The organism is Micromonospora terminaliae, assembly GCF_009671205.1.
Classification (GTDB): Bacteria; Actinomycetota; Actinomycetes; order Mycobacteriales; family Micromonosporaceae; genus Micromonospora; species Micromonospora terminaliae.
Window position 1 is genome coordinate 4,364,336 of the sequence record NZ_CP045309.1, and the last position, 115,343, is coordinate 4,479,678.

Consider the following 115,343-nt stretch of genomic DNA (forward strand, 5'->3'; position numbering starts at 1 on the left):
ACAGGTACGCCACGGTGGCGACCAGGCCGACCACGGTGAGCACGAGGAACGGCCGCCGCCAGTCGGTGGCGCCGAGCAGGCCGCCGGTGAGCGTCCCGGCGAGCGTGCCGACGCCCTGGGACAGGCCCCAGAAGCTCATCACGAGACCCCGGCGGCCGGGCGAGATCAGATCGGTGACGACCGAGAAGCCGACCGAGCCGACCGCGCCCAGCCCGATCGCGGCGACGAGCTGGGCGGCCAGGAACGTCGGGTAGTGCTGGGCGAGCGCGCTGCCCCCGGTGCCCGCCGCCCAGATCAGCGTGCCGACCATGAGCAGGGGCTTGCGGTCGGTCCGGTCGCCGACGTACGCCCAGCCCACCGCGGCGACCGCGCTCACCAGGAAGCTGACGGCGGTCACCAGGCCGAGCAGGCGCTGCGAGACCCCGAGCGCACCGGAGATCGACCCGTACAGCGGCGGCACCAGGCCGATGGCCACGTTGTCCAGCGAGGCGAGCACCACGAACACCACGACGCTGTAGAACCGGTGCGCCGCGTTTCCCCGCCGGGACACCCTCGTGCCGCTGCTCATGCCGGGCAGCAAATCAGGTGGGCGTCACGGCCGGAACACGGACCCCACCGATCGCCGTCCCGCGGTCAGCCCGGCACCCGGTCGACGACGCGCTCCCGGGCCATCGCGTAGCGCTCGCGGATGGCGGGGACGGGTTCGTCCGCGTACTCCTCGGTGTCGCCGACCGACCAGGTGGGCGGCGCCGCGCCGCCCAGGGCGACCCAGGCGGCCTGGCGGGCGGCCCCGTCGGCGACGTACTCCCCGGGCGGGGGCACGACGACGGGGCGGCCGAAGACCTGCGGGGCGATCCGCCGCACGGCGGCGGAGCGGGCCCCGCCGCCGACCAGGATGATCCGTTCGGCGCGGGCGCCCTGCGCGGTCAGCGCGTCGAGACCGTCGGCGAGCGCGCAGAGCATGCCCTCGACGGCGGCCCGGGCCAGGTGGGCGGGGGTCGAGGTGCCGAGCGTGAGGCCGTGCAGGGCGCCGGTGGCGGCGGGCCGGTCCGGCGTGCGCTCCCCCTCCAGGTAGGGCACCATGACCAGCCCACCGGCACCGGGCGGGGCGGCCAGGGCCAGCTCGCTCAGGGTGGCCAGGTCGACGCCGAGCAGCGTCGCGGCCGCGTCGAGGACCCGGGCGGCGTTGAGCGTGCAGACCAGCGGCAGGTACCGGCCGGTGGCGTCGGCGAAGCCGGCCACCGCCCCGCTCGGGTCGGCGGCCGGCGTGTCGGCGACCGCGAAGACGGTGCCGGAGGTGCCGATCGACACGACCACGTCGCCCGGGCCGGCCCCGGCGCCGAGCGCGGCGGCGGCGTTGTCCCCGGTACCCGGCCCCAGCAGGACCGGGCCGGCGGCGTCCGCGCCGAGGGCCGCCGGGTCGAGGTGGCCGGCCACCTCGGCCGGCCCGAGCACGACCGGCACCCGCAGCCGCCGGCCGAAGGCGCGTTCCAGCAGGTCGAGGCGGTATTCACCGGTACGTGGCGACCAGTAGCCGGTGCCGCTGGCGTCGCCGCGGTCGGTGCGCAGCGCGGCCAGCCCGGGCGCGCCGGCCAGCCGCCAGGTGAGCCAGTCGTGCGGCAGGCAGACGGCGGCCACCCGGTCGGCGTTGGCCGGCTCGTGCCGGGCCAGCCACCGCAGCTTCGTGGCGGTGAAGCTGGCCACCGGCACGGCCCCGGTCGCGTCGGCCCAGAACCGGCGGCCGGTCTCCCCGCCGCCGGCCTCCTCGATCAGCTCGCGGGCGGCGTCGGCGGAGCGGGTGTCGTTCCAGAGCAGCGCGGGGCGGACCACCTGCCCCGCCTCGTCCAGGCAGACCATGCCGTGCTGCTGGCCGCCCACCGCGACGGCGGCCACGTCGGCCAGCCCGCCGGCCTCGGCGACGGCCGCCCGCAGGGCGTCCCACCAGGCCCGCGGGTCGACCTCGGTGCCCTCCGGGTGCGGCGCGCGGCCCTGCCGGACCAGCGCGCCGGTCTCCGCGTCCCGGATCACGACCTTGCAGGACTGGGTCGACGAGTCGATCCCGGCGACGAGCGGCATGGCGGCCCGCCTCAGCGCGCGCCGAGCAGGTGCTCGACGGCGAGCTGGTTGAGCCGGACGAAGCCGTAGCCCTGCGCCCCGGCGGCCTCCGGGTCGAACTCCTCGAACGCCGTACGGTCGGCGAGCAGGTCGGCGTAGCCCTCGCCGTCGCCCAGGGTGGGGGCGGCCAGCTCGGTCACCTTGCTGGCGGCCAGCGCCTCGGCCACCTCGGGGTCGGCCCGGAACGCCGCGACCCGCTCCTTGAGCAGCAGGTAGGTGCGCATGTTCGCCTCGGCCGAGGCCCACACGCCGGTGATGTCCTCGGTGCGGGAGGGCTTGTAGTCGAAGTGCCGGGGCCCGTCGTAGGCGGGGCCGCCGTTCGGGCCGCCGTGCTCCAGCAGGTCGACCAGGGCGAACGCGTTGAGCAGGTCGCCGTGGCCGAAGACCAGGTCCTGGTCGTACTTGATGCCGCGCTGGCCGTTGAGGTCGATGTGGAACAGCTTGCCCTGCCAGAGCGCCTGGGCGATGCCGTGCGCGAAGTTCAGCCCGGCCATCTGCTCGTGGCCGACCTCCGGGTTGAGCCCGACCATCTCGGGGCGGGCCAGGGTGGAGATGAACGCCAGCGCGTGGCCGACGGTGGGCAGCAGGATGTCGCCGCGGGGCTCGTTCGGCTTGGGCTCGAGCGCGAAGCGGAGGTCGTAGCCCTGGTCGACGACGTACTGGCAGAGCAGGTCGACCGCCTCGCGGTAGCGGTCCAGCGCCGCGCGGACGTCCTTGGCCACGTCGTACTCGGCGCCCTCCCGGCCGCCCCACATGACGAAGGTGCGCGCACCGAGCTCGGCGGCCAGGTCGACGTTGCGCAGCACCTTGCGCAGCGCGTACCGGCGGACCGAGCGGTCGTTGCTGGTGAAGCCGCCGTCCTTGAACACCGGGTGGGTGAAGAGGTTCGTGGTGACCATGGGCACCACCAGGCCGGTCTCGTCCAGGGCCTTGCGGAAGCGGGCCAGGTGGCCGTCGCGGGTGGCGGCGTCCGCGCCGAAGGGGACGAGGTCGTCGTCGTGGAAGGTGATCCCGTACGCGCCCAGCTCGGCCAGCCGGTGGACGGCCTCGACGGCGTCCAGCTCGGGGCGGGTGGCGTCACCGAACGGGTCCCGGGCCGGCCAGCCCACCGTCCAGAGACCGAAGGAGAACTTGTCCGCAGGGGTGGGACGGGGCGCCATGGTGAACCTCCGGGTGATGGTGGTGGTGCCGACCGCAATTTGTTCAGTGGTTGAATTAAATGACCGCGCTGTGGCAGTGTCAAGGGGTGACCAGCGCCAGCACCGCCGGTGCGGTTCGCCAGGGCAGCCTCCGCGAGCTCAACCTCGCGGTCGTGCTCCGGCGGATCGCCGCCGCCGACCGACCGCCGTCCCGAGCCGGGATCGCCGCCGGGACCGGGCTGACCCGGGCCACCGTCTCGGCCGTCGTCGACGACCTGATCGCCGGCCGCCTGGTCGCCGAGGCGGAACCGGCGCCCCGCACCGGGGCCGGACGGCCCGCCCGTGGGCTCGTGCTGGCGTCCGACGGCCCGGCCGGGCTCGGCCTGGAGGTGAACGTCGACTACCTGGCCGCCTGCGTGGTCGACCTGACCGGGACGGTCCGGCACCACCTGGTGCGCCGCGCCGACCTGCGGCCGGTCTCCCCCGCCGACGCCCTGGAGCGGCTCGCCGCGCTGGCCGCCGAGGCCCGAGCCGCCGCCGTACGCGACGGGCTCACCCTGGCCGGCGCGACCCTCGCCGTGCCGGGCCTGGTCGACAGCGGCGGCCTGGTCCGGCTCGCGCCCAACCTCGGCTGGCGGGACGTCGACGTGCCCGCCCTGCTCGCCGGGCACCCGCTCGCCGAGCCGGTCGACGGCATCCCCCCGCTGGTGGTCGACAACGAGGCCAACCTGGCCGCCCTCGGCGAGCTGCACGCCGGCCCACCGGGCTCGACCAGCTTCCTGCACATCACCGGCGAGATCGGCATCGGCGCCGGGATCGTCCTCGACGGGGTGCTCTACCGGGGCGCCCGCGGCTGGAGCGGCGAGATCGGCCACATCCCCGTACAGCCGCAGGGACGGCCGTGCCGCTGCGGGGGCCAGGGCTGCCTCGAGCGGTACGCGGGCCAGGAGGCCGTCCTGGCCGCCGCCGGCCTGGCCGGCGCGGACCTGCCGGCCGACACCGCGGCCACCCGGCTCGCCGACCTGGCCGGTGCGGGCGACCCGGCCACCCTGGCCGCCCTCGCGGACGCCGGGACCGCCCTCGGGGTGGCCGTGGCGGGCGTGGTGAACCTGCTGGACCTCGACACCGTGGTGCTGGGCGGCGGATACGCCCCGCTCGCCCCCTGGCTGCGCCCGCCCGTGGTCGCGGAGATCGCCCGGCGGGTGCTCACCGCCGCCTGGTCGCCGGTGACGGTACGCCCGGCCGCGCTGGGGGCACGGTCCGCGGCGGTCGGCGGGGCCGCCTCGGTGGTCCGCCGGGTGGTCGACCAGCCGGTGGGCTGGCTGGCCCGTTCGGGCTGACCGGGCGCTCCTCGATCGGCTCACCCGCCCGCCCTCGGTACGCTTGCCGTCAGGCAAACGGATCCGCGACCGAGGAGTGCACCGACAGCATGCGCACGGTTCGACCGGCCGAAGCGCCCGGCCACCGGCGGTGACGACCTCCCGACGCTCGGCCGGGGCCGCGCTGCCGGCCGACTCCCGGCTCGCCCGCGAGCTGCTGGACGGGCTCGCGGAGGCCGTCGTGACCACCGACCCGGCCGGCGTCGTGACCCTGGTCAACGCGATGGCCGTGGAACTCCTCCCCGAACTCACCCCCGGCAGCGACCTGGCCGACTGCGCGGTGCCCGCGCTGGCCGACGCGGTGCGGGGCGGCGCCGGGACCTTCGACACCGAGCACCACGGCCGGTGGCTGCGAGGTGTGCGGCGCCGGCTGGCCGGCGGCACCTGCGCCTGGTACGTACGGGACGTCACCGAGGAGCAGGCCCGGGCCGACGCGCTGCGGGCCGAGCGGTCCCGCACCGCGTTCCTGGCCCAGGCGGGCAGCCGGCTCGGGCTGTCCCTGCACCGGGACCAGACGCTGCGTGCCGCCGTCACCCTGCCGGTGCCCTACCTGGCCGACGCAGCCGTGGTCGTGCACCGCCCGTCCCCGCCCGCCGAGGACCAGCCGCACTGGGTGCGGTACGCCACCGACGACCCGGCCCCGGTGACCGGCGTCGCCGGCTGGCGGACGGTCGAGTCGATGCCCGGGCTCGTCGAGGCGTTGGACGGGGACGCCACCGAGCCCAGCCCCTGGCTCGACGCCGAACCGGCCGACCTGGCCGAGGTGCTGCCCGCGGGCTTCGGCCGGCCGGGCACCGTGCTGATCAGCCCGATGCGCAGCGCCGGCGGCCCGGCCGGAGCGCTCATCCTGGCCCGCCGCGGCGAGCGGGACGGCTTCGACCCGCGGGAGGTCGAGCTGGCCCGGGAGTTCGCCGCCCGCGCGGGCGCCGCGCTGGCCGCCGCCGAACTGTACGGCGAACAGGCCCACCTGGCCCGCGTGCTCCAGAACAGCCTCCTCCCGCCGGACCTGCCGTCGCTGCCCGGGATGGCGCTGGCGGGCGGCTACCGGGCCGCCGGCGACAGCCTGCGCATCGGGGGCGACTTCTACGACCTCTTCCGCACCCCCGGCGGCGGGCTCTTCGCCCTCGGCGACGTCTGCGGCAAGGGCGTCGGCGCGGCGGTGCTGACCGGGCGGGTACGCCAGTCGTTGCAGACCCTGCGGCTGGTCGAGCAGCGCCCGCGGGAGCTGATGGACCTGCTCAACCGCGCGCTGCTGGACGCACCGGACGCGGCCCGCCGGGCGCAGTTCACCACCCTCCTGCTGGGTGCCCTGACCCGCGAGCCGGACGGCGGGCTGCGGGTCCGGGTCGCCGGCGGCGGGCACCCGGCGCCACTGGTGGTGCGCACCGACGGCCGGATCGAACCGGTCCAGGTCGGCGGCATGCCGGTCGGCGCGCTGAGCGCGGCCCGCTTCGTCGAGGCCGAGGTCCGCCTGGCACCGGGCGACCTGCTGGTGGCGTACACCGACGGGGTGACCGAGGCGCCGGGCGGCCCCTCCCGGCTGGAGATGTTCGGCGACGCCCGGCTTCGGCGGGCGCTCGCCTCCGGGGCCGGCCTGCCACCCGCCGCGCTGGTCGACCGGCTGCTCCAGCTCGTCGACGAGTGGCTCGGCGGCCAGGTGCACGACGACATCGCCATGCTGGTCGTGGCGGCGGGCGGGACCGGCCCGGCCGGGTCAGGCGGTGCGGGCCACCGGCGGCTCGCCGGGTGACTCCGGCTCGGCGAGCCGCTCCCCCGCGGACTGGAGCACCGGCCAACCCTCCGCGGCGGCGGCCTCCCCACGCCGGGCGACCTCGTCGAACTCGCGCATCCCACGCATCAGCGCCGCCCGCCCCTCCGCACTCATGCCGGCGAGGATCCCGTCCAGCCGGTGGCGCCGGTCGGCGCGCAGCTCCGCCAGGAGCCGGGTGGCCGCCGGGGTGAGGTGCAGGGCGATCTCGCGCCGGTCGTACCGGCCGGGCTCCCGCTCCAGCATCCCGGCCGCCACCAGCCGGTCACAGAGCCGGCTGGCGGAGGAGAGCAGCATGTCGGTCAGCGTCGCGAGCCGGCGGAGGTTGATCCCGTCGTGCTGCTCGACGACCATGACCGCGCGTAACTGGGCACCGGACAGCCGGCTCGTGGTGCGCTCCCGGGCCGCCTCCCAGACAGCCAGCAGGGTGCCCGCCGCCTCGTCCAGTGCGGCGGCCATACTCGCATCAGGTCCCTGGGGACCGCGTTCTTCGGCCATGGTGGGCCCGAGACTACCCCGCTCACCAGGCCGACGACCTGTGCAAAGGAGCAAAGATGAGCGGACCGGAGGATCGGGCACGGCGGAGCCTCACCGAGGCGCCGACGGATCAGCTCGTCGACCGGCTCGCCGCCGAGCTGAAACGGTCGTACGGGATCTCCCGCACCGAGCTGTACCAGGTCGACTACCGGCTGGCCGCGCTGCTGCCGCTGGGCGGGGGTGAGGCGATCGTCACCCCCGGCCACCCGGCCTGGCGCTGCTTCGACCACCAGGAGCCGATCGTGTCGGAGGGCACCGGCTGGTTCCCGGTCGGGATGCGCGGCGAGCGGCGCGGCGTGCTCCAGCTCTCGCCGCTGCCCGGCGACCCGGCCGCCCTGGCCGAGCTCGACGCCGTCGCCACCGCACTCGGGCACGAGCTGGCCGCCGTGGCCGCCACCACCGACATCTACCTGACCGCGCGGCGCAGCCGCCGGCTCACCCTGGCCGCCGAGATGCAGTGGGAGCTGCTGCCGGGGCGCAGCCGGATCCGCCCCTCGTTCAGCCTGGCCGGCCAGCTGGAGCCCGCGTACGCGGTGCGGGGCGACGGCTTCGACTGGTCCGACGACGGCCGGCGGCTCTGGCTGTCGGTGATCAACGGCTCGGGCGAGGGGGTGGCCGCCTCGATGCTCACCTCGCTGGCGACCCACGCGCTGCGCAACGCCCGCCGCGCCAGGCTGGGGCTGGCCGACCAGGCCGCGCTGGCCGACCAGGCGGTCTACGCGCTGCACCGCGGGGAGCAGCACCTGTCCGCGCTCCTGCTGGAACTGGACCTGGCCGGCGGGACGCTCACCGTGGTCGACGCCGGCTCGCCCCGCCTGGTGCTGCTGCGCGACGGCGAGGTGACCGAGCAGGTCCTCGACAAGCAGTTCCCGCTCGGCATGTTCGAGGACACCGACTACCGGGAGCAGCGGTTCGAGCTGTGCCGGGGGGACCGGCTCTTCGTGGTCAGCGACGGGGTGATCGACGCCACCGCCCAGCACGTCCGCTACGGCGAGACCGCGCTGGACCGCTTCCTGCGGCGTACCGGACCGGTGGAGCCGCTGGACGCGGTCCGGTCGCTGCTCGGCGACCTGCGCGCCTTCGTGGCCGGCGACCTGATCGACGACGCCGTGGTGGTCTGCCTGGACTGGCTCGGCCCGCAGCCCTGACCCGCCCCGGCCGCCCGCCCGGTCAGTACGCCCCGCGGCTGTTGACCACCGCGCCGAAGGTCTTCCAGAGGATGGTGAGGTCGGCGGCGAGCGACCAGTTCTCCACGTAGTAGAGGTCGAGCCGGATGCCGTCCTCCCAGCTCAGGTCGGACCGGCCGCTGACCTGCCAGAGGCCGGTCATGCCGGGCTTGACCAGCAGGCGCCGGGCCACGTCGCCGTCGTACCGGGCCACCTCGGAGGGCAGCGGGGGGCGGGGGCCGACCAGGCTCATGTGGCCGAGCAGCACGTTGGCCAGCTGGGGCAGCTCGTCCAGGGACCACTTGCGCAGCAGCTTTCCGACCCGGGTCACCCGGGGGTCGTCGCGCATCTTGAACATGAGGCCGTCGGTCTCGTTGCGCGCGGCCAGCTCGGCGAGCAGGGCGTCGGCGTTGACCACCATGGTGCGGAACTTGAAGACGCCGAACTCCTTGCCGCCCTGCCCGACCCGGGTCTGGCGGAACAGCACGGGGCCGCGGCTGTCCACCTTGATGGCCAGCGCGATCGCCACCAGCAGGGGCGCCAGCAGGAGCAGCGCGATCAGCGAGATCGAGCGGTCGACCAGCCCCTTGACCAGCTTGCGGGCACCCCGGAACTCGGGTGCCTCGACGTGGATCAGCGGCAGGCCGGCGACCGGCCGGGTGTGGATGCGCGGGCCGGCGACGTCGGTCAGCGCCGGGGCGACCACGAGGTCGACCCCGGTGCCCTCGAGCTGCCAGCCCAGCCGGCGCAGCCGGGTCGCGGTCAGCTCACCGGACGCGGTGACGGCGACGGTGTCCGCGCCGATCGCGGTGGCCGCCTCGGGGATGCCCCGGAACGAGCCGACCACCGGCACGTCGCCGAGCCGCTGCGGCACCGGGGCGAGCAGCGCGTCCGGGATGCAGGCGCCGACCACCTGGTAGCCGGCGTAGGGCTCGCGGCGCAGGGTGTGCACCAGCTCCAGCACGTGCGCGGTGTCGCCCACCACGAGCACCTTGCGGGACCAGCCGGCGCCCCGGTCGCGGGCGCGGTGCAGGCGCTTGCGGGCGGCGAACCGGGCCACCTCGAGGCCGACCGTGCCGACCGCGAAGGAGATGGCCAGGAAGCCCCGGGAGACGCCGACGTCGGCGATGTAGCCGGCGATGGCGATGCCGCCGGCCAGCCGCAGGCTCGCCGCGCTGACCCGGCGGTACTCGTCGGCGCCGTAGCCGAGCACCTGGTCGTCGTAGCAGCGCATCGCCTTGAGCGAGACCAGCCAGACCAGCAGCAGGGCGGGCGCGACCACCACGTACGGGATCTCGGAGCCGCTCGGTTGCTCGTCACCGAACCGGGCCACGTACCCGATCAGGATGGCCACGGTCAGCACGGCGGTGTCCAGCACCGCCAGGACCCGGATGTAGGCCCGCTCCGCGGCGCGCGTCGTCGGTCCGGGGCGGTCGCCACCCGGTCGCGACGACGTGCTGGCGGGGGTCAACAGCGTCGCCGAGGTCACCGGCCCTCCCCACTTCGCTCAGGACGACCCCGCGCCGCGGTCCCGGTGGGGATCACGCGGTTCGGAGCACCCGGTCATCTTGCCTCGACAATTATGGTTACCGATTGCTTCGGACACATTGCCGTCAGTTCTCTTCCGGCCGCTTGAGCCGGGAAGCGTTCCGCCGTACCGGATTTCGCCGGTACGGCGGAACGCGTCGCTGAGTGCCGGATCAGCGCGGCGCCGGCGGCCGCAGCGCGATCGCCTGCAGGAAGATCTCGCCGATCTTGCTCGGGTCGGTGGTGACGAAGGCGCCGCCGCCGGTCACCTTGGTGATCGACGTGAGCTCGGCGAGGCTGACCTCGGTGCCGATGCCGATGATGATCACCTGGACCGGCTGCTCCTCGTCGCGCAGCGAGGTGAGCTGGCTCAGCAGCGCCTTCTGGCTGATGCCGTTGGCGTCGTCGTTCTTGCCGTCGGTGAACAGCACGATCGAGTTGACCTTGCCCGGCTCCCAGTCCTGCTGGACCTTCTTGTACGCCGCCAGCATGGTGTCGTAGAGACCGGTGTCGCCGTCCGACGGCCGGACCGAGGCCAGACTCTGCTGGAGGGGGCCGCGGTTGCTCGACAGCGGCTTGATCCCGAGCAGCTCGCGGTAGTCCTGACTGCCGTTCAGGTTGGTGGAGAAGGTCCACAGGCCGATCGACCAGGAGTCGTCGAAGAGCCCGAGGCCCTGGCTCGCGGCGGCGACGGTGACCTGCTCCCGGCTGGCGCCGTTGGCGGTCGCCACCGGCTTCTTCATCGAGCCGGAGACGTCGATGATGCAGAGCATGCGGCCGGACTGGGTGGCCACCGCCCAGGTGGTGGTCGCCTTCTGGATGGCGACCGGGTCCAGGTCGGCCGCGCCGCCCTGGCCGGACGCCGGGACGGGGGTCGCGCCGCCGTTCGCCGGGCTCGGCGCACCCTGGGGCGCCTTGAACCCGTCACCCCAGTTGCCGTCCGGCGCACGCAGCGACTGCTGCGCGAGCCGGTTCTTGAAGCTCCCGGTCCGCAGCACGTCGAAGAGCACCCGGGCGGCGGAGGCCTTGGTCGGCTCGATGCCGGGCAGCACCGCGAACGGGTAGTCCAGCGCGATCGGGTCCGGCTTGAGGTAGAGCGCGGCCAGCGGGATCGGCGGCTTGGTGCTGTTGTAGGCGATGACGTCTTCCTCGGACAGCGCCGCCGCGCCGAGCCCGTTGGCGATGGCCGTCGGGTCGGACGAGCGCGGGAAGCGCGCGAGGAGGTCCTGCCGCAGCGAGGACCGGTTGGTGGCCAGCGCCCGCAGCGCACCCACCATCGCCTCCTGCGCCTTCGGCGACCCCGCGGCGCCGGTGGCGCTGGCCGCGGCGGTCAACGAGAGCAGCCCGGACAGACCGGCGGCGTCCTGGGTCGGCTCGACGATCCCGGCGCGCAGCGGCTTGCCGCTGGTGACCTGGCCCAGCAGGTCGGTCCAGCGCAGCTCCTTGTCCGGCCAGCCGATCCGTGAGGCCACGGGCTCGGGCAGCGCGACCACGACCGGGCTGCGGGCGATCGAGGCGCCGTTGGCCGGTGCGAACGCGGTGGCACCGCCGCTCTTCAGCCGCAGCAGCCAGGTCGAGGAGTCCGGCACCCAGACGTCCGGCGTGACCGCGGTGCCGCTGGCCTGACCGACCCCCGCCAGGGTGGCGCCGTGCTTGCTCGCCACCGCGGCGGCCACGTCGACCGACTCGGCCGAGGACACGTTCACGGCGATGCAGGTCTCGCCCACCGCCGCACCGTCGGAGACCCACTGGTCGGCCGCCCCGCGCACGGCGGGGGCGATCTCCGGGGCCGCCGCGACGGACAGCTCGATCCGCCCCGAGCAGTTGGGGCCCGCCAGCTGCTGGTAGCCGAACCAGGAGCCGGCGACGACGACGACGAGCGCGGTGGCCGTAGCGGCTGCACCTGCCCCACGGAGGTTAGAACGCATGCGATGGCGGCCAGACACGGTGACCATCTTGCGTATCTCGTGGGGTTAGTGCCACAACCGTTCGGACGAAAGTTACGCAGCAGAAACAGTTGATCGCCAAATCATTACGTTGAGTGAGCGATCAGTCATCACCGGTGATCCCAGTCCACTGCGGACACTGTCGCGGTCACCACCTGGTCACGGACGGACACAGGTGGGACTGGCCATCGGCACCGGCTCCCCCACCGGCTCGGGCACCCCGGTGCCCGGATCCACCCGGAGGATCCTGATCATGTCGGCCCGCTCGTCCGCCACGTAGAGGTGCTCACCGGTCAGGGCGAAGTGCCGCGGCCACCCGCCCCCGGTGTCCACCTCGGCCACCAGCTCGGGCGCCTCCCCCGCCAGCGCGAACACCGCGACGGTGCCCACCCCCCGGTTGCCCACGTAGAGGAAGCGCCCGTCCGGCCCCACGGCGACCTCCGAGGGCTGCACGTGCCCGGCCCGGCCGCTGGCGTCCACCCGGACCCGCTGGTGCAGCCCGTCCGGGGTCACGTCGTACGCGGTGACCGTGGCGTCCAGCTCGCCGACCAGCCAGCAGCGCCGGCCGTCCGGGTGCCGGGCCAGGTGCCGGGGACCCGTGCCGGCGGGCGTCCGCAGCCGGGGGGCACGCGGCACCAGCCGCCCCGAGGCGACGTCGAGGTCGTACCGGTAGACCGAGTCGGTGCCCAGGTCGACGGCGAGCAGCGGCCCGCCGGCCGGGTCCGGCGAGACCATGTGGCAGTGCGCCTGCTCCTGCCGCTCCGGGTCGGCGCCGTGCCCCTCGTGCCGGACCAGGTCGCTGCGCTCCCCCGGCACCCCGTCGGCGTCGAGCGGGAACACCGCCACGCTGCCGCCGCCGTAGTTCGCCACGAACAGGTGCCGCCCGTCCGGCGCCACCGCCAGGTGACAGGGCTCCGCCCCGCCGGTCGGGCGTACGCCGATCGGGTCGAGGTCGCCGCCCGGGTGGGTCCGGAAGGCGCTGACCTGCCCCTCGGCCAGCTCGTTGACCGCGTAGAGCACCGGCAGCGCCGGGTGCCGGACGAGGAACGACGGCGCCGGGGTGACCGCCACCGTGCCGAGCGGGGTCAGCTCGCCGGTCGCCGGGTCGCGCCGGGCGGCGACGATGCCCTCGGCCCGCCCGCCCGTCTCCGCCGTGTAGCCCCCGATGTGGACGATCGCGTCCTGCCCGGTCACCGCTCCCACCCTTCGCCGTCCCACCGTCGATCCAACCAGAGGCTTCCCGGTGAGCCGCCCGGTTAGGCGTCATTCCCGGCGCCGGTTTCCGGGCGGGCCTCCCAGGGGCCGGTCGGCGGGGCCGGGTCAGCCCACCGGCACGGGCTCGCCGCGCTGCCGCGCGACGTGCTCGACCAGCGAGATCAGCACCAGCTTCCCGGACTGCCGGTCGCGGGCGTCGCACAGCACGAGCGGCACGTCCGGGTCCAGGTCCAGGGCGTCACGGACCGCCTCCAGGCCGAACCGGCGCGACCCGTCGAAGCAGTTGACCCCCACCACGAAGGGGATGCCCCGCTGCTCGAAGTAGTCGATCGAGGGGAAGCAGTCGGCGAGCCGGCGGGTGTCGGCGAGCACCACGGCGCCGAGCGCCCCGAACGCCAGCTCGTCCCAGAGGAACCAGAACCGGTCCTGGCCCGGGGTGCCGAACAGGTAGACCTGGAGGTCGTCGTTGATGGTGATCCGGCCGAAGTCCATGGCCACGGTGGTGGTCGACTTCTGCTCGACCCCGGAGACGTCGTCGGTGCCGATGCCGGCGCCGGTCAGCACCTCCTCGGTCTGCAGCGGCCGGACCTCGCTCAACGCGCTCACCAGCGTCGTCTTGCCCGCGCCGAAGCCACCGGCGATGAGGATCTTCAGAGCCAGCGGCACCCGCGGCGCGGCCGGCTCCCGGTCATAGCGCACGGAGTCCACTGACCACCGCCTTGAGGATGTTGTCGTCGGGCAGGTGAGCGGCGGCCGGCCGGCGCACCGTGACCAGCCCACGGGCGAGGAGGTCGCCGAGCAGCACCCGGACCACGCCGACGGCGAGATCCAGGTCCGCGGCGAGGTCGGCCACGGCGACCGGCCGGCGGGCCAGCTCGGCGAGGCGCCGGTGCTCCGGCTGGAGACCCGGCACGGCGGCCGGGTCGGCCCCCGGCGTGGTCAGCACGAACGCCACCAGGTCGAAGCCGTCGACCGGCGGGCGCACCCGGCCGCCGGTCACGGTGTACGGGCGCACCACGGGGCCGGCGGCGGCGTCCAGCCACTCGTGCTGCGCGCCCGGCGGCTCAGCCCGCATCGGTCGCCACCGCGCGGGCCGGTGCGCTGAGGTTCTCGCCGACCCGGATGACCAGCATGGCCATCTCGTACGCCACCAGGCCGATGTCGGCGTCGGCGTCGCTCACCACGGCGAGGCAGGCGCCCTGCCCGGCGGCCGTGACGAACAGGTACGCCGTCTCCATCTCCACCACGGTCTGCCGGACCGCGCCGCCGCCCACGTGCCGGGTGGCCCCCTTGGCGAGGCTGGAGAACCCGGAGGCCAGGGCGCAGAGATGTTCCGCGTCGGCGCGGTCCAGATCGGCGGACGCGCCGAGCAGGAGGCCGTCCGCCGACAGCACCACCGCCTGGCGGGCGCCCGGCACCCGCTCCACCAGGTCGTCGAGCAACCAGTCGAGATCGGCGTTCTGCCGCGTCGTGTGCACCACTAGGCGTCCCTCTCAGTAGCGGTTCGAAGGTCCGGAGCCGCCGCCGGTTCGGGCGGGGAGGGCTCGGCGGCCCGGGCACGGGCCGCGTCGGTGGACGGAGCGCCGGCCCGGTCGGGGGCGGCGGTGTGGTCTGGGGCCGGTCCGCCGGTCGCCGCCGCCGGGGCGGGGCCGCGGTGTCCGGCGGCGGGGTCGGCGGCCGCCGCGGGGGCGGCGTTGCGGCGGTCGGCGGCGTCGCGGGCGCCGTCGCGACGGCCCCGGGCGGTGCCGGCCTGGAGCGCGGACATGGCCCGGCGGGCCTCCTCGGGCGGACGGTGCGCCGGGTTGTCCGCGACGACCGGCCGGGGACGGGCCGCCGGCCCGCGCCGGCGGACCCGGCGGGGCAGGCCGTCGCCGTCCGCCGGCGTCTCCACTGCCGAGGCACGACCGGCGGGCAGCGGCACGACCGCCGAGTCGGGCCGGTCCCGGCCCGGCCGCGCGGCCCGCGTGCGGGGGACCGTGCCCAGCCGGGTCACCTTGGCCAGCCGCCGGTCCTCCCGGCCGGAGTGCCCGGCGCCGGGGCCGGTCGCGCCGATCGCCGGCTCGGCGGTGACCAGATCCGACGGGACGAACACGGCGGCCGTGATCCCGCCGGCCGCGGCCGGCCGCAGCTCCACCCGTACTCCGTGCCGCGCGGCCAGCCGGGCGACCACGAAGTGGCCCAGCCGGGCGCTGTCGGTGGGGTCGAACTCCGGTGCGTGCGACAGCTTGCGGTTGGCCTCCGCCAGGGCCGGCGCCGACATGCCGAGCCCCCGGTCGGTGATCTCGACGGTGTAGCCCCCGGGCAGGGTGCGGCCGCTGACGTCCACCCGGGTGCCGGGCGGGGAGAAGACGGTGGCGTTCTCGATCAGCTCGGCGAGCAGGTGGATGACGTCGCCGACGGCGCGGCCGAGCACACCGGCCGGCTGGACCTCGCCCACGTCGACCCGGTCGTACGACTCGACCTCCGAGATCGCGCCGCGCACCACGTCGACCGCGGCGACCGGGTTGCGCCAGCCCCGGCCCGGGGCCGCGCCGGCCAGGATGACCAGGTCCTCGGCGTGCCGCCGGAGCCGGGTGGCGAGGTGGTCGACCTGGAACAGCCCGGCCAGCTCGTCCGGGTCCTCGGTCCGCCGCTCCAGCCGGTCCAGCAGGGCCAGCTGCCGGTGCACCAGGCCCTGGCTGCGCCGGGCGATGTTCAGGAAGACCTCGTTGAGGCCGCGGCGCAGGGTGACCTCGTCGACCGCGGCCTGCACGGCGGTGCGCCGCACCTCGTTGAAGGCCCGCCCCACCTGGCCGATCTCGTCGGCGCCGTGGTCCAGCTCGGGCGCCTCGCGGGCGACGTCGACCACCTCGCCGCGGCGCAGCCGGGCCACCACGTCGGGCAGCCGCTGCTCGGCCATCTCCAGGGCGGCGGTGCGGACGCCGGTGAGCCGGCGGTCGAGTGACCGGCCGACCCGCAGCGCCACGAGCACGCAGACCACGATGGCGACCAGGCCGAGCACCCCGGCGGCGGCGAGCCGGACGAGGATCTGCACCGCCATCGGCACGGACCGCTCGGCCAGGGTGTCCGCGCCGTGCAGCTCGAAGTCCCGCAGGCCCTGCCAGACCGCGGCGTGGCTGGTCTCCCAGGCCCGTACGTCGAAGCCGGCCGGCAGGTCCCGGGCGCGGACCAGGGTGTCCTGGAGGGCGCGCAGCCGGACGAAGGCCTCCCCCTCGGTGAGCCGCTGGTACGCGGTCCGTTCCGCGGGTGGCAGGTCGGCCACCGCGTTCTCGGCCAGGAAGCGCTGGTTCTCGATGGTGCGGACCAGCTGCTCGTGCTCGCCCTCGGCGTAGCGGCCGGCGGTGACCGCACCGGCCAGCAGCGCGTCGGCCTGGCCGAGCAGCTCCCGGGACCGGCCCAGCGCGGTGAGCGCCAGCGCCTGCCGGTTGAGCTGGGCGTCGGGCAGCGTGGCCATGGCGGAGAAGGTCTGGAAGGCGGAGCCGATCATTCCGCTGTAGAGCCCCACGGCGCCGGCCTGGTCGACCTTCCGGCCGTCGATGAAGCCGCGGCCGGCCGGCAGCGCGTCGAGCGCGGAGACCAGCTGGTCGAGCCGGACGTCGAGCAGCTCGTCGGCGGCGTCGCGCAGCTCCTCCCCGTCGACCCGGCGGCGCAGCTCGGCGATCGCCCGGTCGGTACGGGCGCGCTGCTCGGCCAGGGCGGGCAGGGCCGTGTCGCCGGCGAGCTGGACGACCGAGAGCCGGCGTTCGTGCTGCAGCTCGGCGACGACGCTCTCTCCGGGCCGGCCGAGGTCGTAGAGCAGGGTTCGCGCGGCGAGCAGGTCGAGGGCCGGCCCGAAGGTCAGCGTGGTGGCGAAGATCCAGAGTGCCAGCAGCCCGGTAACCGGACCGATGACCAGCGCGGTCAGCTTGGCGCGGATCGGCCAGTCTCGGGTGTTCATCAGACCTCGCCCGGGGGAAGGTGTCGCAGGGGTGGCGCCGGCACCGTCCGGAAGGGCCGCGACGCCGGGCCCCGGCCCGGGCGCCTTGGGCAGGATACGTAATCCCAGCCGGATGCACTACCGGCCGTCTCGCCCCTCACTACGGTCCGGAATGTTCGCAGTGGACACCGTTGGACGAGAACTCCCCGCCGGAAGGGACCGCCGGGTCGTTCGTCCAAAGGGGGCGCCGGGATCAGCGCCCGGGCGGCGGCCGGGGGCCCGGCGGGACGGCGACCACCACCCGCGTCGCACCGCCGGGCAACGCTTTATCTGGAGTTGGTCCACTCTTCGGGGTGCGGAACGAGGTGTGCCGTCCGCTGGGGCGGGCAGGCCCAGCGCGCGACCGCGCAGGAAAGTGCCGCCGATCGGGATTGGCGATCACACGGCGGAGGGAATACCAGCGGGCGAAGGAGGAGCCATGTCGCCCACGCAGGTAGTCGTCATAGTCATCGTCGTCATAGTGCTCGCGGCGCTGGCCGCAGTGGCGGTGGTCGCCAGCCGCCGCCGGGCCCTCAAGCAGCGCTTCGGCCCCGAGTACGACCGGGCCGTCGCCGAGCAGGACAGCCGCGGCGCCGCCGAGCGGGAGCTGCGGGAGCGGGAACGGCGCCACGCCGAGCTGGAGCTGACCCCGCTGAGCCCGGAGTCCCGCGCCCGGTACGCCGCCGCCTGGGAGGAGCTCCAGGTGCGTTTCGTCGACTCCCCCGCCGAAACCGTCGGCGACGCCGACGAACTGGTCACCCGGCTGATCGCGGAACGCGGATACCCCACCGGGGACTTCTCGGAACAGATCGCCCACCTCTCCGTCGAGCACGCCCGCACCCTGACCCACTACCGCGACGCCCACGACATCCGGCTGCGCAACGAGCGGGGCGAGGCCGGCACGGAGGACCTCCGGCAGGCCCTCGTGCACTACCGGGCCCTCTTCGCCGACCTGCTCGGCGAGGACCCGGTCGGGCACCAGCCGCCGGCGCAGCGCCACCCCGACCCCGAGCCCGACCCCGACCACGAGCACGATGCCACGAGCCGCTGAGGAGGCCGCCGCCATGCGTCAGGAAGAGCAGCAGGTCACGAAGGACCAGGACCACCCCGAGGCCGTTCGGTCCGCTCCCGTGCCGGTCCCGCCGCCGGGCGACCGGGACGCCGGCGACGGGACCGACGCCGATCGCGCCGCCCGGGCCGACGTGCCCGAGGACGCGCTCGACGACCGCGGCACCTTCGACGACCCGGCGGTCGCCGGCGAGCGCGCCGACCGTGAGGGAGCGGAACTCGACGAGACCCGGGCGTACGACGCCCGGGAGATCCGCGACGCGGAGGCCGCCGACGCCGACGACCGGCCGGTGTACCACGACCCCGCGCCGCTGCCGACCTCCTTCGCCGGGGCGACCACGGTGGGCGACGCGGTGGCCGCCTCCGCGATGGCCAGCGGGCGGCCGGAGGACGAGCGGGACCCGCGCGGCGAGGACACCGCCGCGCCGGGCGACGGCGCTCCCGGGCGGACCGACGCCTTCGACGACGAGCGGGCCGACCCGACGGCGGGCGACCGGCTGCACGACCCGGACCGCTGGGAGGCGGCCCATTCCGGCGCCGAGCGTGACGACGCGGAGGCCGCCGCCGGGGCCGGGTACGGCAGCGCCGAGCCGGCGATGGTCGACCCGGACACCAGCACCGCGGCGGCCGGCGTGGGCGCGGCCGCCGGCGGCGCCGCGGCCCTGGCCGGCGCGGCCCGGCCGACACCGGGCGCGGTGCCGGCCGACGCGGCGACGCTCTTCGCGCCGGAGACGGCCCAGGACTTCCGGGACCGCTGGCGGGACGTCCAGCTCCGCTTCGTGGACGACCCGCAGGCCGCGGTCGGCGAGGCGCAGTCCCTGGTCGAGGAGGCGATCGAGGCGCTGTCCGCCGCGCTGCGCGACCAGAAGACCAAGCTGGGCAGCTGGCAGGAGTCGGGCTCGGCCGACACCGAGCAGCTCCGGGTGGCCGTGCGCGGCTACCGCGACTTCCTGGACCGGGTCCTCGGCCGCTGACCGACGTCCCACACGGAGCCCCGGCCGGTGGACGGCCGGGGCTCCGTCGTCCGTGACGAACGGAACTGCCGGCATGAAATTTCGCAAACGGGGTACCTGCGGGCGCAGCGTCGCGGCGGAGGGAGAACGGTATGGGTGGCGGTCTTCGGTTGAACATGAACGCCCTGGACTACCTGATCCTGGCGCTCTACTTCATCACGGTGCTCGGCGTCGGCTTCGCGGCGCGGCGGGCCATCAAGACCAGTGTCGACTTCTTCCTCTCCGGGCGGTCGCTGCCCGCCTGGGTCACCGGCCTCGCGTTCGTCTCGGCGAACCTGGGCGCCCTGGAGATCATCGGCATGGCCGCCAACGGCGCCCAGTACGGCGTCATGACGGTCCACTACTACTGGATCGGCGCCGTGCCGGCGATGGTCTTCCTGGGCATCGTGATGATGCCCTTCTACTACGGCTCGAAGGTGCGCAGCGTCCCCGAGTACCTGCGGCTGCGCTTCAACCGCCCGACCCACCTGCTGAACGCGATCAGCTTCGCCGTGGCCCAGGTGCTGATCGCCGGGGTCAACCTCTACGCGCTCGCCCTGATCATGCAGGCGCTGCTCGGCTGGCCGCTCTGGGTGGCGATCGTGATCGGCGCGCTGATCGTGCTGGCGTACATCACGGTCGGTGGCCTCTCCGGCGCGATCTACAACGAGGTGCTCCAGTTCTTCGTGATCATCGCGGGCCTGGTGCCGATCACCGTGATCGGCCTCGTGAAGGTCGGCGGCGTGAGCGGCCTCATGGACGCGGTGCGGGACTCCAAGCTCGGCGAGGCCGGGCTGCACGCCTGGGAGGGCACGGGCACCACGGACAACCCGCTCGGCGCGCACTGGCTGGGCATCGTCTTCGGCCTCGGCTTCGTGCTCTCGTTCGGCTACTGGACCACCAACTTCGCCGAGGTGCAGCGCGCCCTGTCAGCCCGGAACATGAGCGCGGCCCGCCGGACGCCCATCATCGGCGCGTACCCGAAGCTGCTCATTCCCCTGGTCACCGTGATCCCCGGCCTCATCGCGCTGGTCACCGTCAAGGGGCTCGGCGCCGAGGAGGGGGATCTGGTCTACAACAACGCGATCCCGCTGCTCATGCGCGACCTGCTGCCCAACGGGGTGCTCGGCATCGCGGTCACCGGCCTGGTGGCCTCGTTCATGGCCGGCATGGCCGCCAACGTCAGCGGTTTCAACACCGTGTTCACCTACGACATCTGGCAGGCGTACTTCCGGCGGGACCGCCCGGACGACTACTACGTGCGGGTGGGCCGGATCGCCACCGTGGTCGCCGTGGTGATCGGCATCGGCACGGCGTTCATCGCGGCCGGCTTCAGCAACATCATGAACTACATCCAGGCCCTGTTCTCGGTGTTCAACGCCCCGCTCTTCGGCACCTTCATCATCGGCATGTTCTGGCGGCGGATGAGCCCGCTGGCCGGCTTCTGGTCGCTGCTGTCGGGCACCGTGGTGGCGATCGTGACCTACCTGCTCCACCTGGCCGACGTCGTCCACTTCAACTCCGACCTGGAGGAGAGCTTCTGGGGCGCGGGCCTCGCCTTCGTGACGGTCGCCGTCGTGGCGGCCATCCTCACCCCGCTGACCCGGCCGAAGCGCAACGACGAGCTGACCGGCCTGGTCTACGGCCTGAGCGACGCCACGCTGAAGGACGACTCGCTGGCCGGCGACGCCGCCTGGTACCGCTCGCCGGTGCTGCTGGGCGTGATCGCGGTGGTCCTGGCCGCCCTCTTCTACATCCCGGTCTTCTGAGGAAGGGACGCACGCCATGGCAGACAACGCCGACCGGTACCAGCACGGCGAGGCCCACGACCCACTCGTCGACAGGACCGAGGACTCGCGGGAGGCGCGCTCCGCGGCGGCCCGGCTCTTCGACATCCGCCGGGTGATCGGCGGGCTGTTCGTCGTGTACGGGCTGATCGTGGGGCTCATGGGGCTCTTCGACACGTCCGCGGAGATCGACAAGGCGCAGGGCGTCCGGATCAACCTCTGGGCCGGCCTGGTGATGCTGGTGTTCGGGCTGCTCATGCTGCTCTGGCAGCGGCTGCGCCCCACCGAGCCACCCGAGCCGGGTGCCGCCGACGAGCACTGACCGCGGCCCCGGGACACCCGTCCCGGGGCCGTCGGCATGGCCCGGCCCCCACGGGGTACGCCGTGGGGATCACGGAACGGGACAGGAGGGCAGCAGCATGACGGATCGTGACCGCGGTGGCGAGCGGCCGCTGGAGGAGACCCCCGAGGTGGCCGCCGCGGTGGACGACGACAGCACGGTGCCCCAGCTGCGCACCGGTGGCACCGACCCCGACAATCCCGTCTTCACCGAGCCCGACGGCGCGGTGCCCGACACCGGTTCGCCCGACATCCTCGGCGACCCGTACGCAGCCGGGACCGGGGCGACCGGCACCGGCACCGGGGCGGGCGGGGACAACATCCGGACCGGCGCCGAGCAGCCGTGGGAACCTGAGGACCTGGTGATGGCCCGCGGCCAGGACCTCACCCCGGAGAACCTGGAGCAGGCCCGCCGCGACCTCGAGGAGCTGGGCCGCGCGGCGATCGAGCGTACGGTTCCCTGACGCCCGGGGGCCCCTGGCCGACGTGGGTCGACCAGGGGCCCGGGGGAACCCGCGCGGCGGTGCCTCACTCCCGCCGCTGCGGGTGGGCCGTCCGCCGGATCAGGAGAGCGGCGGGTAGGCGTTCTGCATCAGCTGCTGGAACTGGGCCGGGAACCACGCACCGGAGATGGGCGCGTTCGGCAGGGCGCCGGACAGGTTGTTGCCGTTGCGGGCGTTGCCGGTGTACGTCGGGTCGCACATCCGGTCGAAGCCCTTGCCCTCGTCGTTCGGGATGGCGGTGCTGGAGCCGTCCGACTCACCCGGGGGCTTCACCCAGACGTACGCGTCGATGCCCGGCTCGGGGTTGGCCCGCGGCCGCTCGCCGAGGCCCGCGCCGGACTGGTTGCACCAGTTGCCGGTGTGGTAGCGCCGGTCGATCCGACCCCCGTCGACGTAGGCGTCCACGCTGGTCAGCGGGCCCGGACCGGTGGGCCGGGCGGACCCGCCCCAGCCGTTGCGCGAGGTGTCGATCAGCATGCCGATACCGCTGTCGAAGCCGACCGAGACCAGCTTCTGCCGGAACGCCTGGGCGAACGAGAGCTCGTCGACGTACTGGTTCCAGTCGATCCACTTGGACTGCCGCACGGTCTGGCCGTTCACCGAGTCGGTGACCTTGACGTACGGCTCCTTCAGGGCGGAGTAGTTGGCGGTGTTGACGATGAAGCCGTGCACGTTGCGCACCGTGCTGCCGGACGCGACCGCGGCGGCCTTGAGCTGGTCGGCGACCGGGCCGAAGTTGCTGTCCCACCCGATCCAGCCGTGGTGCGCGGCGTCGATGTAGTTGTAGACGTTGCCGATCGCGCCCAGCTTGGCCAGGGCGTAGCCCACGCCGTTGACGTACGCGCCGTTGGCCTTGACCGTGTCGCACATGGCCGTGCCGCCCGCGTTGCCCGAGGTGTTGGTCACCAGGTTGGGCAGCGAGTCGATCTCGATGATGTTGACGATCCGCAGGTTCTTGTACTTCGGGTCGCCCTGGATCGCGGCGATCGGGTCGATGTACTCGGCCTTGTAGCGGGGCAGCTCGTCCGGGCCCAGCTCACCGTTGGAGGCCAGGGCGGAGCAGTCGCGGCCGGGCAGGTTGTAGATGACGAACTGGATGTAGCCGGCGCCCTGGGCGAGCGCGGCGTCCAGGTGGTCCCGCACGCCCATCGAGCCGTTCGAGCTGCTGCCGTCGGTGCCCTCGATGGCGGCGATCCGGTCCAGCCAGACGGCGGTCGGGTTGTTGGACACCCGGCTGCCGCCGCTCACCGACTCGGCCTTGGCCTTCCACTCGGGGTTCACGTACCCCTTCACCCCGGCGTACGGGTTGTCGGCCTTCTGCCCCGGCGGCGGGGTCGTCGGCGGCGGGGTCGTGGGCGGCGGGGTCGTCGGGGGCGGGGTGGTGGTCGGCGGGGTCGACGTGGGCGGCGTGCCGCCGTTGCAGACCGTGCCGTTCAACGTGAACTGGGTCGGCTTCGGGTTGCTGCCGCTCCACGCGCCGTTGAACCCGATGCTGGTGCTGGCGCCGGTGGCCAGCGAGCCGTTGTAGGACTCGTTCTGCGCGGTGACGTTCTGGCCGCTCTGCGACCACCGGGCCGACCAGCCCTGCTGCACCCGCTGGCTGCTGTTCGGGAAGGTGAAGCCGAGGTTCCACGAACTCAGCGGGTCGCCGAGGTTCCGGATGGTCACCGTGGCGGTGAAGCCACCGGGCCAGTCGCTGGTGGTGTAGTCCACGCTGCACTGGGTCGCGGCCTGCGCCGCCGTGACCGGGAGGGTCACCAGTCCACCGGCGGCCAGGACGCCCACGCCGGTGAGCGCGAGCGCCCGGCTGCGGCCGGACAGCCTTCTCCACAGATTCATGCCACTGATCTCCTTGGGCGAGACCGGATCCGCGTACGGCCCGGTGGAAGGGCGCTCGGACGCCCGCCAGGGGACGGTTCGTCGGCGCCACGGGTTTCTTCGGGGGTGCCCGACCCGGACGGGCGCGCTGGTGATGGTGGCCGGCCCTCAAGGGACCGGTGGAGGAGTCGGACGCCGGCCGGTGACCCGGCTGCCCTCGGCGTCAGAACTCGCGGTGTGGCTCCCCGAACCGCGTGCAGCGATTCTTGCATGGGAGCGCTTCCATGGCAATGCCTCGATGCGACCCGCCACGAACGGGCGAAAAGGGTACGCGGTGGCCGGGTCGGCGCAGCCCGAGCGGCACCGCCCGAGGCGGCACGACGAGGCCTGGGCGGCAGCGCGCTTCCCAAAAGGGGATTAGCACGCCAAGCTCGCCCTTCGCCTGCAAACTCCTAAACACGAATGTTTCCCCGGATAACTCGCGAAAGGGTCTAACGTCGGTCGTAGCTCGAGGGATGTCGGGCCTAGGACAAACAGGGATGGAGTGACGCAGGTCATGGCTAAGAAGATGCTCGGGAAGCTCGTTGCGGGTGCCGCTCTCGGCGGCGCGTCCCTGCTGCTGTTCTCGCCCGGGGCGGCGAACGCGGCCAGCGTGGACGCCGTCGCCAAGCCGCAGGTCAGCCTTCCCGGTACCTGCTCTGGGGACCACGAGGACTGGGACCACAAGAACTGGGACCGCAAGGACTGGGACCGCAGCTACGAGGACCGCAAGGACCACGACCGCAAGGACGAGGACCGCAAGGACGAGGACCGCAAGGGCCACGACGGCAAGGACCAGGACGGCAAGCACGACGACGGCAAGCACGACGACGGCAAGCACGACGACGGCAAGGACCACGAGGACGGCAAGGACTACCAGAACGGCAAGCACGACGACGGCAAGGACTACCAGGACGGCAAGGACTACCAGGACAGCCGGGGCGGGGAGCACGGCGACTGGCAGGGCAGCGACTCCTGGCAGCCGGGCGCCGGCGGCCAGGGCGGCGGTCTCGTCGCCGACCAGCCGGGCGACCAGCGCGACAAGGACGAGCACGGCAAGGACGAGAACCGCAAGGACGAGAACGGCAAGGACGAGCACGGCAAGGACGAGAACCGCAAGGACGACGAGCGCAAGAACGACGAGCGCAACGAGCGGGACAACAAGGAGCACGACGCCAAGGACCGGGACCAGCGTGACGAGGACCGGAAGGACCACGACCGCAAGGACGAGGACCGGAAGGACTGGGACAACCGGAGCTGGGACGGCAAGGACGACAACAAGAAGGACCACGACCGCAAGGACGAGGACCGCAAGGACTGCATGCCGCGTGGCCACGTCGACGGCGGTGACGGTGGCATGACCACCACCAGCCTGGACCGCAACATGGCCGCCAGCGGGGTGGGCGTCATCGGCGCCGCCGCCCTGGGCGGCATGATCCTGCTGCGCCGGCGCCGGGGCGATGACCTCGTCTGACCGGACGGCGACACGGGCCGGCGGCCGTCGCGGGAAACCGTGGCGCGCCGCCGGCGTCGCTGTCGTCGTCCTGCTCGCCATGGTGGGCGCCGGCCTGATCGGGGCGTCGGTGCGGACCGTGCCGCCGCCGCGCCCGCCCCAGCCGCTCGCCCACGCCGGGACCGCCGACGCGTCCCCGTCGCCGACGACCATCCCGGGCCCCGCCGGCGGCATCGGCACGCAGACCGCCGACCAGGCGTCCGCCGACGACCCCACGCTCATGCCGCAGCCGGACCTCGCCCCCGCCGGACTGCCCCGGTCCACCCCGACGACCATCTCGATCCCCCGGATCGGCGTGCAGGCCGAGATCATGACCCTCGGCCTGAACCCGGACGGCACGGTCCAGGTGCCCCCGCTGGAGCAGGCCATGAAGGCGGGCTGGTACTCCCCCGGGCCCAGTCCCGGCGAGGCCGGCAACTCGGTGATCGTCGGTCACGTCGACTCGGCCAAGCTCGGGCCGGCGGTCTTCTTCAACCTCGGCGCGCTCGGCAAGGGCGACACCATCTCGATCGCCCGGGAGGACGGCTCGACCGCCACGTTCACGGTGACCGAGGTGAAGTCGTACCCGAAGACGGCCTTCCCCACCGAGCTGGTCTACGGGCCCTCCGACGAACCCGGCCTGCGGGTCGTCACCTGCGGCGGGGCGTTCGACGCGAGCAGCGGCAGCTACGTCGACAACGTCATCGCCTTCGCCAAGATGGCGTGAAGCGGCGCGAATGGGCGCGGCCCGGTGATCGGTCACCCGATCACCGGGCCGCGCCCGTGTGCTTACCGCGTCAGGCCGCCGCCGAGGTCCGCACCAGGGTACGGATCTGCCGCAGCAGCACCGACAGGGCGGACAGGTCGGCCCGGGACTCGTCGAACTCCCCCATGGCCCGGTGCGCCCGGTGGATCGAGGTGGCGTTCGCCTGCTCCCACTCCTGCACCCGTTCCACCGGCGGGAGGCTGTCCGGCGTGGAGCCGAGCACCTCCGCGGTGAGCGCGGCCAGCGCGGCGTACAGGTCGTAGCGCAGCGCCATCCGGGCGAGGGTCTGCCAGCGGTCCTCCCGCGGCAGCAGGGAGATCTTCGACAGCAGGGCGTCCACCCGGAACCGGTCGGAGAGAACGAAGTAGACCGAGGCCACCTCGCTCACGTCCCGGCCGGTCGACCGGGCGGTCTCCACCACGTCGAGCAGGCCGAAGCTGTACATCAGCCGGGTCGCCTGCTCGGCCAGCTCGCGGGGCAGCCCCTTGCCGGTCAGCGAGTCGATGTGGGCGGCGATCGCCTCCCGCTCGGTGCCGAAGAAGAGGTTCTCCAGCCCCGGCAGCATCCGGGCCACCCCGTCCCGCAGCCGGGCGATCTCCCCCGGCACGTCGATCGGCGAGCGCCGGTTGGTGACCAGCCAGCGCACCGCGCGGTCGAGCAGCCGGCGGGTGTCCAGGTAGACGCTGGTCTGCAGCTCGGGCGAGACCTTGTTGTCCAGCGCCTCCACCGCGTCCCACAGCTCGCGCAACCCGAACACCTCGCGGACCACGACGTACGCCCGCAGCACGTCCGCCGCCGAGGCGGCCGTCTCCTCGACCACGCGGAAGACGAACGTGATGCCGCCGCGGTTGATCGCCTCGTTGACCAGGACCGTGGTGACGATGTCCCGGCGCAGCCGGTGCCGGCCCATCCGGTCGGCGAACCGCTCCCGCAGCGGGGTCGGGAAGTAGTTGACCAGGACGTCGGTCGTCCACTCCTCGTCCGCCAGCCCCTCGGCGACGATCTCCCGCTCCAGCACGATCTTCACGTACGCCAGCAGCACCGCGAACTCCGGCGCGGTCAGCCCGGTCTCGCCGCGTACCGCCAGTTCTTCGTCCGGCGGCAGCGCCTCCAGCGCCCGGTCGAGCTGACCGGTCCGCTCCAGCTCGTTGATCATCCGGCGGTGCACCGGGAGCAGCGAGGCGGCCTGCGCCTGGGCGTTGTTGAGCGCCCGGGCCTGGTCGTAGTTGTCCCGCAGCACCAGCTCGGCGACCTCGTCGGTCATCTGGGCCAGCAACTCGTCGCGCTCCGGCATGTCCAGCACGCCGTCGGCGACCGCCGTGTTCAGCAGGATCTTGATGTTCACCTCGTGGTCGGAGCAGTCCACCCCGGCCGCGTTGTCGATGAAGTCGGTGTAGATCCGGCCGCCGGCCGCCGCGTACTCGATCCGGCCGTGCTGGGTCCAGCCCAGGTTGCCGCCCTCGCCGGCCACCCGGCACTGCAGGCTCTTGCCGTCCACCCGGATGGCGTCGTTGGACTTGTCGCCGACCTCGGCGTTGGTCTGCGTCGACGCCTTCACGTAGGTGCCGATGCCGCCGTTCCAGAACAGGTCCACCGGAGCGGTGAGGATCGCCTTCATCAGCTCCTGCGGGCTGAGCTGGGTGACGTCGTCGTCGAGGCCGAGCACCGCGCGTACCTGCGGGGAGATCGGCACCGACTTGGCGGTACGCGCGTAGATGCCGCCACCGGCCGAGATCAGCTCGGCGTTGTAGTCCTCCCAGGACGACCGGGGCAGGTCGAACAGCCGCTTCCGCTCGTCCCACGAGGTGGCCGCGTCCGGGTCCGGGTCCAGGAAGATGTGCCGGTGGTCGAAGGCGGCCACCAGCCGGATGTGCTTCGACAGCAGCATCCCGTTGCCGAACACGTCGCCGGACATGTCGCCGACGCCGACCACGGTGAAGTCCTGGGTCTGGGTGTCGTGGCCCAGCTCCCGGAAGTGCCGCTTCACCGATTCCCAGGCGCCTCGGGCGGTGATGCCCATCTTCTTGTGGTCGTAGCCCGCCGAACCGCCGGAGGCGAACGCGTCGCCCAGCCAGAAGTTGTGCGCGGCGGAGATCTCGTTGGCGATGTCGGAGAACGTCGCCGTGCCCTTGTCCGCCGCCACCACCAGGTACGGGTCGTCGGCGTCGTGCCGCACCACGTCCTGCGGCGGCACGATCTCGCCGCTGGCGATGTTGTCGGTGACGTCGAGCAGGGCGCCCACGAACTCCTTGTAGCAGGCCACCGCCTCGTCCCGGTCGCCCGGCTTCTGCTTGAGCACGAAGCCACCCTTGGCGCCCACCGGCACGATCACGGTGTTCTTCACCATCTGCGCCTTGACCAGGCCGAGCACCTCGGTGCGGAAGTCCTCCCGCCGGTCGGACCAGCGCAGCCCGCCCCGGGCCACCGGCCCGAACCGCAGGTGTACGCCCTCGAACCGCGGCGAGTAGACGAAGATCTCGAACTTGGGCCGCGGTGCCGGCAGCTCCGGGATCGCCTGCGGATCCAGCTTGAACGCCACGCCCGACTTGGGCCGCCCCCCGACCGGCTTCTGGTAGAAGCTGGTGCGCAGGGTGGCCTGGATCAACGTCAGGTAGGAGCGCAGGATCCGGTCCTGGTCGAGGCTGGCCACGTCGTCCAGCGCCGTGCCGATCGCCGCGACCAGCTCGCCGCTGCGCTCCCGGCGCTCGTCCAGGGTGGACGCGCCCGGGGCGAACCGGGTCTCGAAGAGCTCCACCAGCAGCGAGGCGATCTTCGGGTACGCGATGAAGGTCTGCTCCATGTACTCCTGCGAGAACACGGTGCCGGCCTGCCGCAGGTACTTCGCGTACGCCCGGAGCACCACGACCTGCCGCCAGGTGAGCCCGGCTCGGAGCACCAGCTCGTTGAAGCCGTCCACCTCGGCCTCGCCCCGCCAGGCGGCGGCGAAGGCGTTCTCCACGTGCGGGCGGACCTCGGCCAGCTCCTGGTGCGCCTCGGGCAGTTGCAGCCCGAAGTCGTAGAGCCAGATCCGGCCGTCGACGCGCTCCACCTCGTACGGGTGCTCGTCGACCACCTTCACGCCGAGCGAGTGCAGCACCGGCAGCACGGCGGAGAGCATCATGGGCTCGCCGTACCGGTAGACCTTGAACCGCACGTCCATGGTCTCGTCGACCTGGACGGCCCGGCCGCCGCCGTTCGTGCGCGGCGCGAGCTGCTTGCGGAACAGGTGCATCTCGAGCTGGCCGGGCTCCTCCAGCAGCTCCAGCTTGGCCAGGTCCTTCATGGCCTCGTACGGCGTGTGCCCGTCCTTGTAGCCCTCCGGGAAGGCGTCGGCGTACCGGGCGAACAGGTGCTTGGCCTGCTCGTCGCCGAGCTTGCGCTCCAGCACCAGCCGGTAGTCGTCGTCCCAGAGCCGGGTGGCGTCGGCCAGCTCCTCGGCGAGCAGGTCGGCGTCGATCTCCCCGGGCGGGCTGTTCGGGTCGGTACGGACGATGAAGTGCACCCGGGCCAGCATCGACTCGGTCACCCGGGTGGTGTAGTCCACCCCGACGCCGTTCAGCTCGCGCAGCAGGATGTCCTGCATGCGCAGCCGGTTCTGGGTGGTGAACCGGTCCCGCGGCAGGTAGATCAGGCAGGAGATGAACCGCCCGTACGCGTCCCGGCGCAGGAACACCCGCAACTGCCGGCGGCCGGCCATGCGGAGCACGCCGATCACCGCGTGGTAGAGGTCGTCGGTCTTGATCTGGAACAGCTCGTCGCGGGGGTAGGTCTCCAGGATCTGGAGCAGGTCCTTGCCGGAGTGGCTGCGCAGGCTCAGGCCCGAGCGGTCCAGCACCTCGGCGACCTTCCGCCGGACCACCGGCAGCTCCTGGACGCTGGTGCGGTAGGCCGCCGTGGAGAACAGGCCCAGGAAGCGCCGTTCCCCGACCACCTCACCGGCGTCGTTGAAGATCTTGAAGCCGATGTAGTCCAGGTAGGCCGAGCGGTGCACGGTGGCCCGCGAGTTGGCCTTGGTGATGATGAGCAGGCGCTTCTCCAGCACCTTCTCGTGCGCCTCGGGCGTCATCGAGTTGAGCGACCGGGCCTCCGGCGAGTCGGACCGCAGGATGCCCAGCCCGGTGCCGAGGACGGCCTCCAGGGCCTGGCCGCCGTCGGCGCCGTCGGTGTCGACGAGCCGGTACTCCCGGTAGCCCAGGAAGGTGAAGTGGTCGTGCGCCAGCCAGCGCAGCAGCTCCACCGAGTCGGTGATGTCCTTCTCCGGCACCGGCGGGCGGTTGTCCGAGGTGCGGGCCGAGGCCAGCTCGTCGGCCAGCGCCAGGGCGCGCTGCCGCATCTTGGGCCAGTCCTCGACGGCCTCCCGCACGTCGGTGAGCACCCGCTGGAGCTCCCGGCGCAGCTTCTCCCGCTCGGCCGCGTCGCGGACCGGGTCGATCTCGATCCGCATCCAGCTCTCGACCAGGTCGCCGGCGATCGCGTCGTCCGGCTCCACGTCCGCCGAGACCTCGGTCAGCCGGCCCAGCGGCTCGCGCCGCACCACGACCAGCGGGTGCACCAGCAGGTGCACGTCGAGGTGGTGCGAGTTCAGCAGCGCGGTCACCGAGTCGACCAGGAACGGCATGTCGTCGGTGACGATCTCGATCACGGTGTGGTGCTGCTCGGCGTCCGGCTCGTGGATGCGCAGCTTCAGCTCACCCGGCACCCGCTGCTGGGCGAGGTCCCGGTGCGCCCGCGCCGCGTCGAGCATCTCCTCGGCGGTGAAGCCGATCAGCTCCTCGTCCGGCGCGAACCGCCAGAACCGGCCCACCAGGGTGGCCGCGTCGTGGTCGTCACCGGCCAGCGCGACCGCCTGGGCGACCAGGCGCTCCGCGTTGGGTACCGGCTCGTCCAGCTCGTCCTCGGTCTCGTCGCCCAGTGCCTGCGCGGGCAGGCCCAGGTCGTAGAGGGTGTCGATGCTGGAACCGGTCATCCCGGTCACTCCTGTGTCGAGACGGCTGAAACCGTCCCCGTCGGTCGCCGAATCGAAGCTGTCATCGTCCCGGCTGGTGTCAGCCTGCCGGAGGTCGGGTCCCGGTTTGATCGCCGGACGCCGGTCCATCGGTGCCACTCCCCTCGACCCACCGCGTTGTGGGTCACTCTGCCGCCCAGCCTAGGCCTGCCGCTGTGCCCCTTCGTCGGCGGACCACTGGCCGGACGTCCGGATCGGGACTCTGTCCTTTCACCCGTTGCGGGTTCGTGGTCGGCCGGTCGCGGAGTACCCGGACTGGCGATGTTCATCACACTGCCACACGGCACTCTTTGCCTGCGCAAGGGCCGTGCCGGGGCGGTGGGGAAGCGCGCGCCGTACTAGCGTGCAGGGCAGTTTCACACCGGAGGGACCGCTTCATGCTCCTGTCGTACCCCGTCCGCCGCCGCCTCTCCCCTCGTCGCCGGGCCCTCGCCGCGCTGGCCGCCACCGTGCTGGCGGCGGGCGCGTTGACCGGGTGCTCGGGCGAGGACGGGCCGGAGCAGAGCGTCGACGCCTTCCTGAAGGGCTGGCGCTCGGGCAACCTCCAGGCGGTCGGCTTCATCGACCCGACCGGCGCCAAGGTGCCGGCGGCCGAGGTGACCAAGGAGCTCCGGTCGCTCGCCGGCGAGCTGGCCGGCAGCCCGCCGAAGCTGGAGCGCACCGGCGAGGCGAAGGTCGAGGCCGACATCGCCACCGCGCGGATCCGGCTCACCTGGCCGCTCCCGGGCGGCGCCACCTGGACCTACGAGAACCCCGTACGGCTGCGGCAGGGCGCCGACGACCACTGGCAGGTCATCTGGGAGCCGACCGTCGTCCACGAGAAGCTGGAGGCCGGCGACCGGTTCGCGCTGCGCCGGGACGCGGCGCCCCGGGCCGGCGTGCTGGACGGCGCGGGAGCCCCGCTCGTCGGGCCCCGCCCGGTGGTCCGGGTGCAGGTGAACCCCGGCGAGGTCACCGACGCCAAGGCCCTGGTCCGGCAGCTCGACGCCGCGTTCAAGGCGATCCGGCCGGCGCTCACCCCACCGGTCGACCTCACCGACCTGCCCCAGCGCCTGAAGGAGGCGGACCGGGGCGCGCTCGTCGAGGTGGTGACCCTGCGCGACGAGGCGTACCGGCAGATCAAGTCCCGGATCTACGACCTGCCCGGCACCCGGTTCCAGTCCGACAAGCTCTTCCTGGCCCCGACGCGGGAGTTCGCCCGGGCCCTGCTCGGCTCGGTCGACCCCGCCCAGGCCGACGACCTCAAGGCCCACCCCGACAAGTACGTCCGCGGCGACCTGGTCGGCCACGGCGGTCTCCAGGGCCGCTACGACGACCGCCTGCGCGGTACCCCCGGGGTCACCGTGCTCACCGAGCGGGACCGGCCCGACGAGCCCGGCGTCACCACCGGCGAGGAGGTGTACCGCAGCGAGCCGAAGGCCGGCCAGCCGCTGAAGACCACCCTCGACGTGGCCACCCAGAACGCCGCCGACGCGGCGCTGCGCGGCCAGGCCCGGCGGTCCGCCCTGGTGGCCCTGCGGATCAGCGACGGCGCGGTGCTGGCCGCCGCCAACGGCCCCGGCGCGGCCGGCGAGAACCTCGCCTTCACCGCCCAGGTGCCGCCCGGCTCCACGTTCAAGATGGTCAGCGCCCTCGCCCTGCTCGACCGGGGCGCCGTGACCCCGGAGGCGACCGTGCGCTGCAGGAAGACGTTCGAGGTCGAGGGCCGGTCCTTCAAGAACTCCGACAACTTCGAGCTGGGCGACGTCCCGTTCACCACGGACTTCGCGAAGTCCTGCAACACCGCCTTCACCTCCCTGGCCCCGAAGCTCGGCCCGGACGGGCTCGCGCAGACCGGCCGCACCCTCGGCCTGGAGGCGCCCTGGGACCTCGGCACCGACGTCTTCACGGGGAAGGTCTCCGCCAACGGCGCCGCCACCGAGCAGGCCGCCGCCGCCATCGGCCAGGGCACCACCGTGGTCAGCCCGCTCGCCATGGCCGGCGCCACCGCGGCGGTGGCCCGCGGCCACTGGGAGCAGCCCAAGCTCCTGCTCGACCCGGCACCGGCGAAGCCCGCCCCGGCCGGCGCGGGCCTCAAGCCGGAATCGGCGGCCGCGGTCAAGACGATGATGCGCGCCGTGGTCACGAGCGGCACGGCCAGCGCGCTGGCGGACGTCCCCGGCGAGCCGGTCTACGGCAAGACCGGCACCGCCGAGTACGACAACAACCCGGCGCACACCCACGCCTGGTTCGTGGGCTGGCAGGGCGACGTCGCGTTCGCGGTCTTCGTCGAGCAGGGCGGGTCGAGCACGACCAGCGCGGTCCCGATCGCCGAACGCTTCCTGCGCGGCCTCAGCGCCCGCTGACGCCGACTCAGCACCTCGCCGGGGTGGGGGTGTCCAACCCCAGCGGACACGCCCAACCCGGCGAGCCGGTGTCGATCAGGCGATGTCCACGCCCGGCCGGGCCGCATCCGGCTCCGCCACCGGCGTCGCGGGCTCGTCCTCGCCGCCGGTGACCCGGCGCAACAGGCCGGGCCCGGACGGGTCGGTGGCCGGCTCGACCGCGGGCCGGTCGCCGTTGGTGCCGGCGCGGTCGTCCCCGCCCTCCGTCGGGGCCGGACCGATCGGTTCCACGGCCACCGCGGGTGCCGGGACGGCAGCCGGGCCGGCCAGCACGTCGCGGGCCGGCGGCCGGCCGTTGCCGGGCCGGGGTGCCGGCGCCACCGGGCCGGGCGGCAGCAGCCGGGGCGGTGTCGCGCCGGGCGCGGCGACCGGCGCGAGCCCGGCCACCACGGTGTTGACGATCTCGGCGGCGTACGACCCGTCGGGGTCGTAGTCGGGGTCGAAGACGGTCAGCTCGACGCCGAGGCAGTGCGGGGTGTCCACCAGGCCGGCGAGGAGGATCTCCAGCTCGGCGAAGGCGATCCCGCCCGGGTCCGGCGCGTCGACCGCCGGCATCACGGCCGGGTCGAGCACGTCCACGTCGATGTGCACCCAGTAGCCGGCGCAGTCGGCCAGCTGCTCGTGTGCCCACTGGGCGGTGCGGGCCGCCCCCTCGGCGCGCAGCGCCGGGACGGGGCGGGTGGTGATGCCGGCGGCCTGCAGGTCGAGCCGGTACTCGTCCTGGGCCCGGATGCCGAGCACCACCACGTCGATGTCCCGGAAGTAGGGGCGGCGCCCCTCGATGGCGGCCAGGTCGGCCTGCCCCCGGCCGGTGACGAGCGCCAGGTCCTCCCCCGCCGCGGCGCCCACGTAGGAGGCGTTGCCGGGGTGCCGGAAGTCGGAGTGGCCGTCGACGAAGACCAGCCCGATCCGCCCGCCGACCGCCTCGCCGAGCCGGTGCATGGCCAGCGCCGAGCCCAGCAGGACGGAGCAGTCCCCGCCCAGCACGAGAGGGAACTCGCCGCGGTCGATGATGGCGCCGATCCGGTCGGCCAGCGCCACCGAGTAGCCGGAGATCTCCGGTGCGTGGCAGACCCCGTCGCCGGGGCGCCAGTCACCGGGGTCGTACCGGGGCGGGGTGAGGCAGCCGGCGTCGCGGGCCCGCAGCCGGGCGAGCAGGCCGTGGTCGCGCAGCGCCCCGGGGGCCTTGGCGCAGCCCGGGACGGAGGTGGACGTGGGTGGGCGCAGGCCGAGGTTCGTGGGCGCGTCGAGGACGGCGATCCGGCGCATCATGGGCTCCCGTCCTCGAAGGTCGAGCGGGCCGGCCGGTACGCCGGCCCGCGCTGGCGTGCGGTGAACTCAGAACAGGGCGCTGGCCAGGGCGCGCCGGGCGGCCGCCACGGCGGGGTCGTCCGGGCCGGCGATGGTGAACAGCGACACGAGGTGCTGGCGGACCTTGTCCCGGTCGTCGCCGGCGGTGCGGCGGACCAGGCCCACGAGCCGGGCGTACGCCTGCTCGGCCAGCCCGCTGAGCACCTCGATGTCGGCGGCCAGGAGCTGGGCCTCGATGTCGTCGGGGGCCTGCTCGGCGGCGGCGAGCGCGGCGCGCGGGTCGGCGCCGGCCACCCGCCGGGCGACCCCGACCTGGGCGAGGCCGGCCTCGGCCGCGGCGTCCGCGGGGCTCTCGGCCAGGATCTTCCGGTACGCCGCCTCGGCCGCCTCCAGGTCGCCGGACATCAGCGCGTCGTCGGCCTCGGTCAGCCGCGGGTCCTCCGGCTCGGCGACGGTGACGCCACCGGCCTTGAGGATGGCCTGGATCCACTGGCGGAGCTGGGCCTCCGGCACCACGCCGGAGAAGGCGTCGATCGGCTGCCCGCCGACCACCGCGAAGACCATGGGGATGCCCTGCACCCGGAACATCTGGGCGAGCCGCGGGTTGGCGTCGACGTCGACCCGGGCGAGCACCCAGGCGCCCTGGCCCTCGGCGGCCAGCCGCTCCAGCACCGGCGAGAGCTGCTTGCAGGGCTCGCACCACTCGGCCCAGAAGTCCACGATCACCGGGGTGCTCAGCGACCGTTCCAACACCTCGGACTGGAAGGTCGCCTCGGTCACGTCGATGACGGCCACGCCGCCGCCGGCCGGGGGCCCGCCGGGTACGTCGGCCGGCGGTGCGGCCTGGCTCGGGGCGGTGGGACGGGAGGGTTCCGGGGTGCCGCGCAGCGCGCTGAGGTCGACCGCGCCGCGGGTGAAGATCGACGAGGTGATCCGTGGGTCGCTCATGGTTATCTAGTCTCGCACGTGTCCCGCGGAACTCAGATCAACCGCCACGGCCGCAGTTGCAACTCTCACGCCTGGTCGGCGCGGGTGCCGGGACGACCGGCACCCGCGCGACGGATCAGAAGCGGGCGGGCTCGCGGTAGACGCCCCACTCGGCACGCAGCGCGTCGCAGATCTCGCCCAGGGTGGCCTCGGCCCGGACCGCGTCCAGCATGGCCGGGATCATGTTCCCGCCGGTCCGGCTGACCTCGACCATCCGCTGCACGGCGGCCTTGACCGCGGCGTCGTCGCGGCCGGCCTTGCGCTCGGCGAGCACCCGGCGCTGCTCCAGCTCGACCTCGTGCGAGATCCGCAGGATCTCCAGGTCCTTGGCGACGGTGCCGGTGTGGCAGTTGACCCCGACGATCCGCTTGTCGCCCTTCTCCAGCGCCTGCTGGTAGACGAAGGCCGACTCGGCGATGTGGCCGGTGAACCAGCCGTCCTCGATGCCACGCAGGATGCCCGAGGTCATCGGGCCGATCTTGTGCGGTCCCTCGCCGCCGAGCTGGCGGATCCGGGCGAAGATCTCCTCCGCCTCGGCCTCGATCTTGTCGGTGAGCGCCTCGACGTACCAGGAGCCGCCGAGCGGGTCGGCCACGTTGACGACCCCGGTCTCCTCCATGAGCACCTGCTGGGTACGCAGGGCGATCTCGGCCGACTCGTCGGTGGGCAGGGCCAGGGTCTCGTCGAGGGCGTTGGTGTGCAGCGAGTTGGTGCCGCCGAGCACGGCCGCCAGGGCCTCCACGGCGGTCCGCACCACGTTGTTGACCGGCTGCTGGGCGGTCAGCGACACCCCGGCGGTCTGGGTGTGGAACCGCAGCCACTGCGCCTTCTCGCTGGTGGCGCCGTAGACGTCGCGCAGCCAGCGGGCCCAGATCCGGCGGGCGGCCCGGAACTTGGCGATCTCCTCGAAGAAGTCGACGTGGGAGTCGAAGAAGAAGCTGAGCCCCGGGGCGAAGACGTTGACGTCCAGCCCGCGCGAGAGCCCCAGCTCGACGTAGCCGAAGCCGTCCGCGAGGGTGTACGCCAGCTCCTGCGCGGCGGTCGAGCCGGCCTCGCGGATGTGGTAGCCGGAGACGGACAGCGGCTTGTACCGCGGGATCTCCCGGGCGCAGTACTCCATGAGGTCGCCGATGAGGCGCAGGTGCGGCTCGGGGTCGAAGAGCCACTCCTTCTGCGCGATGTACTCCTTGAAGATGTCCGTCTGGAGCGTGCCGTCCAGGGTGGACAGGTCGGCGCCCTGCCGCTCGGCGGCGACCAGGTACATGCAGAAGACCGGCACGGCGGGGCCGGAGATGGTCATCGAGGTGGTCACGCCGGCCAGGTCGATGCCGTCGAAGAGCACCTCCATGTCGGCGGCCGAGTCGACCGCCACGCCGCAGTGGCCGACCTCGCCGAGGGACTGCGGGTCGTCGGAGTCGCGCCCCATGAGGGTCGGCATGTCGAAGGCGACGGAGAGGCCGCCGCCGCCGGCGCCGAGGATCATCTTGTAGCGCTCGTTGGTCTGCTGGGCGTTGCCGAACCCGGCGAACTGCCGGATGGTCCAGGTGCGCCCGCGGTAGCCGGTCGGGTAGAGCCCCCGGGTGTACGGGAACTCGCCCGGCCAGCCGATCCGCTCGAAGCCCGGGTACGGGACGCCCTCCGGCGGCCCGTAGACCGGGTCCACGGTCATCCCGGACAGCGTGGTGAAGTCCGCGTCCCGCTTGCGGGCGGCGTCGTAGCGGGCCTGCCAGCGGGCCCGACCGGCGGCGATCTCGTCGGCGTCCATGCGCGGAGCTCCTCCTCGAGTCCTCAGACTGAAGACCGAGTGTAGAACGCCAGCCTGAACGATCGCTAAGGATGCGCCTACCGGCCGGTAACCGGGGTCAGGCGGAGGGTGCCACCGGGCCACCCAGCGCCACGTCGTCGACCCGGATGTTGATCTCGTCGACCCGCAGCCCGTACGCCTCGACCGCCGCGGTCACCGCGACGCGTGCTCCACGCAGTCCCCGCACTCTCGCACTCGCTCAAACCGAACCCCGGGAGCCTACAAGCCCCCGCCCCGATCGTCGATCATGGAGTTGTGGCGCCCGGGATGCCCTTCATGCGGCCTTCGCGAGGTGCCACAACTCCAAGATCGGCGGGGCCGGCGATCAGGACCCCAGCTGCGCCAGCAGTTCGGCGGCCGCCGCGTACGGGTCGACGGCGCCCTCGGCGACCTTGGCCGCGAGGGTCGGCAGCTGCGTACCGTCGCGCAGCGAGCCGATCCGGTCCCGCAGGGTGCCCAGCGCGATCGCCTCGATCTCGGCCGCGGCCCGGGCCTCCCGGCGGCGGCGCAGCTCGCCGTGGCGCTCCAGCCAGTCGCGGTGCTTGTCGATCGCGGCGGCGATGTCGTCGATTCCCTCGCCGCGGGCGGCGATGGAGCGGACCACCTGCGGCCGCCACTCGCCCGGCCCGCGCTCACCCAGCGCGATCATGCCCTGGATGTCGCGCACGGTGGCGTCGGCGCCGTCCCGGTCGGCCTTGTTGACCACGAAGACGTCGGCGATCTCCAGGATGCCGGCCTTCACGGCCTGGATGGCGTCGCCCATGCCCGGGGCGAGCAGCACCAGCGTGGTGTCGGCCAGCGAGGCCACCTCGACCTCGGCCTGGCCGACGCCGACGGTCTCCACGAGCACCACGTCACAGCCGGCGCCCTCCAGCACCCGCACCGCCTGGGGCGTGGCCGCGGAGAGCCCGCCCAGGTGGCCCCGGCTGGACATCGAGCGGATGTAGACGCCGGGGTCGGTGGCGTGGTCCTGCATCCGGACCCGGTCACCGAGGATGGCCCCGCCGGTGAACGGGCTCGACGGGTCGATGGCCAGCACGCCCACCCGGTGGCCGCGCGCCCGCAGGGCCCGGACCAGCTCGTTGGTCGTGGTGGACTTGCCCACCCCCGGCGAGCCGGTCAGGCCGACCACCTGGGCGTGCCCGGCGTAGGGCGCGAGGGCCGCCGCGACCTGCGGCAGCACCTCGTCGCCGGACTCGACCAGGGTGATCAGCCGGGCCACCGCGCGGGGGTCACCCGCGCGGGCCCGCTCGACCAGCAGGGGTACGTCCCGGCTGCGGCGCACCGAGCCGGCGGCCGCCGCCGGGACGTTCTGGACGCTGTCGTTCACGGTCAGCTCTCGGCACCGTTCGGGACGTGGATGATCAGCGCGTCGCCCTGGCCGCCGCCGCCGCAGAGCGCGGCCGCGCCGGTGCCGCCGCCCCGCCGCTTCAGCTCCAGCGCCAGGGTGAGCACGAGCCGGGCGCCGGACATGCCGATGGGGTGGCCGAGCGCGATGGCGCCGCCGTTGACGTTCACCTTGTCGGTGCTGACTCCGAGGTCCCGCGCGGACTGGATGCCGACCTGGGCGAACGCCTCGTTGATCTCGATGAGGTCGAGGTCGGAGACGCTGAGGCCGCCCTTCTTCAGCGCGTGCTGGATGGCGTTCGACGGCTGCGAGTGCAGGGAGTTGTCCGGGCCGGCCACGTTGCCGTGCGCGCCGATCTCGGCCAGCCAGGTGAGCCCCAGCTCCTTGGCCTTGGCCTTGCTCATGACGACCACCGCGGCGGCGCCGTCGGAGATGGGCGAGGAGCTGCCGGCCGTGATGGTGCCGTCCTTGGTGAAGGCGGGACGGAGCTTGCCCAGCGACTCGGCCGTGGTGTCCGGGCGGATGCCCTCGTCCTCGCTGATCACCAGCGGGTCGCCCTTGCGCTGGGGGATGATCACCGGGGTGATCTCGTCGGCGAAGTGGCCGTTCTTCTGGGCGGCGGCGGCGCGCTGGTGGCTGGCCGCGGCGAAGGCGTCCTGCTCCTCGCGGGTGATGCCGTGCTTCGCCCCGAGCCGCTCGGTGGATTCGCCCATCGAGCAGCAGTCCCAGGCGTCGGTGAGACCGTCCAGGGCCATGTGGTCCTTGATCGTCACGTCGCCGTACTTGTAGCCGGAGCGCTGGCCCAGCAGCAGGTGCGGGGCGTTGGTCATCGACTCCATGCCGCCGGCCACCACGATGTCGAACTCGCCGGCCCGGATGAGCTGGTCGGCCAGGGCGATGGCGTCCAGGCCGGAGAGGCAGACCTTGTTGACGGTCAGCGCCGGGGTGGACATGGGGATGCCCGCCTCGACGGCGGCCTGGCGGGCCGGGATCTGACCCGCGCCGGCCTGGAGCACCTGCCCCATGATCACGTACTGGACCTGGTCCGGTGCCACGCCGGCGCGCTCCAGCGCCGCCTTGATCGCGATGCCACCGAGCTTCGTCGCCGGGAGGTCCTTGAGGTTGCCCAGCAGGCGCCCCATCGGGGTCCGCGCGCCGCTGACGATCACCGAAGCCATGCCTGCCTCCGAGGGGGTGCCGACCTGTACGCCTTAACGATTGTTAGGACGCACCTTATCTGCCGGGAAGAGCGACAGTACGGTGACCCCGAGCACGTCCGCAATGCGGTCCAGTCATGACAATCGATGACGATGTGCGCATTCAGCTCTGTCGCGGGCGGCGCCGTCGCGGCGGCACCGGGCCCCTGGGCGACGACGTCGGCGACGGGTGCGTCCCCCGGGCGGCCACCTCGATCCGCGGGGTCCGGTCCGGCGGCAGGTGCTCCCGCTCCGCGACCACCACCACGTCGACCTTTCCGTCGATCATCAGCTGCCGCACCTCGTCCCACGGTGCCGTGGTGATGATGCCGAGGAGGCCGTAGCGGCAGCGCCGCGTGTGGTCCAGGCAGGCCATGAGGTGGGGTTCGATGGGGTCGACGTGGGAGGGGATCCAGATGGCGGCGACGGGGCGTGACAGTGGACTCACCATCCGTACTCTCCACCGTGTGCAAGTTGCAGATCAACCGTGCGCCGTCCGGGTTCGCATATGCCGAACGATCGATGGGCCGGCGATCACCCGGTCAGCCCGTCGAGGCGGCTCTCCACGTCCTTGAGACGGCGCTCCGCGTCGTTGACCGCGTCCCGCAGCGTCCCGCGCCCGTCCGGGTGCAGCTCCGTCTCGATCCGCCGCAACCGCTCCGGCACCCCCGGGACGGCGTCGTGGCCCGGCCGGGCCGGCACCCCGTACCAGTCCTGCCGGAACTCCTCGTTCTGCCGGGCCAGGCGTCGCAGCGGCCGGCTCACCGTCACGGCCAGGGTCAGGGCGCTGAGGATCGCGCCCAGCACGACGCCCGCCGCCGCCCACTGCTCCAGCGTCATGCCGACCACGGCTCGACCCTCCCGAGTCCCGTCGAGCCCCCGGGCGGGCCGCGAGCGCCGGCCGGGGGACGACCGTTGCTGATGTGCGTGCCGGTTCGAATCCTGCTCCCGCCCTGGTCATCGGGGCATCGCCCGTCCAGCAGGCCGATTGGGCCGGCGCCGGCCGCCACTCGGGCGTACGGAGGACGCGGGCCGGGCCAACCCGTTCGGGGTGGCCCGTTCGACCGAGGGCTCGCGCCGAGGACGGTCGCGCGTGGCCCGTTCAGCGGAGTGAGATGCCCGACTGGAAAGACACCCCAAACGACCGTTCGGTCACACTGACGCCATGGCTGAGAACTCCCCCGTCGAGCCCGCTGCCGGCTCCCTCACCGACATCGGCCTCCGCCGCATCGACCACGTCGGGATCGCCGTGGCCGACCTGGACGCCGCGATCGACTTCTACGGGCGCACCTTCGGGATGCGCTGCGTGCACACCGAGACCAACGAGGAACAGGGCGTACGCGAGGCGATGCTGGCCGTCGGGCCGACCACCGAGGGCGGCTGTGTGCAGCTCCTCGCCCCGCTGTCGCCGTCCTCGACCATCGCCAGGTTCCTCGACCGCAACGGGCCCGGCGTGCAGCAGGTCGCGTACACGGTGGCCGACATCGACGCGGCCTGCGCGGCGCTGCGCGAGCGCGGCGTCCGGCTGCTCTACGAGGAGCCGAAGCGGGGCACCGCCGACTCCCGGGTCAACTTCGTGCACCCGAAGGACGCCGGTGGCGTCCTGGTCGAGCTGGTCGAGCCGGCCGCCACCGGCCACTGACCCGCGCGGAGGGGGCCCCGGTCGAGTCGACCGGGGCCCTTCCTAGTACCTGGGATCCGGCGCGGCACTGCGCGGTTTCGCGTTCCCACGGACACCTCCACGCATCGGCGGATGCAGTTTTTCACAGAGGACTTCCGGCCCTAGCTACCGTTCAGTAACGTCCCGCCCCACAGGAGTGCGACCGGTGCCGGATGTGTCGATTGCCGACATGGCGGTCCCGTCGCACCGGCGCCGACGATGGCAGCACCCCTGCCCGCCCGGTGCGGGTGCGCAACGAACGGGAGGTCACCGTGCAGGACATCCTCGAAGCGATCATGGCGGCGGAGGGCTCCGCCCAGCCGGAGCGGGAACTCGCCGGCATCGCCGGCCTGCCGGTACCGGAGAGTTACCGGGGCGTGGTGGTCCGCGCCGAGGACACCCGGATGTTCGAGGGCATGGCCACCCGGGACAAGGACCCGCGCAAGGCGCTGCACGTCCAGGAGGTGCCCACCCCCGAGCTGGGCCCGGGCGAGGCCCTGGTCGCCGTGATGGCCAGCGCCATCAACTACAACACCGTGTGGACCAGCATCTTCGAGCCGCTGCCCACCTTCAAGTTCCTCCAGCGCTACGGCCGGCTCTCCGAGCTGACCCGCCGGCACGACCTGCCGTACCACGTGGTCGGGTCGGACGCGGCCGGCTTGGTGCTGCGGACCGGCCCGGGGGTGACCCGGTGGAAGGCCGGCGACGAGGTGGTCGCGCACTGCCTCTCGGTCGAGCTGGAGGACGCCGCCGGCCACGACGACACCATGCTCGACCCGCAGCAGCGGATCTGGGGCTTCGAGACCAACTTCGGCGGCCTGGCCGAGCTGGCCGTGGTGAAGGCCAACCAGCTCATGCCGAAGCCGCGGCACCTGAGCTGGGAGGAGGCGGCCAGCCCGGGGCTGGTCAACTCCACGGCGTACCGGCAGCTCGTCTCCCACCACGGCGCGAACATGAAGCAGGGCGACGTGGTGCTGATCTGGGGCGCCTCCGGCGGCCTGGGCGGCTACGCCACCCAGATGGCGCTGGGCGGCGGGGCCATCCCGGTCTGCGTGGTCTCCTCGCCGGAGAAGGCCGAGCTGTGCCGGAAGATGGGCGCCGAGCTGGTGATCGACCGCACCGCCGAGGGCTTCCGGTTCTGGAAGGACGAGGAGACCCAGGACCAGGACGAGTGGCGCCGCTTCGGGGAGCGGATCCGCGAGCTGACCGGCGGCGAGGACCCGGACATCGTGTTCGAGCACCCCGGCCGGGAGACCTTCGGCGCCAGCGTCTACGTCGCCAAGAAGGGCGGCACCATCGTCACCTGCGCCTCCACGAGCGGATACCTGCATCAGTACGACAACCGCTACCTGTGGATGCACCTCAAGCGGATCGTCGGCAGCCACTTCGCCAACTACCACGAGGCGTGGCAGGCGAACCGCCTCGTGGCGCTCGGCAAGGTGCACCCCACCGTGTCGCGGACCTACCCGCTGGAGCAGACCGGCCAGGCCGCGTACGAGGTGCACCGCAACGCGCACCAGGGCAAGGTCGGGGTGCGGTGCCTGGCACCCACCGACGGCCTCGGCGTCCGGGACACCGAGCTGCGCGCGCGGCACGAAACCGCGATCAACCGGTTCCGCGGGCACTGACCCCGGCATTGCCTTTCCGGTAGGCCGCAACACCATTCGATTGCCATATGACAAAGGGCCGCGGGCGCCGACCCGCGGCCCTTTTTCGCGCTCTCGCCGGGGTCGCCCGAGCCGCCCGGGACCTGCCAAGATCGCCGGTTGGTCCGGTCCCGTCGCGCGGTCGAAGTTGACCATGTAAACAGGACACGAAAGGTCCGGACCGCTCTTGCGAAGCACCCTGGGGCGTCTGCGAGTATGTCCCAATGCCCCAGCAGCAGTCCCCTCTTGCGTTCTTCGATAACGCGAACTCACAGCCCGATTTCACCGTTGGCCTGCGCGGCTACAACACCAACCAGGTCGATGACTTCATCGGCCGGCTGACCGCCGCCCTCAGCCAGTCCGAGCAGGCCCGCGCCGAGGCCGAGCAGCGGATGAACGACGCCCAGCGCCGGCTGCGCCAGGCCGAGCAGCGCCAGGGCGCGCTCGAGCAGAAGCTCACCGAAACCAACAAGCAGCTCGAGGAGAACAGCCGGCCGACCCTCTCCGGCCTCGGCACCCGCGTCGAGCAGATCCTCCGGCTGGCCGAGGAGCAGGCCAACGACCACCGCAACGAGGCGAAGCGCGAGTCGGAGGGCATCCTCTCCGCCGCCCGCCTCGAGGCGCGGGAGATCACCGACAAGGCGCGCGCCGAGGCGGCCGCCATGAAGGCCACCGCCGAGCGCGAGGCCGGCAGCGTCCGCACCGCCGCCGAGCGGGAGGCCGCCGAGGTCCGGGTGCAGGCCCGCCGGGAGGCCGACACCCTGCGCGCCGACGCCGACCGGGAGACCAAGCAGCTGCGCACGGTCACCGCCCACGAGGTGGCCGAGCTCAAGTCGACGGTCGAGCGCGAGGTCGCCACCCTGCGAGCCACCGCCGAGCGGGAGATCACCCAGCAGCGGGCGAAGGCCGCCCGCGAGGCCGAGGAGAAGCGGGCCGAGGCCACCAAGCTGCTCACCGACGCGCGGGACAAGCGCGACAAGGACCTCCAGGCCCTGGAGCTCCAGCTCGCCGAGCGGCGCGAGAAGGCCGAGCGCGAGGAGTCCGAGCGGCACGCCGCCCAGGTCGCGCAGACCCAGAAGCTGGTCAGCGAGGCCGAGCAGCGCGCCCGGGCCGCCCAGGAGCGGGCCAAGGAGATCGAGCAGCGCGCCGAGGCCCGCCGGGTCGAGTCCGAGCGCACCGCCACCGACACGGTGGAGAAGGCCAAGGCGCTGGCCGACAAGACGGTGTCCGAGGCGCGAGCCGAGGCGCAGCGGCTCCTCAGCGAGGCGCGCACCGAGGCCGAGCTGACCACGCAGGCGGCCCGCCGCGAGGTCGAGGACCTCACCCGCCAGAAGGACGCGGTCACCTCGCAGCTCGGGCAGATGCTCTCCGGTCTGGCCGGCATCGTGCCGGGCGTGCCGGCGGCGGGCGCCAACAAGCCGGAGGCGCCGAAGGCCGAGGGTGCCGACAAGAAGGTCACGGCCGAGTCGGCCAGCTGACCACACCACCCGCAGACGGGGCATGAGCCGCGGCGCGGGGTGACACCGGGTGACCGGTGTCGCCCCGCGCCGTTACGCTTTCCGACCGTTTCGCCAGTTCAGTGAACTGCGCCTCCCAACCGGGGCGTCCGTATCGCCCCAGCAGGGCCGGATGCGTGTGAGGATGGGGGCATGTCGCACGGCGAGGAACTGTTCGCCCTGAGCGGGGACGTGACCACGGAGCCCAGCTTCGAGTCCGCTCTGCGGGGGTACGACAAACGACAGGTCGACCGCTACGTCGCTCGTGCGGAGCACGAGATCTCCGCGCTGACGAACGAGCGGGAACAGGCGTACACCCAGATCCACAAGCTGGCCGGCCAGGTCGAGGTGCTGCAACGCGACCTCGCCCAGGTGCGCAAGCAGGTGGGCGTGGTCGACCGGGCCTCGTTCCGGCACCTCGGTCCCCGGGTCGAACAGATCCTCACCATGGCCGAGGAACAGGCCGACGACATCCTGGCCGCCGCCAACGAGGAGATCGAAGCCCGGCGGGCGGCCGCCGAGCACATCATCGAGGAGGCCCGGGAGCAGGCGGCCCAGGCCCTCAAGGACTTCGAGATCGCCCTCGCCGCCCGCCGGGCCGAGGAGGAGCGGCACACCGCCGCCCGCAAGGCCGAGGCCGAGGCCACGCTCTCCGCCGCCAAGGCCGAGGCGGAGAAGCTGCGGAAGACCGCCCAGGACGCGCTGGCCAAGGCCCAGCAGGAGGCCACCCAGCTGCGGGACACCGCCAAGGAGATCCACGCCCGCGCCCAGCAGGAGTCCGCCCGGTTGCGCGAGACGGCCAAGGAGGCGCTCGCCAAGGCCCAGCAGGAGGCCACCCAGCTCCGCGAGGCGGCCAAGGAGATGCACGCCAAGGCCCAGCAGGAAGCCAAGCGGCTCACCGACTCCGCGGCCGAGGCCGGCCGGGCCACCCACGCCAAGGCGCTCGCCGAGGCCAAGAAGATCGTCGATGACGCGGAGGAGGCCGCGAAGGTCACCCGCGGCCGGGCCCGCACCGAGGCCAACCGGCTCACCACCGAGGCCGCCGAGGCCGGCAAGCGCAACCGCGCCGAGGTCGAGGCGTACGTGCAGCGGATGCGCACCGAGACCGAGGCCTACGTCCAGCAGGCCCGCGCACAGACCCAGCAGGAGCTGGGCGCCTGGCGGGCCGGCATCGAGAAGGAGGTCAAGGCCCGGCGGGACACGGCGGAGAAGGAGCTGGCCCAGCGCCGCGCCACCGCCGAGCAGGAGTTCGCCAAGCGCCGCGACGAGCTGGAGAAGCAGCACACCAAGCGGCAGGACGAACTGGAGAAGGCGTACACGGCCCGGCGCACCGAGATCGAGCAGGGCGCGGCGGAGCTCCGGCAGGCGGCCGAGCGGGACGCGCTCACCATGCGCCAGCGGGCCGAGGAGGAGGCCGCCGAGCTGCTCCGCCGGACCGAGGAGGACGCCGCCGGCAAACGCCGCAAGGCCGACGAGCACGTGGCCGCCTCCCGCCGCCAGTTCGAGGAGTACGCGGCCACCACCCAGCAGCACCTGGCCACCACCCAGCAGCACCTCGCCGCCACCCAGCAGGAGGTGGCCGCCGGCCGGCAGCAGCTCGCCCAGGTGATGCTGGAGATCGCCAACGCCCAGCAGGAGCTCGCCGACCTGCGCACGGAGACCTGGAAGTCCCGGCAGGAGTCCGACGACCTCCAGCGCCGGCTCATCGAGCTGCGCGCCGAGGCCGGACCGGCCGGCCTCGCGGCCACCCCCGTCGACCCGGCCGAGCTGGCCGCGGCGCCGGGCGGCGGCGACGCGGGCGGCACGCCGGCGGGCGACCGGACCCCGGTGCCCGCCGGTGCCAAGGGCACCACGACGCCTTCCCCCAACGGCGGCGCCCCGGCGGAGGCCGGCGAGCCGACGGCGGACGGCGCAAAAGCCCGCCCGGTCGCGGAGCCGGCGGCGGACGGCGCGAAGGCCCGCCCCGTCGCGGAGCCGGCGGCGGACGGCGCGAAGGCCCGCCCCGTCGCGGAGCCGGTGACCACGGTGGACGGCTCGGGCGCCAGCGCCGGCGTGGACGGCGAGCCGACCGTCGCCGCCGTGCCCGGCGAGGGCGGCCGTGGCGCCACCCCCACGAAGATCACCAGCACCGGCGAGAACGGCAAGCGCCCCACCAAGCCGACCACCGACGAGCGCAGCGCGAAGCCGAGCACGGTCACCGTCGACAAGGAGTGACCCGCCGCCACACCGCGCGCGCGAGGGCCACGCACCACCTCGCCGACGTGGCGGGGTCCGAGGCCCGGGGAAAGACCCACCTCGGCGAGCCGGCGACGCGGAACACGCGCGCACCGGGCGAAGGGATGGCCCGGGCGGGCGTCGACCGCTAACCTGCGGGCAGAAGAGGGCCGGATCCATCCGGTCCTCACGGTCCGCCGCAGGGGCGCTCCGCCGGGCCGGAGCGGGAGCCGGGGAGGCACGGGTGTCGCAGGAGGGATCCGCCGCCCCGGACGACGATCCGCTGGAGCCGCTGCGCCCCGAGCCCGATCCCACCGACCCGAGCGCCAGACCCCGCCACGCGGCCGCCGAGGAGACGATCGGCAGCACCGGACCAGCAGCCAGCCCGAGATCAGCAGCCAGCCCGGGATCAGCAGCCGGCGCGGGACCGGCCGACAGCCCGGGACCAACAGCCGACACGGGACCGGCCGACAGCGCGGGACCGGCCGACAGCACGGGACCGGCCGACAGCACGGGACCAACAGCCGGCACGGGACGCGCCGGCAGGCCCGGGCTGGCCGAACTCGGTGTGGAGACCGAGCCGACCGAGTTCGAGCCGAGCGGGCGCTTCGGCGTACCGGGCCGGCCGCTGCGGCGCAGCAGCTTCCTCATCGGCTTCACCGGGGCACTGGGCGTGCTGCTGGCGTACGCGGTGTTCCTGGGCGTGCGGAACTCGGCCGGCATCCTGGTGCTGGTGGTGATCGCGCTGTTCCTGGCGGTCGGCCTGCACCCCGCCGTGGTGCGCTTGCGCCGCTGGGGGCTGCCGCACGGACTGGCCGTCGCGGTGGTGACGCTGACCGTCGTGCTGCTGATCGTCGGCGGGCTGCTGGCCCTCGTGCCGCCCGTGGTGACCCAGTCCGGGCAGTTCATCGAGCACCTTCCCGGCTACGTCGACGACCTGCGCCGCAACCCGACGGTCAACGACCTCGTCGAGCGCTACGACGTGATGGAGCGCGTCCAGTCGGCCGCGAACGCCACCACCATCGGCCGGGCCCTCGGCGGTGTGCTGGGCGGCGCGCAGCTCATCTTCGGCACCATCTTCCGGGCGCTGACCGTGCTGGTGCTGACGATCTACTTCCTGGCCTACTTCAACAAGCTGCGCGACCTCGGGTACGCGCTGGTGCCCCGGTCCCGCCGGGAGCGGGTCCGCCTGATCGGCGACGAGATCCTCACCCGGGTCGGCGCGTACATGGTGGGCGCGCTGACCATCGCGGTGCTGGCCGGGGCGAGCACGTTCGTGTTCGCCCTGGTGGTCGGTCTGCCGTACCCCTTCGCCCTGGCCGTGGTGGTCGCGGTGACCGACCTGATCCCGCAGATCGGCGCGACCCTGGGCGCCGTGGTGGTGACCCTGGTCGGGCTCGCCACGGACCTGCCGGTCGGCATCGCCTGCCTGGTCTTCTTCCTGATCTACCAGCAGGTCGAGAACTACCTGATCTACCCCAAGATCATGCGCCGCGCGGTCTCGGTCAACGAGGTGGCGGCGCTGCTCGCGGCCCTGCTCGGGGTGTCGCTGCTGGGCGTGGTCGGCGCGCTGATCGCCATCCCCACCGTGGCCGCGCTCCAGCTCATCCTGCGCGAGGTCGTGCTGCCGCGGCAGGAGTCCCGTTGACGCTCAGCCGGCGCGGCGCTGCTCCGGGCCGGGCACCGGGGTGTCCGCGAAGGCGGCCACCGTCCGGTCGGCGTAGGCGCTGACGTCGCCGGTCTCCATCGGGCCGTCCCAGGTGGTCGGCAGCGGGACCGGCGCTGCCGGGTTGACCCGCTTGACGATCTCGTTGAGCACGGTCTCCGCGTCGCCGACCCAGAGGTGCTTGGCGCCGGGCACCCCGACCACCTCGGCCTGGGGCACGGCGGCGAAGCGCTGCCGGGCCTCCTCCGGGCGCAGGTAGTCGTCGAACTCGGGAACCAGGGCGGTGAGCGGGCGGCCGGACGCGGCCCAGACGGCCAGGTCCTCCGGCTGGGAGTAGCGCAGCGGCGGGGAGAGCAGGATGGCGCCGGCCACCGCCGGGTCGCACCCGTACTTCAGCGCCAGGTCGGTGCCGAACGACCAGCCGACCAGCCAGATGTCCGGCAGTTCGTGGAACTCGGCGTACTCGATGGCGGCGGCCACGTCGAAGCGCTCGCCGACCGCGCCGTCGAAGGCTCCCTCGCTGGTGCCGCGGACGCTGCTGGTGCCCCGGGTGTTGAACCGGAGCACGGCCAGGTCGGCCAGCGCCGGCAGCCGCCAGGCCGCCTTGCGGAACACGTGGCTGTCCATCATCCCGCCGTGGGTGGGCAGCGGGTGCAGGCAGACCAGGGTGGCGACCGGCTCGCGATCCAGCGGCCGGGCCAGCTCGCCGACCAGCTTCAGCCCGTCGGCGGTGTGCAGCTCGATGTCCTCCCGGCGACCGGGCAGGATCGACGACGCACGGATCGGTGTGCTCACCGGTCCAGTCTCCCGCGCCCCCGCCCGCGCCGCCCGCCGGGGCGGAAACAGGGTGATCCAGATCGCTCAGCCGTAGCGCGGGGCGCTCCGGCCGCGCTGGAGGTTCGGCCCGCGCCGGTCCCGGGCCCGCCAGCAGCCGCTGTGCCAGTGCCGGCGGTCGGTCAGGTCGCCCCGGTCGTCGGCCGGCCAGGCCACCACGTGCGCCACCCCGGGGCGGATCTCCTGGTCACAGCCGGGGCACCGGTACGTCTTGGCCGACGCCCCGCCGGCGATCCCGCGCACCTGCCAGTCGCCGTCGCGCCACTGCTGGACGGTCGGCACACCGTGGCGGGCCCGCTCGGCGTCCAGCTGGGGGTTGTCGTCCCGGCGGGGACGGTTGCGACGGGGGCTCACGGTCACCAAGCGTACGGTCCGCCGGCCGGACCGGCCCGGGTCGGGCGGCCCGGCCGGCGGACCGGGTCACTTCCAGGTCTCCGGGTCGGTCAGGTCCTTCGCCACCTGCGCCCCGGCCAGCACGGTCGCCATGTCGGCCTCGGTGAACGTCGGCTTGTCCTTGAGGTAGCCGTCGGTCCACTCGGGGCCGAGATCGGCGGTCAGGTGCGCCTGGGGGATGCCGAGGAGTTCGAGCTTCGTACCGGCCGGGTAGAGATAGGCGGGACGGCCACCCACCGTGCGGTTGCTCTCGGCACGACCTCCCGAGATCTGCGCCCCGTACAGCAGTTGCACCCACATGCTCGCCGGCTCCCTGAAGACGGTGAGCTGGACCGTGAGGCTGCCCGGGAAGGCGGCGACGTCGACGGTGCAAGAGGTCACCTTCGCGCCCTCCGGCAACGTGTCGAGCTTCAGCGGTGCCGCACACCGCCGCGCCTCATTCCAGCGGAGCGCGTCTACGGCCCCGGCCAGCGCGCGCCGGTCGCCGCCGAGCATGCTGGCCCTGGCGTACAGGCCCGGGGCGGGCTGCCAGGTCTTGACCAGCCCGCCGGTGGTGCCCCCCACCTGCCGGATCTCGCCGTCGAAGGTCGGTCGCACCGGAACCGCCGAGGCCGGGAAGCCTTCGATCCCGTACTCGAACGGCTGCGCGGAACGGTTCACCTCGACCAGGACCGGCCGCCCGCTCCCGACGCTGAGCCGGATCGACTCGCCGCTCAACCCGTCGCTGGCCCAGCGCAGGTAGCGGGCCCGGCCGGTGTCGATGCCCAGGTGCATGACCTGCGGGTCGCTGCCGACCAGGTCGGGCCGCTGGGCCGCCCCCGGTACCCCGTCGGCGCGGGGCGGCACTGGCGGGGCGGCGGCCGGGGTGGCCGCGCCCCAGGGCAGCCGCCCGGACAGCCCGCCGAGGTCCGTGCCGGCCACCCCGACGAAGCCGAGAACCCCGACCAGGGCCAGGGCCGTTCCGGTGGTGGTCCGGCGGCGCAGCTGCCGGCGGCGGCCCCGGGCGCGGGACTCCCGCAGGAGGCGGTGGGTGTCGGTCTCCCCCTCGGCGTGCTCCCGCAGCACCGAGGTGATCCGCTGGTCGAGGTCGGTCACGGCCGGCTCCCCTTGGTCGTCGTCGGGGCGCCGCAGCGCTCCCGGAGCTGGGCGAGCGCCCGCATCGCGTGGGTGCGGACGGTGACCGGCGAGCAGTCGAGGATCTGGGCGATGGTCGCGTCGTCCAGGTCCTCGTAGTAGCGCAGCACCAGCACGGCGCGCTGGCGGTCCGGGAGGGCGCGGATCAGCCGCCACATCTCGTCCCGGTCGGCCGCCTCGCCGCCCAGGTCACCGCGCTCGGGCCGCTCGGCGAAGCTGTCCACGGCCAGCTCGCGGCTGGACCGCCGGCGCCACCACGACGTGTTCGCGTTGACCAGCATCCGCCGCACGTACACGTCGGGCCGGTCGGCCCGGGCGATCTTCCGCCAGTGCACGTACGCGCGGGCCAGGACATCCTGGGTCAGGTCCTCGGCGCGGTGCTCGTCGCCGGTCAGCAGCCGGGCCAGGCGCAACAGGGCCGGGCCGCGGCTGCCGACGTACTCCTCGAAGGTCACGCCCTGAAGACGCCGTCAGGGGCGCCCGTTGTTGACCCGGATCAGCGCTTGGTGTGATCGCGGAAGCCGCGGCCGCTCTTGCGACCGAGGTAGCCGGCGGTGACCAGGTGCTCCAGCAGCGGCGCGGGGGCGAAGCCCGGCTCGCGCAGCTCCAGGTAGAGCTCCCGCTGGATGGCCAGCGAGACGTCCAGGCCGACCACGTCGAGCAGCTCGAACGGGCCCATGGGGTAGCCGCAGCCGAGCTTCATGGCGTAGTCGATGTCGTCGGCGGTCGAGTAACTGGCCTCCAGCATCTTCACCGCGTCGTTCAGGTACGGGAAGAGCAGCGCGTTGACGATGAACCCGGACCGGTCGCCGCAGACCACGCCGGTCTTGCCCAGCCCCGCGCAGACCGCCCGGGCGGTGGCGGCGGTCTCCGCCGAGGTGCGGATGGTCTGCACGATCTCCACGAGCGGCATGATCGGCGCCGGGTTGAAGAAGTGCAGGCCGATCACGTCGGCCGGCCGCTGGGTGGCCATGGCCACGTCGATCACCGGCAGCGACGAGGTGGTGGTGGCCAGCACGACGCCCGGCTTGCAGATCTCGTCGAGGCTGGCGAAGAGGGCCTTCTTGACGCTCAGCTCCTCGACGACCGCCTCGACCACCAGGTCGACGTCGGCCAGGTGGTCAAGGGTGGCCGACCAGGTGACCCGGCCCAGCGCGGCGTCCCGGTCCTCCTCGCTCAGCTTGCCCCGCACCACGCCCTTGTTCAGCGAGGTCTTGACCGCCTCGCAGACCTTGGCGGACTTCTCCGCGCCCCGGGTCACCGAGATGACCTCGTAGCCGGCCTTGGCGAAGACCTCGATGATCCCGGTGGCCATCGTCCCGGAGCCGACCACGCCGACCTTGGCGATCGCCCGGGCGCCGTCGGCGAGCGCCGCGCCCGTGCTCACCGGGGTGTGCTCGTCGGGTACGACCACCGGGGAGCCGGGCCGCTCGTAGGTGTAGAAGCCCCGGCCCGACTTCCGGCCCAGCAGGCCGGCCGTGACCATCTGCTTGATCAGCGGCACCGGGGCGTGCCGGCGGTCGCGGCCGCCGCGCCGGTACATGGTGTCCAGGATCTCGTACGCCGTGTCGAGGCCGATCAGGTCCATGAGCGCGAGCGGGCCCATGGGCAGGCCGCAGCCGAGCTTCATGGCCGCGTCGATGTCCTCGCGGGTCGCGTACCGGGACTCGAACATGCCGACCGCGTGGTTCAGGTAGCCGAACAGCAGCGCGTTGGCGATGAACCCGGCCCGGTCGCTGATCGTGACGTCGACCTTGCCGAGCCGCTCGCAGAGCGCCTCCACGTCGGCCACCACGTCGGCCGAGGTGACCACGGTGCGGACCACCTCGACCAGCTTCATGACCGGCGCTGGGTTGAAGAAGTGGATGCCGATGACCTGGTTGGGCCGGGTGGTGGCGACGGAGATCTCGGTGACGCTCAGGGACGAGGTGTTGGTGGCCAGGATGGCCTCGGGCTTGCAGACCCGGTCCAGTTCGGCGAAGATCCGCTGCTTCAGGTCCAGGTGCTCGGGCACCGCCTCGATCACCAGGTCCACCGAGTGCAGGGCGTCCAGCCCGACCTGCCAGTCGACCCGGGCCAGCAGCGCGTCCCGGTCGGCCTCGGCGAGCTTGCGCTTGGCGACGGCCCGGTCGGTCGAGCCGGTGAGGGTGGCCCGGCCACGCTCCACGGCGCCCGCGGAGATCTCGACGGCCACCACGTCGATGCCGTTGCGGGCGAACACCTCGACGATGCCGGCACCCATGGTGCCCAGACCCACCACACCCACACTGGTGAACTCGCGCGCCACGACCGGCCTCCCCTTGGTCCGACTCCGCCGGCATGAACGGCGGCTAAGGTTATGCGCCGGAGTCTGCCACGTGACGCTGCGTTGTCGAGACGCCGTGGGATATTTCACGCACCGCGGCGGTCAGACCCCGGACGGCACCCCCGTGAGCGCCAGCAGCTCGGCGACGAACTCGGCCGGCCGCTCCAGGTGCGGGCTGTGCCCGCAGCCGGGCAGCACCACCTCCCGGTACGTCCCGCCGGCCGCCGCGTACCGGTCGAGCACCGCCCGCGTCTGGCCGACCATCGGCTGGGGCGGGCAGTCCGCCTCCCCCGGCCAGCCCGGCACCATTCCGAGCGACCCCAGGTACGCCAGGTCGAACAGCGAGGTGTCCGAGACGATCACGTCGGCGTCGCCGCGTACCCAGGTCACCGGCGGCTTGGCCGGGACGGCGACCAGCTCGTCGGCGAGCCGGAAGTGGGCGGGCGCCAGGGCGTTGAGCACCCCGCGCTCCCCCGCCGCGGTGCCCGGCCAGTGGGCCGAGGTGACCGCCGTGCCGGGGTAGTTGTCCTCCCCCGTGGCGGTGGTCAGCATGCTCTCCAGCAGCAGGTCCTCGTCGGCACCCAGCGACGCCGGGTCGGCCACGTACGCCGAGCGCAGCACGTTGCGCGGGCTGGTCGGGCCGTCGGCGCCCCGGTCGCGGGCGGCCAGCCGCGTCACGAAGTCGGGGTTCGCGGTGCCCGCGCCGGTGCCGGCGAAATCGGGCGTGGTGGGGGTGCCGTCGAGGTCGCGGGTGCCACCGAAGCCGTACGGGGAGACCGGCGCCTCCAGCAGCAGCCCGGCCACCCGGTCAGGGTGGTCGACCAGCAGCCGCATGGCCACCCCACCGCCGAGCGAGTGCCCGATCACCACGGGGCGGGCGCCGGGGGCGAACAGCCCGGGGGCGTCGAGCAGTGCGGCCACGTCGTCGGCGAAGTCGCCGAGGCCCCGGGTGGCGTCGACCGGGGCGGTGTCGGTGTCGCCGTAGCCGCGCAGGTCGGGGGCGACCACCCGGAGCGTCTCCGGCAGCCGGGGCAGCAGTGGCTCCCAGAAGGCGGCGGACGACACGTTGCCGTGCACCAGCAGCACCGGTACGCCGTCGGGCGGGCCGGCCACCCGGACCGCCTGGACGATGCCGTTGGCCCGGACGGTGTGTCGCTCAGTCCCCATCCGCGCATGCTGGCACGGTCGCCCGCGACCCGTCCATGTGGGCCGAGCCCATGCGCGGCCGGCGGGCGGTGTGGTGGAGCCCCGGGTCAGTGGTGCGCGTCGACCGTCAGCGGCAGCGTGCCCAGCGACTCGACCGCCGGCCGGGGCGTGGGCGGCACCGGCAGCGGCAGGGTGGGCCGCTGGTCGCGGCGGGGAGCCCCGAAGCTCATGCCGACCGGGTCGGTGCGGGCCACGCCCGGGTCGAAGAAGCGCAGGTCGGTGCGGCCGAGCCGGATCACGTCGCCGTCGGCGAGCGCCACGCTGCCGGCGATCCGCTGGTCGTTGAGCCAGGTGCCATTGGTCGAGCCGAGGTCGGTGAGCACCACCCCGTCGGGCGTGGCCTGCAGCGTGGCGTGCCGCCGGCTCAGGTGCGGATCGGCGAGCACGATGTCGGCACTCGGCGCCCGGCCGACCAGCTGCGGATCCCGCCCGACCCGGAAGCTCAGCCCCCGCATCGACCCACCCGACACCGTCAGCAGCGGCATCAGTTCCGGATGCTCCTCCATGGACAGTCGACCTCCACCCCACCGTCGCTCCGCGGCGTCAGCCTGCCACCTCACCGTAATCGTTCCCACCACCGCGCGGTCACCCCCGGGACCCCGGGCGGCCATCTCCCGTTCGCCGTTTCGGCGTGCGCCACCGGCTCAACCGGCGGCACCGCCGTCGATCCCGGCGGGTCCGCGACACCGCCGACCTGCGCAGAGTACGGGCCACGCGGGACCTACCGGTGAGTAACGCTCAGGTCTAGACTTCGGCCATGACGGCTGTGCATGTCCCCGGGACCCCGCTCATCGAGGACGGCCGACTGGTGTCGACCAGTCCGGCGACCGGCGCGGAGGCCGGACGGCTCCCCGTGGCGACCGAGGCGGACGTACGGGCCACGGTGGAACGGGCCCGCGCCGCCGCCGACTGGTGGGCCGGGCTCGGCTTCGCCGGCCGGCGCGACCGGCTGCTGCGCTGGCGCGGCGTGCTCGCCCGCCGCATCGAGGAGCTGGCCGACCTGGTGCACGTCGAGGGCGGCAAGCCGGTCGGCGACGCCGTGGTGGAGATCCTCACCGCGCTGGAGCACATCGACTGGGCCGCCCGCAACGCCCGGCGGGTGCTCGGGCCGCGCCGGGTCCGCACCCGGCTGATCCTCGCCGAGTTCACGGGCCACCTCGAATACCAGCCCTACGGGGTGGTCGGCGTGATCGGCCCGTGGAACTACCCGGTCTTCACCCCGATCGGTTCCGCCGCCTACGCCCTCGCCGCCGGCAACGCCGTGGTGTTCAAGCCGAGCGAGTACACCCCGGCCGTCGGGCAGTGGCTCGTGGACCGGTTCGCCGAGGTGGTGCCCGAGCAGCCGGTCTTCCAGGCCGTGCACGGGCTCGGTGACGTCGGCGCGGCGCTGTGCCGCTCGGGGGTGGCGAAGCTGGCCTTCACCGGCTCCACGGCCACCGCGAAGAAGGTGATGGCCGCCTGCGCCGAGACGCTCACCCCGGTGCTGCTGGAGGCCGGCGGCAAGGACGCCATGATCGTGGACGCCGACGCCGACCTGGACGCCGCGGCCGAGGCGTGCGTCTGGGGCGCCCTGACCAACGCCGGCCAGACCTGCATCGGCATCGAGCGGGTATACGCCGTCGACCCGGTCTTCGACGCCTTCGTCGACAAGGTGGTGGCGAAGGCCGGCCGGCTCACCGTCGGCCCCGACGGCGCCGACATCGGCCCGATCACCATGCCGTCGCAGGTCGACGTCATCCGGCGGCACATCGACGACGCGGTGGCCCGCGGCGGCCGGCCGGTGCTCGGCGGCCCCGAGGCGGTCCAGCCGCCGTACGTGCACCCGACCGTGCTCGTGGACGTGCCGGAGGACTCGGCCGCGGTCCGCGAGGAGACGTTCGGGCCGACGCTGACCGTCAACCGGGTCCGCGACGTGGACGAAGCCGTCGAGCGCGCCAACGCCCTGTCGTACGGCCTCGGGGGTTCGGTCTTCGGCCGCCGGCGGGCCGTGGCCGTCGCGCGGCGGCTGCGCTCCGGCATGGCCGCGGTCAACTCGACGCTGACCTTCGCCGGCATGTCCACGCTGCCGTTCGGCGGGGTCGGCGAGTCCGGCTTCGGCCGGATCCACGGCGAGGACGGGCTGCGCGAGTTCGGCCGGGCCAAGTCCATCACCCGCCGCCGCGCCCGGTCGCTGCTGCCCTCGATGACCTTCGAACGCACGCCGGCCGACGTCGCGCGCCTCGTCAAGGCCGCCAAGCTGATGTACGGCCGGGGGCGCTGACCGCCCCTGCTGCTGGCCCGGCCCGCCGGGCTCAGAACAGGGTCAGCTCGTCGCGTTCGATGCCGCGCAGCTTGTCGTAGTCGACCACCACGCAGCGGATCCCCCGGTCGGTGGCGAGCACCCGCGCCTGCGGCTTGATCTCCTGCGCGGCGAACACCCCGGCCACCGGGGCGAGCAGCGGGTCACGGTTCATCAGTTCGAGGTAGCGGGTGAGCTGCTCCACGCCGTCGATCTCGCCGCGCCGCTTCACCTCGACCGCGACCGCGCCCTGGTTGGCGTCCCGGCAGAGCAGGTCGACCGGCCCGATCGCCGTCATGTACTCCCGCCGCACCAGCGTGAAGCCCTCGCCGAGGGTCTCCGGGTTGGCGGCGAGCAGTTCCTGCAGGTGCGCCTCGACGCCGTCCTTGCGCAGGCCCGGGTCGACACCCAGCTCGTACGAGGTGTCCTGGAAGATCTCCTCCAGGGTGATGCGCAGCTCCTCGCCCGCCTTGTTGACGACCCGCCACACACCGGGGGCCTCCTCCAGCCGGCACGGCGGGCTCATCCAGTTCAACGGCTTGTACGCCCGGTCGTCGGCGTGGATGGACACCGACCCGTCCGCCTTCACCATGAGCAACCGGGTGGCCGGCGGCAGGTGCGCCGAGAGCCGTCCGACGTAGTCAACCGAGCACTTCGCAATCACCAACCGCACCCGACGAGGGTAGCGGAGCGCCCGGCCGTCGCCGACGAGCGCCACTGGCGTACTGGTGCGATATTGAGAATCGTGCTCGAAGTTCTCACCGGTTCCGGTCTCGCCGCCTCGGCGGGCCTGAACGCCTACATCCCCCTGCTGCTGATGGGCCTGCTGGCGCGCTACACCGATCTCATGGAGCTGCCGAGCGGCTGGCAGTGGCTGGGCAACGGCTGGGTCCTGCTGATCCTCGCCGTGCTGCTCGCCGTCGAGGTCGTGGCCGACAAGGTGCCGGTGGTCGACCACGTCAACGACGTGGTGCAGACCGTCGTCCGGCCGACCGCCGGCGGGCTGGCCTTCGGCGCCGGCTCCAGCTCGGAGACGGTCACGGTCAGCGACCCGGACACCTTCTTCTCCTCGCACCAGTGGGTGCCGGTGGTGGTCGGCGTGCTCCTGGCGCTCGGCGTGCACCTGCTGAAGTCGGCGGCCCGGCCGGTCATCAACGCGACCACGGCCGGCTTCGGCGCCCCGGTGGCCAGCACCGCCGAGGACGCGACCAGCGCTCTCATGTCGGTGGTGGCGATCCTCCTGCCGGTGCTGGTGCTGGTGTTCCTCGTCGGGCTCGTGGCGTTCTTCTTCTGGTTCCTGCGGCGACGTCGTTCGCGGCGGCGCGAACGTCAGGCGGCTCGGGCTGCGGGGTTCCGGGTCTAGTCCTTTGTCGGTCGTTGCTTGCGCTTGCGGGTGGTTGCGCTTGGGGCTGGGGGCTGCGGGCCGTCGTTGGTCGCGGTCGGGGCTGGGGGCGAGGGTGACCGGCTCCGGGCGGTCAGGCTTGATCCCTGCGCCGGTCACCCTCGCCCCCAGCCCGTCGTTGGGCCTTCGCCGTCCTTGACTTCCGGATACGCCGCTGGCCGGCACCCCGTGTTGGGGGTGCCGGCCAGCGGCTTGTTGCTTGGGTCAGCTGTTCCAGTGCTGGTTCACGACGTCGGTGGCCTGCTGCTCCCACTGGGCGTAGGCGTCCGGGTAGGCCGAGACCTGCACGGTCTGGGCGGCCTCGGTCAGCGGCATCTTGTCCCAGCCGTCGACCTGCTTCAGACCCTTCAGGAACGCCAGCGTCGAGTACTCGGGGTTGGTGATCTGCTCCGGCGAACCCCAACCCGAGCTCGGGCGCTGCTGGAACAGGCCCAGCGAATCATGGTCGTTGGCGTCGCCGAGGTGGCCCAGGTTCTCCAGCTTCGACTCCTGCAGGCTGGTCGCGATCGAGATGACCGCCGCCCGCTCCGGCAGACCGGCCTTCTTCGTCGCCGCGATAATCGCCTTGGCGTTGGCCAGCTGCTCGTCATTCAGGTCAATCTTCGACTGCGCGCCCTGCACGGTCGCCACCGCGGCCGGCTTGCTGTCGTGCACCGGCTCCGCCGCGTGGGCGGCGACCGGACCGGCGAAGATCCCACCGGTGAAGGCCAGACCAGCAATACCCAGCACACTCTTGCGCAGCATCGTGTTCATGAGGTGTAGCTCCATTCGGGGGTTGGCGCACACCCACACCGACGGGGGTCGGCAAAAAGGGGATGGCGTGCGCAAGCACCGTCAGGCGCTCAAGAAAAGTCTTGGGGGATCATCGGCGCGCGGGGCTGAGCCTCTTCGTCGCGCCGGGACCACGTACAACGACCGGCGGCCCACCATCATTCCGCGATCGCCGCGCCCATCTCGGGGGCCGATCTCGGGGGCGGCACCCATCTCGGGGCGGTCCCGGGGGCCGGTCACCCCGGCTCGCGGGGCGCCCTCCTCGGTCGTTCACCCGGATACAACGACCCCCGCCCGCCGGCCATTCCACCGCCGGGATGCCGCCGATCACAACCCCGATCCGGACATTCACCCCAAGCCGCGCAACGATCGTCGCCCCGGCTGCAGATCTTGGACAGTTACCGTTCGCAGCGAACAGCAACTGTCCAAGATCTCGACGGAGCGGTCGGGAGAGCCGCAAGCGTGAGGTCCGGTCCGGGTCAGTGGAACACCGTGGGTGTATCCAGGCCTCGGAGACACCCATAACGTTCCACCCACGGCGTCGCACAACGCCGGAAACGGACATCCACCCCGGCTCGGTGCGCCAGCCGCCGGGCAGCGGGTCGGGCAGGACGTCCTCCGCGGCCGCTACCGGTACGTGCGGCTACGAACCTGATGACGTGAATGGGTCGCGCGCGCGGCGGGGGATCCGGTGCCCTGGCCGACGCCTGTCGGGGCAAACCCGACGCCCCGCCCCGACGTGTGCTGCTCGTTGCGGCAACGACCGCAGCAAGGCCGGCACCCCACCACGACTCGACGAGCACGCGGGACAGAGAGCTCCCCAAACCCCGCCACCGGCCAACGCCCGATCCCTTGCTCTGCCGCCACGGACGCACCACCCCCGCCACTGGCCAACGCCCGGTCCCTTGCTCTGCCGCCACGGACGCACCACCCTCGCGCCGCCGGCTTGCTCTGCAGCCACGGACGCAGCAGGCCCGCGACACCCGGTGCTGCGTGGAGGGCTGCAGAGCAAAGGCGGTGGTGAGCATCCTTCACCCCTGAAGGCGCGGTGGCTCGGGAGGCCGGGAGAGGCACCCGACCGCATGACCCGGGGGCGGATCGGCGGTCGGAGACCGGACGAATGCCTACATTTGTGGCAGACGTCCAGAGGAGGGCCGGAGAGATGACCGCGTCCATGGAGATGCCCCGGGTCCAGGAGTGCGCCGTCAGGTCCTGCGCCTACAACCACACCAACGACTGCCACGCGTTCGCCATCACGATCGGCAGCAGCGACCACGCGCACTGCCACACCTTCATCGAGCTGCCGGTGCGCGGCGGCACCGAGCAGATGGTCGCCCAGGTCGGCGCCTGCCAGCGCGCGGACTGCCGGCACAACTCCGACCTGGAGTGTCACGCCCCGGCCATCACCGTGGGCCCCGAGATGGACCTGGCGGACTGCCAGACCTACGCGAGCCGCTGACCCGGCACGGCACGGAACACTGCGCGGGCCGTCGTCACGACAGCCCGTTGGCGGCGCGGATCACGGTGACCAGCTCGTCGATGATGCCCGTCAGCGCGAAGTCCTTCGGCGTGAACACGCGGGCCACCCCGGCGGCCCGGAGCGCGTCCGCGTCGACCGCCGGGATGATCCCGCCGACCACCACCGGCAGGTCGGCCCGACCGGCGGCGCGCAGCCCGTCCAGCACGGCCGGCACGGCGGCCAGGTGCGACCCGGAGAGCACCGAGAGGCCGACCAGGTCGACGTCCTCCTCCACGGCGGCCGCCACGATCTGCCCGGCGGTCAGCCGGATGCCCTGGTAGACGACCTCGAAGCCGGCGTCGCGGGCGCGTACCGCGATCTGCTCGGCGCCGTTGGAGTGCCCGTCCAGGCCGGGCTTGCCGACCAGCAGCCGCAGCCGGCCGCTGCCCAGCTCGCGGGCGGTCGCGGCGACCCGCTCCCGGACCGCGCCCAGGCCGGGATCGCCGCCGGCGCCGGCCGCGCCGGCCAGGCCGGTGGGTGCCCGGTACTCGCCGAAGACCTGGCGCAGCGCGCCGGCCCACTCGCCGGTGGTCACGCCGGCCCGCACGCACTCCAGCGTCGCCGCCATGAGGTTCGTGGTGGTCGCGGCGTCCGCGCGGAGCCGGGCGAGCGCCGCGCCCACGGCCGCCACGTCCCGGCCGGCCCGCCACTCGTGTACGGCCGTGGTGGCGGCCGCCTCGACGGCGGGGTCGACCTGCTCGATGGCCTCGGCGCCGGCCGCGGTCAGCGGGGACGGCTCGGTCTCGGTGAACCGGTTGACGCCGACCACCACGTCGGTGCCGGCCTCCATCCGGCGGCGCCGGTCGGCCAGCGAGGCGACCAGGGCGCTCTTCAGGTAGCCGGTCTCCACGGCGGCCACCACACCGCCCATCTCCAGCACCTTCTCCAGCTCGACCCGGGCCCCGGCGACGATGTCGTCCACCAGCGCGGTCATCACGTGCGAGCCGTCGAACAGGTCCGGATATTCGAGCAGGTCCGACTCGTACGCCAGCACCTGCTGCATGCGCAGCGACCACTGCTGGTCCCAGGGGCGGGGCAGGCCGAGCGCCTCGTTCCAGGCGGGCAGTTGCACGGCACGGGCGCGGGCGTCGCGGGACAGGGTGACGCCGAGCATCTCCAGCACGATGCGCTGGATGTTGTTCTCGGGTTGCGCCTCGGTGAGGCCCAGCGAGTTGACCTGGACCCCGTACCGGAAGCGGCGCTGCTTCGGGTTCTCCACGCCGTACCGGTCGCGGGTGATCTCGTCCCAGAGCGCGCCGAACGCGCGCATCTTGGCGATCTCCTCGACGAAGCGCACGCCGGCGTTGACGAAGAAGGAGATCCGCTGGACGACGTCGCCCATGCGCTCGGCGGGCACCTGGCCGGAGTCGCGTACCGCGTCGAGCACGGCGACCGCGGTGGCCAGGGCGAAGCCCACCTCCTGCACCGGCGTCGCGCCGGCCTCCTGGAGGTGGTACGAGCAGATGTTCACGGGGTTCCACTTCGGCATCTCGCGCAGCGTGTACGCGATGACGTCCGCGGTCAGCCGCAGCGACGCCGCCGGCGGGAAGATGTAGGTCCCCCGGGACAGGTACTCCTTGATGATGTCGTTCTGCGTCGTCCCGGCGCAGCGGGCCAGCTCGGCGCCCTGCTCGGCGGCGACCGTGCCGTAGAGGCCGAGCAGCCACATGGCCGGGGCGTTGATGGTCATCGAGGTGTTCATCTCGGCGAGCGGGATGCCGTCGAAGAGGGCCCGCATGTCGCCGAGGTGCGCCACCGGCACGCCCACCCGGCCCACCTCGCCGGCGGCCAGCTCGTGGTCCGGGTCGTACCCGGTCTGGGTGGGCAGATCGAAGGCGACCGAGAGCCCGGTCTGCCCCTTCGCCAGGTTGCGGCGGAAGAGCGCGTTGGTGGCCGCGGCGGAGGAGTGCCCGGCGTAGGTGCGCATCACCCAGGGCCGATCGCGTTCCGGCAGCCGCCCCGAGGGAGCCTTCTCGTCCATGGCCGGAGTTTAAGTTACCGTTCAGTAAAACGGGCTGTGGAAAACCACACAGGTCCATGGAGCGGACCGACGGGCACGAGCGGCGCGACATGGCCGACACCACCACACCCCGGGCCACCGTGCGGCCCGCCGGAGTCGCACACTTGACGTCATGGATGACGAGCTCGCGATCTCCGTACGGGGGCTGCGCAAGGCGTACGGCGACAACCTCGCGGTGGCGGGGGTGGACCTCGACGTCCACCGCGGCGAGGTGTTCGCCCTGCTCGGCCCCAACGGCGCCGGCAAGACCACGACCGTGGAGATCCTGGAGGGCTACCGGCGGCGCGACGCCGGCGAGGTGCGCGTCCTCGGCGCCGACCCGGCCCACCCGGACCCGGGCTGGCGATCCCGCGTCGGCATCGTGCTCCAGGGCACCGGCGAGTTCGACGAGCTGACCGTGGGCGAGGTGGTCCGCCACTTCGCCGGCTTCTACCCCGACGCCGACGACCCGGAGAAGGTGGTCGAGCGGGTCGGGCTCGGCGCCAAGGCCAGAGCGCGCACGCACACCCTCTCCGGCGGGCAGAAGCGCCGGCTCGACGTGGCGCTGGGCATCGTCGGCCGCCCCGAACTGCTCTTCCTCGACGAGCCCACCACCGGCTTCGACCCGGAGGCCCGGCGCGAGTTCTGGGAGCTGATCCGCGACCTCTCCGCCGCCGGCACCACCATCGTGCTCACCACCCACTACCTGGACGAGGCCGAGGCCCTCGCCGACCGGGTCGGTGTGATCGCCGCCGGCCGGGTGATCGAGGTGGCCCCGCCCAACCGGCTGGGCAACCGCCAGGAGGCGCTGGCGACGGTCTCCTGGCGTACCCCGGACGGGACGCCGGAGACGGCGGAGACCGCGACGCCGACGGCGCTCGTGGCGGAGCTGGCCGCGCGCTTCGGGGGCGAGGTTCCCGGCCTCACCGTGACCCGGCCGACCCTGGAAGACGTCTACCTGCGGATGATCGGACACTGATGACCACCACGACGAAGCCGGCCGCCCCGGTCGCCGCCGCCCCGGGCCGCCGGCCGGGCGGGGCCGCGCTCGCCCTGCGGCAGGGCCGGCTGGAGATCACCCAGTTCCTGCGGTCGCGGGAGTCCGTCGTCTTCACGATGGGCTTCCCGATCATCATGATCCTGATCTTCGCGGCGATCTTCAGCGACGAGATCGCGCCGGGCGTCAGCTACACGCAGTACTTCATCACCGGCATGATCGCGACCGGCCTCATGACGGTGAGCTTCCAGAACCTCGGCATCTGGATCCCGATCGAGCGGGACCGGGGCGTGCTGAAGCGCTACCGGGGCACCCCGATGCCGAAGTGGGTCTGGTTCGCCGGCAAGGTGCTCATGGTGGTGGCCATCGGCATCGCGGAGACCGCGCTGCTGCTCGCCGTGTCGGTGGCGCTGTTCGACCTGAACCTGCCCGACACGGCCGCGAAGTGGGCCACCTTCGGCTGGGTCGCCGTCCTCGGCGTCACCGCCTGCACCCTCTGCGGCATCGCCATCTCGTCGTTGGCCCGCACCGCGCGCAGCGGCTCGGCCGTGGTCACCCCGGTGGCCCTGGTCCTCCAGTTCATCTCCGGGGTGTTCTTCGTCTTCACCAGCCTGCCGAGCTGGATGCAGCAGGTCGCCGCGCTCTTCCCGCTCAAGTGGATGTGCCAGGGGCTGCGGTCGGTCTTCCTGCCGGACAGCTTCGGGGCGCAGGAACCGGGCGGCTCGTTCGAGCTGGGCCGCGTCGCCCTGGTGCTCGGGCTGTGGTGCGTGATCGGCCTGGTGCTCTGCCTGACCACCTTCCGCTGGACGACCAAGCGCGACGGCTGACGGCACCCACCGCGGGTGGCACACTCGCCGGCATGGCGCACATCCTGACCCGGCGCACGCTACTGGCGACCGGTGCCGGCGTGGCCGGGGCCGCGGTGGTCGGCGGGCTCACCGCCCGGCAGCTCGCCGAGCCCCGGCCCGGGCCAGGCCCGGCCGTGCCGGACGTGCCCGCCGGGGACGAGCGGCTCATCCGGATCGCCTCCGGGGCCCGCGGCCGCGAGGTGGACTTCTGGACGGCCGTGCCCGAGGGGTACGGCGACGGCCGCGGCCTGCCCGTGTGCCTGGTGCTGCACGGCGCCTCGGCCACCCCGCGGGACTACGGCCGGTTCGGGCTGGCCCGCTTCCTCACCGACGCGGTGCGCCGGGGCGCCCCGCCCTTCGCGTTGGCCGGTGCGACCGGCGGCCGGCTCTCCTGGCGCCGGTCGGGGAACGACGACCCCCAACGGATGGTCCGCGAGGAACTGCCGACCTGGTGCGCCCGGCGGGGCTTCGACAGCAGCCGGCTCGCCGTCTGGGGCTGGTCGATGGGCGGGTTCGGGGCGTTGCTGCTCGCCGAGGCGTACCCGGGTTGGCTGCGCGCGGTGGCCGCCTTCTCCCCCGCGGTCCGCCCGGGCGACGCGGTCTTCACCGGCGCGGACCGGCTGCGCGGCACCCCGGTCGGCCTCTGGTGCGGCCGGCAGGACAACTTCCTCAAGGACGTCCGCGCGCTGGCCCGGGCGCTGCCCGAGCCCCCGGCACGCGCCGCCTGGGCCGACGGCCGGCACAACTTCGCCTACTGGGGCACCGTCATCCCGGACGCGTTCGCCCTGCTCGGCGCGGCCCTCACCCCACCGAAAGCGTGACGCCCCCGACCGGGGCGGCCCGGGGCGTCACGCGCACGGATCAGTAGCTGTAGAAGCCCTGACCGGTCTTGCGGCCCAGGTCGCCGGCCGTGGCCATGCGCTGGAGCAGCTCCGGCGGGAAGAACTTCTCGTCGGCGGTGTCGGTGTAGATGTTCTTCGTGGCGTTGAGCAGCACGTCGACGCCGGTCAGGTCGACCGTGGCCAGCGGGCCCATGGCGTGACCGAAGCCCAGCTTGCAGGCGGTGTCCAGGTCCTCGGCGGAGATCACGCCGGACTCGACGAGCTTGACCGCCTCCATGGCGAGGGCACAGATCAGCCGGGTGGTGACGAAGCCGGCGATGTCCCGGTTGACCACCACGACGGTCTTGCCGATCTCCTCGGCGAACGCCTTGGCCGTGGCCAGGGTCGCGTCGCTGGTCTTGTAACCGCGGACCAGCTCGCACAGCTTCATCATGGGCACCGGCGAGAAGAAGTGGGTGCCGACGACCGACTCGGGGCGCTCGGTGGCGGTGGCGATCTGGGTGACCGGGATGGCCGAGGTGTTGGTGGCCAGCACCGCGTCGGACTTGCAGATCTTGTCCAGCGCGCGGAACACCTCGTGCTTGATCTCGATCTTCTCGAAGACCGCCTCGACGACGATGTCCGCGTCGGCCGCCGCCTCCAGCTCGGTGGTCGGCGTGATCCTGGCCAGCGTCGCCTCGACCTCGGACGCCTCGATCTTCCCCTTCTCGGCGAACTTCTGAAGCGACTTCCGGATGCCGTCGACGCCCCGCTTGGTGGCCGCGTCGTCCAGGTCGCGCAGCGTCACCTGCCAGCCCGCCTGCGCCGCCACCTGGGCGATGCCCGCGCCCATCAACCCGGCACCGACGACCGCGAGTCGACCCGCCATCTGCTTCTCCCTCGCTGCGAATGAGTGTCTGCCAGCACCCTAATCCGCGAGGCTGAACGACTGCTAAGGGCGGTCCCTCAGATGGCGAGGTCCGGTTCGTCGGGCGCGGTGCCGCGTTCCACCTCGACGCCGAGGGCCCGCAGGTCGGCCACGAAGTCCGGATAGCCGCGGTCCACGTGGTGCACGTGCGAGACCTCGGTGACCCCGTCGGCGCAGAGCCCGGCGATGATCAGGCCGGCGCCGGCCCGGATGTCGGTGGCGCGGACCGGGGCGCCGGAGAGGCGCTCGTGCCCGCACACCAGCGCGTGGTGGCCGTCGGTCTTGATGTCGGCGCCGAGCCGCATCATCTCGTTGGCGAACATGAACCGGCCGTCGAAGATGTTCTCGGTGATCAGCGAGCCCCCGTCGCTGACCGCCGCCAGCCCGATCGCCATCGGCAGCAGGTCGGTGGCGAAGCCCGGAAAGGGCAGGGTGACCACGTCGACGGCCTTCGGCCGGTCGTCCATGCGTACCCGGAAGGCGCCGCCCCGGGTCTCCACCAGGCCGCCGGCCGTGACCAGCTTGTCCAGCGCGACCTCCAGGTAGGCCGGGTCGACGCCGGTCACGGTCACGTCGCCGCGGGTCATGGCGGCCGCGAACGCCCACGTCCCGGCGACGATCCGGTCCCCCACCGTGGCGTGCCGGACCGGGCGCAGCTCGGGCACCCCGACGATGTGCAGGGTCGACGTGCCGGCCCCCTCGATCCGGGCGCCCATCCGGTTCAGCATGGTGCAGATGTCCACGATCTCCGGCTCCCGCGCCGCGTTGTCGATCGTGGTGGTGCCCCGGGCCAGCACCGCCGCCATCACCAGGTTCTCGGTGGCGCCGACGCTCGGGAAGTCCAGCAGGATGTCCGCGCCGTGCAGCCCGTCCGGCGCCTCGGCGATGACGAAGCCGTGCTCGCCGGAGATCTCCGCGCCCATCCGGGACAGCCCGGCGATGTGCATGTCCAGGCCACGCGAGCCGATGGCGTCCCCGCCGGGGTGGGCCACCCGCACGTACCTCCGGCGGGCCAGCAGCGGACCGAGGACGCAGATCGACGCGCGCAGCCGGCGGACCAGGTCGTAGTCGGCCTCCGCACCCGGTTGCTCCGGCACGTCGATCACCACCGACCGGGACCGTTCCACCCCGCCGCGCGCCACCATCGGGTCGACCGGGTCGTCGGCCGCGAAGCGGACGGCGCAGCCGAGCCGGCGCAGCACCTCGCCCATGATCGCGATGTCGGTGATCCGCGGGACGTTCGTGATCACACTGCGTCCCGGCGCGAGCAGCGCCGCCGCCATGAGTTTCAGCGCGGAGTTCTTCGCACCGACCACGTGCACGGTGCCCGCCAGCCGGGCCTCACCGAGCACCCGGATGACGTCGACGTCGTTGACCGCCGGGTCGCCGGCGTCACCCGGCCCCACCCCGGCCGCCGGCCAGGCGGTCGCGACCGGCCGCGCCGGGATCGTCAGGTCCGGTATCCGTAGGCTGTGCGTCATGGCCGTCCACCTCACGCGCATCTACACCAAGGCCGGCGACGCCGGCATGACCAGGCTGAGCAACAACGAGCAGGTGCCGAAGACCGATCCGCGGATCGCCGCGTACGCGGACGTGGACGAGTGCAACGCCGCCATCGGCGTCGCGCTCGCCCTGGGGCAGCTCTCCGACGAGCTGCGGGCGGTGCTGGAGTCGGTCCAGAACGACATGTTCGACGTCGGCGCGGACCTGGCGACCCCGGTGGAGCCGGACCCGAAGTACCCGCCGCTGCGGGTCACCGAGGAGTACGTGGAGCGCCTCGAAGGCTGGTGCGACGAGTTCAACGCGCGCCTGAGCAAGCTCGACTCCTTCATCCTCCCCGGCGGCACCGCTGGTGCGGCACTGCTGCACGTGGCACGGACGACCGCCCGGCGCGCCGAGCGTGCGGCGTGGGCGCTGGTCACGCACGACCCGGACCGGACCAGCACGCTCCCGGCAAAGTATCTCAACCGGCTCTCCGATCTGCTCTTTATCCTGTCAAGAACGGCAAATCCGGACGGGGATGTGCTATGGGTGCCGGGCGGGAAGCGCTGACCGTCGGCGCGCTGCACCACGTGGAGGTGTGGGTACCCGATCTCGCCGCTGCCAGGCGTAGCTGGGGCTGGCTCCTCGGCGAGCTGGGCTGGACGCCGTACCAGGACTGGCCGGCCGGCCGGTCCTGGCGGCTCGGCGCGACGTACCTGGTCCTGGAGGAGTCACCGGCCCTCACCGGGCGCACGCACGACCGGTGCGCCCCGGGGCTCAACCACCTGGCCTTCCACGCCGGCCCGCCGGCCGCCGTGGACCGGCTGGTGGCCGCCGCGCCCGAGCACGGGTGGGAACTGCTCTTCCCGGACCGGCACCCCCACGCGGGCGGCCCGCAGACCTACGCCGCCTACCTCTCCGACAAGCAGGGGTACGAGGTCGAACTGGTCGCCGAGACCGGCTGACCCCGGATACGCCGAAGGCCGGCACCCGCTCGGGGTGCCGGCCTTCGTGCTTGTGTCAGCTGTTCCAGTTGTGAGCGACGATGTCGGTGGCCTGCTGCTCCCACTGGGCGTACGCGTCGGGGTAGGCCGAGACCTGCACGGTCTGCGCGGCCTCGGTCAGCGGCATCTTGTCCCAGCCGTCGACCTGCTTCAGACCCTTCAGGAACGCCAGCGTCGAGTACTCGGGGTTGGTGATCTGCTCCGGCGAACCCCAACCACTGGACGGGCGCTGCTGGAACAGGCCCAGCGAGTCATGGTCGTTGGCGTCGCCCAGGTGGCCCAGGTTCTCCAGCTTCGACTCCTGCAGCGACGTGGCGATCGAGATGACCGCCGCCCGCTCCGGCAGACCGGCCTTCTTCGTCGCCGCGATGATCGCCTTGGCGTTGGCCAGCTGCTCGTCATTCAGGTCGATCTTCGACTGCGCGCCCTGCACCGACACGGCGACCGGCTTGGTGGTGCTCACCGGCTCGGCGGCGTGGGCGGCGATCGGACCGGCGAACACACCACCGGTGAAGGCCAGACCAGCAATACCGAGCACGCTCTTCCGCAGCATCGGGAAGCTCCTTGGGGGTTGGCGCACACGCCGACGGGGGAGGTCGGGTGTGCGCAAGCACCGTCAGGCGCTCAAAAGAAGTCTTGGGGGATCATCCGGTGCGCGGGGCGGGGCCTCTTCGTCGCGCCGGGACCATGTACAACGACCGCCGGCCCGCCATCATTCCGGGCCCGACCACCCCGCTGGGCGGGGCGCCCTTCCTCGGTCGTTCACGGGGATACAACGACGCCCACCCGCCGACCATTCCGCCGCCGGAGTGCCGCCGGCCACCCCCGAACCGGACATCCGGCGCAGCACACCCGGGTCGGTGGAACGCCATGGGTGTATCCGGACGCCGGAGACACCCATGGCGTTTCACTCAGGGGTCGGCGGCGACACGGAAGCGGACATCCCGTCCCACTCCGAGCCGGTCCGGCGCGCTCATCGGGCCCACCGGTAGCCGGGCGGAGCCCGGTGGGGCCGGCGCTCCGCGTACCCCTTGGGGTTTATCGGGCTCGACCCCAGCGAGCCAGGTCAGGCGGCGGGCCAGTCCTGGGAGGCCAGACGCGGCGAGACCGCCCCGGGTGGGGCGGCCTCGAGCCAGGAGAGGAAGCCGGTGACCGTGGACCGTGCCATGGCGATCTCGACCGGGGCGTGGTTGCTGGTACACCGCACGATCACCCAGTCGGCCGGCATGGAGAGCCGTTCCTGGCCCTCGGGCAGCCGGCGCCGCTCCACGGCCAGCGTCTTACGGGAGAGCACCCGCTTGGGACGCAGGGCGAAGCTGAACATGCGGTACCAGCGGAGCTCGTCGCCGACGAAACGGCCGAAGCCGGGTGACCAGCCTCGGCCGTCGAGAATCGTGGAGACCCGGACGCTGAGCCGGATGATGCCTCCGCTGCGGGTGAACAGGGCCCGCCGGATGAAGAGGATCAGAAGCGCCACGAGAATGACCGCGACGCCGATTCCGATCCCTTCCACGATCTCCATCGGCGGGTCGGCTCAGCGCGCCGGGGTGGCCGGGGTGGCGCTCTCGGCGAGGACGGTCACGCCCTCACCGGTCACCGACAGGAACCCGCCCGCCACGTCGTACGCGAGCTGCTCGCCGCCGGCCTGCTTGATGCGTACCTGGCTGGGCTCCGCGAGCTGGCCGAGCAGGGGCGCATGCCCCGGCAGCACACCCAGCTCACCTTCGGTCGTCCGGGCGACGACCATCTCGGCCTCGCCGGACCAGACCTTCTCCTCGACGGCTACGAGCTCGACGTGAAGCTGCTGTGCCACGCTGTCTCCTTGCTGCGGCGGCGGATTGCCGAAAGTCTAGTCGCGCCCCCGAGGCCCACCCAACGCGGGTGGCGAGAGCTGCGCCACGGTCACACCGACGAGCCCCGGCACCCGCCGGGGCCCGTTGGCGCTCACGCTACTTGCTCTTCTGCTTGAAGTCGGGGTGCTCCAGCAGGAACGCGTCGAGCTGCTCGTTGCGCAGCGCCGCGAAGAAGTCGTCCGCGGCCGGGAGCAGGCGTTCCCCCTGGTATCCCCGGCTGGTCTCGACCGGGCCGCCGGGCAGCTTGATGGTCTCGATCGAGTCGGCCCGGATGCCCTTCAGGGCGAGGGCGAAGTCGACCACGCTGTTGCCCCGGCCGTTGAAGACCAGCGACTGGCCGGCCGCGCGGAGCACCCGGTCCAGCTTTACGGGGTTGGCCACCACGTCGGCGCTGAACGCCTGGCTCACCATCGCCTTGATGAACTGCTGCTGGTGCCGCTGCCGGCCGTAGTCGGCGTCCGGCACGCCGTTCTTCGGGTAGCGCTGCCGGACGTAGTCCAGCGCCTGCCAGCCCTTGAGGTGGGCGTTGCCCTTCTTGTATTCGGCCTGCGGGCCGAGGTAGCCCCCGCCGCCCGGCTTGAGCTGGCGCGGCGTGCCGTCCGGCTGCAGGTGCTCGGACTTGACGTCCCGCTCGATGTACATGTCGACGCCGCCCATGGCGTCGACGATCTTCTTGAAGCCGGTGAAGTTGATGATCGCCCCGGCGTCGAAGCGCTCGATCCCGGTGACCTGCTGCACGGTCTTGGCGAGCAGCTCGAAGCCCTGTGCCGCGCTCGGGTTCTGCCCGGCCACCACGCTGCCGTGCGACATGGCGGCGTTGATCCGGTCGGTGCCGCCCCCGTAGCCGGCCTTGGGAAACTCGGGGATCTCCACCCGCAGGTCGCGCGGGAGCGAGAAGAGGTAGCCGCGGTCCATGCCGGCCGGCACGTGCAGGACCATGATCGAGTCGGCGAGCGGGCGGGCCTTCGCGTTGCGCGGGTCCACGCCCACCAGCAGGATGTTCAGCGGGCCCTTGATGTCGCTCTTCTTCTCCTTGGCCCCGGCTGCCTGGTCGCCGAAGAGGTCGCCCTTGCCGACCGCGCCCTCGTAGCGGGCGACCAGCGCGTGGTAGCCGACCAGCACCGAGCCGCTGAGCACCATCATGACGACGCCGAGAATGGTGCAGACCCGCGCCCATCGCGGCACGCCACGCCACAGGCCCCGCTTGCCGCGGTCCGTGCCGGCCTCACCCACGAGCTGCTCCAATCGTCACGCCCACGACTGGTAGACGGGCGCCGGGATCCGTTTCGTTGCAGAGATCAACGCCCATGATGTGAACGTCGTGTCACGAACGGTACCGCGCGGTCCGGCGAACCGCCTGCCTGCGAACCGGGCATCTGGTAACGCGGGGCCCGGAACAGGCAGAGGCCGCCCCGACATCGTCGGGGCGGCCTCTGTGGAGTGTGATCGGGCTCTCAGCCCTCCATCAGCTCCTTGGCCTTCTTCTCGAGGTCCTCCAGACCGCCGCACATGAAGAACGCCTGCTCGGGGAAGTGGTCGTACTCGCCCTCGCTGATCTTCTTGAACGCCTCGATGGTCTCCTTGATCGGGACCGTCGAGCCCGGCACGCCGGTGAACTGCTCGGCGGCGTAGGTGTTCTGCGACAGGAAGCGCTCGATCCGGCGGGCCCGGCCCACCGTGACCTTGTCCTCCTCGGAGAGCTCCTCGATGCCGAGGATGGCGATGATGTCCTGCAGGTCCTTGTAGCGCTGCAGGATCCGCTTCACCTCGGTGGCGACCGCGAAGTGCTCGGCGCCGACGAAATCCGGGGCGAGGATCCGGGACGAGGACGCCAGCGGGTCCACGGCCGGGTAGATGCCCTTGTCGGAGATCGACCGCTCCAGGTTGGTGGTCGCGTCCAGGTGGGCGAACGTGGTGGCCGGCGCCGGGTCGGTGTAGTCGTCCGCGGGCACGTAGATCGCCTGCATCGAGGTGATGGCCTGGCCCCGGACGGAGGTGATCCGCTCCTGGAGCTCGCCCATCTCGTCGGCCAGGGTCGGCTGGTAACCCACCGCGCTCGGCATGCGGCCGAGCAGCGTGGAGACCTCGGAACCGGCCTGGGTGAAGCGGAAGATGTTGTCGATGAAGAGCAGCACCTCCTGCTTCTTCACGTCGCGGAAGTACTCCGCCATGGTCAGCGCGGAGAGAGCGACCCGCAGCCGGGTGCCCGGCGGCTCGTCCATCTGGCCGTAGACCAGAGCGGTCTTGTCGATGACGCCGGACTCGGTCATCTCGGCGATGAGGTCGTTGCCCTCACGGGTGCGCTCACCCACGCCGGCGAAGACCGAGGTACCACCGAAGTTCCGGGCCACGCGGGTGATCATCTCCTGGATGAGCACCGTCTTGCCCACGCCCGCGCCGCCGAACAGGCCGATCTTGCCGCCCTTGACGTACGGGGCGAGCAGGTCGATGACCTTGATGCCGGTCTCCAGCATCTCGGTCTTCGGCTCCAGGTCCGCGAAGGCCGGGGCCTTGCGGTGGATCTGCCAGCGGTCGTCCGCCTCGAGCGTCTCGCCCTCGGTGAGGTTGAGGACCTCGCCGATCGCGTTGAACACGTGGCCCTTGACCGCGTCGCCCACCGGAACGGTGATCGGCGAGCCGGTGTCCCGGACCTCGGAGCCGCGGACCAGGCCGTCGGTCGGCTGCATCGAGATGGCGCGGACCACGTTGTCACCCAGGTGCTGGGCGACCTCGAGGGTCAGCGTCTTCTCGCCGCCGGAGAGCGTCACGTCCACGTGCAGGGCGTTGAACAGGTCCGGCATGGCGTCGCGCGGGAACTCGGCGTCGACGACCGGGCCGATGACCCGGACCACGCGACCCGTGGCCGTCTTGGTCTCTACTGGGGCAGTCATCACACTTCACTTCCCGACGCGGCCAGCGCGTTCGCGCCGCCGACGATCTCGCTGATCTCCTGGGTGATCCCGGCCTGGCGGGCCGAGTTCATCTCGCGCGTGTACTTCTCGATCATCTCTTCGGCGTTGTCGGTGGCGCTCTTCATCGCCCGCCGACGGGCCGCCGACTCACTGGCCGCCGACTCCAGCAACGCCGCGTAGATCCGCGTGTTGATGTACTTCGGCAGCAGCGCGTCGAGCAGCGCCTCCGCCTCCGGCTCGAACTCGTACGCCGGCAGCAGGCCCTCGGACCGCGGGCGGTCCTCGACCTGCATCGGGCCGATGATCTTCGCGACCGGAGTCTGGGTCATCAGGGACTTGAACTCGGTGTAGACGATGTGCAACTCGTCGATGCCGAGGATCCCGTCCGCCCCGGCCTGCCCCTCCGCGTCGTCCGCGCCGGCCGTGAACGCCTTGATCAGCGTCTCGCCCACCTCGCGGGCGTCGGAGAAGCCCGGCTGCTCGGAGAAGCCCGTCCAGCTGGCCGCGATGTCCCGGTTGCGGAACCGGTAGTACGTCACGCCCTTACGTCCAACCACGTAGAGGACGGGTTCCTTCCCGTCCTCCCGCAGCCGGGCGATCAGCGACTCCGCGGTCCGGATCGCGTTGGTGCTGTAACCACCGGCCAGGCCGCGGTCGGCCGTGACGAGCAGGACGCCCGCCCGCCGCACCCGCTCGCGCGGGGTGAGCAGCGGGTGGTCGATCCGCGCGTTCGAGGCCAGCGCCGTGAGCACGCCGGTGATGGCCTGGGCGTACGGCAGCGAAGCCGCCACCCGGGCCTGGGCCTTGGCGATACGGCTCGTCGCGACGAGCTCCATCGCCTTGGTGATCTTCTTCATCGACTTCGCCGAGCGGATCCGTTGACGAAGAACGCGAACCTGCGCGGCCATCGTCAGCTCTCAGCCGGGCGGTCGGTCGAGCCGTCGCGGAAGCGGGTCACCGTCTCGCGGTTCTCCTCGCCCTCCATCGGCTGCGCGGCCGGCTCGTTGATCCGCTGCTCGTCCTCCTTGCCCAGGAAGACCTTCTTGAACTCGGTGATGGCCGAGTCGAGCGAGCCGATGATGTCGTCGTCCCACTTGTTGTCGGCGATGCCGGCCAGGACGCCCTCGTGCTTGTGCCGGAGGTACTGGAGGAACTCCGACTCGAAGCGACGGACCTCGCCCACCGGGATGTCGTCCAGCTTGCCCTCGGTGCCGGCCCAGACGGAGACGACCTGCTCCTGCACCGGGTACGGCGAGTAGTTCGGCTGCTTCAGCAGCTCGACCAGGCGGGAACCGCGGTCCAGCTGGGCGCGGGAGGCCCGGTCCAGGTCGGAGGCGAAGGCGGCGAACGCCTCGAGCTCGCGGTACTGGGCCAGGTTGAGCCGGAGCGAACCGGCCACCTTCCGCATCGGCTTCACCTGCGCGGCGCCACCGACCCGGGAGACCGAGGTGCCGACGTTGATGGCCGGCCGGACGCCCTGGTTGAACAGGTCGGTCTCCAGGAAGATCTGGCCGTCGGTGATGGAGATGACGTTGGTGGGGATGAACGCCGAGATGTCGTTCGCCTTGGTCTCGATGATCGGCAGACCGGTCATCGAGCCGCCGCCCAGCTCGTCGGAGAGCTTGGCGCAACGCTCCAGCAGCCGGGAGTGCAGGTAGAAGACGTCACCCGGGTAGGCCTCGCGGCCCGGCGGGCGGCGCAGCAGCAGCGACACGGCCCGGTACGCCTCGGCCTGCTTGCTCAGGTCGTCGAAGACGATCAGGACGTGCTTGCCGCCGTACATCCAGTGCTGGCCGATGGACGAGCCGGTGTACGGGGCAAGGTACTTGAAGCCGGCCGGGTCGGAGGCCGGGGAGGCGACGATGGTCGTGTACTCCATCGCGCCCGCCTCCTCCAGCGTCCCCTTGATGGAGGCGATGGTGGAGGCCTTCTGGCCGACGGCGACGTAGATGCAGCGGACCTGCTTCGTCGGGTCGCCGGAGCGCCAGTTGTCCCGCTGGTTGAGGATGGCGTCCAGGGCGACCGTGGTCTTGCCGGTCTTCCGGTCACCGATGATCAGCTGGCGCTGGCCGCGGCCGATCGGGGTCATGGCGTCGACGGCCTTGATGCCGGTCTGCAGCGGCTCGAAGACCGACTGCCGGGACATCACGTTCGGGGCCTGGAGCTCCAGCTCGCGGTAGCCCTCGTTGGCGATGTCGCCGAGGCCGTCGATCGGCTGACCGAGCGCGTTGACCACGCGGCCCAGGAAGGCGTCGCCGACCGGCACGGAGAGCACCCGCTCGGTCCGCTTGACCCGCTGACCCTCTTCGATCCCGCCGAAGTCACCGAGGACGACGACACCGATCTCCCGGACGTCGAGGTTCAACGCCACGCCGAGCGTGCCGTCCTCGAACTCCAGGAGCTCGTTGGTCATGGTCGAGGGCAGACCCTCGACGTGGGCGATGCCGTCGCCGGCGTCGGAGACGGTGCCGACCTCCTCGCGGGAGACGTCGGCCGTGTAGGAGGAGACGTAGCGCTCCAGGGCGCCGCGGATCTCCTCCGTCGAGATGGTCAGCTCGGCCATCCTCTGCTTCCTTAAGTATCAGGGGCCCGGGGATACCTAGTACCGACCGGTCCGATGGCGTCGAATCAGGGCTGCTCAGTCGCTGATCAGCGCTTCGCGAGCGCGTTGCGGGTCTCGTTGAGGCGGCGCAGGACGGTGCCGTCGTACAGGTCGGAACCGACCCGCACGCTCACCCCACCGAGCACGTCCGGGTTCACCGTCTGCTTGACGGAGACCTCCCGACCGTACATCTGGGAGAGGCGGGCACCCAGGCGTCGCTCCTCCTCGTCACTCAGCGGAGCCGCCACGGTCACGTACGCGACCTGGCGGTCCCGCCGGTCGGCGGCCAGCTCGACCAGCCGGGTGAGCGCCCCGGTGAAGGAGCGTCCCCCGAAGCCGGCCAGCGCGGCCCCGACGAGGTAACCGGTGATCGGCCGGGCCTTGCCGTCGAGCAGCTGGTCGGCCAGCGTGGCCCGCTGCCCGGCCGGGGCCATCTGGTCGGAGAGCGCGTTGGACAGCTCCGGGGAACCGGAGACGACCTGCCCGAAACGGAACAGCTCGTCCTCGACCTCGCCCAGCTCGCCGGCCTTGTCCGCGCTCGCCAGGAGCGCCTCGATGCCCAGCCGCTCGGCGCCGTCGAGCAGTTCCGACGGAGCCGACCAGCGGCCGGAGACCAGCGAGGCGAGCAGGTCGAGCGCGTCGGCGCCGATCTTGCCGCGCAGCATCTCGCCGAGCAGGCCGGCCCGGTCCGACCCGGACCGGGCCGGGTCGGAGAGCGCCCGGCGCAGCCGCGGCTCGCGCCGCAGCAGGGCGGCGACGGAGAGGATGTCGTCGGCGGCGGTGGACACCGCCGACGGCTCCGCGCCGCGGGCGTACTCGTCGAGGCGGTCCGCCGCGACCTTGTACGACTCCCGGCTGGCGGCCTGCATCAGCGGGCCCCCGTGCTCTCGAGACCGCTCAGGAACCGGTCCACGGTGCCCTTGCGGCGCGCCTCGTCGGCGAGCGACTCACCGACGATCCGGCTGGCCAGGTCGACCGCGATGGTGCCCACCTCGGTACGCAGCTCGCGCACGATGGTGGCCCGCTCCGCGGCGAGCTGCTCCTTGCCGGCCGCGATGATCCGGTCGGACTCCTCGCGCGCCTTGGCGAGGATGTCCTGGCGGATGCCCTCGGCGTCGGCCCGGGCGTCGTCGCGGATCTTGGCGGCGTCGGTACGCGCCTCCGCGAGCTGGGCCCGGTACTGCTCGAGCAGCTGGTTCGCCTCGGCCTGGGCGGCCTCGGCGCGCTTGATGCCGCCCTCGATCGCGTCGACCCGGGCCTGGAACGTCTGCTCCATGCGCGGGAAGACGAACTTCATCAGCACGAAGCAGAGCACGATGAAGGCGATGCCACCGACCACGATCTCCTCCCAGGCGGGAATGATCGGGTTGTGGGCCGCTTCACCACCCTCCGCGGCGAGGAAGTACATGGGAAAACCTCCCGGTCAGAAGGGCTGGATCAGGCGGTGCCGGCCCAGATGAAGCCGAAGGCGATACCGAGCAGCGCCAGGGCCTCGATGACGGCGAAGCCGATCCAGACGTACGGGAGGGTCATCCGGGACGACTCCGGCTGGCGGGCCGTCGACTGGATGTAGGCCGAGAAGACCAGGCCCACGCCGATGCCCGGGCCGATGGCGGCCAGGCCGTAACCGATGGCAGCGGTGCTGCCCGTTACCTCGGCAAGGATGCTCATTGCGGTTCCTCCTGGTTATCACGCGTGACGGTCACGCGGGACGACAACGGTTGGTGCGAAAGAGTGGATCAGTGCTCTTCGGCGAGCGCGCCCTGCACGTAGCTGGCGGTCAGCACCGTGAAGACGTACGCCTGCAGACAGATCACCAGGAACTCGAGGAAGGTCAGCGCGATCGTCATCACCCAGGACAGCACCGAGACCGGGGCCAGCCAGGCGTTGGCGCTGAGCATGGCGAACCCGCCGAGCGTGAAGACCAGCAGGAGCATGTGACCGGCGAACATGTTCGCGAAGAGACGGACGGCCAGCGAGAACGGCCGAACCAGGAACGTCGAGAAGAACTCGATGGGGATCAGCAGCGGCAGGATGTACCAGGGCGCCGGCGGGATCAGGGAGTTCTTGAAGTACTTCGCGAAGCCGTGGTGCCGGATGCCGATCCAGTTGAACATCACGTAGCTGATCACGGCGAGGAAGGCCGGGAACGCGATGTGCGAGTTCGGCGAGATCTGGAAGAACGGGATGATCGCGAACGCGTTCGTCAGCAAGATGAAGCAGAAGAGCGTGGTGAAGTACGGCGCGAACCGCACCCCCGCGTGCCCGATCATGTCGACGGCGATGTTGTTCCGCACGAAGCCGTAGATCGACTCGGCGAACCACTGCTTCTTCGTCGGCACCAGCTTCGGGTTGCGGTAGCTGAGCAGGAAGAACAGGATCAGAACCCCGACGGCCAGCCAGACCATCAACGTGATCTTGGTGAACCAGTAGTTGTCGTGCGCACCCCAGGGCAGGATGCTGGGCAGGTAGAAGTCCTCCACGCTGGGTGGGAATTCCGCCTGGCCCGCTGCCAGGACGTTCGCCTGTCCGAACACCGCGTCCCTTCCTAAGTAGGCGTGCCCAGTCGGCGGACGACCAGGATGATCCCCCCGGCCATGCCGAGCACAATCCCGATCCCGGTGGCGATGCCGCCGGTGTCGAGCCAACGGTCGACCAGCCAGCCGATGAAACCCCAGACGAGCATGCCCCCGATGAGGTATGAGAGCGCGGTCCAACCCTGACCGGCACCGGACGGAACGTCGCCCGGGCCGCCAGCGCTGGGGGGTTTCTGGTCACCGGCCATGACGGGGCGAACGATATCAGTCGAGCCGAAGAGGCTGTGCCTCACCCCCCGCACAACCTGGTTGTGTGGGACACGGGTGGGCGAAGTCGTCTGGAGGCACGCTACTCCCCTCGCGCCACTGAGAGAATGACCGATCGCGGACACACCGGAGCCGTCCGCACACTGGGACGGTTCAGCGGCGGGCGTGCACGGTGGTCAGCCACCAGATGTGCACCCCGGTCCACACCACGATGCCCGCGGCGATGCCCAGGGCGAACGGGACGAGCCCCGGCCAGCCGGTCGACGCGACCAGCACCATGACGCCGGCGAGCAGCGTCATCTTGGCGACGTAGACGCCCAGCCCGAACGGCAGCACGAGCTGCGGGTCCCGGGCGTCGGCCCAGGCCAGCACGACCGTGGTCACCGTGTAGCTGACCGCCGTGACGGCCACCCCGGCCGCCGCGCCCAGCGCGCCGTCGGCGCCCCGGGCCAGCCCGCCGGCCACCGCCGCCACGGCGGCCATGAGCACCGACGCGACCAGCAGCACGGGCAGGTGGCGCAGCCGCCAGCCCCGGTCCGCGGCCGCCTCCGCCGCGCGCGTCCCCGGCTCAGCCACGGGGGTACGCCGGGAAGGCCCCGACCAGCTCGGTCACGTCGCCGGCGATCCGGCCCAGCTCGTCGGTGCCCCCGGGGGACTCCGGGTCGGTGCGCACCGCGCGGGCGATCAGCGTGGCGATCCGGCGCATCTCCCCCTCGCGCATGCCCTGGGTGGTGACGCTCGGCGTGCCGACGCGGATGCCGGAGGCGACCATCGGCTTCTGCGGGTCGTACGGGATGGCGTTCTTGTTCAGCGTGATGCCGGCGGCGTCGCAGCGCGCCTCGGCGGCGGCCCCGGTCACCCCGGTCTCGCGCAGGTCGATCAGGGACAGGTGGGTGTCGGTGCCGCCGGAGACCGGCCGCATCCCCTCGGCGGCCAGCCCGTCGGCGAGCGCCTGGGCGTTGCTGACCACCTGGGAGGCGTACGCCCGGAACTCGGGCTGGGCGGCCTCGCGCAGGGCGACCGCCTTGGCGGCGACCGCGTGCATGAGCGGGCCGCCCTGGGTGAACGGGAAGACCGCCTTGTCGATCCGGGCGGCCAGCGGCTCCCGGCAGAGGATCATGCCGCCGCGCGGGCCGCGCAGCACCTTGTGGGTGGTGCAGGTGACCACGTCGGCGTACGGGACCGGGGACGGGATCGCCCGGCCGGCGACCAGACCGATGAAGTGCGCCGCGTCCACCATGAGGTAGGCCTCGACCTCGTCGGCGATCGCCCGGAACCGGGCGAAGTCGATGAGCCGCGGGTACGCCGTCGCGCCGCAGATGATCAGCTTCGGCCGGTGCGCCAGGGCGAGGTCGCGCACCTCGTCGTAGTCGATCAGCTCGGTGTCCCGCCGGACGGTGTAGCCGACCGGGTGGAACCACTTGCCGGAGAAGTTCACCCGGCTGCCGTGGGTGAGGTGCCCGCCGTGCGGCAGGTCCATGGCCAGCACGGTGTCCCCCGGCTGCACCAGGGCGGCGTACGCGGCCAGGTTGGCGCTCGCGCCGGAGTGCGGCTGGAGGTTGGCGTGCTCGGCGCCGAACAGCTCCTTCGCCCGGGCGATGCCCAGCTCCTCGGCCCGGTCCACCTCGGCGCAGCCGCCGTAGTAGCGGCGGCCCGGGTAGCCCTCGGCGTACTTGTTGGTCAGCGTGGAGCCCAGGGCGGCCAGCACGGCCGGCGAGGTGAGGTTCTCGCTGGCGATCAGCTGCAGGCCGCCGCGCAGCCGGGCCAGCTCCCCCAGCACCACCTCGGCGATCTCCGGATCGGCGGTACTGAGCTGCTGGAAGTCCGGCCCCCAGAAGGTGTCCCTCGCGTTCTCCACAGCGAAGGAGTCTACGGAGCCGCAGACTGGGAACCGTGAGATGCCTCGTCACCGGCGCCACGGGTTACATCGGCGGGCGCCTCGCGCCCCGGTTGCTGGCCGACGGGCACGCCGTGCGCTGCCTGGCCCGCAAGGCGGGGCGGCTGCGCGACGTGCCGTGGGCGTCCCGGGCCGAGATCACCGAGGGCGACCTGGCGCGGCCGGAGACGCTGCCGGCGGCGTTCGAGGGTGTGGACGTGGCGTACTACCTGGTCCACTCGCTCGGCCAGCGGGGCTTCGAGTCGGCCGACCGGCAGGCCGCGGAGAACTTCGCCGCGGCGGCCCGCGCCGCGGGCGTACGCCGGATCGTCTATCTCGGCGGGCCGGAGCCGGCGGCGGACCGGAACGTCCCCTCGGCGCACCTGCGGTCCCGCGCGGAAGTCGGCCGGATCCTGCTGGCGAGCGGGGTGCCCACGGCGGTGCTGCGCGCCGCGGTGATCATCGGGTCCGGCTCGGCCTCGTTCGAGATGCTGCGCTATCTGACCGAGCGGCTACCGGGCATGGTCACCCCCCGCTGGGTGCGCAACCGGATCCAGCCGATCGCCGTCCGTGACGTGCTGCGCTACCTGGTCGGCTGCGCGGACCTGCCGGCCGACGTGAACCGGGCCTTCGACATCGGCGGCCCGGACGTGCTCACCTTCCAGGACATGATGCAGCGGTACGCGCGGGTGGCCGGCCTGCGCCGGCGGATCATCCTGCCGGTGCGGCCGCTGACCCCGTCGCTCTCCTCGCACTGGGTCGGCTGGGTGACGCCGGTGCCGAGCTCGATCGCCCGGCCGCTGGTGGAGAGCCTGGTCCACGAGGCGGTCGCCCACGAGCACGACATCGCCCGGTACGTGCCCGACCCGCCCGGCGGGCTGACCGGCTTCGACCAGTCGGTCGCCCTGGCGCTGGCGAAGGTCCGCGACGGCCAGGTGGAGACCCGCTGGTCGACCGCGAGCGGGCCGGACGCCCCGGCCGAGCCGCTGCCCACCGATCCGCAGTGGTCGGGCGGCACGTCGTACACCGATGTGCGGGAACGGGCGGTGAGCGCGCCGGCGGCGGCCCTGTGGCGGGTCGTCGAGGGGGTCGGCGGCGAGCACGGCTGGTACTCGTTCCCGCTGGCCTGGTCCGTGCGGGGCTGGCTGGACCGGCTGGTCGGCGGGGTCGGGTTGCGCCGGGGCCGGCGCGACCCGCACCGCCTGCAGGTCGGCGAGGCGCTGGACTTCTGGCGGGTCGAGGAGATCGTCCCCGGCGAGCTGCTGCGGCTGCGCGCGGAGATGCGGCTGCCCGGCCGGGCCTGGCTGGAGATGCGCGTCGAGCCGGACGGGGACGGCCGCAGCCGGTACGTCCAGCGCGCCGTCTTCCTCCCCCACGGCCTCCCCGGCCACCTCTACTGGGCCTCCGTCGCCCCGTTCCACGCCGTCGTCTTCGGCGGCATGGCCCGCAACATCGCGCGCGGCGCCGAGCGGCCCGGCCCCCGCTGACCGGGGTCAGTCCCCGGTGCGGGGGCTGGTGCGCTGGAAGGCCACGGTCTGGCTCGGCGGGACGAAGTCCAGGACGGGCTGGTCCCGCAGGGCCCAGGCGAGCAGGCGGCCCACGGCCTCGATCTGGCGGACCTGCACGCCGCCGCCCACGGCGTCGCCGGGGTTGTCCGGGTTCGCAGCGATGGTCGCGACGGAGAGCTGCGGCGTGAAGGCGACCACGGTCTCCGTCGCGTTCCGCTCGGAGCTGCCGGTCTTGCCGGCCAGCGGGCGGTGCAGCCCGGGGGCCAGCTGCTCGGCGGTGCCGCCGTCGCAGGCGCGGTACATCGACTGGTCGCCGACCGGGCAGCGGGCCGCGTCCGCCGCCGCCCGGGCCACCTCGGTGTCGAGCACCTGGCGGCAGTCCGGGTTGCCGGCGGCCACCTTCCGGCCGGTGGGGTCGGTGATCGAGGTGACCGGGGTGGGCCGGCACCAGGTCCCCTCGGCGGCCACCGTGGCGTACGCGTTGGCCAGGTCGAGCGGCGTGGTGGACGAGACGCCCAGGGTGAACGGCCCCCAGTTCTTCGCGCCGTCCCGGGCCAGTGCGGCGTCCTCGGGCGAGCGGAACACGATGCCCAGCCGCTCGGCCATCTCGACCACCCGGTCCGCGCCGACCTGCTCGGTCAGCCAGGCGAAGTAGGTGTTCACGGACCGGCCGAAGGCGTCCCACATGGTGCGGTCCCCGTCCATCCAGATCGGGTTGGCGTTCTCCGGGCACCAGTGGCCGCCGCAGCTCGCCGGGCCGCCGTCGATCGGGTACTTCGTGACGAAGACGCTCGGCGCATCGAACTCCGTCTTCAGGGGCAGCCCGGCCTCCAGCGCGGCCAGCACGGCGAAGAGCTTGAAGGTGGAGCCGGCCTGGTAGCCCTCGATGCTCCCGCCGCCGGCGACCAGCTGGTTGACCGTGTTCGGGTAGTTCCGCCCGGCGGCCGCGTTCGGCGCCACGCTGTAGGTGCGGTTCACCGCCATGGCCAGCACCCGGCCGGTGCCCGGCTGCACCACGGCGGTCGGCGCGGCCCGCTCGTTGCTGTTCGGATAGATCCGCAGCACCTGCTCGGTGGCCTTGGCCTGCACGTCCGCGTCGAGGGAGGAGACGATCGACCAGCCGCCCCGGCGGAGCGTGCGCTGCCGCTCGTCCGCCGTCTTGCCGAAGGCGGGCTGGGCGTTCCACCACTGGGTGAACCAGTCGCAGAAGAAACCCCAGTCGTTGTGCCCGGCGGGCACCGCGGTGCAGTCGTTCGGGGTGGCGCTGGGCTTGAGGTTGAGCGACTCGCCCTTGGCCCGCGCGGCGTCCGCCTCGGCCACCTGTCCGGTCTCCACCATCCGGTCCAGCACGTACGCCCGGCGGCCCAGGGCCGAGTCGGCGTCGCCGTTGATCGGGTCGTCGGTGTCCGGTGACCGGACCAGCCCGGCGAGCAGCGCCGACTGCGCCAGCGTGAGCTTGTCCGGGGTGGTGGAGAAGTAGCGCTTGCTGGCCGCCGCGATGCCGTAGGCGCCGGCGCCGAAGTAGGCGATGTTCAGGTAGCGCCCGAGGATCTCGTCCTTGCCGATCCGGCGCTCCAGGGTCAGGGCGTACCGCATCTCGCGGATCTTCCGGCCGAGGGTGATCTCGGTGGCCCGGGCCCGCTGCTCCTCGGTGAGCCGGGGGTCCCCGGCCAGCGCGTTGCGCACGTACTGCATGGTCAGCGTGGAGGCGCCCTGCCGGGTGCCCTCCCGGCGGTTGGCCGTGAAGGCCCGCGCCACGCCCCGCACGTCGACGCCGTGGTGCTGGTAGAACCGGACGTCCTCGGCGGCCACGATGGCCTGCCGCATCACCGGCGCCACCTCGTCGACCGGCACGTCCACCCGGTCCTCCACGTAGAAGGAGGTGATCAGGGTGCGGCCGTCGCTGGCGTAGAGGTTGGAGCGCTGGGCCGGCTGCGGCGTCTTCAGCGACTCCGGCAGCGCGGCGTAGGGCATCAGGTTCTTGAAGCCGAGCCCGAAGACCAGGGCCACCGGAAGCGCGGCGGCGCCCAGGGCCAGTCCGGCGAGCACGCCGGCGAGCAGGACGGTGAACAGCTTGTTCAGATGGGCCCGGTTCATCAGCTCTCCCCGCAGGAGCCGGCCGTACGGACCCGTTCAGAATGACCGGAATCGGCGGTTTCGCCGCAATCTTCGGCGAAACGCGCAGGAAGTTCGCGAGAAAGGATGAACCTCAGGGAAGCAGCGCGGCGGCCAGCGGCTGGACGGTCTCCTCGATCTCGTCGGCCACCCGGCTGAAGCACTGGTCACCGCGACCCCACGGGTCGTCGAGGTCGTCGGTGGGCAGCGCGCTGCTGCCCTGTCGCGCCGCGTCCGCGGCCTCGACCAGCGCGACGCCCCGGGCGTACACCGAGTCGGGGGTGGCCTCCACCGGGGGCAGCCCGGCCCGGTCGAGCGCGCCCAGCAGCCGGCCGAACTCGCCCAGCACGAAGGTGCGCCCGGCGGCGTCCGGGCGCAGCGCCACCACGTACTCGTGCTGGTCGGCGGTGGCCGTGAGGACGAGGTCGGCGGCGTCGATGAGGTCGGAGCGGAGCCGGCGGGCGGCGAACCCGTCCACCGCGCCACCCCGCGAGATCACCTGGCGGGCCGCCGGCGGGTTCATCTCCTCGCCGGCGTGCCAGCCGCCGGTGCCGGCGCTGTGGCTGTGCACCAGCGCGTCGGAGCCGGCCGGGTCGACGCCGAGCCGGCCCAGCCGCTCCCGGACGGCGAGCACCAGCAGCCGCTCGGCCATCGGGGACCGGCAGATGTTGCCCATGCAGACGTGCAGCACGGTGAACGGCGGCACTCAGACCCCCCGCTCGTCGAGGATGTCCGGCACCACGTCGCGCAGCTTCTCCAGCGTCACCGCGCCCTGGCGCAGCACCCGGGGCACCTCGCCGGTGAGGTCGACGATGGTGCTCGGCACCGGGTCCAGTGCCGGGCCGGCCTCCAGGTAGGCGCGGACGCCGTAGCCCAGCTGGTCGCGGGCCTCCTCGGCGGTGAGCGCGGCGGGCTGGCCGACCTTGTTGGCCGAGGCCACCGCCATCGGCCCGGTCTCCCGCAGCACCTCCAGCGCCACCGGGTGCAGCGGCATCCGCACCGCCACCGTGCCGCTGGAGTCGCCCAGGTCCCAGGCCAGGCTCGGGGAGTGCTCGACCACGATGGTCAGCGCGCCCGGCCAGAATGCCTCGACCAGCTCACGGGCCGAACGGGGCAGCGAGAAGACCAGGCCGTCGAGGGTGTGCCGGGAACCGATCAGCACCGGCGGCGCCTGCCGGGTGCCGCCCTTGGCGTCCGCGAGGGCCTTCACGGCGTACGGGGTGAAGGCGTCGGCGCCGATGCCGTAGACCGTGTCGGTCGGCAGGACGACGAGCTCCCCGTTCTTGACCGCCTCGATGGCCGCCTCGATGCCGCGGTCCCGGTCGGCGGGCGACCGACAGTCGTAGAGCATCACGAGGAGCCAGTCTGCCACGCCGGGGCGGGGTCGGCGTGCTGGCCGTCCGCCCGGCGGGACGCGGTCGCGTACCGGGGCCGCCCGACGAGGTCGGCGTGCTCCTCGACCCGCTCGTAGCGGCCGTCTCCGGCGAGCAGCGCGGGCACCGCCGTGGCATGGGTGTCGTCGTGCTCGACGCCGAGCACGCCGCCGGGGCGCAGCAGCACGGCGGCCCGGCCCACCACCGGGCGGATGACGTCCAGCCCGTCCGCACCGCCGAACACCGCCTCGTCCGGGTCGTGGCGGGCCACCTCGGGCGGCACCGCCACCGACCGGGGCACGTACGGCGGGTTGCACAGCAGCACGTCGACCCGGCCCACCAGGTCGGCGAGGAGCCCCGGGTCGGTGACGTCGGCGGCGACCACCTCGATCGGCCGGTCCCCGGCGGCGGCCCGCTCGGCGGCGTTGCGGCGCAGCCAGTCCAGCGCCGCCGGGGACCGCTCCACGGCCACGACCCGGGCCGCCGGCACCTCCTGGGCGACCGCCAGGGCGATGGCGCCGGACCCGCTGCACAGGTCGACGACCAGCGGCGTATCCCGCCGGCCCGCCTGCGCGATCCCCCAGCCGGCGAGCAGTTCGGTCTCCGGCCGGGGCACGAAGACGCCCGGGCCGACCGCCAGCTCCAGGTGGCGGAAGCCGGCGGCGCCGGTGAGGTGCTGGAGCGGTTCCCGGGCCGCCCGCCGGTCGACCAGCGTGTCGAGGCGGTCCCGTTGCGCCGCGGTGAACCCGTCGGCCAGCGCCAGCCGGCCGCGCGGCACGTCCAGCACGTACGCGGCCAGCTGCTCCGCCTCGGCGCGGGCCGCCTCGACGCCCGCCGCGGCCAGGGCCCGGGCCGCCCGGGCGACCACCAGTGAGGGGCGCTCGCGTTCTGACCCTTCGGACGGGTGTTGCGGGAGAGAGGTCACGACATAATCATGAAGCGTCGCGCGGCACCTCACGAGCGGGTGCGTCCGGGCGCACACCGACAGGAGGTCACGAGTGGGCTGGCTCGACCGGGTCGAGGACCAGGTTGACGCCCTCCGGCGCGCCCGGGCGTTGCAGGAGGTCAGCCGCTCGGCGGAGGCGTGCGCGCTGCTGGACCGGGTCATCCGCACGACCGACGACCCGTGCACGCGGGCGGACGCCCTGGTGCAGCGCCTCTCCGCGCTGATCAATCTCGGTCGGACGGCCGAGTTCACGCGGGCCATCGAGGAGGCCTCCGCCGCCGTCCGGGACCTCGCCGAGCCCTACCTGCACGGGCACCTCAACGCGCTCGCCGCGCTCGCCGCGCACCACCAGGGCGCGCTGGACCGCTGCGTCAGCCACCTGGTCCGGGCCGCCCGCGCGCTGGGCGCCGACGACGACCCGGACCGGGACACCGCCTGGGGCTGGCACGACCTCGCCATGGCCTACTCCTACCTGAGCTTCCACGGGCACGCGCTCGGCGCGATCGAGCGGGCCCGCCAGGTGGGCCTCACCGCCGGCATTCCGGAGGAGACCTTCGCCGCGCCCGGCATCCGGCTGCGCAACGCGGTGGCGCTGGACCACAACGGCGACAGCGACGGCTGCCTCCGGGTGCTCCGCGACGTGGCCGGCGACCTGGCGCGGTTCCTGCGCGCCGGGCGGGCCGGCAGCCTGCGGCCGAGCAGCCTCGCGGCCTACGGCTACGCGGCGGCCCGGCGGGCCGCGCTCGGCGACCGGGTGGAGGCCGGCGGGGACGCCGACCCGGCCCGGCTCATCGGGCACGGCGGGGACAGCGCCCGCGCCCGGGACCTGCGCCAGCTCGGTCAGGTCTGCCTGGCCGTCGCCGAGGGCCGCCCGATCGAGGCGGTCACCCGGCTGGACACGATCCAGGTCTCGGACGAGACGCTGGGCGCCGCCGAGGCGCCCCGCCTGCGCAGCATCGCGCTGGCCCGGGCCGGTGACCACGCCGCCGCGCACCGGGCCGACCGGCACGCGTTCCGGCTGGCCGCGCAGCGCAGCGACCGGCTGCGGGACGTCTACATCGACGGCATCGCCGCCCGGATCGACCACGAGGAGATGCGCCGCGAGGCCGCCCGGTACGAGGGTGAGGCGCTCACCGACCCGCTCACCGGGCTGCCGAACCGGCGGCGGCTGGAGCGGTACATCGGCGCCGTGGTGGCCCGGGGCGAGCGGGTCGTGATCGGCGTCTGCGACCTCGACGGGTTCAAGGCGGTCAACACGCGGCACGGGCACCACTCCGGCGACCTGGTGCTGCAACGCATCGCCGGGGTGATCAACCGGGTGATGCGGCGGGGCGACTTCGTGTCCCGCTACGGCGGGGACGAGTTCGTCGTGGTGCTGCCGGAGACCGGCATGGCCGAGGCGGTCGAGGTGGCTCGACGGATCCAGGCGGCCGTGCACACCGAGGACTGGGAGTCGCTGGTCCCCGGCACCCCGGTCGGCGTGAGCATCGGCTTCGCCGAGGTCGACGGCGCCAGCGGGGTGAGCGTCCGGGAGGCGCTGGGCGCCGCGTTCGAGCTGGCCGACCGGGAGATGCTGCGCGCCAAGGACCGCCTCCGCGCCTCCTGAGCGCGGGGCCGGGTCAGCGGCGGGCCAGCTCGGTCTCGCCGGCCAGCCGGGCGGCGCGGTCGGCCTCGCCCAGGGCGTCGAGCACCCCGTCCAGCTCGCCGCCCAGCGCCAGGTCGAGGTTGTAGGCGGTGTAGCCGATCCGGTGGTCGGTGATCCGGTTCTGCGGGAAGTTGTAGGTGCGGATCCGCTCCGACCGGTCCACGGTGCGCACCTGCGCCTTGCGGGCGTCCGAGGCGGCCGCGTCGGCCTGCTCCTGGGCGGCGGCGAGCAGCCGGGCCCGCAGGATGCGCATGGCCTGCTCCCGGTTCTGCAGCTGCGACTTCTCGTTCTGGCAGGAGACCACGATGCCGGTCGGCACGTGGGTGATCCGGACCGCCGAGTCGGTGGTGTTGACCGACTGGCCGCCGGGCCCGGACGAGCGGAACACGTCGATCCGCAGGTCGTTCGGGTCGATGGTGACGTCCACGTCCTCGGCCTCCGGCAGCACCAGTACGCCGGCCGCGCTGGTGTGGATCCGGCCCTGCGACTCGGTCACCGGGACGCGCTGCACCCGGTGCACGCCGCCCTCCCACTTGAGCCGGGACCAGACCCCGTTGCCGCCCTCCGGCACGCCCTTGGTCTTGATCGCCAGGGAGACGTCCTTGACCCCGCCGAGGTCGGAGTCCTGCGCGTCGATCACCTCGGTGACCCACCCGCGCCGCTCGGCGTAGCGGGTGTACATGCGCAGCAGATCGCCGGCGAACAGCGCCGACTCCTCGCCGCCCTCGCCGGCCTTGATCTCGACGATCACGTCCTTGGCGTCGTGCGGGTCGCGCGGGATGAGCAGCTCCGCCAGCCGCTCCTCCAGCGCCGGCAGGGACGCCGCGATCGCCTCGGCCTCGGCGGCGAAGGCCGGGTCCTCGGCGGCCAGCTCGCGGGCGGCGGCCAGGTCGGCCCGGGCCTGCTCCAGCTCACCGGCGGCCTTGTGCAGCGGGACCAGCTCCGCGTAGCGCCGGCCGACCCGCCGGGCGGTGCCCTGGTCGGCGTGGATCGCGGGGTCGGCCAGGCGCTGCTCCAGCTCGGCGTACTCGCCGAGGAGGGCGGCCAGGCGCTCACTGCTCATGCTGCGGAATGCTCCTTCGGCGACGACCCGGCAAGCGGGGCGGAAACGGGCACGAACGGACGAACGCCCGTGCCCGGCACGGAGCCGGACACGGGCGTCGTCGACGGAGCTACTTGGCCTTCTTGGCCTGAACCTTGGCGTACTTCTGCTGGAACTTCGCGACCCGGCCGGCGGTGTCCAGCACGCGCTGCTTGCCCGTGTAGAACGGGTGGCAGGCGCTGCAGGTCTCGACGCTGATCGAACCGCCCTTGGCGGTGCTGCGGGTCGTGAACGTGTTGCCGCAGGAGCAGCGGACCTCGGTGGTCACGTACTCCGGGTGGATGTTGGGCTTCATGTCGCCTCGGTCCTTTCGTCGGTGGTCGCCGGGTCGCCGTCGTGCTCCCCGTCGTCACGACGGGCTCGGGCGTGAACCGGAACCGGTGGCCGATTGACCAGTGTGCCATGGGCTTCCGCCGGCCCGTCGAGCGGGCCGCACACCAGGTCCGGCAGAGGTAACGCACACCTCCCCGTAGGCATTCCCGCCCGTTCCGGGGGCATTCGTGGAGGCGGGGACAGGGACGAACGGGAGGTACGGGATGTTCCGGCTGATCGCCACCCGCGGGCTGCCCGCCTCCGGCAAGACCACCTTCGCCCGCCGGCTCCAGCCCGGCGTGGTCCGGATCAACCGGGACGACCTGCGCCGGATGATGCACGGCGAGCGGCTCTTCACCCAGTGGGCGGAGGGGCAGGTCACCCGCGTGCAACGGGCCCAGGTGGAGGCGCTGCTGGCGGCCCGGGTGAGCGTCTGCGTGGACGACACCAACCTGCGCTCGCGCACCCTGCGGGACTGGGCCGAGCTGGCCGCCCGGTACGGCGCGGCGTTCGAGGTGCACGACTTCACCGACGTCCCGCTCGACGAGTGCCTGCGCCGGGACGCGGCACGCCCCGAGGTGGACCGGGTCGGCGAGGCGGCGATCCGCCGGCTGCACGAGCGCTACCTGGCGAACCGCCCGCTGCCCCTGCCCGTGCCGACCGCCCGGACCGGCGGCCCGGCCCGGGTGGCGCGGGAGGGCGCCGAACGCCCCGACATCGTGCTGGTCGACATCGACGGCACCGTGGCGTTGACCGTGTCCCGCAGCCCGTACGACATGACCCGGGTCGGCGAGGACGCGCCCAACGAGGCGGTCATCGCGGCGGTGCGGGCCATGCACGCCGCCGGGCACGGGGTCGTCTTCTGCTCCGGCCGGGACGCCACGGCCCGCGCCGACACCGAGGCGTGGCTGGCCCGGCACGTCCGGGTGCCCTACCTGGCGCTGCACCTGCGGGCCGTCGGCGACCACCGCAAGGACGCCGTGGTGAAGCAGGAGATCTACGAGCGGGAGATCCGGGACCGCTACCGGGTCGTCGGGGTCTTCGACGACCGGCAGCAGGTGGTCCGGATGTGGCGCTCGCTCGGCCTGACCGTCTTCCAGGTCGCCGAGGGCGACTTCTGACGCCGCGACCGCCGGCGGGCTCCTCCCCCAGGTCGAGGAGCCCGCCGGCGGGCGGCCGGCCCGGCGGCGCGGACCACCGCGGGGCCGGTCAGGCGGCGGGCGCCTCCGCCGCCGCGGTGGTCACCGTCGCCTCGGCGCGTACGCCGTTGACGGTGACCGCGAGGAGCACCTGCGCGCCGGGGCGCAGCGCGGTCAGCCGGCCGGTCGCCGGGTCGAACCGGGCCACGTGCCAGGGCTTCACCCCGTCGGCGGCGCCGATGTGCAGGTTCGGCGAGCCGGACCAGTCGGCGCTGACCGGGGCGGCCACCGGGACGGTACGGCCACCGGGCTGGGTGACCGTGGCCGTGACGGCGGCCGGGGCGCCGACCGCGACCTGCGCCGGTGCGGCCAGGGCGAGGCGGTCGACGTGGGCGTGGAACTCCGCCGCGACCCAGGCCGGACCCTCGGCGAGCGGGTCCCGGCGAGCCTGTTCCGCCTTCTGCGGGGTCACCGGGTCGACGCCGAACTCGGTCCAGCCCGTGAACCCGCCGAGCTGGGGCGGGGTGGACGGGTCCTTGCCCGAGTTGCCGTTGATCACGTACGGCACGCCGTCCACCCGGTCGGCGTGGAACGTGCCCACGTGTCCGTTGATCATCAGCGCGCCCTTGCCGGTGCGGTGCTGGAAGTCGGCCAGCCACTGCTCCACGAGGGCGGCCTCCTTCCGGTCGCCGAGCTGGCTGGCCTTGGCCGGGCTGGGATCGCGGGGCGGGTGGTGGAAGAGCACGGTGACCGAACCGACCGCCGGGTCGGCGGCCGCCGCGTCGAGGGTCTTCCGCAGCAGCTCCACCTGGTCGAACCCGCCGCCGCGCAGCGAGCCGGTGGCCGTGCTCAGGGTGAGGAAGCGGGTGCCCTCGTGGTCGAAGACCCGCGACGTGGCACCGAACACGCTGCGGAAGTTGTCGATCGGGGCGCCCATGATCTCGTGGTTGCCCGGCACGTAGTAGTAGGGCAGCTCGCCGCCCAGTTCCTCGTCCAGGATCCGCTTGGCCAGCGCGAAGTCCGCCGGGTAGGCGGTGTCCACGAAGTCCCCGTCGATGACCAGGAAGTCGGGCTTCGCCGCGCGGATCTCGCGGAGCGTGCGGCGGGCCTGGGCGACCAGGTCGCTGTCCGGGTTGGCCGCCACGAACTGGGCGTCGGACATGACGGCGAAGCGCCAGGGCGCACCGTCCACGGTGCCGTCCCGCAGCACCACCCCGTCGGTGAGGTTCGGCTCCTCCGGCGCCTGCACCGTCGAGGGCACCCGGGCCACGAGGTCGTCGATGACCACTTCGCTCTTGTACTGCTTCGCCGGGTCGGTCTCGGCCACGTAGAACCGGCGCACCCGCACCGGGTACTGGACGCCCGGCGGCACGGTGAACTCGACGTACCGCCAGCCGGTCCAGGTCAGGTAGGGGCCGCGCAGCACGAACTGCGTGTCCTGCGCGTCGTGCAGGTGCAGGCTCGGCCACTCGCCGGTGCCGTTGGCCTTGATCCACATGCCGAACGCCTGCGGCTGGCCGGGCACCTCGATCCAGGCCGGCGGGTCCGCGTACGCGGCGCGGGTGCCGGTGGACTGGTCGAAGTTGTACGACATCTTCAGGCCGGTGCCGGTGTGCCCCGCGGCCGGGGCGACCGACCCGCTGGCCCGCGCCTGGCTGAACTTCCAGGAGGCGGCGTCGTCGAACCCGGCGACCGGCACGTCGGTGAGCCCGACGGTCACCGGGAGCACCGTGGTCTTCGCGCCGACCCGCACGGTGACCAGCGCGGAGCCGTCACCGAGCGCCTTGACCGCGAGGTTGCCGTCGGCGGTGGGAGTGACGTCGAGCAGGTCGTGGTCGTACTCCAGCTTCAGGTCGGCCGGCTCGACCGGCGCGGTGTTGCCTTCCGCGTCGTAGCCGACCACGCCGAACAGGCCGGTGTCGCCCTGCTGGTTGAGGCCGAGACGATCCACTGTGGAGTCGACGCGCTGCAGCGGGCCGAGCACGGTCAGGTCGAGCGTGCCCCGTGCCTCGCCGCGCCAGGCCGTGACCGTGCTGCGCCCGGGCTTGCCGGCCCGGAACACCCCGTCGTCCACGGTGCCCTGCGCGGCCGGGTTGGCCCGCCACTGCGGCGCGCCGGCGGCCGGCCCGTACGTCTCGTCGTAGCCCGCCGCGGTGAGCCGGCGGGTGAGGCCGGGGAAGACCCGGTCCGGGCGGCCGCCGCGGATCGGGGCGACACCCGGCGCGGCGGTCGGGTCGCTCGCGGTCTCCAGCCAGTAGCCGGTGAGCCGGCCGCTGCCCTGCGGCGCGTAGAGGGCCAGGCCGTTCGGCACCGGCCGCTCGCTGCCGTCCGAGGGGCTGTTCTCCACCTGGACCGCCGCCGCGCCCGGCTCCCGGGCCAGCAGGGTGGAGGAGCCGCCGCCGTCGAGGTTGAGCGCGCTCCACGCGCCCAGCTCGACCATCATCCGGCCCATCTCGGTCTGGGTGACGCCCCGGCTGTCCACCTGCCGGCCGTCCACGGTCAGCAGGATCATCCGGCGGCCGTCGGCCGAGAAGCCGACCGAGGTGCGCGGTGCGAGGCTCTGGTCGGCGATGGTCTGCACCACGCCATCGCGGACCAGCACGCTGCCGCCGCCGACCGCGGCGCGCGGGCTGCTCCCGTCGGACGCCTTCGGCCGCCAGGTCAGGTCGACCGGGTCGCCCGGGCGCAGCGCGGCGAGCGCGTCGGCGCCTGCCTCGCGGCCGAGCACCACGGTGGTCCCGGCCGGGATCGGGCCCTCCCCCGCCGTGGTGGCCACGGTCGCGACCCGGCCGCCGGTCGCCGTCACCTCGACGACCCGCGCGGCGCCCTCGACGGCCCGCTTGCGGGTGTACGAGCCCCAGAGCGGGGTGAAGACGCCCACGCCGCCCGGCTGCACCATGTTGTTGAACTGGGTCAGCGGCACCGGCCCGGCGGGCAGGGTCGCGGTGCCCTCGAAGCCGACCTGGACGACCCGGCCGATCCCCTCGGCGCTGATCGCGGCGGCGTTGGTGTGCCCGGCGACCGGCGACTGGACGAGCTCACCGGAGCGGATGCCGATGCCCTGCGCCGCGCCGGAGGCGTTGATGTCGAAGAAGTCGCCGTTGACCGCGGCCACCGCCCGGGAGCGGTCCACCGCCGTGCGCAGCGGCTCGTCGCGGGTGACGGCGCCGGAGTTGACGTAGTCGACGGTGACGTCGCCGGAGAGGTCGGCGGTAAGGGCGTCGGCCCGCAGCCAGCCCTCGGCGTCGTACCGGTCGAAGGAGGTCAGGTCGAGTCCGGGGGCGACCGGACGGGTGGTCTTCGCGGTCTCCAGGCCGCCGGCCGGCTCCACACCGGAATCGGCGGCGAGGGCGACCGCGGAATCGGGACGGGAGGAGGCGGCGGGCGCGTCCTCGGCGGGGGTGTGCGGCTGGGCCACGGCCGCCGCCGCGCCGGGCGGAGCCGGTGCGGCGACGGTGAGCAGCGGCGTCAGCAGCAGGACGCCGGCGAGACGGGCGGATCGACTGCGGATTCGCATGGACCACAGTCAACCCGAGACTGAACAGAAGTTTCAATACCCTCCGGCTTAACCGAAGAAAAACTTCACGGCTCCCCGCCCGGGTACGCGAAGAGGGGCACGGCCCGCAGGCCGTGCCCCTCTCTCGGAACTCCTCAGATCACTCGCCCGGGGTGGACTTCGCGATCTGCATCAGGAACTCGATGTTCGTGCGGGACTGCTTGAGCCGGTCCAGCAGGAGGTCGAGCGCCGCCTGCGAGTCCAGCGAGTGCAGCACCTTGCGGAGCTTGTGGACGATCGCCAGCTCCTCCGGCGCGAGCAGGACCTCCTCCTTGCGGGTACCGGAGGGGTTGATGTCGATCGCCGGGAAGACCCGCTTGTCGGCGATCTTCCGGTCCAGCTTCAGCTCGGCGTTGCCGGTGCCCTTGAACTCCTCGAAGATGACCGTGTCGGCCATCGAGCCGGTCTCCACCAGCGCCGTCGCGAGGATGGTCAGCGAGCCGCCGTTCTCGATGTTCCGCGCCGCGCCCAGGAAGCGCTTCGGCGGGTAGAGCGCGGTGGAGTCGATACCACCCGACATGATCCGGCCGCTGGCCGGCGCCGCCAGGTTGTACGACCGGCCGAGGCGGGTCACCGAGTCGAGCAGCACGACCACGTCGTGGCCCAGCTCGACCAGGCGCTTCGCCCGCTCGATCGCCAGCTCCGCGACCGTGGTGTGGTCCTGCGGCGGACGGTCGAACGTGGCCGCGATGACCTCGCCCTTCACCGACCGCTGCATGTCGGTGACCTCTTCCGGCCGCTCGTCGACCAGCACCACCATGAGGTGGCACTCCGGGTTGTTGCGGGTGATCGCGTTCGCGATCGCCTGCAGCACCATCGTCTTACCCGCCTTCGGCGGCGAGACGATCAGCGCCCGCTGGCCCTTGCCGATCGGCATCACCAGGTCGATGACCCGGGTGGTCAGCACGTTCGGCTCGGTCTCCAGCCGCAGCCGCTCCTGCGGGTACAGCGGAGTGAGCTTGTAGAACTCCGGCCGGCGCTTCGCCTCGTCCGGCTCCATCCCGTTGATGGTGTCGAGCCGGACCAGCGGGTTGTACTTGTCCCGCCGCTGCTCGCTGCCACCGTCGCGGGCGGCCCGGACCGCACCGGTGATCGCGTCACCGCGGCGCAGGCCGTACTTCTTGATCTGGGACATCGAGACGTACACGTCGTTCGGGCCGGCCAGGTAGCCGGTGGTCCGGACGAAGGCGTAGTTGTCGAGCACGTCGATGATGCCGGCCACCGGGACGAGCACGTCGTCCTCGCCGACCTGCGGCTCGCGGCCGCCACCGTCGCCGCCCTCGGCACGCTCGCCACGGCCACGCCGGCGGTCCCGGAACCGGCTGCGCCGGCCGCGCCGGCCGCCGCCCTCGCCGTCGTCGTCACCGTCGTCGTTGCGCTCGGCGCGCTGACCCCGGTCGTTGCGGTCGCCGCGGTCGTTGCGGTCACCCCGGTCGTTGCGCTCGTTGCGCTCGCCCCGGTCACCGCGCTCGGCCCGCTCGTTGCGCTCGCCGCGCTCGCCGCGGTCGGTGCGCTCGCCGCGGTCGGTGCGCTCGCCGCGCTCCGTGCGCTCGCCGCGCTCCGTGCGCTCGGCCCGCTCGCCACGGTCGGCGCGCTCGCCGCCGCGCTCGCGGCCCCGGCCCTCGGCCCGCTCGCCGCGCTCGGCCCGCTCACCGCGCTCGGCACGGTCACCGCCGCGCTCGGCCCGCTCGCCGGTCTCGGCGGGAGCCTCCTCGGCACGCGTCTCGGCCGGCCGCGCCTCGGCGGTCGTGGCGGCCGCACGGCTCCGGCGGCTGCGGGTGCGGCCCTCGGTCGCCTCGGCGGCCGGCGCCTGCCCGCGCTCGCTGTCGGCCCGCTCCTCGCGGACCTCGGCGTGCACCTCCTCACGGGCGGGAGCGGCCGCGGCCGCGACCTCGGCCCGCGGTCGAGGGGTTCCGGCGGCGGCGCCGCCCTGCCGCTCGGTGATCGCGCTGATCAGCTCGCCCTTGCGCATGCGAGCCGTACCGGAGATCCCGAGCGACGCGGCCAGGCTCTGGAGCTCAGGCAGCAGCATCGCCGACAGGCCGGTGCCGCTGCGCCGACGGCGTGTGGGGGCGGCAGTGGTGGCATCGCCAGCGACGTTGGAAACATCCGACGTCACGTCGGTGGTGTCGCTCAATGGAGTCCTTCCCTCGATAGGCCGGGGCTGCCCGGAGTCGAGAACAGGTGGCCGGGCGGCCTCGGTGCACCCGCCTCGCATGGACGCGTCGCGGGAGTCTGTGACACAGCAGCCGGTCGGTTTCCCGACTCACCAACATCGGTGAGCAGGTCTCGCCGTCTGCGGCGACCTGTGGAAACTGCGGTGCGGCGTGGGCCTTTGGCAGGGGTGACGGGCTGACCGCCGAGAGCTTCGGGGGTGCGCCGACCCGCAGGAGATCGCATGCTTCGCGGCTGTGCTAGGTGTAGAGCGTAATCAACTCTTCCGACCTGCGGCAACAGGGTCCCGCTCGGCGTGTCCAAGTCTACCCCGGGCAACCCGGGCACCGCTGACGTCTATCGGCAACTCCCACCGGCGCCAATCTGTTCCCGCCTGGAATCCCGCGGCGACCTGGGACAACGCCAGCACGGTCGGCCCCGCCCCACTGACCACAGCCGCCACACCCGCCTCACGCAGCTCGTTCACCAGGGCGGCCGTCGCCGGCATCCCCTCGGCCCGGTAGTCCTGGTGCAGCCGGTCGACGGTGGCCGGCAGCAACAGTGCCGGCTCGGCGGTCAGCGCGTGCACCAGCAGCGCGGCCCGGCCGGCGTTCAGCGCCGCGTCGCCGTGCGGCACGGTGGCCGGCAGCGCCGCCCGCGCGACGGAGGTCAGCCCACGCTCGGCCGGCACGAAGACGGTGGGCCGGACCGCGTCCGCCACGGGCAGCGTGACCGCCCGGGCGCCGGCCGGCTCCGTCCAGGCGACCGTGAAGCCGCCGAGCAGGCAGGGCGCCACGTTGTCGGGGTGCCCCTCCAGCTCCGAGGCCAGCCGGAGCGCGGCGGCGTCGTCCAGCCGCGCCGCGCCGTCGGCCACCAGCGCCCGGGCCAGCAGGACCCCGGCCACGATGGCCGCCGAGGAGGACCCGAGGCCGCGCGCCTGGGGGATCCGGTTGACGCACTCCAGCGCCAGCCCGGCCGGCTGCGCCCCGAGCACGTCGAAGGCCGCCCGCATGGCGGTCACCACGAGGTGCCGGTCGTCGTCGGGCAGCTCGCCGGCCCCCTCCCCGGTCACCGCCACCCGTACGCCGCCGGCGGTCACCTCGGCCGCCACGTCGTCGTGCAGCCCGAGGGCCAGCCCGAGCGCGTCGAAGCCCGGGCCGAGGTTCGCGCTGGTCGCGGGCACCCGGACCCGGACCGCACCGGAGGTGAAAGTCGTCGGCACGGGCTCATGCTAGGGCCCGGCACCGACGCCGCGCCGGATCGCCCGGACCGTGGGAAGGGCGGCCCGCCCGCTCACGGGGTGCGGGAGGTCTCCTGCTCCGGCACCGGGTCGGTGAGCGACAGCCGCCGGGTGGCGAGCCGCCAGCCCGCCGCGTAGACCACGGTCACCAGGCCGCAGCCGGCCAGCACGACACGCTCGTCGACCGCGTCGACGACCAGGGCCACGACCAGCTGGCTGACCGAGATGGCCAGGGTCGCCAGCATCATGTCGGTGGCGAAGACCCGGCCGCGCAACCGGTCCGGCACCTCGCCCTGGAGGGCGTAGTTGGAGAGCACCCAGTTGCTGCCGCCGCCCAGGTGGGCCAGGAAGACCAGCACCAGCACCAGCGGGAACCAGGCCACCACCGAGACGCCGACGTAGGCCAGGCCGTAGAGGGACATCGACAGCGCCAGGCCGGTGAGCAGCCAGGCACGGTTGCTGAGCACCCGGCGCATCAGGATCGGGCCGACCAGCGCGCCGGCGCCGCGGGAGGCGAAGAGCAGGCCGGTGCCGATGGCGCCGACCCCGTACAGCCCGGCGAGCAGCGGGAAGACGGTCAGCACGCCGTTGCCCAGGCCGACCGCCGACTTCACGGTGACCAGGGCGAGCACCCGCGGCCGGTGGGCGATGTAGCCCAGCGCCTCGCGGATCGCCGGCCAGGTGCGCGGGACGACCGCCGCCGGGTCGCGGGGCGCCTGCAACGGCCGGCGGATCCGCGCGGCCAGGCCCGCCGCCCCGGCCAGGCCGGCCGCCGCCACCCAGAAGCTGGCGTACGGGCCGGCCGCGGCGCTCAGCATGCCGCCGAGCGAGGCGCCGACCACGGTCATGGTGCCCCAGGCCGACCCGGCGATCGCGTTGCCGGCGGCCAGGTCGGCGGGGTCGAGCACGTTGGGCAGGGCGGCCTGGGCGGCCGGCGAGTAGAACGCCTTCGCCACCGCCACGGCGGCGATCGCCACGAGGGCCAGCCAGGCGGTGCCGGCGCTGCGCACGCCCAGCAGCAGCAGGATGCCGGCCAGCGCCGCGAGATTGGCCGCCATCATGATCCTGCGGCGGTCGAACCGGTCGGCGATGGTGCCGGTGTACGGGAGCAGCAGGGCGGTCATGCCGGTGTCCACGGCGAGCACCAGCGCACCCCACACCCCGCTGCCGGTCAACGCCGGCAGGAGCACCAGCAGCGGCACCATGACGAACCAGTCGGCGCCGAAGACCACCAGTTCGGCGAGGAAGAGATTGCGGAAGTCGCGGTTGCGGACGAGGACCGAGACGGTGGGTGACACGCCGGAACCCTATCGGGCCGCTCCCAGCGGGGCAGCGCGGCGGAGCAGGTCGGAGACGGTGACGAAGGTGTAGCCCCGGGCGCGCAGCCCGGTGATCATGTCGGGCAGGCCGCGCAGCGCGACCAGCCGCCGCTCGGGGCCGACGTCATGACCGAGCAGGATCGTGCCCGGCCGCACGTCGGCCACGATCCGCCGGGCGTGCCCGGCCGGGTCGTGCGGGTACTCCCCCTCGACCATCTGGAGCGTCCAGAGGACCAGCCGGTAGTTGAGCCGGGCGGCGGCGTGGAGCACCGCGCCGCCCAGGTGCCCCCAGGGCGGGCGGAGCAGCCGGGGCGTCACCCCCGTGGCCGCCGCGATGGCGTCGTGGCTGCGGCGCAGGTCGGCGTAGGCGGTGCGGGCGTCCATCCGGGCCAGGTCGTGGTGCGCCCAGCTGTGGTTGCCCACCTCGTGCCCGCCGAGCCGGTCGCGGACCAGCGCGGCGTGCCGCCGGGCCCGCTCCCCGACCAGGAAGAAGGTGGCGGGCACCCGGTGCTCGGCCAGGGTGTCCAGCACCATGGGGGTCCACTGTGGCTGCGGCCCGTCGTCGAAGGTGAGCGCGACCAGCGGGTCGCCCGTGCGAACCGCCCAGACCACCTCGACCCCGCCGCCGCCCACCTCCTGGAAGCGGCTGCCGAGCGTGGCGCTGGCCGGTCCTCCGGCCAGCGGGAGCCGGCGGTCGGCGATCCAGGTGGTCTGCGCGGTCGCGGCGGCCCCCAGCGCGGTGCCTCCGGCCAGCAGCGCGGTGCGGCGCAGCATTTTGCGCCCGCTCCACCGGGCCACGCCGTCCGCCATTCGCCCCGCCCCCGCTCCGGCCGGCCGGCCGGCCGGCCGGCACCGACAGTACATGTAAGCTCACTCACCGTACCGCCAGCGGCTGCCGTCCATCGCCCCCGAACAGGAGAGGTGGCCGTCCAGGGGACGGCCACCTCTTCCGGGGATCCTGCGGTTACTCGGTCGGCGGGAGTGGGGACCGGCGGCTCTTCGGCAGGCGGAGCACCTCGAACTGGTCCGTACCGTCGACCAGCGCGGCCGACGGGGCCGGGCGGGCGGGCGGCTCGGCGGCCTCGGCCTCCCCGCCCCCGACGGTCACCGGGACCGGCGCCGGGGCCGGCGGCTCGACGGGCGCGGGCGCGGCCGTGCCCCGGCGGCGGGCCCGCCGCTCGCGGACGGACTCCTTCGTGCGCTCCACCATCGTGTAGAGCGTCGGCACCAGGATCAGCGTGAGCAGCGTCGAGCTGAGCAGACCGCCGATCACCACGACGGCCAGCGGCTTGGAGATGAAGCCGCCCTCGCCGGTGAGACCGAACGCCATGGGCAGCAACGCGAACACCGTGGCGACCGCGGTCATGAGGATCGGCCGCAGCCGGCGCCGGCCGCCCTCGACCACCGCCTCGGTCACGCCCATGCCCTGACCCCGGTACTGGTTGATCAGGTCGAGCAGCACGATGGCGTTGGTCACCACGATGCCGACCAGCATGAGCACGCCGATCAGCGCCGGCACGCCCAGCGGGGTCCCGGTGAGCAGCAGCAGCCCGATGGCGCCGGTCGCCGCGAACGGCACGGAGATCAGCAGGATCAGCGCCTGGGTCAGGCTCCGGAACGTGCCCACCATGATCAGGAACACGATGGCGATCGCGGCCAGCACGGCCAGCCCCAGGTCGGCGAAGGCGTCGGCCTGGTCCGCGCTGACCCCGCCGATGACGAACGTCGCCCCCGGCACGTCCAGCGCGTCCAGCTTCTTCTGCAGCTCCTGGGTGGTGGCCCCGAGGTTCGAGCCGGTCGCCGTGCCGGTCACCGACACGCTCCGCTCGCCGTCGATCCGGGTCACCTGCTGCGGGCCCTCGACCTGGTTCACGTCGGCGATGTCGTCCAGCTTCACCGGGCCGACCGGCATCGCCCGCAGCTCGGCCACGCTCAGCGGCGGCCGGGTCCCGGTGCTCAGCACGACGTTCTGCGGGGTGCCGTCCAGCGTGACCTGGCCCAGCGGCGCCCCCCGGTACGCCTGCGCGACGACCTGCCCCACGGCCGCCTCGGTGAGCCCGGCGCGGGCCGCGGCGACCCGGTCCACGGTCACCTCCACCCGGGGCACCCGGGTGGCCAGGCCGGTGGTGACGTCCTCGACGCCCGCCGTGCCGGCCATCGCGCCCCGGACGGCCTCGGCCGCGCGGGTCAGCGTGTCCTGGTCGGCGGCCTGCACGACCACCTCGAGCTGGTTGGCGGAGGCGTTCTGCCCGCCGCCGAAGGTGAGCTCACCGGCCTCGGGGCCGAGCCGGTCGAACTCGGTGCGCAGCTGCTCCCGGACCTCGGCCGCGTCGGTGTCGTCGGTGAGCGCCAGCGACCAGGAGGCGGTGTCGTTGCCGCCGCCCGCCCACGGGTTGTCGCCGCCGCCCGCGCTGACCTGGTACGTCGCCACCCCCGGCGTACGCCGGAGGATCTCCTCCACGCGTGCGGCGGCCTGGTCGGTGCCGGTCAGCCCGGTGCCCGCCGGCAGCTCCTGCCGGATGGCCAGGGTGTCCTGGCCGGAGTCGTCCAGGAAGTTGGTCTCCAGCTTCTGGGCCAGGCCGAAGGTGCCGAACAGCACCAGCAGGCCCAGCGCCACGGTCGCCCAGCGGGTCCCCCGGGAGCGGGTGGCGAAGCCGATCACGGGCAGGTACGCCCGCTGCAACGGGCTGCGCAGCTCCTTCTCCGCGGCGGCGTGCCGGGCGGCGGCCTCGTCGGCCCCGCCGCGCGGCGGCTTGAGGAACCAGTACGCCAGGACCGGGATCACGGTCAGCGAGACCAGCAGCGAGGCGAGCAGGGCCACCGTCACGGTGATCGCGAACGGCGCGAAGAGCTGCCCGACGAAGCCGCCCACCAGCGCGATCGGCGCGAAGACGGCGACCGTGGTGAGCGTGGAGGCGGTGACCGCGCCGGCCACCTCGCGGACGGCGGCCAGGATGGCGTCCCGCTTCGGCTCGCCGTACTCCAGGTGCCGCTTGATGTTCTCCAGCACCACGATCGAGTCGTCGACCACGCGGCCCACGGCGATGGTCAGCGCGCCGAGGGTGAGCAGGTTCAGCGAGTAGTCGCCGGCCCACAGCACGATGAGCGCGACCAGCACCGACAACGGGATGGAGACCGCCGTGACGATGGTCGAGCGGACCGACAGCAGGAAGACCAGGATCACCACGACCGCCATGAGCAGGCCGAGCAGGCCCTCGGTGGTGAGGCTCTCGATGGACCGCTCGACGAACGGGGCCTGGTCGAACACCACGGTCAGGTCGGTGCCGGAGGCGGCCTCCAGCTCGTCCAGGCGGTCCCGGATGTCGTGCGAGATGGCCACCGCGTTGCCGTCGGGCGAGGCCGTGACGGCGATGCCGAGGCTGGGCTTGCCGTTGGTGCGGGTGAAGGCGGTGGCCGGGGCGAGCTGCTGCTCCACCCGGGCGACGTCGCCGAGGCGTACCGGGGCGGCGGGGGCGGTGCTGAGCACGATCCCGCGCAGGTCGTCCACGGTGCGGATCGGCGTGCCGACCTGCACCGGCAGCGAGCGGCTCCCGTCGGTCACCGCGCCGGCCGGCAGGGCCACGCCGTTGGTCTTCAGCGCCTGGGCGATCGCGGTCGGAGCGAGCCGGGCCGCGGCCAGCTTCGCCGGGTCGGGGACGATCGTCACGACCTGGTCGCGGGCGCCGGTCACGTCGACCGCGCGGACCCCGTCCAGCCCTTCCAGGTCGGGTACGACGGTGGCGCGCAACTTCTCGGCCAGGGCCTGCTCGTCGCCGCCGCCGGTCGCGGCGACCACCACGGCGGGCAGGTCGTCGGTGCTGCCGGCAATCACCTGCGGATCGACGCCCTCGGGCAGCTGGGCGTCGATCCGGCTGAGCGCGGTCTGCATCTTGTTGACCACGTCGTCCAGGTCGGTGCCGAACTCGTACTGCACCTGGACGGTCGCGGACCCCTCGCGCGAGGTGGAGGTGACCTTCTCCAGCCCCGGGATGCCCTGGAGGCTGTTCTCGATCGGCTCGGCCACCTGGGACTCGACGATCTCCGGCGCGGCGCCCGGGAAGGGCGCCACGATGAAGGCGGCGGGGAACTCCAGCGAGGGCAGCAGCTGCTGCTTCAGCGACGGCACGGCGAACGCCCCGAACGCCGCGGTCACCAGTGCGATGAGGGCGATCAGGCCCCGGTTGGCGAGACTGAATCTGGCGAGCAGCGACATGGGCGTTACGCACTCCTGCAGAAGGGGTGTACGGGGTCCCTGGAGTCTGCCGCACCCGATCACGCTCCCACGCACGGACCCGGGCGGGCGTGACGGAGCGCGCTCCGGCCCCGCGCGGGCGCGTCAGATCAGGTCGAGCGAGCGGGCCGCGGCGAGGGCGTCGTTGGCGATGGTCAGCGGGGCGGGGGCCGTGGAGATGGCCCACTCCGGGTCCTTGAGGCCGTGGCCGGTCACCGTGCACACCACGGTGGCGCCCGCCGGCACCCGGCCGGCGGCGGCCTGCTGGAGCAGCCCGGCGACGCTGGCCGCGCTGCCCAGCTCGACGAAGACCCCGACCTCGCGGGCCAGCAACCGGTACGCCGAGAGGATCTCCCGGTCGGTGACCGCCGAGATCGACCCGCCGGAGGCGTCGCGGGCGTCGATCGCCTTGGTCCAGCTCGCCGGGTTGCCGATGCGGATGGCGGTGGCGATGGTGGACGGCTCCGGGACCACCTGACCGGTGACGATCGGCGCCGCACCGGCCGCCTGGAAGCCGTACATCTTCGGGGCCTTCGTGGCGTTGCCGTCGCGCAGGTCCTCGCCGTAGCCCATCCAGTAGGCGGAGATGTTGCCGGCGTTGCCCACCGGCAGGCAGTGGATGTCGGGCGCGTCGCCGAGTGCCTCGACGATCTCGAACGCGGCGGTCTTCTGCCCGTGCAGCCGGTCGATGTTGACGGAGTTGACCAGCGCGACCGGGTAGTCCTGGGCGAGCTTGCCGGCCAGCGACAGGCAGTCGTCGAAGTTGCCCTGCACCTGGAGCAGCTTGGCGCCGTGCACCAGCGCCTGGGCGAGCTTGCCCAGCGCGATCTTGCCCTGCGGCACGAGGACCGCGCAGGTGATCCCGGCCCGGGCCGCGTACGCGGCGGCGGACGCGCTCGTGTTGCCCGTGGAGGCGCAGATGATCGCCTTGTCACCGGCCTCGACGGCCTTGGAGACGGCGAGCGTCATGCCGCGGTCCTTGAACGAGCCGGTCGGGTTCGCCCCCTCGACCTTGAGCCACACGTCGGCGCCGACCCGGGTGGAGAGCACCGGCGCCGGCAGCAGCGGCGTGTTCCCCTCGTGCAGGGTGACGACGGGAGTGGCGTCGGTGACGGGCAGCCGGTCCCGGTACGCCTCGATCAGACCCCGCCACATGTCGCGCTCCTCGCCTCTGCCGCCCCGGTCGCCGCGGGGCCTCTACCAGCGTGGACCAGCCTTCCCGACGGGTCACCGGCACACCTCCGGATAACCATCAGGCGGGACGGCCGGCTACGCCCCGCCCTCGACCCGCAGCACGCTCGTCACCGAGCGGACGATGTCGAGCCCCCGCAGTTCGCGGACGGTGGCCGCGAGCGCGGCGTCCGGCGCCACGTGGGTCACGATGACCAGCTCGGCGTCGGAGCCGCCGCCGCCCGGGCCCTGCCGCACCGTCGCGATGGAGACCTCGTGCCGGGCGAAGACCCCGGCCACCGCCTCCAGCACACCCGGCCGGTCGGCCACGTCGAGGCTGACGTGGTAGCGGGTGAGCGCCTCGCCCATCGGCCGCACCGGCAGGTCCGCGTACGCCGACTCGCTGGCCGCGTGCACCCCGGCGAGGCGGTTGCGGGCCACCGCGACCACGTCGCCGAGGACCGCGCTGGCGGTCGGCGCGCCGCCCGCGCCCCGCCCGTAGAACATGAGCTGCCCGGCCGCCTCGGCCTCGACGAAGACCGCGTTGAACGCGTCGCCGACGCCCGCGAGGGGGTGGGTCAGCGGGATCATGGCCGGGTGCACCCGGACGCTGACCGTCTCGCGCCCGGCCGCGTCGGCGCCCCGCGCCGCGATGCAGAGCAGCTTGATGGTGCAGCCCATGGCCTTGGCGCTGGCCACGTCGGCGGCGGTCACCTCGGTGATGCCCTCGCGGTGCACGTCGGCGGCGGTGACCCGGGTGTGGAACGCCAGCGAGGCGAGGATGGCGGCCTTCGCGGCGGCGTCGAAGCCCTCCACGTCGGCCGTCGGGTCGGCCTCGGCGTACCCGAGTTCGGTGGCCTCCTCCAGGGCCTCGGCGAAGCCCGCGCCGGTGGCGTCCATGGCGGAGAGGATGAAGTTGGTGGTGCCGTTGACGATGCCGGTGACCCGGTTGATCCGGTCCCCGTGCAGCGACTCGCGCAGCGGGCGCAGCAGCGGGATGGCACCGGCGACGCTGGCCTCGTAGTAGAGGTCCGCGCCGCCCTCGGCGGCCGCGTCGTGCAGCGTGGCGCCGTCCTCGGCGAGCAGCGCCTTGTTGGCGGTGACCACGCTCTTGCCGGCGCGCAGCGCCTCGACCAGCCAGGTGCGGGCCGGCTCGATCCCGCCCACCACCTCGACCACGACGTCCACGTCGTCCCGCTTGACCAGGCCGAGCGGGTCGGTGGTGAACAGGGCGGGGTCGACCGGCAGGTCGCCGCGGTCGCGGCCGAGCCGGCGCACGGCGATGCCGGCGATCTCCAGCGGGGCGCCGATCCGGGCGGCGAGGTCGGCCGACTGCTCGTGCAGCAGCCGCACCACGTCGCTGCCGACCGTGCCGCAGCCGAGCAGCGCCAAGCGAACGGGTGAGGTCATCCGACATCCAATGCGAGCAGGTCGTCTTCGGTCTCCCGGCGGACGATCAGCCGCGCCCGACCGTCGCGGACGGCGACGACCGGGGGCCGCGGGACATGGTTGTAGTTGCTGGCCATGCTCCGGCAGTAGGCCCCGGTGCCGGGCACCGCGACAAGATCTCCGGGCTGCACGTCGGCGGGCAGGAATTCATCCTTCACCACGATGTCCCCGGACTCACAGTGCTTTCCCACCACGCGGGCGAGCATCGGCTCCGCGGCCGAGGTCCGGTTGGCCACGGTCGCCGAGTAGGACGCGTCGTAGAGCGCCGTGCGGATGTTGTCGCTCATCCCCCCGTCGACGCTCACGTAGGTGCGGATGCCGTCGACGTCCTTGACCGTGCCCACCTCGTAGAGGGTGAACACGGCGGGACCGACGATGGCCCGGCCGGGCTCGATGGACAGGTGCGGCACGGCCAGGTTCTCCGCCGCGCACTCCCCGTCGACGATCTTGCGCAGCCGCTTGGCCAGCTCGTGCGGCGCGGCCGGGTCGTCCTGCGTGGTGTACGCGATGCCGAAGCCACCGCCCAGGTCCAGCTCGGGTAGCTCCACCCCACGCGCGTCACGGATCTGCGCCTGGAGGGCGAGCACCCGGCGGGCGGAGACCTCGAAGCCGCTCGCGTCGAAGATCTGCGAGCCGATGTGCGAGTGCAGCCCGCGCAGCTCCAGCACGTCCTCGTCGAGGATCTTGAAGGCGGCCGCCGCGGCCGCGCCGCCCGCCAGGGAGAAGCCGAACTTCTGGTCCTCGTGCGCGGTGGCGATGAACTCGTGGGTGTGCGCCTCGACGCCGACGGTCACCCGGACCAGCACCTTCGGGCGCACGCCGCGCTCGCGGGCCAGCGCCGTGAGCCGGTCGATCTCGGCGAACGAGTCGACGATGATCCGGCCCACCCCGGCGTCCACGGCCCGGGTCAGCTCGGCCACCGACTTGTTGTTGCCGTGGAAGCCGATCCGCGCGGGCTCCATGCCGGCCGACAGCGCCGTGGCCAGCTCACCGCCGCTGCAGACGTCGAGGAACAGGCCCTCCTCGGCGATCATCCGGACCACCGCCCGGCAGAGGAACGCCTTGCCCGCGTAGTAGACGTCGGCGTCCGGGAAGGCGTCGCGGAACTCGCGGGCGCGGGTGCGCAGGTCGTCCTCGTCGAGCACGTACACCGGGGTGCCGAACTCGGCGGCCAGGTCGCGGACGTCCAGGCCCGCGACCCGCAGCGCGCCGCCCGTGCCGCGCGCCACGTTGCGCGGCCACAGCTGGGGGACCAGGTCGTTGACGTCGACCGGGGTACGCAGCCAGGCCGGCCCCCGGTTGCCGATGTCGCCGTGCAGGGCACCGGCCTCGTGCGCCCGCATTACATCCGCTCCGGAGCCGAGACGCCCAGCAGGCGCAGGCCGTTGGCGATGACCACCCGGGTGGCGTCGTTGAGCCAGAGCCGGGCCCGGTGCAGGTCGGTGACCTCCTCGTCGCCGCGCGGCAGGATCCGGCAGTTGTCGTAGAACCGGTGGTAGGCGCCGGCCAGCCGCTCCAGGTAGCGGGCGACCAGGTGGGGGCCGCGCAGCTCGGCCGCCGAGGAGACCACGGCGGGGAACTCGGCGAGGGCCTTGAGCAGCTCGTTCTCCTTCTCGTGGGAGAGCAGCTCGGCGTGGAAGCCGGCGGCCTCACCCCGGGTCAGCCCGACCTCGGCGGCGTTGCGGCCGACGCTGGCGGTGCGGGCGGCCACGTACTGCACGTAGTAGACCGGGTTGTCGCGGGTAGCCCGGGTCCACAGCTCCACGTCGATGTCGATCGGCGAGTCGCTGGAGTAGCGGGCCAGCGCGTAGCGGGAGGCGTCCACACCGATCGCGTCCACCAGGTCCTCCAGGGTGACCACGGTGCCAGCCCGCTTGCTCATCCGCACCGGAGCGCCGTCGCGGAGCAGGTTGACCAGCTGGCCGATGAGGATCTCCAGGTTGCGGTCCGGGTCGTCGCCGAAGCACGCGGCCATGGCCTTCATCCGGCCGATGTAGCCGTGGTGGTCGGCGCCCAGCATGATCACCACGCGCTCGAAGCCGCGCTCGCGCTTGTCCAGGTAGTAGGCGCAGTCGGCGGCGAAGTAGGTCCACTCGCCGTTGGACTTGCGCAGCACCCGGTCCTTGTCGTCGCCGAAGTCGGTGGTGCGCAGCCAGGTGGCGCCCTCGGACTCGTAGAGGTGGCCCTGCTCGCGCAGCCGGTCGAGCGCCTGGTCCAGCTCGCCCCGGTCGTGCAGGTCCTTCTCGTTGAAGTAGGTGTCGAACTCCACGCCGAAGTCGCGCAGCGACGACTTGATCTCGGCGAACATCAGCTGGACGCCCTCGACCCGGAAGACCTCCTGGGCCGCGGCCTCGTCGAGGTCGAGCACCTCGGGCCGGCGCTTGACCACCTCGGCCGCGATCTCCGCGATGTACGCGCCGCCGTAGCCGTCCTCCGGGGCCGGCTGGCCCTGGGCGGCGGCGAGCAGCGAGCGGGCGAACCGGTCGATCTGGGAGCCGGCGTCGTTGAAGTAGTACTCGGTGCCCACGTCGGCGCCGGTGGCGCGGAGCAGCCGGCTGAGCGCGTCGCCGACGGCCGCCCAGCGGACGCCGCCGATGTGCACGGGGCCGGTCGGGTTCGCCGAGACGAACTCCAGGTTGATCCGCTGGCCGGCGAGGGTGTCGCTGCGCCCGTACGCCGGGCCGGCCTCGACGATGACCTTGGCGAGCTGGCCGGCGGCGGCCGCGTCGAGCCGGATGTTGAGGAAGCCCGGGCCGGCGATTTCCACCGATTTCACCCCGGATGCCTTGCCGAGCTGGTCGGCCAGGGCGGCGGCCAGCTCCCGCGGGGGCACGCCGACCTTCTTGCTGAGCTGCAGCGCCAGCGTCGAGGCGTAGTCGCCGTGCTCGGGGTTGCGGGGTCGCTCGAGGGTGGTCTGCGCGGGCAGCGCGGAGCGATCCAGGCCCCGGTCTTCGAAGACGGCGTGGGCTGCGGAGAGGACGACCTCGGCGAGTTCTGCGGGAGTCACCGAACCATGTTATCGGGGGTAGACTCGGTCCCCGCGGCGGCGACCCAGCATGTGAACCGGCCCCGCGGCTCCCCTGACCGACCGACCTGACGAGGCACGATGAGCATCAGCACCCCGGGCGGCCCGGAGCGCCGTCCGACCGTGGTCAGCACCGGCAAGAAGCCGGCCGCCGGCCGGCCCGCGGCTGCCGACAAGCCGGCCGGTGGCAAGGCCGGGGCCGGCAAGGGCACCCCGCCGCGGACCGGCGGCAAGGGCCGCAAGCCGGTCACCCCGGTGAAGGTGAGCCAGGGTCGCGCGTGGGGTCCGATCGCCCTGTTCGTCGCGGTCGGCGTGCTGGCCGTCGGCATCATCGGTGTGGGCGCGTGGGCGGTCTACCAGGGCTCGCAGCCGTGGCAGAAGCGGGCCGACGCGATCAACGGCATCGTCGACTTCCGCAAGAAGGACAAGGACCTGGTCAAGGGCGGCCAGCACCAGCCGGGCTCGATCAAGTACGACATCCTCCCGCCGGTGGGCGGCCCGCACAACCAGGCCTGGCAGAACTGCATGGGCGACGTCTACGACGCCCCGATCGCCAACGAGCACGCGGTGCACAGCCTGGAGCACGGCACGGTGTGGATCACGTACCGCCCCGACCTGCCCGCCGACCAGGTGGCCAAGCTCAAGGCCAAGGTCCAGGGCAAGGAGAAGCTGATGCTCAGCCCGTTCGAGGGGCTGGACAAGCCGATCTCGCTCCAGGCCTGGGGCTTCCAGCTCAAGGTCGACAACGCCGACGACGGCCGGATCGACGAGTTCATCAAGACGCTGCGCGTGAACGCCTCGGTCGAGGGCCCGACGGCGCTGTGCGACCAGGGCGTCACCGCCACCGGCACCACGCCGCGAGACAACATCGGCAACAACATGCCCGAGCAGCCGACCCAGTGAGGACGCCGCGATGACCGCCGCGACCACGGACACCGACCTCGACGGGGCCCCGGTCACCGACGCCGGTGACCGGGGATCCGCGCGGCGCTTCGGCGTCCTGGCGCTGGCCGTCGCCGTCGTGGTCGGCCTCCTCCTCGGGTACGCGGGCGGCCTGCTCACCCCGACGCTCACCCGTCCGGGTGACAACTCGCCCGAGGCGGGCTTCGCCCGGGACATGACCAGCCACCACTCCCAGGCCGTGGCCATGGGGCTCCTGGCGTTCCGGCAGGGCCAGGACCCGGAGGTACGCCAGATCGGCAGTGACATCGCCACCGGGCAGCAGGGCGAGATCGGCACCATGCAGACCTGGCTGCGCTCCTGGAAGCTGGACCCGACCGGCGACCAGCCGCCGATGGCCTGGATGTCGGACGGCGCGGCGGTGAAGAACGGGCTGATGCCGGGCATGGCCACGCCGGAGGAGATGGCGAAGCTGCGCGCCGCGAGCGGGCGCGAGTTCGACGTGCTCTTCCTGCAGATGATGATCCGCCACCACGTCGGCGGGGTGCACATGATCGACGGGATCCTCGACGAGGGGCACGACGACGACGTGCTGGCGGTCGCCCAGGTCATGAAGAACACCCAGCAGAAGGACCTGGCCAACCTCACGGCGGCGCTCAAGCGCCTGGGCGGCACGGTCTAGCAACCGCTCGTCGGAGGGCCCGCGTCGTGCGCGACGCGGGCCCTTCGCGTACCCGGGCCGATCACGCCCGTTATGCCGCTTTATAACGTTTTGGGTTGAACAACCCATTGCACTGCTTGGAGACTTTTCTCCACACATATCGTGACCAGTTGCGATTCGGGCTCGTTGCGCAGGACGTGGGGGTTGCACTCAGAGACGCAGGGCGGTCGGTGACCAGCTGGTGCCGACGACACACCATCGGCGGTGACGGGGCGGTGGCAGCCGTCCGTCGCGGACTGCGGCAGGGCGAGCCGGGAACGCTCAGCCGCGAACAGGAACTCGAACTGATCGACGTGCTGCGGGGCGTCCACCCCGGCGAGTTCGGCCTGGACGAGGAGCTCTGGACGCGACAGAGCCTCACCACCCTCATCGAGCGCCAGTTCGAGCTGACCATGGACGCCGGCACGGTCGGGGCGTACCTGCGGGCCTGGGGGTTGGGTCCGCGCGAGCCTCGCGAGCGGGCCTGCGGGCTCTGCGTGGGCGCGGTCGAGCGCTGGGTACGCAGCGAGTACCCGGCGATCACCCGGTCCGCCCAGGAGCACGCCGCCGAGGTCTACTGGATCGGCCGCGTACGCCTGCGCGGCACCATGCCGGCGGCCGACGTGATCTCCGCGGTCTCGTCGCGCGGCCGGGTGCGTTTCATGATCACGACGCCCACGGTCGACCCGCCGCTCCCCCGCGATTTCGTGCTGCGGCTCAGCGGCGCCGAGGAGCGCACGGTGCACCTGATCGTCGACGGTTCCTGGCCGCGCAACGAGTGGCCACGCCGCCTCCCCCGGCGCATCATCCTCCACCCGCTGCCGAGCTGCGGCCGCCCCGTCGCCGCCGCCTGATCGGCGGCACCCGGCGCGCCGGATACCGATTCGGTGATCCGGGAGGGGGTTTGCTACTCTTCTCGGGTCGCTGAGCCCCCGTAGCTCAGGGGATAGAGCACCGCCCTCCGGAGGCGGGGGCGCAGGTTCGAATCCTGCCGGGGGCACAGACCTGAGGAAGCCCGGGCCGCTGGCCCGGGCTTTTTCGCTGCTCAGCCGGCCTCGCGGCGGGCCTTCGCGCGGCGCTTGCCCTCGTGCATGGCCTGCACCCGGGCCACCGGGATGGTGCGCCCCTCGGCCACCAGCTCCTCGGGCAGCCGCTGCGGCGCGGGCAGCGCCTCGGCCCACGGGTCCCGGTCGCCGAGCAGCCCCGGCACCGTCTTCACGGTGAAGTCGGCCGGGGTGGCCGACTCGACGTCGGCCCAGCCGACCGGGTACGACACCGGCGTGCCCGGCCGGATCCGGGGGCTGTACGCGGCCACCACGGTCGCCCCGTACGACCGGGTGGAGTCCACGAAGACCCGGCCGCCCCGGTCCTCGACGATGAAGGCCGTGGTCGCCAGCGCCGGGTCGAGCCGCTCGGCGCGGGCCGCGAGGGCCCGGGTCGCCGCGGCGGCCTCCTCGGCGGTGGTGGCCGGGTCCACCGGCACGATCACGTGCAGCCCCTTCGCCCCACTGGTCTTCACCGCCCCGGCCAGCCCGGCGTCGGTGAGCGCCTGCCGGACCAGCAGCGCGGTGCGGACCGCCATGGTGAACGAGTCGCCCGGCGGCGGGTCCAGGTCGAGCACCAGGTGGGTGGGGTGTTCCGGGTGGCCGGCGTGGCCCAGCGTCGGGTGGTACTCGACGGCCCGCTGGTTGGCGAACCAGAGCAGGGTGCGCCGGTCGTCGCAGAGCGCGTAGAAGATGCTGCGGTGCGAGGCCTCCGCCCAGACCGAGGTGCGGCGCACCCAGTCCGGCGTGTACTTCGGCAGGTTCTTCTGCATGAACGGGTCCTGGCCGGGCCGCACCCGGACCACCGACAGCGGCCGGTCCCGGAGCCCGGGCAGGATCCGCTCGTGCACCGCGTCCAGGTAGTCGACCAGGTCACGCTTCGTGGCCCCGGCCCCGTCGAACAGCGGCTGGTCCAGATTGGTCAGCGACACCCCGGCCCGGGTCTCGTCAGCGGCGCCCATCCGCCCACCTTCCCGGGCCGGGCGCCGGTCGGCAACCCCGGTACGCGATCAGACCCAGAACGTGTCGTGCCGCAGGAAGAACTCCGCCCGCTCCTCCTCGCTCCGGTCGGCCAGGTCCAGCAGGCCCTCGAAGTAGCCCTCCCGCGGCGCGCCCGGGGCGAAGTGCAGCAACATCGAGGCCGGCTCGCCGGACTCGTTGCGGAACGCGTGGACACCGCCCTCCGGGACGTGCACGAAGTCCCCCGGCGCGGTGTCGATCCAGCGCCGGCCGTCGTAGACGCGTACCGATCCGGACAGGATGAAGAAGGACTCCGAGATGGACCGGTGGAAGTGCGGCGCCGGGCCGCTCGGCTGTGGCCCCATCTCCCAGCGGTAGAGACCGAACTGCCCGTTGGTCGACGCGCCGGTGGCCAGGTAGTGCGCCGTACCGCCGGAGGGGTAGGCCAGCTCGGCGGGATGATCCGCCGGGCGGTAGGTGGCCGACTGCTCGCCCCGGTCCCCGGAGTAGCGCGGCGGTGGGTAGGTCACGGGGCCTCCGCTCGGCTGGGGAACGCGTCGTCGCCCGCCCGGATCGTGGCGAGCATCCCGACCATACGGGCGCGCGCGGCCGCGTACAGGCCCGAGCCGTAGCTGATCCGGGCCACGCCGAGGGCGGCCAGCTCGGCCGGGCTCGGGGCCCCGGGCCGGGCCAGGACGTTGACCGGGGCGTTCACCTCGGCCACGAGATCGCGGATCTGCTCCGGGTCGGCCAGCAGGATCGGGTAGACGCTGTCCGCTCCGGCGACCTGGTAGCGGCGGCTCCGGCGGACCGCCTCGGCGAGCCGCCCCTCGGCCGGGCCGTACGCCCGCAGGTGGACGTCGACCCGGGCGTTGAGCACCAGGTCCACGCCGGCCGCCGCGGCGGCAGCGCGGATCCCGGCCAGCAGGTCGGCCTGTTCCTCCACGTCGTACACCTCGCGGGTACGCGGGTCGGAGTCCTCGATGTTGCAGCCCACCGCGCCGGCGGCCAGCAGCCGCTCGACCAGCTCGGCCGGGCGCAGCCCGTACCCCCGTTCGAGGTCGGCGGTGACCGGGACCGGCACCGCGGCGGCGATCCGGGCGAGCGCGGCGAACAGGTCGTCCACCGGGGTGGCCTCGCCGTCGGTGTGGCCGAGCGCCTCGGCGACCGCGGCGCTGCTGGTCGCGACGGCCGGGAAACCGGCCGCGACCACGGCCCGGGCGGACCCCGGGTCCCAGGCGTTCGGCAGGATCAGCGGGTTCCCGGGGCGGTGCAGCGCGCGCAGTGCGGCGGCCCGCCGGCTCGGCTCGGTCATGCGGTCAGTCTCGCCCGGCCGGCGGCCCGCCCGTAAGCTCCAATTCCGTGCCGACGGACTGGGCCGATCTCGGCGTCGACCTGCATCTGGAGCTGGACACCGCCGGTGGCCGGCGGGCCGGGCTGGAGCGGGCGCTGCGGGACGCCATCCGCGACGGCCGGCTCCCGCCCGCCACCCGGCTGCCGGCCACCCGCACCCTCGCCGCCGAGCTGGGCCTGTCCCGGGGCACCGTGAGCGCCGCCTACGACCAGCTGGTGGCCGAGGGCTGGCTGGTCGCCCGGATCGGCGCGGGCACCCAGGTCAGCGCGCTGCGGCGGGCCGTCCCGCCGCCGGCCGCGCCGCCGCCCGGGTCCCCGACCTTCCGGTACGACCTCCGCCCCGGCAGCCCCGACGTCGGGCTCTTCCCGGTGACCGCCTGGCTGCGGGCCACCCGCCGGGCGCTGGCCGTGGCCCCCGCCGAGGCGTACGGCTACGGCGACCCGCGGGGGCGGCCGGAGCTGCGCCGTGCGCTCGCCGGCTACCTGGGACGGGCCCGGGGCGTGCTGGCCGACCCGGAGCGGATCGTGATCACGACCGGCTACGTCCAGGCCCTGGTGCTGCTCACCGGCGTGCTCCGGGACGCCGGCACCCCGGCGCTGGCCATGGAGGACCCCGGGCTGCCCTTCCACCGGGAGGTGGTCCGCCGGCACGGCGGCACCGTGCTGCCGCTGCCGGTGGACGGGCTCGGCGCGCGTACCGACCTGCTCGGCACCGGCCCGCTGGCCCGGGTGGGCGCCGCCGTGGTGACCCCGGCACACCAGTTCCCCACCGGGGTGACCCTCCACCCGGCGCGCCGCCACGCGCTCGCGGAGTGGGCCCGGTCCACCGGCGGCCTGGTGATCGAGGACGACTACGACGGCGAGTTCCGCTACGACCGGCAGCCCGTCGGCGCGGTCCAGGGCACCGCACCCGAGCAGGTCGCCTACGTGGGCACGGCGGCGAAGACGCTCGGGCCGGCGCTGCGCCTGGCCTGGCTGGTGCTGCCGGCGCGGCTCGTGGACCCGGTGGTGGAGGCCAAGCGCCATCTCGACCTCCAGAGCGAGACGATCGGCCAGCTCGCCCTCGCCGAGCTCATCGACGACCACGGCTACGACCGGCAGGTCCGCACCGTCCGGCGCCGCTACCGCCAGCGGCGGGACCTCCTCCTGGAGCGGCTGGGCCGCCGGTCGGCGCTGGACGGCGTGGCGGCCGGCCTGCACGCCACCGTCCACCTGCGACCGGACGGTCCCGGCGAGGCGGCGGTGCTGGCCGCGGCCGCCGCGCGCGGGCTCGCCGTCGGCGGGCTGGCTGTGCACCGGCACCACCCGCGGAGCGGCCCGCCCGGCCTGGTGGTCGGCTACGCCGGCCCGCCCGCGCACGCGTACCCGGCGGCCGTGGACCTCCTGGCCGGGGTGCTGCACGACCTGGGCGCCTGACCGGCCGCCACCGCCGTGTCTCCACAGATCCTGGCGAGTTTCCGTCGGCTCGGAACGGAAACTCGCCAAGATCGCATCACGTGCCGCCGTGACGGGTCAGCGGGCGGGGCACGTCTCCGGGGCCGCGGCAGTCGGGACCGCGGCGCGACGGCGGGCGGGGCGGGCGGTGCCGAGGGCGACCAGCAGGGCGGCGGTCACCAGGCCCGCGGCGACCGCGAAGGCGTGCCGGTAGCCGAGGCCGAGGGCGGCGACGGGGTCGGTGCCGGCGGCGCGCAGGGTGTCGGTGCGGCTCGCGGCCAGGGTGGCCAGCACGGCCAGCCCGAGCGCCCCGCCGACCTGCTGCGTCGTGTTGGCCAGCCCGGAGGCGAGACCGGCGTCGGCGGGCTCCGCACCGGCCATGGCCAGCGTCGTGACGGCCGGCAGGGTGAGCCCGCCCGCGACACCGAAGACC

The 115,343-nt window shown here is 73.3% G+C and carries 97 protein-coding genes and 1 tRNA gene (2 of these 98 running past the window's edge); 32 read left to right on the forward strand and 66 right to left on the reverse strand.

The annotated features are described in order from the left end of the window. The 3 genes from GCE86_RS19955 to xylA all read right to left on the reverse strand — a co-directional run. Positions 1-568, reverse strand: the 5' end (the start) of a protein-coding gene (locus tag GCE86_RS19955) for an MFS transporter (protein WP_154228363.1). The gene continues 848 nt to the left of window position 1, outside the view; only the first 568 of its 1,416 coding nucleotides appear in the window; its start codon is at positions 566-568; the stop codon falls past the left edge of the window. 65 nt (positions 569-633) lie between these two features. After that, positions 634-2,076: a xylulokinase gene (gene xylB / locus GCE86_RS19960; RefSeq protein ID WP_154228364.1), complete on the reverse strand. Its 1,443-nt coding sequence runs from the start codon at positions 2,074-2,076 to the stop codon at positions 634-636. A gap of 11 nt (positions 2,077-2,087) precedes the next feature. Next, the gene (xylA, locus tag GCE86_RS19965; RefSeq protein ID WP_154228365.1) at positions 2,088-3,275 is read right to left on the reverse strand and encodes a xylose isomerase; all 1,188 of its coding nucleotides are present in this window, start codon (positions 3,273-3,275) and stop codon (positions 2,088-2,090) included. Positions 3,276-3,334: 59 nt separating this feature from the next. Here xylA and GCE86_RS19970 point away from each other — a divergent pair, with 59 nt between their 5' ends. After that, complete coding sequence (locus tag GCE86_RS19970; protein WP_154228366.1) at positions 3,335-4,594, forward strand: ROK family protein; 1,260 nt, start codon at positions 3,335-3,337, stop codon at positions 4,592-4,594. Positions 4,595-4,724: 130 nt separating this feature from the next. Beyond that, positions 4,725-6,383: a PP2C family protein-serine/threonine phosphatase gene (locus tag GCE86_RS19975; RefSeq protein ID WP_244317033.1), complete on the forward strand. Its 1,659-nt coding sequence runs from the start codon at positions 4,725-4,727 to the stop codon at positions 6,381-6,383. Here the strand turns inward: GCE86_RS19975 and GCE86_RS19980 are convergent. Next, complete coding sequence (locus GCE86_RS19980; protein ID WP_154228367.1) at positions 6,348-6,860, reverse strand: MarR family winged helix-turn-helix transcriptional regulator; 513 nt, start codon at positions 6,858-6,860, stop codon at positions 6,348-6,350. The genes GCE86_RS19975 and GCE86_RS19980 overlap by 36 nt on opposite strands. A gap of 95 nt (positions 6,861-6,955) precedes the next feature. On the opposite strand from GCE86_RS19980, the gene GCE86_RS19985 reads away from it, so the two are divergent. Further along, the gene (locus GCE86_RS19985) at positions 6,956-8,086 is read left to right on the forward strand and encodes a PP2C family protein-serine/threonine phosphatase (RefSeq protein ID WP_154228368.1); all 1,131 of its coding nucleotides are present in this window, start codon (positions 6,956-6,958) and stop codon (positions 8,084-8,086) included. 22 nt (positions 8,087-8,108) lie between these two features. Here GCE86_RS19985 and GCE86_RS19990 read toward each other — a convergent pair whose 3' ends face one another. From GCE86_RS19990 to GCE86_RS20020, 7 genes are all read right to left on the reverse strand, one after another. Next, positions 8,109-9,593 carry a sugar transferase gene (locus GCE86_RS19990; RefSeq protein ID WP_154228369.1) on the reverse strand — a complete coding sequence of 495 codons (1,485 nt, stop codon included), beginning with the start codon at positions 9,591-9,593 and terminating at the stop codon, positions 8,109-8,111. 211 nt (positions 9,594-9,804) lie between these two features. Beyond that, on the reverse strand, positions 9,805-11,559 hold the full coding sequence (locus GCE86_RS19995; protein ID WP_154228370.1) for a VWA domain-containing protein: 1,755 nt from the start codon (positions 11,557-11,559) through the stop codon (positions 9,805-9,807). Positions 11,560-11,736: 177 nt separating this feature from the next. After that, complete coding sequence (locus GCE86_RS20000) at positions 11,737-12,771, reverse strand: lactonase family protein (RefSeq protein WP_208818027.1); 1,035 nt, start codon at positions 12,769-12,771, stop codon at positions 11,737-11,739. A 126-nt stretch (positions 12,772-12,897) separates the two neighbouring features. Beyond that, the gene (locus GCE86_RS20005; RefSeq protein WP_091269742.1) at positions 12,898-13,500 is read right to left on the reverse strand and encodes a GTP-binding protein; all 603 of its coding nucleotides are present in this window, start codon (positions 13,498-13,500) and stop codon (positions 12,898-12,900) included. After that, complete coding sequence (locus GCE86_RS20010) at positions 13,481-13,867, reverse strand: DUF742 domain-containing protein (RefSeq protein WP_154228372.1); 387 nt, start codon at positions 13,865-13,867, stop codon at positions 13,481-13,483. Before GCE86_RS20010 ends, GCE86_RS20005 begins: the two co-directional genes overlap by 20 nt. After that, a complete protein-coding gene (locus GCE86_RS20015; RefSeq protein ID WP_154228373.1) occupies positions 13,857-14,273 on the reverse strand; it encodes a roadblock/LC7 domain-containing protein in 417 nt (138 codons plus the stop codon). Before GCE86_RS20015 ends, GCE86_RS20010 begins: the two co-directional genes overlap by 11 nt. Next, on the reverse strand, positions 14,273-16,729 hold the full coding sequence (locus GCE86_RS20020) for a sensor histidine kinase (protein WP_154228374.1): 2,457 nt from the start codon (positions 16,727-16,729) through the stop codon (positions 14,273-14,275). The genes GCE86_RS20015 and GCE86_RS20020 overlap by 1 nt, the downstream gene beginning before the upstream one ends. Before the next feature lie 457 nt (positions 16,730-17,186). On the opposite strand from GCE86_RS20020, the gene GCE86_RS20025 reads away from it, so the two are divergent. The 5 genes from GCE86_RS20025 to GCE86_RS20045 all read left to right on the forward strand — a co-directional run bounded on the left by GCE86_RS20025 (position 17,187) and on the right by GCE86_RS20045 (position 21,397). Continuing rightward, the gene (locus GCE86_RS20025; protein ID WP_154228375.1) at positions 17,187-17,798 is read left to right on the forward strand and encodes a hypothetical protein; all 612 of its coding nucleotides are present in this window, start codon (positions 17,187-17,189) and stop codon (positions 17,796-17,798) included. A 13-nt stretch (positions 17,799-17,811) separates the two neighbouring features. Beyond that, positions 17,812-18,789 (forward strand): prolipoprotein diacylglyceryl transferase, encoded by a 978-nt coding sequence (locus GCE86_RS20030; RefSeq protein WP_154228376.1) that lies wholly within the window; start codon positions 17,812-17,814, stop codon positions 18,787-18,789. Between the two features lie 131 nt (positions 18,790-18,920). Next, entirely contained in the window at positions 18,921-20,576 is a 1,656-nt protein-coding gene (locus GCE86_RS20035) for a sodium:solute symporter family protein (RefSeq protein WP_154228377.1), read from the forward strand. Between the two features lie 16 nt (positions 20,577-20,592). Then, positions 20,593-20,916: a hypothetical protein gene (locus tag GCE86_RS20040; protein ID WP_154228378.1), complete on the forward strand. Its 324-nt coding sequence runs from the start codon at positions 20,593-20,595 to the stop codon at positions 20,914-20,916. A gap of 97 nt (positions 20,917-21,013) precedes the next feature. Further along, a complete protein-coding gene (locus GCE86_RS20045) occupies positions 21,014-21,397 on the forward strand; it encodes a hypothetical protein (RefSeq protein ID WP_154228379.1) in 384 nt (127 codons plus the stop codon). 99 nt (positions 21,398-21,496) lie between these two features. Here GCE86_RS20045 and GCE86_RS20050 read toward each other — a convergent pair whose 3' ends face one another. Then, positions 21,497-23,275 carry a glycoside hydrolase family 6 protein gene (locus tag GCE86_RS20050; RefSeq protein ID WP_154228380.1) on the reverse strand — a complete coding sequence of 593 codons (1,779 nt, stop codon included), beginning with the start codon at positions 23,273-23,275 and terminating at the stop codon, positions 21,497-21,499. A 535-nt stretch (positions 23,276-23,810) separates the two neighbouring features. Between GCE86_RS20050 and GCE86_RS20055 the strand changes: the two genes are divergently transcribed. Next, complete coding sequence (locus GCE86_RS20055; protein WP_154228381.1) at positions 23,811-24,767, forward strand: hypothetical protein; 957 nt, start codon at positions 23,811-23,813, stop codon at positions 24,765-24,767. Further along, complete coding sequence (locus GCE86_RS20060; RefSeq protein WP_154228382.1) at positions 24,754-25,512, forward strand: class F sortase; 759 nt, start codon at positions 24,754-24,756, stop codon at positions 25,510-25,512. Before GCE86_RS20055 ends, GCE86_RS20060 begins: the two co-directional genes overlap by 14 nt. 70 nt (positions 25,513-25,582) lie before the next feature. Here the strand turns inward: GCE86_RS20060 and GCE86_RS20065 are convergent, their stop codons facing one another. Continuing rightward, positions 25,583-30,646 (reverse strand): NAD-glutamate dehydrogenase, encoded by a 5,064-nt coding sequence (locus GCE86_RS20065; RefSeq protein ID WP_154228383.1) that lies wholly within the window; start codon positions 30,644-30,646, stop codon positions 25,583-25,585. Between the two features lie 287 nt (positions 30,647-30,933). Here GCE86_RS20065 and GCE86_RS20070 point away from each other — a divergent pair, with 287 nt between their 5' ends. After that, the gene (locus GCE86_RS20070) at positions 30,934-32,901 is read left to right on the forward strand and encodes a penicillin-binding transpeptidase domain-containing protein (RefSeq protein WP_154228384.1); all 1,968 of its coding nucleotides are present in this window, start codon (positions 30,934-30,936) and stop codon (positions 32,899-32,901) included. Positions 32,902-32,976: 75 nt separating this feature from the next. Here GCE86_RS20070 and GCE86_RS20075 read toward each other — a convergent pair whose 3' ends face one another. The 7 genes from GCE86_RS20075 to GCE86_RS20110 form a co-directional block, all read right to left on the reverse strand. Further along, positions 32,977-34,212 carry an arginase family protein gene (locus GCE86_RS20075; protein WP_338106351.1) on the reverse strand — a complete coding sequence of 412 codons (1,236 nt, stop codon included), beginning with the start codon at positions 34,210-34,212 and terminating at the stop codon, positions 32,977-32,979. 66 nt (positions 34,213-34,278) lie between these two features. Further along, a complete protein-coding gene (locus GCE86_RS20080) occupies positions 34,279-35,199 on the reverse strand; it encodes a tetratricopeptide repeat protein (protein ID WP_154228385.1) in 921 nt (306 codons plus the stop codon). A 115-nt stretch (positions 35,200-35,314) separates the two neighbouring features. After that, positions 35,315-37,003, reverse strand: coding sequence for a coenzyme B12-dependent isobutyryl-CoA mutase large subunit (gene icmA, locus GCE86_RS20085; protein ID WP_154228386.1), 1,689 nt, complete (start codon positions 37,001-37,003; stop codon positions 35,315-35,317). A gap of 364 nt (positions 37,004-37,367) precedes the next feature. Continuing rightward, entirely contained in the window at positions 37,368-38,372 is a 1,005-nt protein-coding gene (meaB, locus tag GCE86_RS20095; RefSeq protein WP_154228387.1) for a methylmalonyl Co-A mutase-associated GTPase MeaB, read from the reverse strand. A gap of 2 nt (positions 38,373-38,374) precedes the next feature. After that, complete coding sequence (locus tag GCE86_RS20100; protein WP_154228388.1) at positions 38,375-39,568, reverse strand: acetyl-CoA C-acetyltransferase; 1,194 nt, start codon at positions 39,566-39,568, stop codon at positions 38,375-38,377. 142 nt (positions 39,569-39,710) lie between these two features. Then, positions 39,711-40,037 (reverse strand): hypothetical protein, encoded by a 327-nt coding sequence (locus tag GCE86_RS20105; RefSeq protein ID WP_154228389.1) that lies wholly within the window; start codon positions 40,035-40,037, stop codon positions 39,711-39,713. An 83-nt stretch (positions 40,038-40,120) separates the two neighbouring features. Then, positions 40,121-40,435 carry a hypothetical protein gene (locus tag GCE86_RS20110; protein WP_154228390.1) on the reverse strand — a complete coding sequence of 105 codons (315 nt, stop codon included), beginning with the start codon at positions 40,433-40,435 and terminating at the stop codon, positions 40,121-40,123. Positions 40,436-40,751: 316 nt separating this feature from the next. Here GCE86_RS20110 and mce point away from each other — a divergent pair, with 316 nt between their 5' ends. The 5 genes from mce to GCE86_RS20135 all read left to right on the forward strand — a co-directional run bounded on the left by mce (position 40,752) and on the right by GCE86_RS20135 (position 48,250). After that, positions 40,752-41,228, forward strand: coding sequence for a methylmalonyl-CoA epimerase (gene mce, locus GCE86_RS20115; protein WP_154228391.1), 477 nt, complete (start codon positions 40,752-40,754; stop codon positions 41,226-41,228). Positions 41,229-41,518: 290 nt separating this feature from the next. After that, positions 41,519-42,874 (forward strand): crotonyl-CoA carboxylase/reductase, encoded by a 1,356-nt coding sequence (gene ccrA, locus GCE86_RS20120; protein WP_154230600.1) that lies wholly within the window; start codon positions 41,519-41,521, stop codon positions 42,872-42,874. A 242-nt stretch (positions 42,875-43,116) separates the two neighbouring features. Next, positions 43,117-44,370: a DivIVA domain-containing protein gene (locus GCE86_RS20125; protein WP_154228392.1), complete on the forward strand. Its 1,254-nt coding sequence runs from the start codon at positions 43,117-43,119 to the stop codon at positions 44,368-44,370. A gap of 171 nt (positions 44,371-44,541) precedes the next feature. Next, positions 44,542-46,602: a coiled-coil domain-containing protein gene (locus tag GCE86_RS20130; protein WP_154228393.1), complete on the forward strand. Its 2,061-nt coding sequence runs from the start codon at positions 44,542-44,544 to the stop codon at positions 46,600-46,602. A gap of 568 nt (positions 46,603-47,170) precedes the next feature. After that, positions 47,171-48,250 carry an AI-2E family transporter gene (locus GCE86_RS20135; protein ID WP_425280840.1) on the forward strand — a complete coding sequence of 360 codons (1,080 nt, stop codon included), beginning with the start codon at positions 47,171-47,173 and terminating at the stop codon, positions 48,248-48,250. 3 nt (positions 48,251-48,253) lie between these two features. Here the strand turns inward: GCE86_RS20135 and GCE86_RS20140 are convergent, their stop codons facing one another. From GCE86_RS20140 to GCE86_RS20170, 7 genes are all read right to left on the reverse strand, one after another. Further along, positions 48,254-49,063 (reverse strand): alpha/beta hydrolase, encoded by an 810-nt coding sequence (locus GCE86_RS20140; protein WP_154228394.1) that lies wholly within the window; start codon positions 49,061-49,063, stop codon positions 48,254-48,256. A gap of 66 nt (positions 49,064-49,129) precedes the next feature. Continuing rightward, a complete protein-coding gene (locus GCE86_RS20145) occupies positions 49,130-49,456 on the reverse strand; it encodes a hypothetical protein (RefSeq protein WP_208818028.1) in 327 nt (108 codons plus the stop codon). A 66-nt stretch (positions 49,457-49,522) separates the two neighbouring features. Then, positions 49,523-50,590, reverse strand: a complete 1,068-nt coding sequence (locus GCE86_RS20150; RefSeq protein WP_154228396.1) for a hypothetical protein — start codon at positions 50,588-50,590, stop codon at positions 49,523-49,525. Then, the gene (locus GCE86_RS20155) at positions 50,587-51,084 is read right to left on the reverse strand and encodes a SigE family RNA polymerase sigma factor (protein WP_154228397.1); all 498 of its coding nucleotides are present in this window, start codon (positions 51,082-51,084) and stop codon (positions 50,587-50,589) included. The genes GCE86_RS20150 and GCE86_RS20155 overlap by 4 nt, the downstream gene beginning before the upstream one ends. 41 nt (positions 51,085-51,125) lie before the next feature. Continuing rightward, a complete protein-coding gene (locus GCE86_RS20160; RefSeq protein ID WP_154228398.1) occupies positions 51,126-52,916 on the reverse strand; it encodes a 3-hydroxyacyl-CoA dehydrogenase family protein in 1,791 nt (596 codons plus the stop codon). 120 nt (positions 52,917-53,036) lie between these two features. Next, positions 53,037-54,101 (reverse strand): alpha/beta fold hydrolase, encoded by a 1,065-nt coding sequence (locus GCE86_RS20165; protein WP_154228399.1) that lies wholly within the window; start codon positions 54,099-54,101, stop codon positions 53,037-53,039. Between the two features lie 86 nt (positions 54,102-54,187). Next, positions 54,188-54,646, reverse strand: coding sequence for an FHA domain-containing protein (locus GCE86_RS20170; protein WP_154228400.1), 459 nt, complete (start codon positions 54,644-54,646; stop codon positions 54,188-54,190). Between the two features lie 251 nt (positions 54,647-54,897). On the opposite strand from GCE86_RS20170, the gene GCE86_RS20175 reads away from it, so the two are divergent. Next, complete coding sequence (locus GCE86_RS20175; protein ID WP_154228401.1) at positions 54,898-56,400, forward strand: aldehyde dehydrogenase family protein; 1,503 nt, start codon at positions 54,898-54,900, stop codon at positions 56,398-56,400. A 31-nt stretch (positions 56,401-56,431) separates the two neighbouring features. On the opposite strand, the gene nucS is transcribed toward GCE86_RS20175, so the two are convergent. Further along, complete coding sequence (gene nucS / locus GCE86_RS20180) at positions 56,432-57,091, reverse strand: endonuclease NucS (protein WP_076472317.1); 660 nt, start codon at positions 57,089-57,091, stop codon at positions 56,432-56,434. 72 nt (positions 57,092-57,163) lie between these two features. On the opposite strand from nucS, the gene GCE86_RS20185 reads away from it, so the two are divergent. Beyond that, a complete protein-coding gene (locus GCE86_RS20185; protein WP_154228402.1) occupies positions 57,164-57,781 on the forward strand; it encodes a DUF4126 domain-containing protein in 618 nt (205 codons plus the stop codon). Positions 57,782-58,024: 243 nt separating this feature from the next. Here GCE86_RS20185 and GCE86_RS20190 read toward each other — a convergent pair whose 3' ends face one another. Next, positions 58,025-58,573: a hypothetical protein gene (locus GCE86_RS20190; protein ID WP_154228403.1), complete on the reverse strand. Its 549-nt coding sequence runs from the start codon at positions 58,571-58,573 to the stop codon at positions 58,025-58,027. A 1,180-nt stretch (positions 58,574-59,753) separates the two neighbouring features. Here GCE86_RS20190 and GCE86_RS20195 point away from each other — a divergent pair. After that, positions 59,754-60,050 (forward strand): DUF1540 domain-containing protein, encoded by a 297-nt coding sequence (locus tag GCE86_RS20195; protein WP_154228404.1) that lies wholly within the window; start codon positions 59,754-59,756, stop codon positions 60,048-60,050. Positions 60,051-60,084: 34 nt separating this feature from the next. Here GCE86_RS20195 and GCE86_RS20200 read toward each other — a convergent pair whose 3' ends face one another. Further along, positions 60,085-62,091, reverse strand: coding sequence for a protein meaA (locus tag GCE86_RS20200; RefSeq protein WP_154228405.1), 2,007 nt, complete (start codon positions 62,089-62,091; stop codon positions 60,085-60,087). A gap of 151 nt (positions 62,092-62,242) precedes the next feature. Here GCE86_RS20200 and GCE86_RS20205 point away from each other — a divergent pair, with 151 nt between their 5' ends. The 3 genes from GCE86_RS20205 to GCE86_RS20215 are packed head-to-tail and all read left to right on the forward strand — an operon-like array spanning position 62,243 to position 64,775. After that, a complete protein-coding gene (locus GCE86_RS20205) occupies positions 62,243-63,088 on the forward strand; it encodes an ABC transporter ATP-binding protein (RefSeq protein WP_154228406.1) in 846 nt (281 codons plus the stop codon). After that, entirely contained in the window at positions 63,088-63,933 is an 846-nt protein-coding gene (locus tag GCE86_RS20210; protein ID WP_154228407.1) for an ABC transporter permease, read from the forward strand. The genes GCE86_RS20205 and GCE86_RS20210 overlap by 1 nt, the downstream gene beginning before the upstream one ends. A 32-nt stretch (positions 63,934-63,965) precedes the next feature. Continuing rightward, positions 63,966-64,775, forward strand: coding sequence for an alpha/beta hydrolase (locus tag GCE86_RS20215; protein ID WP_154228408.1), 810 nt, complete (start codon positions 63,966-63,968; stop codon positions 64,773-64,775). Between the two features lie 40 nt (positions 64,776-64,815). Here the strand turns inward: GCE86_RS20215 and GCE86_RS20220 are convergent, their stop codons facing one another. After that, a complete protein-coding gene (locus tag GCE86_RS20220) occupies positions 64,816-65,664 on the reverse strand; it encodes a 3-hydroxyacyl-CoA dehydrogenase family protein (RefSeq protein ID WP_154228409.1) in 849 nt (282 codons plus the stop codon). 77 nt (positions 65,665-65,741) lie between these two features. Next, entirely contained in the window at positions 65,742-67,184 is a 1,443-nt protein-coding gene (murA, locus tag GCE86_RS20225) for a UDP-N-acetylglucosamine 1-carboxyvinyltransferase (protein ID WP_154228410.1), read from the reverse strand. On the opposite strand from murA, the gene GCE86_RS20230 reads away from it, so the two are divergent. Further along, the gene (locus GCE86_RS20230) at positions 67,183-67,755 is read left to right on the forward strand and encodes a cob(I)yrinic acid a,c-diamide adenosyltransferase (RefSeq protein WP_154228411.1); all 573 of its coding nucleotides are present in this window, start codon (positions 67,183-67,185) and stop codon (positions 67,753-67,755) included. The genes murA and GCE86_RS20230 overlap by 2 nt on opposite strands. Further along, complete coding sequence (locus GCE86_RS20235) at positions 67,731-68,150, forward strand: VOC family protein (RefSeq protein WP_154228412.1); 420 nt, start codon at positions 67,731-67,733, stop codon at positions 68,148-68,150. Before GCE86_RS20230 ends, GCE86_RS20235 begins: the two co-directional genes overlap by 25 nt. A 55-nt stretch (positions 68,151-68,205) precedes the next feature. Here GCE86_RS20235 and GCE86_RS20240 read toward each other — a convergent pair whose 3' ends face one another. The 14 genes from GCE86_RS20240 to GCE86_RS20305 all read right to left on the reverse strand — a co-directional run bounded on the left by GCE86_RS20240 (position 68,206) and on the right by GCE86_RS20305 (position 80,218). Next, positions 68,206-68,742, reverse strand: coding sequence for a hypothetical protein (locus tag GCE86_RS20240; protein WP_154228413.1), 537 nt, complete (start codon positions 68,740-68,742; stop codon positions 68,206-68,208). A gap of 513 nt (positions 68,743-69,255) precedes the next feature. Beyond that, the gene (locus GCE86_RS20245; RefSeq protein WP_154228414.1) at positions 69,256-69,711 is read right to left on the reverse strand and encodes a DUF2550 domain-containing protein; all 456 of its coding nucleotides are present in this window, start codon (positions 69,709-69,711) and stop codon (positions 69,256-69,258) included. A gap of 12 nt (positions 69,712-69,723) precedes the next feature. Beyond that, positions 69,724-70,002 carry a F0F1 ATP synthase subunit epsilon gene (locus GCE86_RS20250; RefSeq protein WP_091262164.1) on the reverse strand — a complete coding sequence of 93 codons (279 nt, stop codon included), beginning with the start codon at positions 70,000-70,002 and terminating at the stop codon, positions 69,724-69,726. A gap of 136 nt (positions 70,003-70,138) precedes the next feature. Beyond that, positions 70,139-71,275: an LCP family protein gene (locus tag GCE86_RS20255; protein ID WP_154228415.1), complete on the reverse strand. Its 1,137-nt coding sequence runs from the start codon at positions 71,273-71,275 to the stop codon at positions 70,139-70,141. A 221-nt stretch (positions 71,276-71,496) separates the two neighbouring features. After that, complete coding sequence (gene atpD, locus GCE86_RS20260; protein ID WP_091262169.1) at positions 71,497-72,933, reverse strand: F0F1 ATP synthase subunit beta; 1,437 nt, start codon at positions 72,931-72,933, stop codon at positions 71,497-71,499. Further along, a complete protein-coding gene (locus tag GCE86_RS20265) occupies positions 72,933-73,862 on the reverse strand; it encodes a F0F1 ATP synthase subunit gamma (protein WP_154228416.1) in 930 nt (309 codons plus the stop codon). The genes atpD and GCE86_RS20265 overlap by 1 nt, the downstream gene beginning before the upstream one ends. Positions 73,863-73,864: 2 nt before the next feature. Further along, positions 73,865-75,517 (reverse strand): F0F1 ATP synthase subunit alpha, encoded by a 1,653-nt coding sequence (atpA, locus tag GCE86_RS20270; protein ID WP_154228417.1) that lies wholly within the window; start codon positions 75,515-75,517, stop codon positions 73,865-73,867. An 86-nt stretch (positions 75,518-75,603) separates the two neighbouring features. Next, positions 75,604-76,425 carry a F0F1 ATP synthase subunit delta gene (locus GCE86_RS20275; RefSeq protein WP_154228418.1) on the reverse strand — a complete coding sequence of 274 codons (822 nt, stop codon included), beginning with the start codon at positions 76,423-76,425 and terminating at the stop codon, positions 75,604-75,606. Then, positions 76,425-76,964 (reverse strand): F0F1 ATP synthase subunit B, encoded by a 540-nt coding sequence (locus tag GCE86_RS20280; protein ID WP_154228419.1) that lies wholly within the window; start codon positions 76,962-76,964, stop codon positions 76,425-76,427. The genes GCE86_RS20275 and GCE86_RS20280 overlap by 1 nt, the downstream gene beginning before the upstream one ends. Positions 76,965-76,993: 29 nt before the next feature. After that, a complete protein-coding gene (locus GCE86_RS20285; RefSeq protein ID WP_046563803.1) occupies positions 76,994-77,227 on the reverse strand; it encodes an ATP synthase subunit c family protein in 234 nt (77 codons plus the stop codon). A 68-nt stretch (positions 77,228-77,295) separates the two neighbouring features. After that, positions 77,296-78,093: a F0F1 ATP synthase subunit A gene (atpB, locus tag GCE86_RS20290; protein ID WP_154228420.1), complete on the reverse strand. Its 798-nt coding sequence runs from the start codon at positions 78,091-78,093 to the stop codon at positions 77,296-77,298. An 11-nt stretch (positions 78,094-78,104) separates the two neighbouring features. Next, a complete protein-coding gene (locus tag GCE86_RS20295; RefSeq protein WP_154228421.1) occupies positions 78,105-78,341 on the reverse strand; it encodes an AtpZ/AtpI family protein in 237 nt (78 codons plus the stop codon). A 172-nt stretch (positions 78,342-78,513) separates the two neighbouring features. Continuing rightward, positions 78,514-78,936, reverse strand: coding sequence for a hypothetical protein (locus GCE86_RS20300; protein WP_154228422.1), 423 nt, complete (start codon positions 78,934-78,936; stop codon positions 78,514-78,516). Then, entirely contained in the window at positions 78,929-80,218 is a 1,290-nt protein-coding gene (locus GCE86_RS20305; protein ID WP_154228423.1) for a serine hydroxymethyltransferase, read from the reverse strand. Before GCE86_RS20305 ends, GCE86_RS20300 begins: the two co-directional genes overlap by 8 nt. Positions 80,219-80,253: 35 nt before the next feature. On the opposite strand from GCE86_RS20305, the gene GCE86_RS20310 reads away from it, so the two are divergent. Beyond that, positions 80,254-81,723, forward strand: a complete 1,470-nt coding sequence (locus GCE86_RS20310) for an SDR family oxidoreductase (RefSeq protein WP_154228424.1) — start codon at positions 80,254-80,256, stop codon at positions 81,721-81,723. Between the two features lie 6 nt (positions 81,724-81,729). On the opposite strand, the gene GCE86_RS20315 is transcribed toward GCE86_RS20310, so the two are convergent. From GCE86_RS20315 to prmC, 4 genes are all read right to left on the reverse strand, one after another. Further along, complete coding sequence (locus tag GCE86_RS20315; RefSeq protein ID WP_154228425.1) at positions 81,730-83,841, reverse strand: transglycosylase domain-containing protein; 2,112 nt, start codon at positions 83,839-83,841, stop codon at positions 81,730-81,732. Positions 83,842-83,953: 112 nt separating this feature from the next. Then, positions 83,954-84,565 (reverse strand): arsenate reductase/protein-tyrosine-phosphatase family protein, encoded by a 612-nt coding sequence (locus tag GCE86_RS20320; RefSeq protein ID WP_154228426.1) that lies wholly within the window; start codon positions 84,563-84,565, stop codon positions 83,954-83,956. Beyond that, complete coding sequence (locus tag GCE86_RS20325; protein WP_091263067.1) at positions 84,566-85,210, reverse strand: L-threonylcarbamoyladenylate synthase; 645 nt, start codon at positions 85,208-85,210, stop codon at positions 84,566-84,568. It abuts the gene before it with no gap. Continuing rightward, positions 85,210-86,157 carry a peptide chain release factor N(5)-glutamine methyltransferase gene (prmC, locus tag GCE86_RS20330; protein ID WP_208818029.1) on the reverse strand — a complete coding sequence of 316 codons (948 nt, stop codon included), beginning with the start codon at positions 86,155-86,157 and terminating at the stop codon, positions 85,210-85,212. The genes GCE86_RS20325 and prmC overlap by 1 nt, the downstream gene beginning before the upstream one ends. 73 nt (positions 86,158-86,230) lie before the next feature. Here prmC and GCE86_RS20335 point away from each other — a divergent pair, with 73 nt between their 5' ends. Further along, positions 86,231-87,784, forward strand: coding sequence for a GGDEF domain-containing protein (locus GCE86_RS20335; protein ID WP_154228427.1), 1,554 nt, complete (start codon positions 86,231-86,233; stop codon positions 87,782-87,784). A 13-nt stretch (positions 87,785-87,797) separates the two neighbouring features. Here GCE86_RS20335 and prfA read toward each other — a convergent pair whose 3' ends face one another. Then, positions 87,798-88,886, reverse strand: coding sequence for a peptide chain release factor 1 (gene prfA / locus GCE86_RS20340; RefSeq protein ID WP_154228428.1), 1,089 nt, complete (start codon positions 88,884-88,886; stop codon positions 87,798-87,800). Positions 88,887-88,995: 109 nt separating this feature from the next. Then, a complete protein-coding gene (gene rpmE / locus GCE86_RS20345) occupies positions 88,996-89,220 on the reverse strand; it encodes a 50S ribosomal protein L31 (RefSeq protein WP_091262200.1) in 225 nt (74 codons plus the stop codon). Between the two features lie 241 nt (positions 89,221-89,461). On the opposite strand from rpmE, the gene GCE86_RS20350 reads away from it, so the two are divergent. Continuing rightward, positions 89,462-90,358, forward strand: coding sequence for a phosphatase domain-containing protein (locus GCE86_RS20350; RefSeq protein ID WP_154228429.1), 897 nt, complete (start codon positions 89,462-89,464; stop codon positions 90,356-90,358). Between the two features lie 88 nt (positions 90,359-90,446). Here the strand turns inward: GCE86_RS20350 and GCE86_RS20355 are convergent, their stop codons facing one another. From GCE86_RS20355 to argS, 10 genes are all read right to left on the reverse strand, one after another. Continuing rightward, complete coding sequence (locus GCE86_RS20355; protein WP_154228430.1) at positions 90,447-93,893, reverse strand: phosphodiester glycosidase family protein; 3,447 nt, start codon at positions 93,891-93,893, stop codon at positions 90,447-90,449. A 139-nt stretch (positions 93,894-94,032) separates the two neighbouring features. Then, positions 94,033-96,069, reverse strand: a complete 2,037-nt coding sequence (gene rho / locus GCE86_RS20360) for a transcription termination factor Rho (protein WP_154228431.1) — start codon at positions 96,067-96,069, stop codon at positions 94,033-94,035. 294 nt (positions 96,070-96,363) lie between these two features. Beyond that, positions 96,364-97,308 (reverse strand): homoserine kinase, encoded by a 945-nt coding sequence (thrB, locus tag GCE86_RS20365; RefSeq protein WP_154228432.1) that lies wholly within the window; start codon positions 97,306-97,308, stop codon positions 96,364-96,366. Between the two features lie 71 nt (positions 97,309-97,379). Then, positions 97,380-98,624, reverse strand: coding sequence for an MFS transporter (locus tag GCE86_RS20370; protein WP_154228433.1), 1,245 nt, complete (start codon positions 98,622-98,624; stop codon positions 97,380-97,382). Positions 98,625-98,633: 9 nt separating this feature from the next. Beyond that, positions 98,634-99,455, reverse strand: a complete 822-nt coding sequence (locus GCE86_RS20375; RefSeq protein WP_154228434.1) for a polysaccharide deacetylase family protein — start codon at positions 99,453-99,455, stop codon at positions 98,634-98,636. Between the two features lie 154 nt (positions 99,456-99,609). Beyond that, entirely contained in the window at positions 99,610-102,858 is a 3,249-nt protein-coding gene (locus tag GCE86_RS20380) for an efflux RND transporter permease subunit (protein WP_154228435.1), read from the reverse strand. Positions 102,859-102,981: 123 nt separating this feature from the next. Continuing rightward, positions 102,982-104,031 (reverse strand): threonine synthase, encoded by a 1,050-nt coding sequence (gene thrC, locus GCE86_RS20385; RefSeq protein ID WP_154228436.1) that lies wholly within the window; start codon positions 104,029-104,031, stop codon positions 102,982-102,984. Positions 104,032-104,145: 114 nt separating this feature from the next. Further along, positions 104,146-105,456 (reverse strand): homoserine dehydrogenase, encoded by a 1,311-nt coding sequence (locus tag GCE86_RS20390; RefSeq protein ID WP_154228437.1) that lies wholly within the window; start codon positions 105,454-105,456, stop codon positions 104,146-104,148. Further along, on the reverse strand, positions 105,453-106,838 hold the full coding sequence (gene lysA, locus GCE86_RS20395) for a diaminopimelate decarboxylase (protein ID WP_154228438.1): 1,386 nt from the start codon (positions 106,836-106,838) through the stop codon (positions 105,453-105,455). The genes GCE86_RS20390 and lysA overlap by 4 nt, the downstream gene beginning before the upstream one ends. Further along, positions 106,838-108,502, reverse strand: a complete 1,665-nt coding sequence (gene argS, locus GCE86_RS20400) for an arginine--tRNA ligase (protein WP_154228439.1) — start codon at positions 108,500-108,502, stop codon at positions 106,838-106,840. Before argS ends, lysA begins: the two co-directional genes overlap by 1 nt. 99 nt (positions 108,503-108,601) lie before the next feature. Between argS and GCE86_RS20405 the strand changes: the two genes are divergently transcribed. The 4 genes from GCE86_RS20405 (at position 108,602) to GCE86_RS20420 (ending at position 111,120) form a co-directional block, all read left to right on the forward strand. Then, entirely contained in the window at positions 108,602-109,423 is an 822-nt protein-coding gene (locus GCE86_RS20405; RefSeq protein WP_154228440.1) for a DUF3105 domain-containing protein, read from the forward strand. Positions 109,424-109,433: 10 nt separating this feature from the next. After that, a complete protein-coding gene (locus GCE86_RS20410) occupies positions 109,434-110,102 on the forward strand; it encodes a DUF305 domain-containing protein (RefSeq protein WP_154228441.1) in 669 nt (222 codons plus the stop codon). Between the two features lie 176 nt (positions 110,103-110,278). Next, positions 110,279-110,974, forward strand: coding sequence for a winged helix-turn-helix domain-containing protein (locus tag GCE86_RS20415; protein ID WP_154228442.1), 696 nt, complete (start codon positions 110,279-110,281; stop codon positions 110,972-110,974). A 74-nt stretch (positions 110,975-111,048) separates the two neighbouring features. Continuing rightward, positions 111,049-111,120, forward strand: a tRNA-Arg gene (locus GCE86_RS20420). A 45-nt stretch (positions 111,121-111,165) separates the two neighbouring features. On the opposite strand, the gene ligD is transcribed toward GCE86_RS20420, so the two are convergent. Genes ligD through GCE86_RS20435 form a run of 3 tightly spaced genes read right to left on the reverse strand, consistent with a single transcriptional unit; the run spans position 111,166 to position 113,438 of the window. Beyond that, entirely contained in the window at positions 111,166-112,125 is a 960-nt protein-coding gene (ligD, locus tag GCE86_RS20425) for a non-homologous end-joining DNA ligase (protein WP_154228443.1), read from the reverse strand. Positions 112,126-112,173: 48 nt separating this feature from the next. Then, entirely contained in the window at positions 112,174-112,653 is a 480-nt protein-coding gene (locus GCE86_RS20430) for a cupin domain-containing protein (protein WP_154228444.1), read from the reverse strand. Then, positions 112,650-113,438, reverse strand: coding sequence for an isocitrate lyase/PEP mutase family protein (locus GCE86_RS20435; protein ID WP_154228445.1), 789 nt, complete (start codon positions 113,436-113,438; stop codon positions 112,650-112,652). Before GCE86_RS20435 ends, GCE86_RS20430 begins: the two co-directional genes overlap by 4 nt. A 47-nt stretch (positions 113,439-113,485) precedes the next feature. Between GCE86_RS20435 and pdxR the strand changes: the two genes are divergently transcribed. Continuing rightward, positions 113,486-114,892, forward strand: coding sequence for a MocR-like pyridoxine biosynthesis transcription factor PdxR (gene pdxR, locus GCE86_RS20440; RefSeq protein ID WP_154228446.1), 1,407 nt, complete (start codon positions 113,486-113,488; stop codon positions 114,890-114,892). Between the two features lie 96 nt (positions 114,893-114,988). Here pdxR and GCE86_RS20445 read toward each other — a convergent pair whose 3' ends face one another. Beyond that, a protein-coding gene (locus tag GCE86_RS20445; protein ID WP_204342420.1) for an MFS transporter crosses the window boundary here: on the reverse strand, positions 114,989-115,343 show its final stretch. 1,091 nt of this gene lie beyond the right edge of the window; 355 of the gene's 1,446 nt are visible here — the last part of the coding sequence; its start codon lies beyond the right edge, outside the window — the gene reads right to left on this strand; its stop codon occupies positions 114,989-114,991.

Excerpts from the sequence above, each read along its gene's own strand:
- GCE86_RS20065 (WP_154228383.1), bottom strand. The coding sequence starts at position 30,646 with ATGGACCGGCGTCCGGCGATCAAACCGGGACCCGACCTCCGGCAGGCT.
- GCE86_RS20390 (WP_154228437.1), bottom strand. The coding sequence starts at position 105,456 with ATGACCTCACCCGTTCGCTTGGCGCTGCTCGGCTGCGGCACGGTCGGC.
- GCE86_RS20080 (WP_154228385.1), bottom strand. The coding sequence starts at position 35,199 with ATGAGCGACCCACGGATCACCTCGTCGATCTTCACCCGCGGCGCGGTC.
- GCE86_RS20010 (WP_154228372.1), bottom strand. The coding sequence starts at position 13,867 with ATGCGGGCTGAGCCGCCGGGCGCGCAGCACGAGTGGCTGGACGCCGCC.
- xylB (WP_154228364.1), bottom strand. The coding sequence starts at position 2,076 with ATGCCGCTCGTCGCCGGGATCGACTCGTCGACCCAGTCCTGCAAGGTC.
- GCE86_RS20165 (WP_154228399.1), bottom strand. The coding sequence starts at position 54,101 with ATGGGGACTGAGCGACACACCGTCCGGGCCAACGGCATCGTCCAGGCG.
- GCE86_RS20075 (WP_338106351.1), bottom strand. The coding sequence starts at position 34,212 with ATGATGCGCCGGATCGCCGTCCTCGACGCGCCCACGAACCTCGGCCTG.
- GCE86_RS20350 (WP_154228429.1), top strand. The coding sequence starts at position 89,462 with ATGTTCCGGCTGATCGCCACCCGCGGGCTGCCCGCCTCCGGCAAGACC.
- GCE86_RS20355 (WP_154228430.1), bottom strand. The coding sequence starts at position 93,893 with ATGCGAATCCGCAGTCGATCCGCCCGTCTCGCCGGCGTCCTGCTGCTG.
- GCE86_RS20220 (WP_154228409.1), bottom strand. The coding sequence starts at position 65,664 with ATGGCGGGTCGACTCGCGGTCGTCGGTGCCGGGTTGATGGGCGCGGGC.
- thrC (WP_154228436.1), bottom strand. The coding sequence starts at position 104,031 with ATGTGGCGGGGTCTGATCGAGGCGTACCGGGACCGGCTGCCCGTCACC.
- icmA (WP_154228386.1), bottom strand. The coding sequence starts at position 37,003 with ATGGACGCCGACGAGATCGCCGCCGGTCGGGCCCGCTGGCAGGCCCGC.
- GCE86_RS20235 (WP_154228412.1), top strand. The coding sequence starts at position 67,731 with ATGGGTGCCGGGCGGGAAGCGCTGACCGTCGGCGCGCTGCACCACGTG.
- GCE86_RS20275 (WP_154228418.1), bottom strand. The coding sequence starts at position 76,425 with ATGCAGGCCGCCAGCCGGGAGTCGTACAAGGTCGCGGCGGACCGCCTC.
- GCE86_RS20195 (WP_154228404.1), top strand. The coding sequence starts at position 59,754 with ATGACCGCGTCCATGGAGATGCCCCGGGTCCAGGAGTGCGCCGTCAGG.
- GCE86_RS20175 (WP_154228401.1), top strand. The coding sequence starts at position 54,898 with ATGACGGCTGTGCATGTCCCCGGGACCCCGCTCATCGAGGACGGCCGA.
- GCE86_RS20210 (WP_154228407.1), top strand. The coding sequence starts at position 63,088 with ATGACCACCACGACGAAGCCGGCCGCCCCGGTCGCCGCCGCCCCGGGC.
- GCE86_RS20280 (WP_154228419.1), bottom strand. The coding sequence starts at position 76,964 with ATGTACTTCCTCGCCGCGGAGGGTGGTGAAGCGGCCCACAACCCGATC.
- GCE86_RS20100 (WP_154228388.1), bottom strand. The coding sequence starts at position 39,568 with ATGGCTTCGGTGATCGTCAGCGGCGCGCGGACCCCGATGGGGCGCCTG.
- GCE86_RS20130 (WP_154228393.1), top strand. The coding sequence starts at position 44,542 with ATGTCGCACGGCGAGGAACTGTTCGCCCTGAGCGGGGACGTGACCACG.
- GCE86_RS20230 (WP_154228411.1), top strand. The coding sequence starts at position 67,183 with ATGGCCGTCCACCTCACGCGCATCTACACCAAGGCCGGCGACGCCGGC.
- atpA (WP_154228417.1), bottom strand. The coding sequence starts at position 75,517 with ATGGCCGAGCTGACCATCTCGACGGAGGAGATCCGCGGCGCCCTGGAG.
- GCE86_RS20245 (WP_154228414.1), bottom strand. The coding sequence starts at position 69,711 with ATGGAGATCGTGGAAGGGATCGGAATCGGCGTCGCGGTCATTCTCGTG.
- GCE86_RS20285 (WP_046563803.1), bottom strand. The coding sequence starts at position 77,227 with ATGAGCATCCTTGCCGAGGTAACGGGCAGCACCGCTGCCATCGGTTAC.
- GCE86_RS20215 (WP_154228408.1), top strand. The coding sequence starts at position 63,966 with ATGGCGCACATCCTGACCCGGCGCACGCTACTGGCGACCGGTGCCGGC.
- GCE86_RS20020 (WP_154228374.1), bottom strand. The coding sequence starts at position 16,729 with ATGAACACCCGAGACTGGCCGATCCGCGCCAAGCTGACCGCGCTGGTC.
- GCE86_RS20055 (WP_154228381.1), top strand. The coding sequence starts at position 23,811 with ATGGCTAAGAAGATGCTCGGGAAGCTCGTTGCGGGTGCCGCTCTCGGC.
- GCE86_RS20240 (WP_154228413.1), bottom strand. The coding sequence starts at position 68,742 with ATGCTGCGGAAGAGCGTGCTCGGTATTGCTGGTCTGGCCTTCACCGGT.
- GCE86_RS20265 (WP_154228416.1), bottom strand. The coding sequence starts at position 73,862 with ATGGCCGCGCAGGTTCGCGTTCTTCGTCAACGGATCCGCTCGGCGAAG.
- mce (WP_154228391.1), top strand. The coding sequence starts at position 40,752 with ATGGCTGAGAACTCCCCCGTCGAGCCCGCTGCCGGCTCCCTCACCGAC.
- ligD (WP_154228443.1), bottom strand. The coding sequence starts at position 112,125 with ATGGGCGCCGCTGACGAGACCCGGGCCGGGGTGTCGCTGACCAATCTG.
- GCE86_RS20325 (WP_091263067.1), bottom strand. The coding sequence starts at position 85,210 with ATGCTCTACGACTGTCGGTCGCCCGCCGACCGGGACCGCGGCATCGAG.
- GCE86_RS20030 (WP_154228376.1), top strand. The coding sequence starts at position 17,812 with ATGCGTCAGGAAGAGCAGCAGGTCACGAAGGACCAGGACCACCCCGAG.
- GCE86_RS19985 (WP_154228368.1), top strand. The coding sequence starts at position 6,956 with ATGAGCGGACCGGAGGATCGGGCACGGCGGAGCCTCACCGAGGCGCCG.
- GCE86_RS20025 (WP_154228375.1), top strand. The coding sequence starts at position 17,187 with ATGTCGCCCACGCAGGTAGTCGTCATAGTCATCGTCGTCATAGTGCTC.
- GCE86_RS20125 (WP_154228392.1), top strand. The coding sequence starts at position 43,117 with ATGCCCCAGCAGCAGTCCCCTCTTGCGTTCTTCGATAACGCGAACTCA.
- GCE86_RS20205 (WP_154228406.1), top strand. The coding sequence starts at position 62,243 with ATGGATGACGAGCTCGCGATCTCCGTACGGGGGCTGCGCAAGGCGTAC.
- GCE86_RS19980 (WP_154228367.1), bottom strand. The coding sequence starts at position 6,860 with ATGGCCGCCGCACTGGACGAGGCGGCGGGCACCCTGCTGGCTGTCTGG.
- GCE86_RS20405 (WP_154228440.1), top strand. The coding sequence starts at position 108,602 with ATGAGCATCAGCACCCCGGGCGGCCCGGAGCGCCGTCCGACCGTGGTC.
- GCE86_RS19970 (WP_154228366.1), top strand. The coding sequence starts at position 3,335 with ATGACCGCGCTGTGGCAGTGTCAAGGGGTGACCAGCGCCAGCACCGCC.
- GCE86_RS20060 (WP_154228382.1), top strand. The coding sequence starts at position 24,754 with ATGACCTCGTCTGACCGGACGGCGACACGGGCCGGCGGCCGTCGCGGG.
- GCE86_RS20070 (WP_154228384.1), top strand. The coding sequence starts at position 30,934 with ATGCTCCTGTCGTACCCCGTCCGCCGCCGCCTCTCCCCTCGTCGCCGG.
- GCE86_RS20035 (WP_154228377.1), top strand. The coding sequence starts at position 18,921 with ATGGGTGGCGGTCTTCGGTTGAACATGAACGCCCTGGACTACCTGATC.
- xylA (WP_154228365.1), bottom strand. The coding sequence starts at position 3,275 with ATGGCGCCCCGTCCCACCCCTGCGGACAAGTTCTCCTTCGGTCTCTGG.
- GCE86_RS20435 (WP_154228445.1), bottom strand. The coding sequence starts at position 113,438 with ATGACCGAGCCGAGCCGGCGGGCCGCCGCACTGCGCGCGCTGCACCGC.
- GCE86_RS20410 (WP_154228441.1), top strand. The coding sequence starts at position 109,434 with ATGACCGCCGCGACCACGGACACCGACCTCGACGGGGCCCCGGTCACC.
- GCE86_RS20200 (WP_154228405.1), bottom strand. The coding sequence starts at position 62,091 with ATGGACGAGAAGGCTCCCTCGGGGCGGCTGCCGGAACGCGATCGGCCC.
- GCE86_RS20170 (WP_154228400.1), bottom strand. The coding sequence starts at position 54,646 with ATGGAGGAGCATCCGGAACTGATGCCGCTGCTGACGGTGTCGGGTGGG.
- lysA (WP_154228438.1), bottom strand. The coding sequence starts at position 106,838 with ATGCGGGCGCACGAGGCCGGTGCCCTGCACGGCGACATCGGCAACCGG.
- murA (WP_154228410.1), bottom strand. The coding sequence starts at position 67,184 with ATGACGCACAGCCTACGGATACCGGACCTGACGATCCCGGCGCGGCCG.
- prfA (WP_154228428.1), bottom strand. The coding sequence starts at position 88,886 with ATGAGCAGTGAGCGCCTGGCCGCCCTCCTCGGCGAGTACGCCGAGCTG.
- GCE86_RS20105 (WP_154228389.1), bottom strand. The coding sequence starts at position 40,037 with ATGGTGAGTCCACTGTCACGCCCCGTCGCCGCCATCTGGATCCCCTCC.
- atpD (WP_091262169.1), bottom strand. The coding sequence starts at position 72,933 with ATGACTGCCCCAGTAGAGACCAAGACGGCCACGGGTCGCGTGGTCCGG.
- GCE86_RS20045 (WP_154228379.1), top strand. The coding sequence starts at position 21,014 with ATGACGGATCGTGACCGCGGTGGCGAGCGGCCGCTGGAGGAGACCCCC.
- rpmE (WP_091262200.1), bottom strand. The coding sequence starts at position 89,220 with ATGAAGCCCAACATCCACCCGGAGTACGTGACCACCGAGGTCCGCTGC.
- GCE86_RS20315 (WP_154228425.1), bottom strand. The coding sequence starts at position 83,841 with ATGAACCGGGCCCATCTGAACAAGCTGTTCACCGTCCTGCTCGCCGGC.
- GCE86_RS20295 (WP_154228421.1), bottom strand. The coding sequence starts at position 78,341 with ATGGCCGGTGACCAGAAACCCCCCAGCGCTGGCGGCCCGGGCGACGTT.
- GCE86_RS20375 (WP_154228434.1), bottom strand. The coding sequence starts at position 99,455 with ATGGCGGACGGCGTGGCCCGGTGGAGCGGGCGCAAAATGCTGCGCCGC.
- GCE86_RS20040 (WP_154228378.1), top strand. The coding sequence starts at position 20,593 with ATGGCAGACAACGCCGACCGGTACCAGCACGGCGAGGCCCACGACCCA.
- GCE86_RS19995 (WP_154228370.1), bottom strand. The coding sequence starts at position 11,559 with ATGCGTTCTAACCTCCGTGGGGCAGGTGCAGCCGCTACGGCCACCGCG.
- GCE86_RS20190 (WP_154228403.1), bottom strand. The coding sequence starts at position 58,573 with ATGAACACGATGCTGCGCAAGAGTGTGCTGGGTATTGCTGGTCTGGCC.
- GCE86_RS20050 (WP_154228380.1), bottom strand. The coding sequence starts at position 23,275 with ATGAATCTGTGGAGAAGGCTGTCCGGCCGCAGCCGGGCGCTCGCGCTC.
- GCE86_RS20380 (WP_154228435.1), bottom strand. The coding sequence starts at position 102,858 with ATGTCGCTGCTCGCCAGATTCAGTCTCGCCAACCGGGGCCTGATCGCC.